The following is a 111,630-nucleotide window of genomic DNA, read 5'->3' as shown; positions in this document are numbered from 1 at the left end:
CAAAACCCGGCCGAAACTTCATGTCAGCGACCTTGAACTGGCAGAGGCAATTCTCGTCCAATAGTTATCCTGTACCCCTGTTATCCTTGCCCTTCCGGAGTCGTTCCATGCGTAGCCCGCTGATTGCTGCCGCCCTTGGCCTGTTTTTGTTGGCCGACGTGGCCCAGGCGCACACCCTGGTAGCCACCAGTAACATCATCGTTCGTGCCTCCCAGCGCACTATCGATTTCACTTCCGACACCACCACGTCGATCCGCGATTCGAAAATCATCCGCGAAGCACACGATGATGCCGCCAGTTTCGTCGCCACTAACGGTGATATCCGTGGCGCGCATCTGGAAGCCGCGCTCAACACCCTGCGCACCCGTGTGCCGGAAGCGCGCGACGCCAGCGATCAGGTTCTCGCCGAAGCCATCCTCGCACTGTGAAGTCACTCGGCACCTGGCTGCTGGTCGGGGCGTTGTTGCTGCTTGGCAACAGCGCCCACGCCGGCCTGCAATTGCGGCTCAAGACCGACGGTCTGAGCCCTGCCCAACAACAGGCCAGCCAGGCGCTGATCGATGAGGCGATGCAAAAGCTGCCGCCGAGCTTTATCGAGCGGCTGGATCGGCGCATCGATGTCGGCTGGACCGACGACATGCCGAGCAACGCCTATGGCCAAGCCACGCTGATCGCCGAACTCGACCTGAATCGCAAACTGCTCGCCAGCCTGACTGACGGCAGCGCCGCCAAAGAAAAAACCAATCGCCCCCACGGCACTGTGCGTCAGGAACTGCTCGCCACGGTGCTGCATGAAATTACCCACATTTATGATCGCGCGCGCCTGTGGCCGACTGCCGAGCGCACGCTAATCCAGCGCTGCACCCGCCGCTTCAACAGCGCCGGGCTGATCGGCATTCCCGATGAGTGTCGCGGGCAGAACGGCCGGCGTTTCACCCTCAGTGATGACCCGCGCCTGCTCGATCTCGCCGGTTGGCAGCAATACGTCGGTCGTCGGGGTGAGCGTGAACAGCACAACCGCCAGATCGCCCGCAGCCCGGACCTGTACGAAATCTCCAGCCCGAAGGAGTTTGTCGCGGTCAACATGGAGTATTTCCTCCTCGACCCGAGCTATGCCTGCCGTCGCCCGGCGCTGTATCGCTATTACCAGGAGCACTTCGGCTGGGCACCGCCGGCCAAGGACACCTGCAGCAAGACCTTCTCCTTTTTGAATGCCGGTAACGACTTCGCCAAGCAACCCTTGGGGCAAGTTGATCCGGAACGGGTTTACGCCGTCGATTACCTGTTGGCCGAAGCCAATCAGAACTGGGTCAGCCGCTGGGGCCACAGCATGTTGCGTCTGGTGATTTGCGCGCCGGGCCGCCCGCGTGGGCCGGATTGCCGGCTCGATCTGGATCAGCATCTGGTGCTGTCCTACCGCGCCTTTGTCGGCGATGTGCAGCTGTCGAGCTGGGACGGACTGGTCGGCAAATACCCATCGCGATTGTTCGTGCTGCCGCTCGCGCAGGTCATCGACGAATACACCAAGACCGAATTGCGCAGCCTTGCTTCCGTGCCGCTGAACCTGTCACGGGACGAGATCGAAGGCGTGGTCGAGCACGCGGCCGAAATGCATTGGAGCTACGACGGCAACTACTTCTTCCTCTCCAACAACTGCGCGGTGGAAGGTCTGAAGCTGTTGCGCAGCGGCAGTAACAACAACCAGTTCGTGGGTCTGGACAGCATCATGCCCAACGGTTTGCTGGAAGTGATGAAGGGCCGTGGTCTGGCGGACACCAGTGTGCTGGATGATCCGAAAGAAGCCCTGCGCCTGGGTTACCGCTTCGACTCGTTCCGCGATCGCTATCAGGCGATGTTCGATGTGCTGAAGAAGCAATTGCCGATCAAGCAGAATACCGTTGAGGAATGGCTTTCACTGACAGCCGAAGAACGCCGCGAGTGGTTCGAACGCGCCGACTTGCGTACCAGCGCCGCGCTGCTGTTGCTGGAGCAAGCCAGCTATCGCCGCCAATTGCTGCTGGCGCAGGATGAGGTGAAGCAGCGTTACCTCGGCGCGCGGGAACTGGAAAACGGCGGGATGGATAAAGCCAACGCGACCTTGCAGGAAATTCTCGCCAACAGCGGGTTCCTCAGTCGTCCGGCGGAATTGCTCGATTCCAAGGGTTACGGACTGCCCCAGCCGACCGAGTTCAGTCGACTCGAAGCGGAGAGCAGTCAGCGGCAGAAGAAGCTGCTGGCACTGTCCGGAGATCTGGATGCAGAAGTGCGTAAGTTACTGGAGCCCAAGCGGGCTGCGGAAATTGCGGCCAGTGAGGAGAACGTGAAGCAGATCGGCGCGCATTTACGAAAATTGCACAAGGCCTCGGGCGGACTGGAATTGCCCTGAAAAAAAGATCGCAGCCCTTGGCTGCGATCTTTTTTATTGCCTGCAGATCAATACAAAACGCCATCGAGAATTTCGTAGACGATCCCGGTGCCCACCGCGATCAGCACGATATCACCCCCCGCCCGGCGCCATTCGTAACCCGGGTACACCGGCAGACGACCTAACGCCCGATTATCCAGACGCTCGCCGTAATAGCCGTGCGGCAACGGCCGGCCACGCTCCAGATGGATCCCCGGAGGCGGCGGCGCACCGCGTACAAAGTAGCCATGATTGTCACGAATGGTCTGGCGCACCGGGCCAAAATCGCGCGGGGGCGGGCCACCACGGTGGTCGTTCTGTGGGCCACGGTGGTCGTCACCGTGATTATCGCCGCGGTTATCGTGCTGGCCCTGTTGCGGGCCGCCGTGATCATGATCGTCGCGCGGATCGGCGCTGGCCAGCAGCGGTGTCGCGCTGATCATCAGCACGCCCAGTCCGGCCATCAGACGTTTCGGCATTTTCATCGGGTCTTTCCTCACGGCACAAACAGCAAAAAGGGACTCAGAACCTGGTTCTGAATCCCTCGGTCTTGCTGGATTAGTCTGTGCCGCGAGGTGCTAATTCCTCTGTATCAGGAACTTTACCTTTAGCTGACGCGGGCCTTACGCACGCCTTCGGAGAGAGCCGAGCACAGGCTCAGCACGCCGTCGATGGCCTGGTCGGGTGTGGTCGCGTTGGCGATGTGATCGATCAATGCCGAACCCACCACCACACCGTCGGCCAAACGCGCGATGGACGCCGCCTGCTCCGGCGTACGGATGCCGAAACCGATGCTGATCGGCAGATCGGTATGACGACGCAGACGGGTCACCGCCTCTTCAACGTGCTCCAGCGTCGCCGCGCCGGCACCGGTCACACCGGCGACCGACACGTAGTAAACGAAACCGGAACTGCCGTTGAGCACCTTCGGCAGACGCGCGTCGTCAGTGGTCGGCGTGGTCAGGCGGATGAAGTCCAGACCCGCAGCCTGCGCCGGGTCGCACAGCTCGGCGTTATGCTCAGGCGGCATGTCGACCACGATCAGACCATCGACGCCGGCCTCTTTCGCATCGGCGATGAAGCGCTCAACGCCATACATATGGATCGGGTTGAAGTAGCCCATCAGCACCAGCGGCGTATCGCTGTTGCCTTCACGGAACTCGCGAACCATTTGCAGGGTTTTCGCCAGGTTCTGTTTGGCGCCCAAGGCACGGATGTTCGCCAGTTGAATCGCCGGGCCGTCGGCCATCGGGTCGGTGAACGGCATGCCCAACTCGATCACGTCGGCGCCGGCGCCCGGCAAGCCTTTGAGGATCGCCAGCGAGGTGTCGTAGTCCGGATCACCGGCGGTGACGAAGGTCACCAGCGCGGCGCGGTTCTGTTCTTTGAGGTCGGCAAAGCGGGTTTGCAGGCGGCTCATCAGTGTTTCTCCTGCTTCGACTGTTCCATATGGTGCATGACGGTCTGCATGTCTTTGTCGCCACGGCCCGACAGGTTGACCACCATCAGGTGATCCTTCGGTAGCTTCGGTGCGCGTTTGAACACTTCAGCCAGGGCGTGGGCGCTTTCCAGGGCAGGAATGATCCCCTCCAGGCGGCAGCATTTGTGGAACGCATCCAGCGCTTCGTCGTCAGTCACCGAGGTGTATTGAACGCGGCCGATGTCATGCAACCAGGCGTGTTCAGGGCCGATGCCTGGGTAATCGAGGCCAGCGGATATCGAGTGGGCGTCGATGATCTGGCCATCGTCGTCCTGCAGCAGGAAGGTACGGTTGCCGTGCAGCACACCCGGAACGCCGCCATTCAGGCTCGCTGCATGCTTGCCGGTTTCGATGCCGTAACCCGCGGCTTCAACGCCGATGATCTCGACGCTCTTGTCATCAAGGAACGGGTGGAACAGGCCCATGGCGTTAGACCCGCCACCGATGCACGCCACCAGGCTGTCCGGCAGGCGACCTTCCTGAGCCTGCAACTGATCGCGGGTTTCCTTGCCGATCACGGCCTGGAAGTCGCGAACCATCGCTGGGTATGGATGTGGGCCGGCCACGGTGCCGATCAGGTAAAAGGTGTTGTCGACGTTGGTCACCCAGTCACGCAGGGCTTCATTCATCGCATCTTTCAGGGTGCCGGTGCCAGCCACCACCGGGATCACTTCAGCGCCCAGCAACTTCATGCGGAACACGTTGGCCTGCTGACGTTCGATGTCAGTGGTGCCCATGTAGATCACGCAGTCCAGACCGAAACGTGCGGCGACGGTGGCAGTGGCCACGCCGTGCATGCCGGCGCCGGTCTCGGCGATGATGCGTTTCTTGCCCATGCGCCGTGCCAGCAGGATCTGGCCGATGCAGTTGTTGATCTTGTGCGCGCCGGTGTGGTTCAGCTCTTCGCGCTTGAGATAAATCTTTGCGCCGCCGCAGAACTCGGTCAGGCGTTCAGCGAAATACAGCGGACTCGGACGGCCGACGTAATCACGCTGGAAGTAGGCCAATTCTTCTTTGAACGCCGGATCTTCCTTGGCCGCTTCGTATTCGCGGGCCAGATCGAGGATCAACGGCATCAGGGTTTCCGCCACGTAGCGGCCACCGAACGAGCCGAACAGGCCGTTGGCGTCAGGTCCGTTACGCAGATCAGAGGTGTTCGAAGTCTGGGTCATGAGTCGCTCCAGGTGAATTCGGGTCAAAAGACAATGACGACCACTCTACCCCTGACCTTCTACGCTGAAAACCGATAAGATCGCCACAACCTGTCAGGAAAACTCACAGATACCATGAGCCACGACCTTCCCCCGCTGAACGCCTTGCGTGCGTTCGAAGCCACCGCCCGGCTGAACAGCGTCAGTCAGGCTGCCGAACAGCTGCACGTCACCCATGGCGCGGTCAGTCGTCAGCTCAAGGTGTTGGAAGAACACCTTGGCGTCAGTCTGTTCGTCAAAGATGGGCGCGGCTTGAAACTCACAGATGCCGGCATGCGGTTACGCGATGCAAGTGGCGAGGCGTTTGACCGCTTGCGCAGTGTTTGCGCCGAGCTGACGCAGAGCACCGCCGATGCACCGTTCGTCTTGGGTTGCTCTGGAAGTCTGTTAGCGCGCTGGTTTATTCCGCGTTTGGGGCGATTGAATGCCGATCTGCCGGATTTGCGGCTGCACCTGTCGGCGGGCGAAGGCGATCTCGATCCACGACGCCCGGGGCTGGATGCTTTGCTGCTGTTCGCCGAACCACCGTGGCCGGCGGACATGCAAGTCTATGAACTGGCCGCAGAACGCATCGGCCCGGTGATAAGTCCGCTGTTCAGCGGCTATCAACGTCTGCAAACCGCGCCAGCCTCGGCACTGCTAAACGAACCGTTGCTGCACACCACTTCGCGCCCGCAAGCCTGGCCGAGTTGGGCGCAGCAGAACACACTCGACGCAAAAGCATTGAAGCTGGGGCAAGGTTTCGAGCATTTGTATTATTTGCTGGAGGCAGCAGTTGCTGGGCTTGGCGTGGCCATCGCGCCGGAGCCGCTAGTGACGGAAGATTTGAAGGCCGGTCGCCTGGTTGCGCCATGGGGCTTTTGTGAAACCCCGGCGCAACTGGCGTTGTGGCTACCCAAGCGCGCCGCAGACGGGCGCGCTCGGCAACTGGCGCAGTGGCTCAAGAACGAACTGCGCCAGACGGATCACTCGCCGCGCTTGAACAGCAAGTAAGCCGCCAGCAGACCGATCGCACCGACGGCCACACCGGCCGTCGTCCATGGATGTTCCTGGGCGTAATCTCGGGTGGCGATCCCGGTTTCGCGGGTTTTCACTTTGACTTCTTCATAGGCATCGCTGAGCAGGTGGCGCGAGTGCTTCAGCGCACTTTCGGCATTACTTTTCAGCGCCTTGAGGGTCTTGCGCGACTCGTCCGAAGCGTCGTCCTTCAAGCTTTCCAACGATTTGAGCAGACTCTCGATCTCGGCTTCCATGCTTTGCAACGAGGCTTTACGTAAAGAGGTGTTGGCCATGGTGGCTCTCCTGCATTGGTGATGAGTGGCGTGTGTTGGTTGGGACTTCAGCGGTTTGAGAAAGTGCAGAAAATCTGAACTTCGCCTGCGCGCAGCCACCGAATCAACAGTGCAGATTCACTGCTAGTCTCAATTCCACACGCCAAGGAGATCGCCATGAGTGACCATCACACGTACAAGAAAGTCGAGCTGGTCGGTTCGTCCGCCAGCAGCATCGAAGACGCCATCAACAACGCGCTGGCCGAAGCCAACAAGAGCATCAAGCATCTTGAGTGGTTTGAAGTGGTCGACACCCGTGGCCACATCAAGGACGGCAAGGCGGCGCACTTTCAGGTGACGCTGAAAGTCGGCTTCCGCATTGCCAGCAGCTGAGTTTGGTCTAGTCTTCTGAACTTGCGCGCTGGCCGAGTGCCATAGGAATGGCAAAGCGCTACAGGGTGAGTGCATCGGGTCAACGCTCGATGCCCGCCTCTTTTAATCCGACCAGGGAGTGCGACCGATGAAGAAGTTCATGTTGGCAGTAGGTTTGTTGAGCCTTGCGGGTGGTGCGTTTGCTGCCGGCAAGCCATGTGAAGAGCTGAAAAGCGAGATTGCGGCGAAGCTGGATGCCAAGGGCGTTTCCGGGTATTCGCTGGAGATTGTCGATAAGGGCGCAGCGGCTGGCGGCGACGTCGTCGGTACCTGCGAAGGTGGCACCAAGGAAATCGTCTACAAGCGCGGTTGAGTGCGCCTGAAATGCAAAAGCCGACGTGAAGGCGTCGGCTTTTTTGTGTTCAGGATTTGGGATTTTTAGTGGATTTGAAATCGAACCCCCTCACCCCAGCCCTCTCCCCCAAAGGGGGCGAGGGGGAAAGGGAGCAGATCGGGGGCTGTTCAAAACCTGAGTTCGACTCGATTTTTCAGGTCGATGTCGAGCGCGAGAACGCCTCGATCAGTCCCCTCTCCCTCCGGGAGTGTATGTACCGGAGACATGGTGGACACATGTTCGGAGACATGGTGGACGGTTTTAGATCTTCTTACCTGCCGTCACGATCTGCAAGTTCAAGTCGATTCGGGCGATACGATGTCTACTCCAGTAGACATCGTGGATGCCGTCCTCCGTCGTTTCCCTGATAGCCACTGACCTCCCGTAAAATGCCTTTCCAACTGTGTATTCACGATTGCCCCAGTAGATCTCGCCCTTCACCTGAACCTTCCTGACCACATCCCCATCATCGTACTCAGGCGCCGCCGGTTGCTCCTGATATTCCCGCGGGCTACTGCTGTAGCGAGTAGCAGGAACCTGCATGCCCAGTGCTTGATGCGGGCGCTTCTGGTTGTAAATCTCACGCCAGATATCAAACGCCCGTTGCGCATCGTCCAGATCGATGAAGAGCTGGCCTTGCAGGACTTCCCTTTTCAGGCTGCGGTGGAAGCGCTCCAGCTTTCCCTGGGTTTGCGGGTGATAAGGTCGGGAGTGGCCGACCTTGATGCCCTGGCTCATCAGCCAGACCTCCAGTGCGGTATAAACACCTGTCTGATCACCCCATGGCGAACCGTTGTCCATCGTCATGCGTAAAGGCAGGCCGAAACGCCGAAAGGTCCTGATTAGATGCTCCTGAACGGTTTGGCGCTGCTCATTAATGCATGCCGCGATGCACAGCGAAAACCGTGAATGATCGTCCAATATCGTCAACGGATGGCAACGCCCCTGAGCCAGGCTGATATGTCCCTTGAAGTCCATCTGCCAAAGATCGTTGGGCGCTTCATGCTCGAACCGGATAAACGGTTTGATCTCAGCGGCCTTTGGATCAACGCGCGAATGACGCTGTAAAACCGCATGCACGGTACTGACCGAAGGCATCACTTTGCCGTCGTCTTCCAGCACACGCTTGAGCTTGCGAGCGCCCCAAGCGGCGTACTCCTGACTCACGGTCAGAATCTGCTGCTCAACATCGTCAGCGCAACGTTTGGGTGATGTCTTTGGTTGTCGAGACTGATCGATCAATCCCTCTGCACCTGAGGTCTCAAACCTGTTGAGCCATTTGTAGGCAGTGCTTGGGCTGATATTGAATCGACGGCAAAGCTGCCGAACATTGGCCCCTTCTTGCCGAGCCAACAGCACGAATTCTGAACGAAGCTGCACGGTGGACACCTCTTCCCAAGACACAGGCCATCTCCTTCGCGATGAGCAATGTGTCTATTAAAATGTGTCCACCATGTCTCCGAACACCTGTCCACCATGTCTCCGGTACATACAGGGAGAGGGTTAGGGTGAGGGGCTTTTCAGCCCTTCATCACCTGCGCCAACAACTCGTACGAATGCACACGATCAGCATGCTCATACAAATCGCTGGTAAAAATCAGCTCATCCGCCTGCGTCTGCTCAATCAGCACTTCGAGCTTCGCACGGATCTTCTGCGGGCTACCAACCATCGCCAGACCGAGGAAATCACCCACCGCCTCACGCTCATGGGGCAACCACAAGCCATCCATGGTTTTCACCGGCGGACGCTGCACCAGGCTCTGCCCACGCATCAACGCGAGAATGCGCTGGTACACCGAAGTCGCCAGGTAATCGGCTTGCTCATCAGTATCGGCGGCCACCAGCGGGACGCCGAGCATCACGTACGGCTTGTCGAGCACCGCCGAGGGTTTGAAGTGATTGCGATAAACGCGAATCGCCTCGTGCATGAAACGCGGGGCGAAGTGCGAGGCGAAGGCGTAAGGCAAGCCGCGCTCACCGGCCAGTTGCGCACTGAACAGGCTGGAACCGAGCAGCCAGATCGGCACATTGGTGCCGGTGCCCGGCATCGCGATCACGCGCTGATCCGGCGTGCGCGGGCCGAGGTAGCGCACCAGTTCGGCGACGTCTTCGGGGAAATCATCAGCGCTGCCGGAGCGTTCACGGCGCAACGCCCGAGCAGTCATTTGATCGGAGCCGGGCGCGCGGCCCAGGCCGAGATCGATCCGTCCCGGATAGAGACTTTCGAGGGTGCCGAACTGCTCGGCGATCACCAGCGGCGCATGGTTGGGCAGCATCACGCCGCCGGAGCCAACGCGGATGGTCGACGTTCCGCCCGCCAGATAACCCAGCAGCACCGACGTTGCCGAACTGGCAATGCCGTCCATGTTGTGGTGTTCGGCCACCCAGAACCGCGTGTAGCCAAATTTCTCGACGTGCTGCGCCAAATCCAGCGAGTTGCGCAGCGATTGCGCCGGGCTGCCGTTCTCGCGCACCGGCACCAGATCGAGGGTGGAAAATTTTACGTCGGACAGTTGCTTCATAAACCTGCGTCTCCGAGTGAGGAGGCAGGTTCTTCTTGCAAACGAAAACCTGCCGAATCCATAAGCGTGTTTTGTGCAATGAGGGCATATACCCGAGTTTCAATAGCAGTGATGAAATTTCCTACTAAAAAAGTCAACGATTCAGCCGGGCTGAACTTTGCTGCGGCGTCTATCCTCAGAAGCCTTGCAAGCAAAAACCACGACGACGCGGCGTTTCCGCGTCAGATCTTGAGGAGGCAGACATGGCTATCGTGAAGAAAGCATCCGCACATTGGGCAGGCGATCTGAAAACCGGCATCGGCTCGATCTCCACTGAAACCGGTGTCCTCAGAGAAGCGCCCTACGGTTTCAAGGCGCGCTTTGAGGGCGGCAAAGGTACCAACCCGGAGGAGCTGATCGGCGCGGCGCATGCCGGCTGCTTCTCCATGGCGTTTTCGATGATTCTGGGCGATGCGGGCCTGAAGGCCGACAGCATTGATACCCAGGCTGAAGTGACTCTCGATCAGGTGGATGGCGGGTTCGCGATCACCGCGGTGAAGCTGATCCTCAAGGCGAAAATCCCTGGGGCGACGCAGGCGCAGTTTGAAGAGCTGAGCAACAAGGCCAAGGAAGGGTGCCCGGTCTCGAAAGTGCTGAATGCGAAGATTACGCTTGAGGCTTCGCTGGTCAGTTGATTCGACTCTGACTGGTCTGTCGCTATCGCGAGCAGGCTCACTCCTACAGTTGATCTCCAGCGAACACAATTATTGTGGGCGTCGAAGATCCCCTGTAGGAGTGAGCCTGCTCGCGATAGCCATCTGCAGATCACCCAAGGTTTGAAACCTTCAGCACAAGTTGTGAGCGAAGTCAGAACCCTCGCTGTAAAAGTATGGTCGAATAAATGACAGCAGCTTCAGCGCACGCCCGTGCGCGCTGCCTCAGGGAGCTTCACTCATGAAACGTATTGGCTTGGCGATTCTCTGCAGTGCACTGGCCACTTCTGTCATTGCGGCACCCAAAGACTGTGAAGAACTGAAAAAAGAAATCGAAGTGAAGATTCAGGCCAAAGCCGTGCCGTCCTACACACTGGAAATCGTCAGCAAGGAAGAGGCCGCAAAACATGACATCGCCATGGTGGTCGGTTCATGTGAGAACGGCACCAAAGCGATCATCTATCAAAAGAACGATCGCTGAGTCACCTCAGATAATGCAGTTGTAGTCGTAATCCTCGGCGACGATTTCACGCTTGGCGTTATACAGCCGGGCGCTCGGTGTGAACCCCAGCGAACGCCCTTCCAGCACATAACGCTGCCCGGCCTCGAAATGGTCGTAGCGGATGTACAGGTAGCACAGCCGCTCTACGGGGCCAGTCATCAGGGCGCCACCACCGCCAAACACTTCGAAATCAAACCGCACGCGCAATTCGTGGCTGCCCGGGGTGACCTGAAAGTAGCGCCCGTCATTCAGTCGCTGTTTGTCGAGGCGCTCGGCCATCAGCACTTTACCGCCGGGTGTCGGCGTCGAAAAATCGACCCAGGCCATCTGCGGATCGACCGGGGGCAATGGCGTCTGACAACCGGCCACAAGAGTAGCAACGAGCAACAACAGCAACTGGCGCATGACGAATATCCACTGATCTGAATACTCAGCATAGCGCCGTTCAGGTGCGCTGACAGCCTGCCGGCGTGCCCTGGCCTACCACTTTGCGCTGCTCGTCATAGAGCTTGGCCCAAGGCCGGAAACCAATACTGCCGGCCTGCAACTGATAACGCTGGCCGGCGTTGAAGTCCTTGAATTTCACGCTCAACTGGCAATCGCGCCACAGCGGCTCAGCGTCAGGACCGATGTTGGTCGCCTCGACCGGGAATTGATAACGCACCTTCAACTCATGGCTGCCGGGCTGTACTTCGAAGTAGCGTTTGTCGGCAGTCGCTTGGGTATCGACCTGCAGCGCTTGCAGCGCCGTGTCCTGCTGCCGGGCATCAAGATCGATCCAGGCTTGCGAAGGGTCAGGATCGGGCATTCCGAATCCGGCACAACCGGCCAGCGTCAGCAGGCCTCCTGACAGCATCAACATGCGCATAGCGGTGCTCCTTAAGGCGGGATAGTCTTGCGGGCAGACTCTCCGGGGGATTTCTTATTTTGAGCAGGCCGTTTCCAAGCCTTGGGTTACTTGATCGCGTTTTTCGGATTTTGTTTCCGGGTGTGATGTTTTTGTTGCTCAACGGTTGCGCCAGCGTCAGCTATTACACGCAGTTGGCCAGCGGCCAACTGCAATTGCTGCGGGCGCGCGAGCCTGTGGAAAAGGTGATCAACGATCCGAGCCGCGACGCCACTCTGCGCACCCACTTGGCGCAGTCGCAAAAGGCCCGTACCTTTGCCAGCGAGCATCTGCATTTGCCGGATAACCAGAGCTATCGCCTGTACGCCGACATCCATCGCCCGTACGTGGTGTGGAATGTGTTCGCCACTCAAGAGTTCTCCCTGACACCGCAGAACCATTGCTTCCCGATTGCCGGCTGCGTGGCCTATCGCGGTTATTACAGCCAGAGCGCGGCGCGCGGTGAAGCGGCGATCCAGCGATTGCAGGGCATGGACGTATCGATTGGCGGCGTCGAGGCCTATTCGACGCTCGGCTGGTTCAATGACCCGATTCTTAATTCGATGATGGGCTGGGGCGACGAGCGCCTGGCCACGCTGATCTTTCATGAGCTGGCGCATCAGCGCTTTTATGTGAAAGACGACACCGAATTCAACGAATCCTTCGCCACGTTTGTCGAGCAGGAAGGCACGCGGCAGTGGCGAGCATTTCGCGGGTTGCCGGTGGATACCGATTCGCGGCTCAAACAACGCGATCAGTTTATTGAGTTGGTGCTCGAAACCCGCTCACGGCTGGAGAAGTTGTATGCGCAGCCATTACCGGCGGAGCAGATGCGCGAACGCAAAGCGGCAGAGTTCGAACGGTTTCGCCGGGATTATCGGCTGATGAAAGACAGCCAGTGGGCCGGGGACAAGCGTTATGACGCTTGGGTGAATGCGCCGTTGAACAATGCGCGGTTGTTGCCGTTTGGGCTGTATGACCAGTGGGTGCCGGCGTTTTCGGCGGTGTTCAGTCAGGTCGGGGGAGATTGGCTGAGATTTTATGCTGAGGTAGAGCGGTTGGGTGGGTTACCGGTGACTGAGCGTAAAGCGGCACTGAAAGCATTGGCAGATGATGAGATATCAGTGGCTGATCTGGCCTCATCGCTGGCAAGCCAGCTCCCACAGGGACAGCGGTGAGCCTGAGCACATCGCTCACCTGTGGGAGCTGGCTTGCCAGCGAAGGCGTACTGATCAGCGCTGCAGAAACGCCTGATGCAACTCGTCCAGCGTTTCAAAGTGATAAGCCGGCGCCTCGGCACTCAACTCTTCAAAACTGCCAAACCCATACCCCACTGCCGCCGCATCCAGCCCATTGCTGCGCGCCCCGATCAGATCATGTTTACGGTCACCGATCATCAACGTATTCGCCGGGTCCAGCCCTTCTTCCTTGATCAGATGCGCAATCAACTCAACCTTGTTGGTCCGTGTGCCATCCAGCTCACTGCCGTAAATCACCTTGAAGTGCCGGGCAAAATCAAAATGCCGGGCAATCTCGCGGGCAAATTCCCACGGCTTCGAGGTGGCGATATACAGCTGCCGGCCTTGGCCACTGAGGGTTTCCAGCAACGGCGTGACGCCATCGAACACACGGTTCTCGTACAGGCCCGTCACTTTGAAGCGCTCGCGATAGAAATTCACCGCCTGCCATGCCTTGGCCTCATCGAATCCGTAAAACTGCATGAACGCCTGCAATAACGGCGGGCCGATGAAGTGTTCCAGCTTGGTCAAGTCCGGCTCATCGATGCCGAGCTTGGCGAGGGCGAACTGGATGGAACGGGTGATGCCCTCACGCGGGTCGGTCAGGGTGCCATCGAGGTCGAACAGTACGGTCTGGTAATGCATGAGAAATCCTGAGCAGTTGTAAGGCAATTCAGAGCTGGTCGTAACCTTCGGCAAGATGCAGGTCCTTGAGCTTCACGTAGTTCGCCGCGCTGTAAGTGAAGAAGGCTTTTTCCTTGTCGGTGAGTTCTCGCACCTGTTTCACCGGGCTACCCACATAGAGGAAGCCGCTTTGCAGACGCTTGCCCGGTGGCACCAGGCTGCCGGCGCCAATGATCACATCGTCCTCGACCACCGCGCCGTCCATGACAATGCTGCCCATGCCGATCAACACGCGGCTGCCAACACTGCAGCCATGCAGCATGACTTTGTGGGCGATGGTGACGTCATCGCCGATCAGCAGCGGGAAGCCGTCGGGATTGAACGGGCCGGCGTGGGTGATGTGCAGCACGCAACCGTCCTGGACGCTGGTGCGCGCACCTATACGAATGCGGTGCATGTCGCCACGGATCACGGTCAGCGGCCAGACAGAGCTGTCTTCACCGATTTCGACGTCGCCGATGACCACCGCCGAGCCGTCGACAAACGCGCCTTTGCAAAGGCTTGGGGTGTGATTCTGGTACTTGCGAACGGACACGATAATTTCTCTCTCTGTCGCCGATAGCTGCGGTGAATGTCGATTGTAATTAAGATGGGGCAATGTTTCCCCAGCCAAGGTGCCAACCGTGAGCGTGAACAACCCTCTGCTGCAGTCCTACGACCTGCCACCGTTCTCCACGATCCGTGCCGAACACGTCCTGCCCGCCATCGAAACGATCCTGGCCGACAACCGCGCCGCCATTGCCGAAATCCTCAAGACTCAGGTTCAGAACCCGACTTGGTCCGGCCTGGTACTGGCGATGGACGAACTTAATGATCGCCTCGGTGCTGCCTGGAGCCCGGTCAGCCACCTCAACGCCGTGTGCAACAGCGCCGAACTGCGCGAAGCCTACGAGTCGTGCCTGCCAGCCCTGAGCGCCTACTCCACCGAGATGGGCCAGAACCGCGAGCTGTTCCAGGCTTATGAAGCGCTGGCCAACAGTCCGGAAGCCGCCGGTTTCGACGTGGCGCAAAAGACTATTCTGGAACACGCCCTACGTGATTTCCGTCTGTCGGGTATCGACCTTCCGGAAGCCGAGCAGAAACGCTACGCCGAAGTGCAGAGCAAACTGTCCGAGCTGGGCAGCCGTTTCTCCAATCAACTGCTCGACGCCACTCAGGCGTGGACCAAGCACGTCACCGACGAAGCCGCCCTCGCCGGCCTGACCGATTCGGCCAAGGCGCAAATGGCTGCTGCCGCACAAGCCAAAGGCCTCGACGGCTGGCTGATCACCCTGGAATTCCCGAGCTACTACGCTGTGATGACCTACGCGCAAGACCGCGCCCTGCGTGAAGAAGTCTACGCCGCCTACTGCACCCGCGCCTCGGATCAAGGCCCGAACGCCGGTCAGCACGACAACGGCCCGGTGATGGAAGAGATCCTCGACCTGCGCCAGGAGCTAGCCAAACTCTTGGGCTTCGCCAGTTTCTCCGAGCTGAGCCTGGCCACCAAAATGGCTGAATCCAGCGATCAGGTGCTGAGCTTCCTGCGCGATCTGGCCAAGCGCAGCAAGCCGTTCGCTGCGCAGGATCTGCAACAGCTGCGCGCCTACGCCGCCGAACAGGGCTGCACCGACCTGCAAAGCTGGGACAGCGGCTTCTACGGTGAAAAGCTGCGTGAACAACGTTACAGCGTTGCTCAGGAAACCCTGCGCGCCTACTTCCCGATCGACAAAGTGCTAAGCGGCCTGTTCGCCATCGTCCAGCGTCTGTACGGCATCGAAATCGCTGAACAGAAAGGCTTCGATACTTGGCACCCGGACGTGCGCCTGTTCGAGATCAAGGAAAACGGTCAGCACGTCGGCCGCTTCTTCTTCGATCTCTATGCCCGCGCCAACAAGCGTGGCGGTGCGTGGATGGACGGCGCCCGCGACCGTCGCCGCACGGTTGATGGCGTACTGCAAAGCCCGGTGGCCAACTTGGTGTGCAACTTCACCCCGGCCGACAGCGGCAAGCCTGCGCTGCTGACCCACGATGAAGTGACCACGCTGTTCCACGAATTCGGCCATGGCCTGCATCACCTGCTGACCCGCGTGGATCACGCTGGTGTTTCCGGGATCAACGGCGTGGCGTGGGATGCGGTCGAGCTGCCGAGCCAATTCATGGAAAACTGGTGCTGGGAACCGGAAGGCCTCGCACTTATTTCCGGTCACTACGAAAGCGGCGAGCCGCTGCCCCAGGACCTGCTGGAAAAAATGCTCGCGGCGAAGAATTTCCAGTCGGGCCTGATGATGGTCCGCCAACTCGAGTTCTCGCTGTTCGACTTCGAACTGCATGCCACCCACGGCGACGGCCGTAGCGTGCTGCAAGTGCTCGAAGGCGTGCGTGACGAGGTATCGGTGATGCGTCCGCCGGCCTACAACCGCTTCCCGAACAGCTTCGCGCACATCTTCGCCGGTGGCTACGCGGCGGGTTATTACAGCTACAAGTGGGCTGAAGTACTGTCGGCGGATGCCTTCTCCAAGTTTGAAGAGGACGGCGTGCTCAACGCTGAAACCGGCCGGGCTTTCCGCGAAGCGATTCTGGCGCGCGGCGGTTCGCAGGCACCGATGGTGCTGTTCGTCGACTTCCGTGGCCGTGAGCCATCGATTGACGCACTCTTGCGCCACAGCGGCCTGAGTGAGGACGCGGCAGCATGAGTGAGGCACCTGTGATTACCAAGAAACGCTTTATCGCCGGGGCGGTCTGCCCGGCGTGCAGCGAGCCGGACAAGTTGATGATGTGGAACGAAGACAGCGTGCCGCACCGTGAATGCGTGGCTTGCGGTTACTCCGACACACTCAACGAGCAAGGGCTGTCGGTACCGAAAGAGCTGGGCACGCGGGTCAACACCAGCGCGCTGAACAAACCTGCGCCGGACAAGACCGTGCAGGCGGTGCAGTTTTTTCCCAACCCGAAACTGAAAAAGAAACCTGACCAGCCCAATTGAGCTGTGGCTACTTCGCACCGAATCAACGGTGCGAGGTGGTATCTATGTAATGCCTTGCCCTTGCGCTTTCTCCGTAGGCTGATTTTTTCAGCCTACGGTCAAGGAAGACGCGATGCCCCCTACCAATCCCCTGCTACAACGCTGGCAACTGCCGGCCTGGTCCGACGTAAAGGCCGAGCACCTGGCACCCGCCATCAATGCCATCGTGGCCGATAACCAGCGGATCATCGCCGAAGTGATCGCCACCCAGACCGACCACCCCAACTGGGATGATCTGGTGATAGCCGTCGCCGAAGCCGACGCACGGCTCGCTGAAACCATGGTTCTCATCGACGTGCTCTCGACGGTCAAAAGTGCTGATGTCGACTGGGTAGAGCAGAGCGCCCTGTGCAGTATTACTGCGGCACGCTATCGGGTGCAGAAGTCTGCCAACCTGGAGCTCTATCACACCTATCAACGTCTGCAGCAGAGTTCGATCGCCGACAGCTTCGATGACTTTCGCAAAGCGTCGTTAGCCAAGACCCTGCGCTCTTTTCGTCTGTCGGGCATCGAATTGCCCGCCGAACAGCGCCAGCGGTTAACCTCGATAAACCTCGACATCGAGCTTCAGGAGCAATTGTTCCAAATCAATCTGGAGCGCAGCAATGCCGCCTGGAGCAAGCAGATTGACCAATCGGCGACGCTCGACGGCCTGTCAGCCGCGTTCAAGGATCGGCTGGCGCTCAATGCGCGTCGAACGGGAAAAAGCGGCTGGTTGCTGACGCTGGATCGCAACACTTACGAATACATCATGAAAAATGCGCGAGACCGGAGTTTGCGCGAAGAGTATTTCCGCGCTTATTGCACCCGGGCCTCGGATCAAGGACCGCATGCTCTTCAGTTCGACAACGGTCCGGTTTTGCAAAAGTTACTCGGGTTACGCCATGAAAAAGCCAGGTTGCTGGGTTTCGAGAGCTTCGCCCAACTGCGGCTTGCAAATCACATGGCCACCTCACCAACTCAGGTCGAACATTTTTTAAAGCAACAGATCGAGCAAAATCGTGCCGCACTGGATCAGGACATGCAGGCGCTGCAAGCATTCGCCGCAACGCAGGGCGTCGCAGAACTGCAGGCCTGGGATTTCGAGTTTTTTGCTGAGCAATTACGCCAGCTACGCTCGGCGAGCACACTGAAAGGACTTCGCGAGTATTTCCCGCTAGATGAAACGCTACGCCGGTTCTGCCAGTTCAATGAATACCTGTTCGGTATCAAATTGGCCGAGCAACAAGACCTAAGCAATTGGCACGAGGAGGTGCGGCTGTTTGAAGTCAGCGAATACGATCAGGTGATGGGGTACATCTACTTTGATCCGTTTCATCGTGAGGACGGCCCCGACTTTGCCTTGACCAATACCGTGCGCAACCGACGAATCAATGCCGAGGGCCGGCCGGCCCTGCCGATTGCCATCCTTCACTGCAACTTCCCGCCCGCGACCAGCGAGTATCCCTGCCTGCTTTCACACAAGAACCTGCGCGTGCTATTCCACGAGTTCGGGCATTGCCTGCAACAGGTGCTGACCCGCTCGCCCCACCACAACCTGTCGGGGATCTCGCAACTGGCGCGCGATACAGGTGAGTTCGCCGGGCAACTGTTCGAGCAATTGAGCCTTTCAGAGGAACTGCTTCAGTGGCTGTCAGCACATTACAAAACCCGCGCGCCGCTAAGCCGCACACGGCTAACGTCAGCACTGGCCGCGATCGCGACGCACACCAGTCGCGATACCGCCACGCTGCTGCTTGAGTCTTTACTCGATCTTGAATTGCACCGTAGCGAGGAAAATGGCCGAAACGCGCAATCGTGCTTCGAAGCGGTGCTGCAAAAAATTCCGCAGCTGCAATTACCCGCCTATTGCCGCTTTGCCAACAGTTTCGATTATCTGGTGACCGGTTACGAAGCCTCGGTCTACGCCTACAAGTGGTCAGGCGTATTGGCCAGCAAAGCGTTCAAGCGCTTTGGGCGTGATGGGATATTCAATACGCAAACCGGCCGGGAACTGCGTGAAGCGTTCTTCTCCGGTGATTCGACTTCGCTGCTCAGCGCGCTGGAGACCTTTATGGGTCAGCCGGTGGCTGCTGATCTGGCAGCGCAACCGGACTGACGCGCCGATCACTCAATGTGGGCGGACTTGAACCAGCTTTTCATTGAACAGGTGGCGAAAGCACTGGTACTGCAATCGCCATTGACCAACGCCGTGCGCAATTTTTCGACATCCACCTGCGTCATGTAACGCACACCATCCTTGAAATGAATACTGTCGCCAAAACCGCCTTGGGTCATCTCGCTCAAGGCATCCTCTTTGCTCCACCCCTGAATCACCACTCGATACATCGCCGCCATCAGTCCGGTGCGGTCGGAACCGTGCTTGCAATGCATCAGCACCGGGCCATTGGCTTCGGCAGCCTGAATAGCCCGCAGGGTCTTGAGTACATCGGCGTCGTCAACGTGATTGGTGCGATAGGGAAGTTGCACCTGATGAATGTCGGGGTCAGACAACCAGTCGTCCGCTTCTGGCAGAAAGTTGATCACCGTGGCGACCTTGAGACTTTTCAGCAGCGGCACCGCGCCGTCATCCGGCAAGGCGCTGCGATAGAGCAATGGCGACAGCTGGAACAGGTTGTATTGCACTTCGACCGGTTGCGCCCACTCAGTCGGACGAACCGTCGATGCCGTCGCCGCCTGGGCCGGTATCCAGGGCAACAGTGCTAAAAAAGCTATACACAAAGCAGGAAAAAAACGCACTCGGGACATGCTGGTTTTACCGTGTCGGGATTCATCGATGAGGGGGAAACGCAGCTTCGGCGTTGCGCGGTCAAAGCCCTGTGAGGCGCCTGTCAAAGAAACGTGAATCCGCACGCTTTCCAGCACTGCCGTAAAGAAAACCGGTGTTTTTTCCGCTGAATCGGTTTATCCGGAAGCTTAGCCTGCTACCATTTGTCACATCATGTTGCAGACGCGTCCCCTTTTTCCGGGTCAGACCGGATCCGTCGCGACGAAAAATCCTCAAGCCGCTCGCAGAAGCGGCTGTCCTCTAATGCCTGATGAGGTGCACCCCAATGTCTGATGAAGATCGAGACAACCCGCGGCGTGAGTTTTTGCGCAAATCCCTGACCCTGATCCCGGTTGTCACCCTGGCCGGCACCGGTCTGGGCAGCAGCGTCCTGCAAGCAGCGCCTGAAGCGGCGCCGGCTGCGCCCGCGCCGCAACCGGTTCACGCTGATGCCAGCGTCTACCAACCGAGTTATTTCACCGCCGAAGAGTGGGCGTTCATCAATGCCGCCGTTGCTCAACTGATCCCCAACGATACTCAAGGACCGGGCGCGCTCGAAGCCGGTGTGCCGGAATACATCGACCGCCAGATGAACACGCCGTACGCCGCCGGTGCGCTTTGGTACATGCAAGGCCCGTTCAATGCCGACGCCGCTCCGGAAATGGGTTGGCAGAGCAAACTGGTGCCCAAAGAGATCTATCGACTCGGCATCGCCGCCACGGATCAGTGGGCAAAATCCCTCAACGGTAAAGTATTTGCTGAACAAGACAGCGCTACCCGAGACGATTTGCTCAAGCAACTCGAAGCTGGCAAGCCGCAATTCGATGCGGTTCCGGCAAAGATTTTCTTCAATCTGCTGCTGCAAAACACCAAGGAAGGGTTCTTCTGCGACCCGATCCACGGTGGCAACAAAGGCATGGTCGGCTGGACCATGATCGGCTTCCCCGGCGCCCGCGCCGATTTCATGGATTGGGTGGAACGTAACGAGCAATACCCCTTCCCGGCAGTTTCGATTCGCGGCGAGAGGGCGTAAGCATGGCAACGGTAATGAAGAAGGTTGACGCAGTGATCGTGGGTTTCGGCTGGACCGGCGCGATCATGGCCAAGGAACTGACCGAAGCGGGTCTCAACGTGCTGGCGCTGGAGCGCGGGCCGATGCAGGACACCTACCCGGACGGCAACTATCCGCAGGTGATCGACGAACTCACCTACAGCGTGCGCAAAAAACTCTTTCAGGACATCTCCAAAGAGACCGTCACCATTCGTCATAGCGTCAACGACATCGCCCTGCCGAACCGCCAGTTGGGCGCGTTCCTGCCAGGCAATGGTGTTGGCGGCGCCGGACTGCACTGGTCGGGCGTGCACTTCCGGGTCGATCCGATCGAGTTGCGCATGCGCAGCCACTACGAAGAGCGCTACGGCAAAAGCTTTATCCCCAAGGACATGACCATCCAGGACTTCGGCGTCAGCTATGAAGAGCTGGAGCCGTTCTTCGATTTCGCCGAAAAAGTCTTCGGCACCTCGGGCCAGGCCTGGACGGTGAAAGGCCAATTGGTCGGTCAGGGCAAGGGCGGCAACCCGTACGCGCCGGATCGCTCCAATCCGTTCCCGCTGGAAGCGCAGAAAAACACAGTCTCCGCACAGCTGTTCGGCAAAGCAGCGACTGAAGTCGGTTACAAGCCCTACAACTTGCCTTCGGCAAACACCTCGGGGCCTTACACCAACCCTTACGGCGCACAGATGGGCCCGTGCAACTTCTGCGGTTTCTGTAGCGGTTACGTGTGCTACATGTACTCCAAGGCGTCGCCGAACGTGAACATTCTGCCGGCGCTCAAGCCGCTGCCGAATTTCGAGCTGCGGCCTAACTCGCATGTGTTGCGGGTCAATCTCGACAGCAGCAAATCCAAAGCCACCGGCGTGACCTACATCGACGGTCAGGGTCGCGAGATCGAGCAACCGGCGGATCTGGTGATTCTCGGCGCGTTCCAGTTGCACAACGTGCGTCTGATGCTGCTGTCCGGCATCGGCAAGCCATACGACCCGATCAGCGGCGAAGGCGTGGTCGGGCGTAACTTTGCCTACCAGAACATGGCGACCATCAAGGCGTTCTTTGACAAGGACACCCACACCAACAACTTCATTGGCGCCGGCGGTAACGGCGTGGCGCTGGATGACTTCAACGCCGATAACTTCGACCACGGCCCGCACGGCTTCGTCGGCGGCTCGCCGATGTGGGTCAACCAGGCCGGCAGCCGGCCGATTGCCGGCACTTCGAACCCGCCGGGCACACCTGCGTGGGGCAGTGCCTGGAAACGCGCGACCGCCGATTACTACACCCACCAGGTGTCGATGGACGCCCACGGCGCGCATCAGTCCTACCGTGGCAACTACCTCGATCTCGATCCGGTGTACCGCGATGCCTACGGTCTGCCGCTGCTGCGGATGACCTTCGACTGGCAGGAAAACGACATCAAGATGAACCGCTTCATGGTCGAGAAAATGGGCAAGGTCGCCGAAGCGATGGGCCCGAAAGCCATTGCGGTGATCGGCAAGAAAGTCGGCGACCACTTCAACACCGCGTCTTACCAGACCACGCACCTCAACGGTGGCGCGATCATGGGTACCGATCCGAAGAAGAGCGCGTTGAACCGCTACCTGCAGAGCTGGGACGTGCACAACGTCTTCGTTCCGGGCGCCTCGGCGTTCCCGCAGGGCCTGGGTTACAACCCGACCGGGCTGGTTGCCGCACTGACCTACTGGTCGGCGAAGGCGATCCGCGAGCAGTACCTGAAAAACCCCGGCCCGCTGGTTCAGGCTTAAGGAGCGATGACCATGAAAAATCTCGTTATCGCGACTCTGGCGCTGCTCGGCAGCGCCGCAATCCATGCGGCTGAAGTTGATCAAAGTTTGATCAAACAGGGCGAATACCTCGCCCGCGCCGGTGACTGCGTAGCCTGCCACACCGCCAAGGGCGGCAAACCGTTCGCCGGTGGCCTGCCAATGGAAACGCCGATCGGCACGATCTACTCGACCAACATCACCCCGGATAAAACCGGCGTCGGTGAATACAGCTTCGAAGACTTCGATCAGGCCGTACGCCATGGCGTCGCCAAAAACGGCAGTACGTTGTACCCGGCGATGCCGTATCCGTCCTACGCGCGTGTCAGCGAAACCGATATGCAAGCGCTGTACGCGTATTTCATGCACGGCGTAGAACCGGTGGCACAGGAGAACAAGGGCAGTGATATTCCATGGCCGTTGAGCATGCGCTGGCCGCTGATGGGCTGGCGCTGGATGTTTGCGCCGAAGGTCGAGGACTACAAGCCAGTCGGTGACGACGCCGTCATCAGTCGTGGCGCGTATCTGGTCGAAGGCCTCGGCCACTGCGGTGCCTGCCATACACCACGCGCGCTGACCATGCAGGAAAAATCCCTGAGTGCGGCTGACGGTACAACCTTCCTCGCCGGCAGTGCGCCGCTGGAAGGCTGGATCGCCAAAAGCCTGCGCGGCGATCACAAGGATGGCCTCGGCGGCTGGAGCGAAGAGCAACTGGTGCAGTTTCTCAAGACCGGGCGCAGCGATCGCAGCGCGGTGTTCGGCGGCATGAGCGACGTGGTCACCCACAGCATGCAATACATGACCGATGCCGACCTGACCGCGATTGCCCGCTACCTCAAATCACTGCCGGCCACTGATCCGAACGATCAACCGCATCAGTACGATGAGAAAGCCGCCAAAGCACTGTGGAACGGTGACGACAGTCAGCGTGGTGCTGCGGTGTACATCGACAACTGCGCGGCGTGCCACCGCACCGATGGTCACGGCTACACCCGGGTGTTCCCGGCGCTGGCGGGCAATCCGGTGCTGCAATCGGAAGACCCGACTTCGTTGATTCACATTGTGCTCAAGGGCGGTACGTTGCCGGCGACGCACACGGCACCGTCGACGTTCACCATGCCGGGCTTTGCCTGGCGCCTGTCGGACCAGGAAGTGGCGGATGTGGTGAGTTTCATTCGTGGCAGTTGGGGCAACAAAGGCGCGCCAGTTGACGCTGAAGATGTAGCCAATCTACGCAAGAACGATATGCAAACGACTTCCGGGGATGATTTGGGGCAAGTCACTACGCATAACTGACGGATGTGATTGATACGCCGTTGGCACGGTTCGACTTTTCGTGCGGTGTCAGCGGCCGATCAACGCTTGGGCTGAAAGCCTTTAAACTGCGCAAATGCATCGGCCAGCTGCAGATAAAGCTTCTCGTCGTATTTGTCGATGTCGCCATCGCCGTCAGTATCGACGGCGTCTTCGCAGATCACGTCATAACGACCATTGGCCTGCGACGACGAAGCAAAAAGCGAATAGTCGTAATCCATCATTTCGGTCGCGTCCTCGCTGTAGTGATAAAAAGCGATTTCCGGACTTGCATCCCGATCCATATCCGCGATTTCCAGCAGTATTCTGATAGCCATGGATGAAACCCTGCAGATTGATTGCGTGCTTGAGATTAGGTTTGGCGAGAATTCCGGTCTACTGTCAAAGCTGACAGGGTGTATGCCCAGCCAGTCCTTTACCGGCCACCTGCCATTTACCGTCTCTTCTTCTAAAACAATAAAGCCCTGCATGAGTCGTCATGCAGGGCTTTATTTTTATTTGCTGTGAGATTCTTACATTTTCAATTACGGATTAACGATACTTACATAAGCCTTGGCCAGTGCAATCAACTTCGCTTTGTCGTCGTTATCAATATCGCCATCACCGTCCACATCTTTCTTGTTGGTGCGAACAGTGAACGTTTTGCCACGGTCGCTGGACACCGCCACTACGTAGATCGAGTCGACCAGCGCCTCGGTAGGCAGTTCCTGTTCGGCGTTCCAGCCCAGTTCCTTTCGTGCCAGTTGCATCGAAACAATGGTGTTGGGTTCCGATGCATTGGGTTGCATCATTTGCACAAAGACACCGCGTTGATTGAGGTAAGACATGAATTAAATCCTTTTAATTTAGTTATCGGACAAGTGCCACTCGGAGTAGCCAAGGCTATCTTTGATAACTTGTCGCGACAATCAAACATATGTATCTCGGGTTGTACTTCGGCTCTGCACCTATATATAAATTTTGGAACTCAACAAGTATCCCATCGCTGAACGGTACTGGATCACAGCGGGCTTGCTCATGTACTGTATGCATATACAGATCTGGAGCCTGCCCAATGATCAACCCTCTCCCCCAGCGCGGTCGCGGCACCGCCAGCAACCCGCACAACCGCTTCGCGCCGAACCGTTCGGTGGCCGAGGATGACGGCTGGTATCAGGAGGTGCCGCTGACCCAAGGCACCGAGGTGATGATCGAAACCGCGAAAACCATCATTACCCGCAATACCTCTCCGGATCTGCCCTTCGACCGCTCGATCAATCCCTACCGTGGCTGCGAGCATGGCTGACTGTATTGGGTGATTGGAACCATTACATGAAACACTTAGACTTCAGCTCCGCTGACGGGGGGTCACCCTCGACCGTAGGTCATGACTAACTCAGCAGTGGGAACACCTCAACGGAACGGGTTCACCTCGACCAGATACACCATCTACACAAACCAGCTTGTGCTCTTGATCTTGTCTTGGGTGCAGACACGACAGCGAACGCTGTCAGGATTACTCGTGACCGAAGGTCACAGGGAATTACACGTCAGCTCACGCTGACAACGTGAAGGGCAAAATCAAGAGCTCGGCTTCGCCTTTTATAATGCTGCGCTATTCCATCAGAGCACTACAACTGTAATTCTAATACGATTGGTGCATATGCAATGAACGACCATGAGATCTCTACTGATGGTTTTGAGCTGGGCTTACCCTCACATGTGGACATGCTCAGGCACGAGTGCGATTTGCTCCAAGCTGAGCTGGACACCACACGTGGCGACCTACGCCGCGCTCATCAAACCATCGGCGGAATGATCGTCATGCACCAGACGCTGAGCAAGGAGCTGGCTGCCCTCAAGGTTGAACACACCCGGATAAGCCTGCGTCTGAGTCAGTTCTACGAAGTTGACCGTGCTAAAGAGGTGGCGAAATTTGGTTACAGCTACGGCGACTACAGCAAGAAGTGAAACGCTGGGGCCAGGTTCAACGTGTGACGATCTCATGCAAAGGAATACGACGCTCCAGCAAGGTCGTAACCCTGTGCTGTAGGTCGGGCTGCTTATCCAAAAGGCTTTCTATCCCAAGACGATCCATGTCCAGCCAGAACAACGCAATGGCGCTTACATAACGAGTTAGAATTTCCAGAGTGATTCGTAAGTGCTGCACTGGCGGTTTTGGTGGAGGTGGTGGTTCCATTGAAGAATCCAGCCATGGGAACTGTATAGGTGCGGGCCACAACTCAGGGTGCAAGGTGTGTAGGTCTCTGGCGGAATCACCATCGCCGTGACGGCAAGCGTTGCCCAGCATCTGCAACTGAGTGAGGGCGGGGTAGGAATCGAAGCTACTCAACTCAACACCTCGCACCTTGAAGAACAGTGCGTTCAACTTAGCGCCCCATGAGGCGTCCTCTAGTTTCTTGAGAGTTACCCCTTCAATGGTGTGACGACCTAAACAGCAGATGAGGTAGGAGCGTATCTGTTGCTCCCACAACGACTGGATAGCGAGGGCGAACGTCATGTATGTGCGCTGAATTAGCCGCTCATGGTCGGACAGAGCAAAATGGAACACCACATCATCTTGAGCAGCGCGGGCCAGCTCTTGCCGCTTCTGCTCTAACGCTGCGAGCGACGGTTGCACAACCAGCGAAAGGAAGTCTTGAACAGTGTCGCCGTTGTTGTGAGCGTAAGCATCGGCAAACCCAATCGTCCATTTATAGGGTGCTGTCATGTCTTCATCCTTGTGGCAGTAGAGGCCGAGTTTCTCAGACTCCCATTTTTCGCCGAAAATTTCGACCACTTGCGAGAGTGTTCAGGATTCAGGGCGGGAATATAATCTGTGAGGCCTGTCCGACCACCGAGCCGTCAAGCAGGAACGCTAGGGGTGAGGGGTAATGCGTAGTGATTACAAAATAAGAACCGCTCTCATTTGATATGGTCACTCCTGTAATGCTCTGCAAGGATCTGTGAGAGCTTACAGCTACCCATGTAGCCATCATCTAGCTTTAACGCCTCTATGGCGCTCTCAGGAGCTTACAGAGCGCTTTCTGTGTTGAATGACAGGTGTAATGCCATCATTGCACGCTTCACCTGCATCGGAGACCACTCACCGCCTCGACTTGTAGCAACTCCCTTCTCGTTCAGACAGTTAGCCACCGCTGGCAGCGTCTTCGCACCCTTGCGAATGCACAGGTCGATTGGGTCTCGCACTGTCTCAAGCCAACTTGTCACACGCTGTTGAACGGCTTCACCAGCCTTAACCCGGTTGGCTGGGGTACGGCCTCTAGCGAGCACATCGGTGCGGTTCTGCACTGACTGGATGGCGACAGGATCACCAGCCTCAGCCTTGGCCTTCAATGCGGCCAAAGTGTCCTTGGTGCGGTCACTGATGAACTTGCGTTCCTGCTCAGCCAAAGCAGCGAATAGATGCAACTGGAACAGGGTGGCGTCGGGCATGGTTGCAACTCTGAAACTGGTTTGCTCCATCAACCTTGCGATGTGATGCACCGAACGCGACAGACGATCCAACTTAGCTACCACCAGTACAGCGCCTTCCTTCTTGCACAGGGCCAAAGCCTTGGCACCCTCTGGACGCTCTTCTATGGCGATCTTGCCGGAGACTACGTCAGTGAAGGACTCAGGCAGCAGCTCCCAACCATTAGCAGCAACTGCACGAGCGACGTATTCACGTTGTGCATCGATACCCAGACCAGCATCACCCTGAGACTTTGTGCTCACTCGGTAGTAGGCAATTACACGTAACGGCTTGGTGTTGCTGGTCATGATTTCGGCTCCGTCTAATGGTGACAGGGCAATCATAACATTTCTTCAACGTTCGTTGTAGATTTGTTAATCAGGTATATGGCTATTAGAACGCGCCCGGTGATAACCCTTCGCTATATCCGGGTAGCCCTGCGCTTCAAGCTGAAATTCTGCGTTTTCGTGCAAAAACTCGAATTTGGCACAGTTTGACGGAAATGAATCGGTTATCTCTGGCGCCAGCTTGGCAAGCAATTGGCTACAACCCACGGAAATGCTGAATAATAGCCAATGACTATTATGAATTGATTTGTGATAGAGAGTCTTGCACGCAAGCTTATGCATAGGTTTCCGGGTAGTTATTCGAGGTTATGGAAAGAAGCTCAGGCGCTAGGAACCTGCCTTGGAAGCCCCACGCCGAGAGGGAAACACCATAGGGATAGAGAACTTGATCCGCGACGCTGCACTTGCCTTATCCTCAACTGAACCGTCAGCTTTTAGACCAACAGAAGCGATGGAAATCTTAATACCGCCCCCCCGCTGAGTTGCGGCTTCAGTAGTAACTGCAACGTCAAACTCGATCTTCTCAACAATACGAGTACCCTCCAGACGAGATATCTCGTTTTCAGCCAGAGTTCTACCATAAGCCTGAGAAGAATCGGTATTAGCCTGCATCCGAGTAGGATTCACCACCGCATCGGTGTCCTTCAGCTCTGCACTTGCTTCAAGAATCGCCTCTGATATTTGGCAAAGGCTGCTTTTGATAAAATCTTTCAGCTCCATGGTTCTTTTCCTAAGCTGTTCCAAGGTGAGCAGAAGCGTAGCACCGGGCTGGGACTAGCACCCCATGGCACCTAGTCAGCTTTCCAGCACCCAGCGATTTAGGTCTGCAAGGCGTTCGGTGAGGTTCTTTATGTTCTCGGGACAGCTAGCCTGCTGTTCTGCTTGATGAGCTGGATTCTCAAATCCCAAGACGTTGTAGGTGTCTTCGGTTTCGGCTTTCAGATTTCGCATCAACGCTGGGATTTTATCGTGCTTCACATTGGGGATGTGCTGTAGAGCATCTTCTAGAGCGACTGTGAAATCTTGATAGAGGTCAGGACGGCTACATCCCTTTGCATTGGCCAGATCGAAGTCTGCATTCTCGTAAAGAATGAGGATGTAACCTGAAGTTAGCTTCATCTGAGCTTGAGCCGTGAAAGGCACTGCGATCAATGACATTAGCAAAACGGTAAACTTTAGCGACATGAGCCATTCTCGCTGTGTTCTGAGGGGAGGTGAAACATTGCTAGTCTCACCGACTGTAGCAGACGAAACACACTAGCCTCGCCATAAGATGGTCGCACCGAAAGCGTTTAGCTTTCATCTTGATCCAGCTACGGCGTGACCGCCGACTACCCTTCGGGTGTACCTCGACACAAATACAAATAAACAAAAATCCAGCTCTTGCCTTTGATCTTGCATTTTGCTTCGGTGCATAAACGAATGCGGATGCATTCAGTAGTAACCCATCAGCGGACGCTGACAGTCATTGCACGTCACCTTCGGTGTAGCAGATCAAAAGCGAAGAGCTTTGATGTGTGTTGATATTGGTGTATTGGACGGTGGGCTGATCCTGAATCGGGACGATGCGACTATTGTCCATCAGTGCGTTTAAACTGTAGTGCTCCGCACTGACGTTCGCTTTTATCTCTTATCCGACCGTAATTCAAGTGAACAACTGAACCTAGGTAGTATTCTACGGACATAAAGTTCACAAGTCAGAACTCACCTCTGAGTGAACAACTGAACCTTTGAATAATCTATACAGACAGAAAGTTCAGATGCACAGCTCACTGAGCTGATCGTCATTCGGAAAAGAAAATTCCTCCGCCGCTCTCTGTGTCACTCTTCCTTCCATCGTGTCAACTGCATCCAGCATCCTCTTGCCTTGAACCATAGGCCCAGCGGGGTGATCACCGAGGCCTAGAGTAATAATCTCTTGGCGAACATGCCAAGGGCTGGCAGTAGGGTACTTCTCGCAGAACTCAGCAACCATTTCATCGAGCCGATCAAAGAGAATGATGGCGTCTTGGAGGATTTCATTCTGACTCGCACGCGCTGCTTCTGGCTCCATCCAGTCCGGGCGGATAAATGCGTCCTCGGGCAACGCACGGCGGGCTTTCTTTTCAATCGCCGAGGGAATCGCTTCATCAAATGGAATGCCGTAGGCGACTTTGATTTTAGTGCGAAATTCCATCCGAGAAACTCCTTCCGGGCGAGTCGCCAGTGGAATAAGCTGTTCCATCAAGAAGTAGTGCGTATCGAACACCGCAACCGTGCCAAGATTCCGCTTGCACCAGTTCTCGGTAACTCCTTCTGTAGAAAGAGTCGCTGCGATATCTTTGTACGATGCGCCTTCGGAGCGCATTTGTACCGCTTGCTTGCGGGTGGTGTCAGTGACCTTGCTTACTGCCATTTATATATCTCCTGTATTCAGTTCATGCCATAGGCAGATGCCTCGTGGTGTTGGGTAGGGTCAAATTACAGGCAGCACGAAACCGACGCCTGACATCACTCTGTGGTGGGTCGAGAACGTTCGGTGCGGACTGCTGGAAAGAGCGCCTTTATACGCCAGTTGACCCTGTTTTGTCAAGTTGTATTTGGTGCTGGTAGTTGGGCCAGCTCAAACCATAGCTCAGGCTTCCTGTAGTGCGTTATGGGGATCGCTATCTAATGAGACGACCCAGACTGTAGCCCCGCGCTTATCTACGCCCATATGGCGCCATACTGGACGCCTCAGTAGTTTGGACAGCTCGAAGGCAACTTTCATTGCCTCCGCTGCGTTAGTGAAGATTTGTTTCATTGTTTGATTCCGCTCATTTTCTGATTGATACGAAGATCGACGATCTTTTCAACATACTCTTTCATGCCGTTTCTCTCGTCGCTGAACTGCACTTGCAATTGGTTGTATTGCAGTCGTAATGCATTGTCGGTGTAACTTTGCGAGACGACATTTGCACGATCCAGCATGTAGACGGTGAATACGCCCCCTGCGAAGATTTGCAACACACAGGCGAGCATGATTGTTTGAATAATTGCCTTCATTATTCGACCTCAGTCTGAGCAGCGCGAGCCGTTCTCAACATTTGGCTAAGTTTTTCATCAACCTTTTCAGACACAGCATCACCGATAGCGTTACCAAGCTCTCTGCCATTCGGATCAAGAGCATTGACGGTCACGTCCACTTGGATGTCTGTATGCATTGATTGATCAACGTTTCCAGTTGGTTTGTTGATCACGCCGCTATTAGGGTCAGTTGGCAACAGCCAATCACTTGGCAGCAACGTTTGTTTACGTTGTTGTTCAGACGCGACCATGATGTCTTTGGCGGTGAGCGGTTCGGGCATACGGAACTGGCGAAGTTTGCCGTCAGCCACATTCTCAGAATCTTTGCCAAGATCTGGAGAGTTAATGCGGAACACATCGAAACTCTCGCGCTGAACTGGGTTGATGTGTCCGCCAGCCCAACGTTCTCTGTTGTCCTTCGCTGCTGATTGATCATCTGCAAGAGATGCACCAGTGAACAAACGACGAAGACCATTCAACAATCCCGGTCTTGCACGATCATCCAAACTTGCTTGTTCATTTGGTGATGCTGGTTTCAATCTTGGGCCAAGTGCTGCACCCACTGTACCCGGTAGAGCATTCGGATCTTTCTGCATGGCATTTGGCGTGGCATTACCATTTGCATCGTGTCCGATTAACATACGAATCAACGACGTGTTGAAAGAAGTGAGACCCTTATCCAGTTCCATAAAGGATTTTTTGAGGGGCTGAATTGCTTGATCAAGCTCCCCCAATGCTTTCACTCTATCGAGCACTTCGAGCTTCAATTCGCTATCACTATTCGTTGCGTTATCGTTTAGATACGTCTGGTTCTCGACGCGCTGCTGAGCTGCTTGAATCGAGTTCATCTGTCTTGCAAGAAGATCCCCATTAGCACTCAAGAAGTTGGTCATACCCTGATCGAAGTCGGCAGCAGTAATCTTGGCGTCTGTTACAGCCTGCTTAAACCAAGCGACCTGCTCTTGCGCCTTGCCTTTGAATCCTAAGCGGGAGGCGGCAGCCTGCCTGATAGCGGCCATCACTGGGGCACCCAATGCGTCTCCGAGGTCATTTACGTCACTACCTTCTGGGCGCCCTTTTGCGCGAATCTGATTGAGCTGATAGGCGGCACGGGTCTGAGCCTGTTTATCAAGGGAAGCGGCCCGGAAAACGGCACTTTGATCCTCGAACATTTTTGTGGCTTGCGTAAGCGTCTTACCGAGCGCCAGTTGTCCTTGGACGAACATCGCGAAGGACTTAGCTGTTTCGACTGAAACTTCCATCCCGTACTTGTTAGAGATATCGACAAACTGATCACGAGCAAACTTCTGGTTGGCTGGATTCTTACCGCCAGCGCTTTGTAGAGCGGTATTGAACTGCTCCGCTCCACTTGCGGACTCTTGACGCTGCGCGATGCGCTCACCCAAGTAAGTCACACCACGTACAACGCCATATAGAGCGGCAGTGACCGCTGATAGCCCAACAGCCATACCACCGAGATTAAAGGGCTTAGGCTCGCTCTGGCGGGCCTTCCAAGCCTCGTGGCGTTCAGCCGCAAATGCGAATCGCTGGCTTGATTGGTCGTGCTTAACCGCTGCTCGGGCTTCACGTACAGCAGTCGCTGCCTTAGTAGCTTCGTAACGTTCAGCGGCACGGGCACCACTCGCACGGGCGTTCTGTAGGGCAGCTTCGGCACGCTGTAGTGCAGACTGATGAGACGCCGCTTTTTGCTGGAGTCGAATCGTATCGGCCTGACGACGGCGGAGGATGTCTTGCAAACGTGCTTGGCGAATGGCTGACTGTTCCGATGTAGCCGTGACTCTCGCCCTTCCAAGATCCACCTTCAGCGCCTCTTGTTGAGCCTTGTACTGTTTGCTTGCCAACACGGCGCTCTGAGACTGTGCTTTCAACTTGTCAGTAAGCAGCCACGCTTGCTGACGCTCACCTGTAGCGACTAACTTCTGTTCGGCCAAAGAAGTTTGGAACTGTTGACGGCGGAGCTTGGACAATTTGGTTTCAGTGGCGAGTTCTTTGTCCAATGATCTACGGATGTCGGCATTGAGCTTGATTCGCTCTGATCCCAGGCCCTTGCTGGATACTCCGAAAGCTTTGTTCAACCGAGTTTGTAGTTGCTCAGCTTGGCGCCCCACACTCTGCATTTGCTGGCTGGCCTGTTTGAGCATTCCGAGAAACTTAGTCAGCGGCGCACTTGAGACTTCGAATACCAGCTTACCGGTTAGGCGTGCAATTTCGTCTTGAACACTCATGAGCGGCTACTCCCTCTTCCATGACGGCCATGAACAGGGTGAAACAGTAGCGCGACATCTCGGTCAAACTCAGAATGTCGATGTCCGTAATGCTCAACGTGAGTCCTATCTGCAACGCCGACATGTTCGAGGTATGCTGCAAATGCACTCAGGACGGAACGACTTCCAGTGACTGCAAAGAACAACGCCCCGCTCTCATGGCGAATCCATTTGTATGTAACTTTGACTTGATGCCCGTGCCAACGATTAGCGAAATCGGCAAACTGTGACATGTAGTCCCTAGTGCTGATGACTGCGGCGTCGTGTACTGCGAAAATTGCGTGATACTGATATTGCGGAGATTTTTTCAGCTCTTGAATCGGTGTACCAGTTTCTGTCATTGCTTTCCTTTGTTCTTATGGGCTTGTTTAGCCATCTCAATCATTTTCGCGGCACGATCTCTGGCTGCAAGTAGCTCCAGAGCCGCTTTAAATGCGTTTACGTCCTCTTCCGAAGCTTCTTCATCTACAGCTTGTTTTGTAACGACCTCTACAGGAGCCTCTACAGGGCTTGTAGCGAGCGTATCAGGACAGTAAGTTTTGCGTAGTAGCAATTCCGTCCCGCTAAGTGTCGCTGGATCGATTAACTTGGAATCAGTCATGCCGCGCTCCCATCAATGTTCAACTTTCCCGACTCGATCAGTTGATCTCGGAGCTTTGCACGGGAAGCGGCGAGTTCATCACGAACTTCTTGTTCACGGTTCAAGCGTTGTTGTTGTTCGGCCTGCTGACGATCACGCTCATCCTTGGCAAGTGACAGCGCAACTTGACGATCAATCTCAGCATTCAATGCTGCTTCAAGTTCTGACTCGTAATCAGCTTTTAGCTTCTTGCAAATCTTGGCAAGATCCTTCTCTTGTTCATGCTCTGGCTTTCTCAGATGCAATGTGATGAACGATGCATGCCCACTCTCGATTAGCATTGCTCCGGGATGAGCGGACATTGGATCGAGTGGAGTCCAACCAGCTGCACGGTGCTGATGATATACTTCAAGTGCTTCTACCAACGTGGCAGGAGTGAACTCGACGATTGCACCGATAACGCCTGTGTATGGTTTCTCGATTCGACTCTCGTAGAATGCTTTTTCATTTTGGCAGCGTGCTCGGTATTCCGTTTCGGAAAAGACAAACTGCATTGGTGTTTGTGTACTCATGGTTGTTACCTCTTCTGTTTTTATGGTTGGTGTTGCTTGTTGGCGCTGTTTGGCGCGGTAGTGGGCTTTCGTGCAGCGGTCGCTACATGTTTGCTTAGTGGATCTCTGGGTGTTCATTGGTGCGTTACAGACCACGCACGGTCTTACTGCGGTTACTGCCATATGGCCTCCGGGAAGTTGGATTGCTATGTTTGAAATGTCCGTGCAACCGAGTATCGGCCAAAAAATAACCGGAACGATGTCCGGCTATTGAATGAACTAGTCACTCCAATGGTTACATGAGTGTATTGCGAATATGGTTCGAGGGCGCGGATCTAACCAACACGCCCTCTCAACTCATGGCTCACCGGAGTTGTCTCGGCGTTGACACTCCCAAGGGGAGGAAGCCAGTTTGACAGAGTGTCTCGACCTATCGCCCCTGTCGGACGACGCACTGGGTTAACAAAGCCCGGTCTAGCAAGAAACGGCCATCGCCTTGCTTATACGACAGAGAGGGTCGTCAGAAACCCTTGGCCTACACGACACACCGAACTCTATGGCAACACAGGTTCGGTGTGGATGATTCGGAAACGACGAAACCGAACTCAGCTTGGCGGCTGGCCCGGTTGGATGTTCTGGAATTTGGGTTGAATCTGGAGGGTCGCAGGACACGAGAAAAACACCTCTCCTTCCTGACACTATTATAGCAGCACATCGCCAGAATTGCAAGCACTTTCTATGCCAACTCTGACAATACTTTCAAACGACCGTTCGATTTTCCGCTGCGTTTCCTCATCTGTACGTGCTAAGTATACACCCAAAAGCCAATTTTGTCAAATACAACATTTTCTATAAGTCAAGTGAAATCGTTATTTTGGCTTGTTTGCCGTATTAATCGGCGCTATTGGCTCACGTCTTAATGCCCCGGCTTGGTCGGCACGAGCGGTACAGGCTGCTCCCACGTCGTTCCGCTGAGCGCTTCCAGTTCATCGGGTGTGAACACCTCATCCGATACACCCGGTACACGCTGACTCTTCCCTGCGATCCTGACGGGGCCTTTAAGCGCCGTGAATCGTCTGTCTGGTGGGCTGGTGATGGTGGCTTGGAATTCGGTCACTTTGCCCTTCAGCGCTGGTTTCACCACGGTCGTTAGGGTCTTGGCGTCGAAGTCGATCACCAGCCTCTCAAAGACGTTCGACAGGTAGCGGTTGATCCGGGCGCGTTCCAGTGCAGCGGCTTCGCTACGGTCATTCAGCATCCACTCAACACGGTCGCCCACGTCCAACCCTGCAATGGTGAAAGCGTCTTCCAGCTCTGCCAATTGCGTTTCAGTGGCTGCCAGCTTGGCCCGTGCGTCCCGGTCGTCTCCCTTCGCCTTGGTGAGCATATCCAGCAGCACCGATTGGCGGTCTGTGTCGTCTTCGTCCATGAGGCGCTGTTGTGTCTGGGTGGTTCGGGTGGCGATCTTCGCTACCAGCGCCAGCAAGGCGTCACGCTCACGGCGTAGGGTTTTGAGGTCTTCACTGTTTTGCATGAAATACTGTCTCAGGTCTGCCCAGTGCTCAAACTTGAACAGGAGGCGGCGTAGGTGCTCGCCACGAACGCTACGGATTCCCGGCACGGTGCAACTGTCGCTCATGCTGTTGGTACACATGAAGTACTCTTTCTGCGTCTTGAACATGAACCGGACGCTTCCGCCACAGGCTGCACACTTCACCAAGCCTCTATAAATGTTGAGATTGCTGGCATCCTGCTTACCGGCGAAGGGTTTACGCTGGCTGATTACGGCCTGCACTTCGGCGAACAGGTTTTTGTCCACGACCAGCGGGTAGTAGTCGGATAGCACCCGGTCAGAGGGCATGTTCTTCCCTGCTGACTCGCTGTAGTTGGTGATGGTGTGTTCTCCGATCAATCGACGGTTCTTCAGCAGGTATTGCACTTGGTGAACCTTCCAGCTTGAGCCGAACTGCTCGTTTACCCTTCGGCACGACTCAGCCACACCGTATTGAAGGGAGGCGTTGAACAAGGCCCGTATCTGTTCGGCTATGTCTTCCTTCACCTTGAACCGGCGCTCATCGCCTACACGCTCAACCTCAAGCCACTGTGCGACCTTATCTGTAGTCACTTCGCCTGCTTCCATCCGTACATGAGCCTTGGCCCAACCAGCACGACCAAAATCACTTTTCCGTTTCGACTCGGCGTTGGCACGTTCCATATCGACAAGGATGGTCATGAGGCCACCAAGGTCGAGTGTTCCCGGCGTATACACCTGTAGGCGGTCGGCAATACCGATCCTCAAGCCAGCACCAAGGATTTCAAAAAACAGGGGTACGGCGTGAGCGAGTTGCATCCGTGACATTCGGTCGGCGTTCTCAAACAGGAGAAGGCTACCGGGAGGAATCTCACCACGTTTTGCACGGTTGATGAATTCACGTAACTTGCCTTCGTGGGCGTTCTTCCCTCGAAAGCTGGACATGCCGGGGTCGGCGATTTCCTCGACCAATGCCATGTCGTAATGCTTGCAGAAAGCTTCCTGCGCTGCACGCTGCCGGGCCTCGGTAGATCCGTCTGATTGGCGGTCTGTTGACCACCTCATGTACGAGTAGACGCTGCCTGACATTGGACTCACCGTGCATTGGTTCCTATTGGCGAGTATAGCTGCATCTATTGCTACGCACGGCCCAGCCACGCTTATTGGGACATGTCGCCAGGGCTGGACTTCGAAACCAGGCTGATCGCCAAGACCAACGCCGCCCAAGTGCTGGAGGAACAGCTCGGGAAAAAAGGCTATCAATGTGCGCCGATCAACCTGGGCTCCAACACCGATCCGTATCAGCCGATCGAGCGCGAACACAAAATCACCCGGCAGACCCTCGAAGTGCTTCTGCGCTATCGACATCCCGTGACCATCGTCACCAAAGGCTCGCTGATTCTGCGCGATCTCGACCTGCTGACCGAGTTGGCCGAGCAACGCCTGGTCGCGGTGATGATCAGCCTGACCACGCTCGATGACGAGCTCAAACGCATCCTCGAACCGCGCGCTGCTGCACCCAAAGCGCGATTGCGCGCCATTCGGGTCATGCGCGAAGCAGGCATACCGGTCGGCGTGCTGTGTTCACCGATGATTCCGATGATCAACGACAGCGAGATCGAAAACCTGCTTAACGAAGCCCACGCGGCCGGAGCACAAAGCGCTGCCTATATGATGCTGCGTCTGCCGCTGGAAGTGGCGCCGCTGTTCGAAGAATGGCTTCAGGCGCACTATCCGCAACGCGCCGCGCATGTGCTGAGCCTGATCCGCCAGAGCCGTGGCGGCGAGCTCTACGACAGCCGTTTCGGCGCACGCATGCGCGGCGAAGGGGTGTTCGCCGACCTGCTCGCGCAACGATTTGCCAAAGCCATCAAGCGTCTGGGCATCAATCACCGCGAAAGCTACAACCTCGATTGCACTGCCTTCTGTCCGCCGGGTCGCCAGATGTCGTTGATTTAGCGACAATTGGCCTATGGTTGAGGGGTTGGAATCCTTCCGCCGAAATCACTCAGTCACGTTTTTTGTGACCTGGAACACACGTGCTAGAGCGTTTGATTCAGTTTGAGTTAAGTTTCGGCGGCTACCTTGTTCATCGAGTGACTGACGGGTCGGGATGACCCGGATGTTTTAAACAGCCACTGGCTTCATACCGGAATACATGGGAACGACTCCCCTAATCCGCCAAAGAGGATGAATCATGAGTGACAAGGATAAACAGCCGTTGGCTGCGTCGGCGCAAACCCCTGAAGCGGAATCCGCCGATGCAGCGCTGCGACAGATCGTAGACGGCTTTTTGCATTTTCATCATGAGGTCTTTCCCCAGCAGGAAGAACTCTTCAAGAAACTCGCCACGGCCCAAGCGCCAAAGGCGATGTTCATCACCTGCGCCGACTCGCGCATCGTCCCTGAGCTGATCACCCAGAGCTCGCCGGGCGATCTGTTCGTGACCCGTAACGTCGGCAACGTTGTCCCGCCTTACGGCCAGATGAACGGCGGCGTATCCACCGCGATCGAATACGCGGTACTGGCGCTTGGCGTGCAGCACATCATCATCTGCGGCCACTCCGATTGCGGCGCCATGCGTGCGGTGCTCAATCCGGACAGCCTGGAAAAGATGCCGACAGTCAAAGCCTGGCTGCGCCACGCTGAAGTCGCGAAAACCATGGTGCACGACAACTGTCACTGCGCAGACGAAAAAGAAAGCATGCCGATCCTCACCGAGGAAAACGTCATCGCCCAATTGCAGCACTTGCGTACCCATCCTTCGGTAGCCTCGCGCATGGCGAACGGTCATCTGTTCATCCATGGCTGGGTCTACAACATCGAAACCAGCGAAATTAAAGCTTACGACGCGGATCAGGGACGTTTCCTGCCGCTCGATGGTAGCCATCCGATTCCGGTGGCGACGCCCAAAGCGCGCTTCTAAATCTTCCTAAACATCTGTGTGGTTTGACGCCGGCCGCTGTTTCAGCGGTTCGGCGAAGCCATGCCTGAAGAAAACTTCGGGAGAATCGCCATGCGTGCGGCTCAATTGAAAGCGGTGTTGCCACGGGAGTTGCTCGCTTCAGTGGTTGTGTTTCTGGTCGCGTTGCCGCTGTGCATGGGTATCGCGATTGCGTCAGGATTGCCACCGGCCAAAGGTCTGATCACCGGGATCATCGGCGGTCTGGTGGTTGGCTGGCTGGCGGGTTCGCCGTTGCAGGTCAGCGGGCCGGCGGCGGGTCTGGCGGTGTTGGTGTTTGAACTGGTGCGCCAGCACGGCATTGAAATGCTAGGGCCGATTCTGCTGCTCGCCGGTTTCCTGCAACTGGTGGCCGGGCGCTTGAAACTCGGTTGCTGGTTTCGGGTTACGGCGCCAGCGGTGGTTTACGGGATGCTGGCGGGGATTGGCGTATTGATCGTGCTATCGCAGGTGCATGTGATGCTCGATGCCTCACCAAAACCGTCTGGACTGGACAACCTCACGGCATTCCCGGCAGCCGTGGCGCAAGCCTTGCCGTCGTTCGGCTGGCAGGCCGGACTCCTCGGGCTGTCGACGATTGCGGTGATGTGGCTATGGGAAAAATTTCGCCCGCATTCTCTACGTTTCGTGCCCGGTGCATTGCTCGGCGTGGGTCTGGCGACAGCTGCCAGTCTGCTGCTGGCGTTGCAGGTCAAACGTGTTGAAGTACCGGCGAATCTGGCCGAAGCCATTGATTGGCTGAAACCGGCGGACCTGCTCAGCCTGGCCGACCCGACGCTGCTGATCGCCGCGTTCGCCGTGGCGTTTATCGCCAGCGCCGAAACCTTGTTGTCCGCCGCTGCGGTGGATCGCATGCACAGCGGCGTGCGTTCGGACTTCGACCGTGAGCTGTCGGCGCAAGGTGTCGGCAACATGCTCTGCGGTCTGCTCGGCGCGCTGCCGATGACCGGGGTGATCGTGCGCAGTTCGGCCAACGTACAGGCTGGTGCGACCACGCGTTACTCGACGATCTTCCATGGTCTGTGGCTGCTGGCGTTCGTGCTGTTGCTGTCGAGTGTGCTGCAAAGCATTCCGGTGGCGAGTCTGGCGGGTGTGCTGGTGTACACCGGGTTCAAACTGGTCGATCTCAAAGCGTTTCGAGGTCTGGGTCGTTATGGGCGGATGCCGATGTTCACCTATGCGGCGACGGCGCTGTCGATAATCTTCACTGACCTGCTGACCGGGGTGTTGATCGGTTTCGGTCTGACGATGTTGAAACTGGCGTTCAAGGCTTCGCGATTGAAGATCAGCCTGATCGATCTGCCGCAGGACGGCGAGATGGAGTTGCGTCTGGTCGGCGCGGCGACATTCCTCAAAGTGCCGGCGTTGACGCAAGTGCTGGGCAGTATTCCGCAAGGCACCACGGTGCATGTGCCGCTCAATAACCTGAGCTACATCGACCATTCGTGTCTGGAGTTGCTGGAGGAGTGGGGCCGGGCGAATGCGGCGAAGGGCTCGAAGCTGTTGATTGAGTCGCGCGGGTTGAAGCGCAGGCTTGAGGGACGGATTCGCACAACTACCGGGATCGGCGCTGCCGGCTAAATTTGCTGGTTGAACTCAACCCCTGTAGGAGCTGCCGCAGGCTGCGATCTTTTGATGTTGTTTTTAACAATCAAGATCAAAAGATCGCAGCCTGCGGCAGCTCCTACATTGGATCGTGTGAACTCAGGCAGCAGGCTGGTCCAGTTCCAGGCCCACACCCAGGCGTCGGCTCATGCATGGCCAGCGTTTCCACGCGGCGCCGGTGTCCGGGCTGCTGAGTTTGCCGCGGTAGGCTTCTACCGACTCCAAGGCAAAACTCTCGTCGTTGAGCATCTCGTCGATGGCGTGATGCACCGCTTCGTCCAGTTGGTTGGCAAATTCCTCACCGATCAATTGGTGAGCAATCAAGTTGGCGACCGTCATGTCCAAGGGGATCAGTGGCTGGCCGAAATGCTTGATGTACAGGTCGTTGACCTCTTCAACAAAACGGTGCGCCAGATAGGCTTCGTCGAGCAGGCTGTCCAGGCCAACGTGCCCGGCCATGATGGCTGGCGGCTGGAGGAAATACTGCTCGGCGATTTTCAGCACCGGTTTGATCTGCGATTCGATTCCCGCTTCCCTGGCAACTTCATTGGCTGCATCCAGCAGGTCTGGCACTTCATCAATGTAGGCGGCGACAAAACGCGTCAGCACACCGTTGGCGTCGGCTTCCGGCAATTGGATCGCCGGGTGTAAATGAGGCAGCTTGCTTTCCAGCTGACGGGTCAGCAGGCCGGTTTCTTTTTCGTGTTGTTGGGCTTTTTGGATCTGCTCGCGCAATGCGGCGGTGTTCATGAAAACTCCAGGAAACAAGGCAATGAAATAGGGAAGACATAACTTAGCTGGCTTACGAAAAATGCTAAGACGCATTTGTCATAATTATTTCATCCTTGATGCACCTGCGTTATATCGGTTTGCCACCACTCGTCTGCATCCTTCTCCATTCGTGCCCTTGAACGCAAGTGCCAGCTGTTTCAGCTGATTTACGTGCGCACATTGCAATTTCCCGTCGCTGTCTATACTCGCCATTGAATGGAGTTAGCTGATGACGCCCGACTGCACCCGCAGCAAGGCCCGGCGATTCAAGTTCGTAGTCTGATGCAGCCGCTCCCTTGCCGCAGGCGAAAGCCGGCGGGATAACAAGAACGATAAGGGGAACCCGCAATGATGCGACATCCACACGTCTGGATGGGCCTCCTGTTGTGGTCGATTTTCAGTCCGGCACACGCTGCCTGGACTGTGAATATGGCGCCTGGAGCGACTGAAATCAGTCACGCAGTATTCGACCTGCACATGACCATTTTCTGGATCTGTGTGGTGATCGGGATCATCGTCTTCGGCGCCATGTTCTGGTCGATGATGGTGCACCGCCGTTCTACCGGGCAGGTCGCCGCAAAATTCCACGAAAGCACTACCGTCGAAATTCTCTGGACCGTCGTACCGTTCCTGATTCTGGTGGCGATGGCCGTACCGGCGACCGCCACCTTGATCAAGATGTACGACACCAGTGAGCCGGATATCGATATCCAGATCACCGGTTACCAGTGGAAGTGGCACTACAAATACCTGGGCCAGGACGTCGAGTTCTTCAGCAACCTGGCCACCCCCGCCGAGCAGATCCACAACAAGGAAACCAAGAGCGAGCATTACTTGCTCGAGGTCGACAAGCCGTTGGTGCTGCCGACCGGCGCCAAAGTGCGCTTCCTCGTGACTTCCGCCGACGTCATTCACTCCTGGTGGGTGCCGGCCTTCGCGGTGAAACGCGATGCGATCCCGGGATTCGTCAACGAGGCGTGGACGCGCATCGACAAGCCCGGCATTTACCGTGGCCAGTGCGCCGAACTGTGCGGCAAGGATCACGGCTTCATGCCGATCGTGGTCGAGGTCAAGGACAAGGCCGACTACGACAAGTGGCTCGCCGAGCGCAAAGCCGAGGCCGCGCAGCTTAAAGAGCTGACCAGCAAGGAATGGACCCTCGACGAACTCAAGGAGCGCGGCGACAAGGTCTACCACACCACCTGCGTTGCCTGTCACCAGGCCGAAGGCCAAGGCCTGCCGCCGATGTTCCCGGCGCTCAAGGGCTCGAAAATTGCCACCGGCCCGATCAAGGATCACTTGAGCATTGTCTTCCACGGCAAACCCGGCACCGCCATGGCGGCGTTCGGCAAGCAACTGTCGGAAGTCGATATCGCAGCGGTCGTGACCTACGAACGTAACGCCTGGGGCAACAACAAGGGCGACATGGTCACGCCAAAAGAAGTGCTGGAGCTGAAACAGGCGGAAAGCAAATGAGCCGGTCTATCGCGTACCTCGTGAACCGGCCGGGGCAGCGCGCCCCGGCCCGCCCCATCCACTCACGTAAAGGAGACCGGCCATGAGCGCTGTCATCGATGACCACGGTCATGCCGACCACGCCCACGGCCCCGCCAAAGGCCTGATGCGCTGGGTGCTGACCACCAACCACAAGGACATCGGCACGCTGTACCTGTGGTTTGCGTTCTCCATGTTCCTGCTCGGCGGTACGTTCGCGATGGTGATTCGCGCCGAACTGTTCCAGCCAGGGCTGCAGATCGTCGAACCGGCGTTCTTCAACCAGATGACCACCATGCACGGTCTGGTGATGGTCTTCGGTGCGGTGATGCCGGCCTTCGTCGGCCTCGCCAACTGGATGATCCCGTTGATGATCGGCGCGCCGGACATGGCCCTGCCACGGATGAACAACTTCAGCTTCTGGCTGCTGCCGGCGGCGTTCCTGATCCTGGTGTCGACCCTGTTCACCCCGGGTGGCGGGCCGAACTTCGGCTGGACGTTCTATGCGCCGCTGTCGACGACTTATGCACCGGAAAGCGTGACCTTCTTCATCTTCGCCATCCACTTGATGGGGATCAGTTCGATCATGGGCGCGATCAACGTGGTCGCGACCATCCTCAACCTGCGCGCTCCCGGCATGACGCTGATGAAAATGCCGCTGTTCGTCTGGACCTGGCTGATCACCGCGTTCCTGCTGATCGCGGTGATGCCGGTGCTGGCCGGGTGCGTGACGATGATGCTGATGGACATCCACTTCGGCACCAGTTTCTTCAGTGCTGCCGGTGGCGGTGACCCGGTGTTGTTCCAGCATGTGTTCTGGTTCTTCGGGCATCCCGAGGTGTACATCATGATCCTGCCGGCCTTCGGCGCCGTCAGCTCGATCATCCCGACCTTCTCGCGCAAGCCGCTGTTCGGCTACACCTCGATGGTCTACGCGACGGCGAGCATCGCCTTCCTGTCGTTCATCGTCTGGGCGCACCACATGTTCGTGGTCGGCATTCCGTTGGTGGGCGAGCTGTTCTTCATGTACGCCACGCTGCTGATCGCGGTGCCGACCGGGGTGAAGGTGTTCAACTGGGCCAGCACCATGTGGCAAGGCTCGCTGACCTTCGAAACGCCGATGCTGTTCGCGGTGGCGTTCGTGATCCTGTTTTCCATCGGCGGTTTCTCCGGACTGATGCTGGCCATCGCCCCGGCAGACTTCCAGTACCAGGACACCTACTTTGTGGTCGCGCACTTCCACTACGTGCTGGTGCCGGGGGCGATCTTCGGGATCTTCGCCTCGACCTACTACTGGCTGCCGAAATGGACCGGCCACATGTACGACGAAACCCTCGGCAAGCTGCATTTCTGGCTGTCGTTCGTCGGCATGAACCTGACCTTCTTCCCGATGCACTTCGTCGGGCTTGCGGGAATGCCGCGACGGATTCCGGACTACAACCTGCAGTTCGCCGACTTCAACATGGTCTCCTCGATTGGCGCGTTCATGTTCGGCGCGACGCAGATTTTCTTCCTGTTCATTGTGATCAAGACCATTCGCGGCGGTCCGCCAGCACCGGCCAAGCCTTGGGATGGTGCGGAAGGTCTGGAGTGGAGCGTGCCGTCACCGGCGCCGTATCACACCTTCACCACACCGCCGGAAGTGAAATGAACACAGATCTCCCTGTGGGAGCGAGCCTGCTCGCGAAGAACGATGACGCGGTTCATCTGATGCACCGAGTTGTCTGCTTCGCGAGCAGGCTCGCTCCCACAAGGGATCTGATGAGAGGCATGAACCATGGCTGATTCGATCTCGATGAAAAAACTCGTCACCCGCCTGCTCGGCGTGGTGGTGGCGATGTTTGTGTTCGGATTTGCCCTGGTGCCGATCTATGACGTGATGTGCAAAGCCTTCGGCATCAATGGCAAGACCGGTGGGCAGTACGAGGGTGAGCAGGTGGTCGACACTTCCCGCCAGGTCCGTGTGCAGTTTCTGTCGACCAATAACGTCGACATGCCGTGGGATTTCTACCCCAAGCATGACGAACTCACCGCCAACCCCGGCGCGGTCAACGAGATGATCTTCATCGCGCGCAACCCCACCGACAAACCGATGAGTGCGCAAGCCGTGCCGAGCATCGCGCCGAGCAACGCGGCGGCGTATTTCCACAAGACCGAATGCTTTTGCTTTACCCAGCAGGTGCTGCAGCCCGGTCAGCAGATCGAGATGCCAGTGCGCTTCATTGTTGACCGCGACATGCCCAAGGATGTGAAGCACCTGACGCTGTCCTACACGCTGTTCGATATCACCGCCCGACATCCGCCGGTGGCTGTAAACACTGGCGGTTGAGCGTGCCCGATAAGGAGAACAATAAATGGCAACTCATGAGCATTATTACGTTCCGCCCCAAAGCAAATGGCCGATCATTGCCACCTTCGGCATGGCCATCACCGTTTATGGTCTGGCCGTCTGGTTCAACGATCTGAAGGCGACGCGCCCGGAATCCCACGGCCCGTACATCTTTTTCGTCGGCAGCCTGTTGCTGGCGTACATGCTGTTCGGCTGGTTCGGGGCGGTGATCAAGGAAAGCCGCGCGGGGCTTTACAGCGCGCAGCTGGATCGCTCGTTTCGCTGGGGCATGAGTTGGTTCATCTTCTCCGAGGTGATGTTCTTCGCTGCCTTCTTCGGCGCGCTGTTTTATGTGCGGCACGTTTCCGGACCAGCACTCGGCGGTGAAGGCACCAAAGGCATCGCGCACATGCTCTGGCCGAACTTCCAGTTCACCTGGCCGCTGCTGCACACGCCGGATCCGAAACTGTTCCCGCCGCCCAAGGACGTCATCAGCCCGTGGGGCCTGCCGCTGATCAACACGATCCTGCTGGTCAGCTCCAGTGTGACCATCACCATCGCTCACCATGCCTTGAAGAAGGGCCATCGCGGCGCACTGAAAATCTGGCTGGCGATCACCGTGCTGCTCGGCTGCGCGTTTCTCGGCTTCCAGGCTGAGGAATACATTCACGCCTATCACGAACTGGGCCTGACCCTCGGTTCGGGCATTTATGGCGCGACGTTCTTCATGCTCACCGGTTTCCACGGCGCCCACGTGACCATCGGCACGATCATTCTGTTTGTGATGCTGATGCGCATCATGAAGGGCCACTTCGACAACGAGCACCAGTTCGGTTTCGAAGCGGCGAGCTGGTATTGGCACTTCGTCGACGTGGTGTGGATCGGGCTCTTTATCTTCGTTTACGTGCTCTGAGGACCAGAGCTACCAAGGCGCATGCGACACCAGTTGGCCGCTGTAAAAGCCCCAGGCGATCAAGCCGACGGTGGCGGCGGCCAATGCCACCCGAACACTCAAGGCGATGACCAGGCGATTGGAACTGCTGTCGTCCTTGACCAGGAAAAACAGGCCGCTGAACAGGCTGATCACCGTGGCAATCAGCATCAGGACGATGGCTGTTTTGAGCATGGGAAGAACTCCGGGGGACAGGCGATGCAGTTGAGTATAGCGATCGCGACGACTGACTTTGTGGCGCAACCATGAAGCGCTTTCGCCCGGGCGTGATACCGACCGTGGTGGTGGCGTTGTTGCTGCCGCTGCTGGTGTCGCTGGGCTTCTGGCAATTGAGTCGGGGTGCCGAGAAAACCGCCCTGCTCGCCAGTTACGCGGAACGCCGCGCTGCCGAACCGATGGCCAGCAGCGAACTGCTCAATAGCGCTGATCCGGCTTATCGCCGCGTGCATCTGCACGGTCAGTTCGATGCTGCGCACAGTTTGCTGCTGGATAACCGCCAGCGTAACGGCAAGGTCGGCGTCGAGTTGCTGCAACCCTTTCAGGATCAACGCACCGGATTGTGGCTGCTGGTCAATCGCGGCTGGCTGCCGTGGCCGGATCGCCGCGTGCCGCCACAATTCACTACGCCCAGTGAAGCGTTGAATGTCGATGCCTGGGTCTACGTCGCCCCTGGCGCCACTTTTCAGTTGCACGCCGACCCGGTCAGCAGCACCTGGCCGCAAACCATCACTGCCGTCGAACCCGTCAAGCTGTGGAAAACCCTTGAGCGCGACGGCTTCACCTACGAATTACGCGCCGAACCCGGCCCGGCCAGCTACGAGGCCGATTGGCCGGTGGTCGCCATGGGCCCGGAAAAACACCTCGGTTACGCCTTGCAGTGGTTCGCCATGGCCACCGCCCTGCTCGGCCTCTACGTCTATTTGGGCTTGCACAACGCAAAGGAGAACCACCATGGGAACGGCCATGAATCCACCCAGCATGTCTGAGGCGAAGCCTGCCGCCACCCGTCGTCGCGGGCGCATTCAGTTATTGCTGATTGTGCTTGGCGTGATCGGGCCGATGGTGCTCGCCACCGGCATGTACAAATTGCAGTTCTGGGTGCCAGAAGGTCGCAGCTATCACGGCGAACTGATCGGCAACGGCCAGACCCGCGCCGACCTCGGCGTGCAAGCGGAGGAAGAGCGCTGGCAGATACTGGTCACCGCACCGAAAGACTGCGCGGTGGACTGCCAGCAACTGGTGTATCTGGCGCGGCAGATCCAGATCGGCCTCGGTCGCGATGCCGGCCGCGCAAGCCACGCCCTTGCTGCTGCGCAACCGGTGAGCGCTGATTACGACGCCAAGCTGACCCGCGAATATCCGCAACTGCAACGCTACCCGCTGGACGCCGGTGTGTTCAGCAAGACAACCGGCGACAAAGCCACGCCGCAACTGTGGATCATCGACCCTCACGGCAATCTCGTACTGCGTTACGAGCCGAATGTAAAAGGCAAGGATCTGCTCAACGACCTGCGGCACCTGCTGAAACTGTCGAACATCGGATAAGGGCATCGTCATGGCCAAACCTGGATTTCGCCTCGCGCTGTTTGCCACCCTGCTGGCACTTATTGTGGTGCTGCTCGGCGCCTACACGCGCCTGACCCACGCCGGCCTCGGCTGTCCGGACTGGCCGGGCTGCTACGGGTTTATCAGCGTGCCGAAAAGCGAAGCCCAACTGGCCCATGCCGAACTGCATTACCCCGACTCGCCAGTGGAGGCGCACAAGGGCTGGAACGAGATGATCCACCGCTATTTCGCCGGTACCCTCGGCCTGCTTATTTCGATTCTGGCCGGACGCGCGTGGGTTAACCGTCGTCATCCGGGGCAGCCGTTGAAGTTGCCGCTGTTCCTGCTGGCCGTAGTGTTCGCGCAAGCGGCGTTCGGCATGTGGACGGTGACGCTCAAGCTCTGGCCGCAGGTGGTCACCGGGCATTTGCTCGGAGGCTTTGCGACGCTGAGTCTGCTGTTTTTACTGACGTTGCGATTGTCCGGTGTGCTGCCGGCGCTGACCGTGCCCAAGCGTTTGCAGTATTGGGCGACGGCGGGATTGTTGTTGGTGATCGGCCAGATTGCGCTGGGTGGCTGGGTCAGTTCCAACTACGCGGCGGTGGCCTGCATTGATTTCCCGACCTGCCACGGGCAATGGTTGCCACCGGCGGATTTCGCCAACGGTTTTCACCTGACCCAGCACATCGGCCCGAATTATCTGGGTGGGCAACTCGACAGCGATGCACGCACGGCGATTCACCTGACTCATCGTATCGGCGCGCTGCTGGTGACGCTGGTGCTGCTCGGTCTCGCTTGGCAACTGAAAGTGGTTGGCATGACGCGGTTGGCCGGTCTTGTGTTGATTGCCCTCGCGGCGCAGATCACCCTCGGCATCAGCAATGTCTTGTTCCATCTGCCGCTGCCAGTGGCGGTCGCGCATAACGCTGGCGGTGCGGCGCTGTTGCTGACCATGGTGCTGGTCAATTACCACGCGCGCACCAGTCTGGTTCGGGTCAAACAACCGGTGCTCGCACGCTGGCGTCTGAGCCCGCGCAAACACGCGGCCGCGCCCATCACCATAAAAGGAGAAACACCGTGGCGATTCTGATTGGCGAGCGCCCGCATCAGGCGATCTGGCGTGATTATCTGGAGCTGACCAAACCGAAAGTCGTGGTGCTGATGCTGATCACCTCGCTGGTCGGCATGTTCCTCGCGACCCGCGCCGGGGTGCCGTGGACGGTACTGGTGTTCGGTAATCTGGGCATTGCGTTGTGTGCCGGTGGCGCGGCGGCGGTCAACCATGTGGTCGATCGGCGCATCGATGCGGTGATGGCGCGCACACACAAACGGCCATTGGCGGAAGGCCGGGTGTCGCCCGCGGCGGCGCTGACCTTTGCACTGGTGCTGGCGCTGCTCGGGCAGGCCTTGTTGCTGACCTTCACCAACCCGCTGACGGCTTGGCTGACCCTGGCTTCGCTGCTCGGTTACGCAGTGATCTACACCGGTTTCCTCAAACGCGCGACGCCACAGAACATCGTTATCGGTGGCCTCGCCGGCGCCGCGCCACCGCTGCTCGGCTGGACGGCTGCCACCGGCCACGTCAGTGCCGAACCGTTGTTGCTGGTGCTGATCATCTTCGCCTGGACGCCGCCGCACTTCTGGGCGCTGGCGATCCATCGCAAAGAGGAATACGCCAAGGCCGACATCCCGATGCTGCCGGTCACCCACGGCGAGCACTACACCAAAGTACACATTCTGCTGTACACCTTTGCGCTGCTGGCGGTAAGTCTGCTGCCTTACGTGATTCACATGAGCGGCATGCTCTACCTGATTTGCGCCCTCGCCCTCGGCGCAAGGTTTCTGCAATGGGCCGTGGTGCTGTACCGTGGCACTCGGCCGCACGCGGCGATCAACACCTTCAAGTACTCTATTTGGTACTTGTTTCTGCTGTTCATTGCCCTGCTCGTAGACCACTACTTACTGTTGAACCTATGACTCGAACCCAGAAAACCGTCTTCATCCTCGTCGCCGTGATCGCGCTGATCCTGGGACTTACCGTCAACAAAGTACTGAGCGGCAAGGGCCAGGGCGACCCGACTGCGCTGATCGACGCCGGCATTATCCTGCTGCCGCAGAGCCGCAATCTGCCGGATGTGACGATGACCGATCAGGACGGCAAACCGGTGGCGATCAACGAGTTGAAAGGCAAGTGGAGCCTGCTGTTCTTCGGCTACACGTTCTGCCCGGACATCTGCCCGACAACGTTGGCGCAGCTGCGGCAGATCAAGAGTGAGCTGCCGAAAGACGCTGTGGATAAGTTGCAGATCGTGCTGGTCAGCGTTGATCCGAACCGCGATAACCCCAAGCAGTTGAAGCAGTACCTAGGCTATTTTGATCCGCAGTTCATTGGCCTGACGCCGACTTCGATCGAAGAGCTGCAGAAGGTGGCGAACGCGGTGAGTATTCCGTTTATTCCGGCGGATACCAGTAAGCCGAATTACACGGTGGATCACAGCGGTAATCTCGCGGTGATCGGCCCGGACGGGACGCAGCGGGGGTTTATTCGGGCGCCGTTGAATAATGCCAAACTGGTTGCGCAGCTGCCGGTGATGCTTAACCGCAAATAAAAGCTGAAGAGCGAAAAGCCCCTCACCCTAGCCCTCTCCCAGAGGGAGAGGGAACTGACCGAGGTGTTTGTTCGAGTTGCGCCGACCTGCAATTGTGAGTCGAACTCAGGCTCGAAAAGCTTGAAGATAGGCCCCCTCTCCCTCGGGAGAGGGCTGGGGTGAGGGGAAGCTTCACAGCAGGTCCAAAGCCAAGCACAAGACACAAAAAAGGGGACGCGCATGGCGTCCCCTTTTCGTTGCAGCATTCCTGAATCAGAACGCCGGCAATACCGCACCCTTGTACTTCTCGGTAATGAATTTCTTCACTTCCGGGCTGTGCAGCGCAGCAGCGAGTTTCTTCATCGCGTCGCTGTCCTTATTGTCCGCGCGGGACACGAGGATGTTCACGTACGGCGAGTCGTTACCTTCGATCACCAGCGCATCCTTGGACGGATCGAGCTTGGCTTCCAGCGCGTAGTTGGTGTTGATCAGCGCCAGATCGACCTGGGTCAGCACGCGCGGGATGGTCGCGGCTTCCAGTTCACGGATTTTCAGGTCTTTCGGGTTTGTCGCAATGTCTTTGACGGTCGACAGGATGTTGGTCGGATCCTTCAAAGTGATCACGCCAGCCTTGGCCAGCAGCAACAGCGCGCGGCCGCCGTTGGTGGCGTCGTTCGGGATCACCACGTTGGCGCCGCTTGGCAGATCCTTCAGGTCCTTGAGCTTGCTCGAGTAAGCGCCCAGCGGCTCCAGGTGCACACCGGTCACGGCAACCAGACTAGTGCCCTTGGCCTTGTTGAACTCATCGAGATACGGCTGGTGCTGGAAGAAGTTGGCGTCCAGACGCTTTTCCGCGACCTGTACGTTCGGCTGAATGTAGTCGGTAAAGACCTTGACCTTCAGCTCCACGCCTTCTTTGGCTAGCGCCGGCTTCACGAACTCGAGGATTTCTGCGTGCGGCACCGGAGTGGCGGCAACGGTCAGGGTTTCGGCGTGGGCCGAGAATGCTGCAACGGCAGCAAAAGCAGCGATCAGTTTTTTCATTCAGCTAACTCCTTATGAGGCGCCCGTCTGGCGCCTGCCAGCGAATGGCCGGCTCATCTGTTCAATACAAAACTGCTTATTTGCGCGAGAAATGCACGACCAGTCGATCACCGACCATCTGCAGCACTTGCACCAGAATCAACAGCAACACCACGGTGACGATCATCACGTCTGTCTGGAAACGCTGGTAACCGAAACGGATCGCCAGGTCGCCGAGACCACCGGCACCGACCACACCGGCCATTGCCGTGTAGGACACCAGTGTAATCGCCGTCACCGTAATCGCCGCGAAGATGCCCGGGCGGGCTTCCGGCAGCAAAGCGTTCATGATGATCTGCCGCGTGGTCGCGCCCATCGACTGGGTCGCTTCGATGATCCCGCGATCGACTTCACGCAGCGCGGTTTCCACCAGACGTGCGAAGAACGGTGTGGCACCGACCACCAGTGGCGGAATCGCACCGGCCACGCCCAGCGACGTGCCGGTGATCAGCACGGTGAACGGGATCATAACGATCAACAGAATGATGAACGGCAGCGAACGCAGGATGTTCACCGCCAGCGACATGAACGCGTAGAGGCCACGGTTTTCCAGCAACTGACGCGGGCTGCACAGAAACAGCAACACGCCCAGCGGCAGGCCGAGCAATACGGTGAACAGCAGCGAACCACCGAGCATCAGCATCGTATCGCCGGTTGCCAGCCAGATTTCGTACCAGTCGATATTGGTGAAGAAACTGATCAGGTCTTCCATTAGCGCAATACCTCCATGTGAACGTCAGCGGCGGTGAAGCGGGCGAACGCCGCTTCCATGTCGCCACCGGTGACGGCGAGGGTCAATTGCCCGTACGGAATGTCTTTGATGCGGTCGATACGACCGGCGAGGATGCTGTAGTCGACGCCGGTTTCCCGGGCGACGGTGCCAAGCAACGGCGCGTAGGTCGCTTCGCCCTGGAAGGTCAGACGCACGATGCGGCCCGGCACGTGAGCGAAGTCATCACGCTGCTCGCTTTCGTCGATCTGCTCGCTTTCCTGCACAAAACGCTTGGTGGTCGGGTGTTTTGGATGCAGGAACACATCGGCCACCGAACCTTGCTCGACGATCACGCCAGCGTCCATCACCGCCACTTGATCGCAGACGCGACGTATCACGTCCATCTCGTGGGTGATCAGGACGATGGTCAGTTTCAGTTCGCGGTTGATCTCGGCCAGCAGTTGCAGGACCGACGCGGTGGTCTGCGGGTCGAGGGCACTGGTGGCCTCGTCGCACAGCAGAATCTTCGGCTTGGTCGCCAGGGCGCGGGCGATGCCGACGCGCTGCTTCTGACCGCCGGACAATTGCGCCGGGTACTTCTTGGCGTGGTCGGACAGACCGACGCGCGCCAGCAATTCGGCAACACGCTTGTCGATTTCGCTGCCCGACAGTTCGCCGGCCAGGGTCAGCGGCAACGCAACGTTGTCGGCCACGGTCTTGGAGGCAAGCAGGTTGAAGTGCTGGAAGATCATCCCGACTTGCTGGCGGAAACGGCGCAGGCCTTTGGCGTCGAGCGCGGTGACTTCTTCGCCGTCGACGATGATCTTGCCGCCACTGGAGTTCTCCAGGCGATTGATCAGACGCAGCAGGGTACTTTTGCCCGCGCCGGAATGGCCGATGAGGCCGAACACCTGCCCGTTCTCGATAGAGAGACTGGTCGGGTGCAGCGCGGGAATGTCCTTACCGGCGACGCGGTAAGTCTTGTGGACGTTTTGAAACTCGATCACGTAGCGAACCTTGTGGGGCGCGTTAGAAAAGGATCAGCGGTTAGCCGGGCGCGCATTTTAGCCTGTCCGTATAGAGGTTCTTAGCATTTATTTCGCAATTAACCTTCGATTTGGCAATAACAAGATCAAAGGTCATAAAAAAGGAACGTCCAAAGCAGCCCATCAGTCACTAAGTAAGCGACTTGAAAACCCTGGGTGCCGTGCCCGGGAACCACTCAAGAGTCCCCGGCCAGCATCGGGGTCAACCGAGGAGTTTACGACTGATGAGCAAGAAGCCTACGACCGATAAAAGCCAGATGGCCGGAACCGATGCCCCGGATCGCGCCAACACCAACGCCAAACTCGACAGCCTGGAAAAGTTTCGCTCCGACGCCACCGGCCAGGCCCTGCGCACCAACCAAGGTGTGAAGATCGCTGACAACCAGAACACCCTCAAGGCCGGCCCTCGTGGACCGTCGCTGCTTGAAGACTTCATCATGCGGGAAAAGATCACGCATTTTGACCATGAGCGGATCCCGGAACGCATCGTCCATGCGCGCGGCACCGGCGCGCATGGTTTCTTTCAGGCCTACGAGAACCATTCGACGCTGACCAAGGCCGGTTTCCTACAAGATCCGGGCAAGAAGACTCCAGTGTTCGTGCGCTTTTCCACGGTTCAGGGCCCACGCGGTTCCGGCGACACCGTGCGTGACGTACGCGGTTTCGCGGTGAAGTTCTTCACCGATGAAGGCAACTTCGACCTGGTCGGCAACAACATGCCGGTGTTCTTTATTCAGGACGCGATCAAGTTTCCCGACTTCGTCCACGCGGTGAAACCCGAACCGCACAATGAAATCCCAACCGGTGGCTCAGCTCACGATACCTTCTGGGATTTCGTTTCGCTGGTGCCGGAATCGGCGCACATGGTCATCTGGGCGATGTCTGACCGGGCGATCCCGAAAAGCCTGCGCAGCATGCAGGGCTTCGGCGTGCACACCTTCCGTCTGATCAACGCGGAGGGCAAATCGCGCTTTGTCAAATTCCACTGGCGCCCTACCGCCGGCACTTGTTCGCTGGTGTGGGACGAGGCGCAGAAGCTTGCCGGTAAAGACACCGACTACCACCGTCGCGACCTCTGGGAAGCGATCGAAATGGGCGATTACCCGGAATGGGAACTCGGCGTACAGATCATCGAGGAGGAAAACGAGCACGACTTCGACTTCGATATCCTCGACCCGACCAAGCTGATCCCCGAAGAAATCGTGCCGATCACGCCGCTGGGCAAGATGACGCTGAACCGCAACCCGGACAACTTCTTTGCCGAGACCGAGCAGGTCGCGTTCTGCCCTGGCCACATCGTGCCGGGCATCGACTTCTCCAATGACCCGCTGCTGCAAGGTCGGCTGTTTTCCTACACCGACACGCAAATCAGCCGACTCGGTGGGCCGAATTTTCACGAGTTGCCGATCAACCGGCCGGTTGCGCCGTTCCACAATGGCCAGCGTGATGCGCAGCACCGCACGGTGATCGACAAGGGCCGCGCCTCGTATGAGCCGAACTCGATTGATGGCGGCTGGCCGAAAGAAACCCCTCCGGCCGCGCAGGACGGTGGTTTCGAAAGTTATCCAGAGCGCATTGATGCGATCAAGATCCGCCAGCGCAGCGAGTCGTTCAGCGATCACTTCTCTCAGGCGACCTTGTTCTTCAACAGCATGAGCGATCACGAGAAGGAGCACATCATTGCCGCTTACAGCTTCGAGCTGGGCAAGGTTGAGCGCGAGTTCATCCGTGCGCGGGAAGTGAACGAGATTCTGGCCAACATTGACCTCGAACTGGCCAAGCGCGTTGCGGCCAATCTAGGTCTGCCGGCACCAGGCAAAGGCACGGTCGAGGCTCGTAAAACCTCTTTCGATCATTCGCCGTCATTGAGTCAGGCCAACCTGTTGCCGGAAAACATCAAGACGCGAAAAGTGGCGATTCTTGCCGCGAATGGCGTCGATGGTGCAGCGATTGATGCGATGAAGAAGGCTCTGGCGGCTGAAGGTGCGCATGCCAAGTTACTCGGCGCAACTTCAGCGCCGGTGAAGACCGCTGACGGCAAAATGTTGCCAGTAGATGCTTCGATGGAAGGCATGCCGTCGGTGATTTTTGACGCGGTGTTCGTGCCGGGTGGCGCGGCGTCGGTGAAGGCGTTGAGCGGTGATGGCGTGGCGCTGCACTACCTGCTGGAGGCGTACAAGCATCTGAAGGCGATTGCGTTGCACGGCGAGGCCAAGCAATTGCAGGATCTGCTGAAACTGGAGGCGGATGACGGATTGCTGCAGGGCAAGGATGTGCCAGCGTTGACCAAGCCGTTCTTTGCGGCGATCGGGCAGCATCGGGTTTGGGCGCGGGAGCCTAAGGCGAAAGCCATTCCGGCTTAAGATCTTCGGGAATAGAAAGACCGCTTTCGCGAGCAGGCTCGCTCCCACAAGGGTTCTCCTTTAAACACGAATTTTGTGTTCTCTGGAGATCCCTGTGGGAGCGAGCCTGCTCGCGAAGCTTCTTAGGGTTTACGCGGGCTCAGAACCATCTGCGCCGGCACTGTGCGCACGGTCTGTTTCACGATCTTCAGATCAAAATCCGGGTTCAACTTCTTCACCCGCTTGGTCAGCAGAGTCGCCAGCCACGGATAGTCATCGGTGCGCGGTGCCTGAATGGTCACCCCACACTCGTAATTCACCACATCAGCGGCGATCGCGTCGAGTTGACGACGAAGTTTGCGGCTATCGGTGATGTTCAGCGCAACCGTAGTGCTCTCAGCGGTCGGATCAATCACTTTAGCTTTCGGCTTGGCCTCGGCGGCCAGCAATGCAGCCTCAGCCTTTTCCAGCTCAGCCTTGCGCGCTTCAGTAATGGCACCGTTGACGCCACCGGTCAGCGCCGGCGCTTTCGGCATCAACGCGCGAGCACGGCTTAACGCCGTAGCGGCAGCATTCACATCGCCCTTCTGCAGCACGATCTGGCTGCGACGCAGATACGCTTCGGCCAATTGCCGCTGGTATTGCTCAAGGGATTGATCGTTTGGGGTTTCTTTCTGCAAAGCGGCCAACTGATCTTCGGCAGTGGCCAGTTCGCTGCTGGCCAGGCTTTGCTCCAGCTGTGCGATGGCCGTAGCTCGCGCATCGGGGACTTCGGCCACCGGCGGCGTGCTTTGGCAGGCGCCCAGTAGCACTGAAAATGCGACAAGGAGCAGATAACGGGAGGCGAACGGCTTCATTCCTGCGACTCTCTATTTGCGCAAAAAGCGGCCAAGTCTACACCCCACGACGGGGCAGAACAAAACTCAACAGAAACAGTGCGGCCGCCGTCACAACGATTGACGGGCCGGCCGGGGTGTCCTTGAACCACGACAACGCCAGCCCGCCACACACGGCGAGCATGCCCAGCAGGCTCGCGCCCAGCGCCATCTGCTCCGGCGAGCGGGCGTGACGCTGTGCCGCAGCCGCCGGGATGATCAGCAGTGAGGTAATCAGCAACACGCCGACAATTTTCATCGCCACCGCGATCACCACCGCAATCAACAACATCAGCGCCATGCGCAGACCTGCAACCGGCAGGCCTTCGACCTTGGCCAACTCTTCGTGCACGGTAATCGCCAGCAACGGCCGCCACAGCGTCACCAGCAACACCAGCACCGCCGCACTGCCGCCGAGGATCCACGCCAGATCGGTTGGACTGATCGCCAGCAGGTCGCCGAACAGATAGGCCATCAGGTCGATCCGCACTTCATGCATGAAGCTTAGTACCACCAGGCCGAGAGAGAGCGTGCTCGGTGCGAGAATTCCCAAAAGCGTGTCAGACGCCAGCGGTTGACGCTGTTGCAGCGTGACCAGCAGCACCGCCAGCAACAGACAGCCTACGGTCACCGCAACGGTTGGGCTGACATCCAGCAGAAAGCCCAACGCCACACCGAGCAAGGCAGCGTGGGACAAGGTGTCGCCGAAATACGCCATGCGCCGCCAGACCACGAACGAACCCAGCGGACCTGCAACGATCGCCAACGCCAGACCTGCAAGCAGGGCATACAACAGAAAATCAGCCATGCTTGCAGTTGTCTCCGTGAACGTGAGGTTGGCCAATAACCGGCCCTTTGACCACCGAACCGTGCAGGTCGTGAGCGTGGTCGTGATGGTGGTGATAAACCGCCAGGCTCTGCGCGTTCTTGCCGAACAGCTCGACGAACGCCGGATCGCCACTGACCTGCTCGGGATGCCCGGAGCAGCAGACGTGACGGTTGAGGCAGACCACCTGATCGGTGGTGCTCATCACCAAATGCAAATCGTGGGACACCATCAACACGCCGCAGCCATGGCGGTCGCGCAGACGGGTGATCAGGCTGTACAACTCGGCTTGGCCAGCGACGTCGACGCCCTGCACCGGCTCGTCGAGTACCAGCAATTCCGGCTCGCGCAGCAATGCCCGCGCCAGCAGCACACGCTGCATTTCACCACCGGAAACGCTTTGCACCGGGCTGTCGATGACGTGTTCGGCGCCAACTTCTTTCAGCGCAGCCAGCGCACGCGGGCGGTCAACGCCCGGTACCAAGCGCAGAAAACGCAACACCGAAAGCGGCAAGGTCGGATCGACGTGAAGTTTTTGCGGCATGTAGCCGACGCGCAGTTTCGGCTTGCGCCAGACACTGCCGCTGTCCGGCTTCAACAAACCAAGCACGGCGCGCACCAGCGTAGTCTTGCCGGCGCCGTTGGGGCCGATCAGGGTAACGATCTGCCCGGGCTCGACGCTCAGCTCGATGTTGTCCAGCACAGCCTGCCCGGCAAATGTGACGGCGACCTGTTCCAGACGGATCAGCGCATTGCTCATCAAGCCCCCTGGCAACCAGAGCACAGGCCGACGACTTCGACGGTCTGCGCTTCGACGATGAAACCAACGTCTTTGGCGCTGTTGATGATCGCGTCACTGATCACTTTTTGCTCAAGCTCGATGGCAGCGTGGCAATCGCGGCAGATCAGGAACTGGCCCTGATGCGCGTGTTCCGGGTGCACGCAGCCGACGAAGGCGTTCAGCGAAGAAATGCGATGCACCAGGCCGTTTTCCAGGAGGAAATCCAGCGCGCGGTACACCGTCGGCGGTGCGGCGCGGCGGCCATCCTGCTCGCTCAGCACCGCAAGAATGTCGTAGGCGCCCAGCGGCTTGTGGCTCTGCCACACCAGTTCCAGCACCCGGCGGCGCAACGCGGTCAGGCGCAAGCCTTTCTGGGCGCACAAGGTATCGGCCTCGGACAAAGCGCTGTGCACGCAATGAGAGTGGTCGTGGGGACGGCTGGCAATCGGTGTAATAGGCATGGGCGGCGACGAGTTTTGATAGAGACGTTATTATGTTACCCGTTCTCGCCTCCTTGAGTGGTCATCGTGTCCCGACTTTTTTCTGTTTTTGTGGCTTTTGTCGCCAGTTTTCTGCTGATCGGTTCGGCTCAGGCCGAGGTCAAAGTCCTCACCAGCATCAAACCGTTGCAGCTGATTGCAGCGGCCGTGCAGGACGGCGTAGCGATTCCCGAAGTGCTGCTGCCGCCGGGTGCTTCGCCACACAATTACGCGCTGCGGCCATCCGACGTACGGAAGGTGCAATCGGTGGATCTGCTCTACTGGATCGGCCCGGACATGGAAGGCTTTCTGCCGCGCGTGTTGAACGGTCGGACGCTGCCGAGCGTCGCGGTGCAGGATCTGCCAGGGATGAAACTGCGGCGTTTCGCTGAGGACAGCCACTCCCACGCCGAAGAGGCTGACGAGCATGATCACGATCACCGTCCTGGCACGCTCGATGCGCATTTGTGGTTATCACCGGTCAATGCGCGGGTAATTGCCGACAAAATGGCCGCAGACTTGAGCGCCGCAGATCCGGCCAATGCCGAGCGCTATCAGAAAAACGCCAAGGCATTTGACGAACGTCTGGACGCACTGGATCAGCGTTTGAAGAAGCGTCTGGCCAGCGTTGAAGGCAAGCCGTACTTCGTCTTTCACGAGGCGTTTGATTACTTTGAAGAGGCTTATGGCCTGAAGCATGCCGGCGTGTTCAGCGTGGCCGCCGAAGTGCAGCCCGGTGCGCAGCATGTTGCGGCGATGCGCAAGCGTTTGCAGGAAGTGGGCAAGACCTGTGTGTTCAGTGAGCCGCCATTGCGTCCGCGTCTGGCCGAAACCCTGGTGGCGGGTTTGCCGGTGAAACTGGCTGAGCTGGATGCGTTGGGCGGGTACACCCCGGCGACGGCTCAGGGCTATGAGCAAGTGCTAGAGAAGTTGGGCAATGATCTGGCGGGATGCCTGGAATCTCTGTAGCCGCATAGAAAAAGATCGCAGCCTTCGGCAGCTCCTACAGGTAATCCCATGTAGGAGCTGCCGAAGGCTGCGATCTTTTGATATTAAAGCGCGAAAGGCAAAGGTGTATTGACCTGCTGCCGCTGCGCCAACCGCTGTTCAAACTCTTTCGGATCGTGAATCAACACGTCCTGCCCGGCGAACTGCTCCGCCGCGATCAACCGCGACAGCCAGAACCGCACACAGGCTACACGCAGCATCGTCGGCCACAACTCAGCCTCCGCCGCCGTGAACGGTCGCAACGCCGCATAGGCGCCGAGAAACGCGCGGGCACGCGGCCCGTCGATTAAACCGTCCTCGTCCGAGCACCAGTCATTCAAGGCGATCGCCACGTCATAGAGCATCGGCCCTGAGCAGGCGTTGTAGAAGTCGATCAAACCGGTCAGGTGCGTGCCTTCGAACATCGCGTTATCGCGAAACAGGTCGGCGTGGATGTTGGCGCGAGGCAGCGCAAGAATCTTGTCTTTGCGCTCGGTGATCTCGTTCAACGCCTTTTGCAGCAGCGCACGCGGCTCATCGCTCAGGTGCGAAAGAAACTCCGTGCCCTCTTCCAGCATCCAGTCCAGACCACGGTCGGTCTTGCGCTTGATCATGCGCTCGTCCTGGGTCGCCAGGTGCAGGTGCGCCTGCAACTCGCCGACCTGCGCGCAATGTTGGGCATTAGCGACCTTGATGTGCTTACCGGAAAGGCGCGGTTGCAGCAGTGCCGGTTTGCCTTTCAGCTCACGCAGCGCCACGCCGTCGGTGGTGCGAAGTGCGTACGGCACCGGCAGATCGGCTTCATGGAGCACATCGAGCAGGTCGATGAAAAACGGCATCTCCTGCACCGGGCCGCGCTCGACCAGGGTCAGGACGAATTCGCCCTGCTCCAGGCTGATAAAGAAATTGGTGTTTTCGCTGCCGGCGGCGATCCCCTGGAAATCAAGCAGACGGCCAAGCCCGTAAGGGGCGAGAAAGGTTTCCAGCTCGGGCCGAGCCAGGGGAGTGAACACAGACATGTTTTAACTGCCAGTACGGGCGCCGCCAATCGCGGCGCCGGGTGAATTAAAAATCTACTTCCATTCGAAAATCTTCCACGACGGAATCAGCATATCCGGCTGATCCGAGCGGATGAAGTTTGCATCCGTCCCATCTGCACGCACCAGAAAGTACGGCGGCGCGCCCTTCGGCGTGACTTTGATCGCGTACAGGAAGCCGTTTTGCCGGTACTCCTGAATCGTCTTGTCGCCTTCCGTGCGAATGGTTACTTCAGGATCCCCTGACGGCGCATCATCCGCCGCCATCGCGGCCAACGGTGAGGCAGCAATCAGACCGACCAGCAGCAAGCGATTTAACGTACGCATGATAACCTTGTCCCTTTGTCGTCAACGGTCCCGCTATTCTAGCGCCGGACCCGCCGAAAAGGTTGATCCTGCTCATGAGCCAAGCCCCCCTCGTCCTGGTGGACGGTTCGTCTTACCTGTACCGCGCGTTTCACGCGCTGCCACCACTGACCACCTCCAAAGGCCTGCCGACCGGTGCGGTCAAAGGCGTGCTGAACATGCTCAAGAGTCTGCGCAAGCAGTACCCGGACAGCCCGTTCGCCGTGGTGTTCGACGCCAAGGGCGGGACATTTCGCGATGAAATGTACGCCGAATACAAAGCCAATCGCCCGAGCATGCCCGACGACATGCGCGTGCAGATCGAGCCGCTGCACCAGAGCGTGATCGCCCTCGGTTTCCCGCTGCTGTGCGTGGAAGGCGTCGAGGCTGACGACGTGATCGGCACCCTGGCGCGCAGCAGCGCGGCGGCGGATCGCCCGGTGATCATCTCCACCGGCGACAAGGACATGGCGCAACTGGTCGATGGCCACATTACTTTGGTCAACACCATGTCCGGTAGCTCGATGGACGTGGAGGGCGTTAAGGAGAAATTCGGCGTCGCTCCGGAGCAGATCATCGATTATCTGGCGCTGATGGGCGATTCGTCCGACAACATTCCGGGCGTTCCCGGCATCGGCCCGAAGACTGCGTCCGGCCTGTTGGTCGGCGTCAACGGCGGCCTCACCGAGCTGTACGCCAATCTCGACATCGTGCCGACCCTGCCGATTCGCGGCGCCAAGACCCTGCCGGCCAAGCTTGAAGAGCACAAGGAGATGGCGTTCCTCTCCTATCAACTGGCGACCATCAAGGTCGACGTGCCGCTGGACGTCGAACTCGACGACCTGCAGATGGGCGCCGAAGACCCGGCCAAGCTCTACGAGCTGTACTCGCTGCTGGAATTCAAAAGCTGGATCAATGATCTCGATCGCGACGCCAAACGTCTGGAACTGAGCGCAGCCAGCGAACCTGCGCTGGCCGGCGATCTGTTCAGCGCACCAGCGGAAGAAGCGCCTGTCGCTCCCGCCGAAGCTGCCTACGAAACCATCCTTGATCAGGCGCGCTTCGACGTCTGGCTGGAAAAACTGAGCAACGCCAAGCTGTTCGCCTTCGACACCGAAACCACCGGCATCGACGCGCAGCAAGCGCAGCTGGTCGGCCTGTCGTTCGCCGTGCAGGCCAACGAAGCCGCGTACATTCCGCTGACCCACTCCTACATCGGCGTGCCGGAACAGCTGGATCGCGACACCGTACTGCGCGCACTCAAGCCGATTCTCGAAGACCCGAGCAAGCTGAAGGTCGGCCAGCACGCCAAGTTCGATATGAATATTCTGGCCAACTGTGCCATCGGCGGCGATCAGAGCCAAGGCATCAACGTGCGCGGCATCGCCTTCGACACGATGCTTGAGTCCTACGTGCTCAACTCCACCGCCACCCGCCACGACATGGACAGCCTCGCGCAGAAGTACCTGGATCACACCACCGTGAGCTTCCAGGACATCGCCGGCAAAGGCGCCAAGCAGCTGACTTTCGACCAGATCGCTTTGGAACAGGCCGGGCCGTACGCCGCCGAAGACGCTGATATCACCCTGCGCCTGCACCAGACGCTGTTCGAAAAACTCAGCGCCATCCCGAGTCTGGCCAGCGTTTTGACCGACATCGAGATTCCGCTGGTGCCGGTACTGGCGCGCATCGAACGCCAAGGCGCGTTCGTTGATGCCGAACTGCTCGGCATTCAGAGCATCGAACTGGGCAACAAAATGGTCGCACTTGAGCGCGAAGCGTTCGAGATCGCCGGGGAAGAATTCAACCTTGGCTCGCCGAAGCAGTTGGGCGTGATTCTCTACGAGAAACTCGGCCTGCCAGTATTGAAGAAGACCGCCAAGGGCCAACCGTCCACCGCTGAAGAAGTGCTAGCGAAGCTCGCTGAAGACGATCACCGCTTGCCGAAGGTGCTGATGGAGCACCGGTCGATGAGCAAGCTGAAAAGCACCTACACCGATCGCCTGCCGGAGCAGATCAATCCGCGCACCGGGCGTGTCCACACCTCGTATCACCAGGCTGTGGCATCGACCGGGCGTTTGTCCTCGAGCGATCCAAACCTGCAGAATATCCCGGTGCGCACCGCGGAAGGCCGGCGCATCCGTCAGGCGTTCGTCGCGCCAAAGGGCTACAAACTGCTGGCGGCGGACTATTCGCAGATCGAACTGCGGATCATGGCGCACCTGTCCAAGGACGAAGGCCTGATGAATGCCTTCCGCAACAATCTGGACGTGCACACCGCCACCGCTGCCGAAGTGTTCAAGGTCGAACTCAACGAAGTGACCTCCGACCAGCGCCGTGGCGCCAAGGCGATCAACTTCGGCCTGATCTACGGCATGGGCGCACAGAAGCTCGGCAAGGACATCGGCGTCGACACCAAGACCGCCAAGGCTTATATCGACACCTACTTCGCCCGTTATCCGGGGGTTCGCGAATACATGGATCGCACCCGCGCACAGGCGGCGGATCAGGGTTATGTCGAGACCTTCTTCGGTCGTCGTCTGTACCTGCCAGAAATCAACTCGAACAAGCCGCAGGAACGTGCCGCTGCCGAGCGCACAGCGATCAACGCGCCGATGCAGGGCACGGCTGCCGACATCATCAAGAAAGCCATGGTGGCGGTGGATAACTGGTTGGCGACATCCGGGCTGGACGCCAAAGTCATCCTGCAGGTGCACGATGAACTGGTGCTGGAGGTTCGTGAGGATCTGGTCGAACAAGTCAGTGCCGAGATTCGCGTGCACATGAGCGAGGCGGCGAAACTGGATGTGCCGCTGCTGGTCGAAGTGGGTGTGGGCAACAATTGGGATGAGGCTCACTGAGGCTTTTGAACACGGTTTGCCGCGACCTGTTGTCGCGGCAGCGCCAGTAAAACCTGCTTATTTCGAAAAGCGCTTGGGATTATTCCAAAGCTTTTTGAAAAAAATCTGAACTAATCTGGAAGGACACCACTCAGAGATACTGAATGGCTGGTGAAGCCCTTCGATGCTCCTATGTTGTGTTAAGTGTTGGCAGATATCTGAACCCCGCCCTAGCGGTTCGGAACTTAAACCCCGGAACTTCTCCCTCCCCAATGAAGTCCGGGGCTTTTTTTGCCCGAAAATTGGCTGTGGCACGCTCAGACTGCGTTGAAAGCACAGCTAAAAATGCTCATTTAGGTACCCTAAACTCCGCTTTTTAGCTGCGCTTTCGCCTTGCCTGAGCGCACCACAGCCAATTTTCTAATCCCTGTTTTACTCAGCCGCCTCGGCGCCTTTGTCTGCCAGTTCCATCCAGCCGGCCAGTACAGTGTAGGCCTCTTCCAGGCCCATGCGTTTTGGCGCCGAGAACAGCTGGATGGTGACTAGGTCGCCCCAACCCTTGCGGATTTCCGACTGCACTTTGAGCAGGGTGTTCTTGGCTGCGCCGTAGGTCAGCTTGTCGGCCTTGGTCAGCAGGATGTGCATTGGCATGCCGGCCGCAACGGCCCAGTCGAGCATCAGCAGGTCGAAGTCGGTCATTGGATGACGGATGTCCATCATCAGAATCAGCCCCTTCAAACTCTCGCGGCCACCGAGGTAAGCCTCGAGGTGACGCTGCCAGTGCATCTTCAGCGGGATCGGTACTTTTGCGTAACCGTAGCCCGGCAGGTCGACCAGACGGCGATCTTCGTCTAGCTTGAAGAAGTTCAACAGCTGTGTGCGACCTGGGGTTTTCGAGGTGCGCGCCAGACTGGCGTGAGTCAAAGTGTTCAGTGCGCTGGATTTGCCGGCGTTGGAACGACCGGCGAACGCTACTTCGAAGCCTTCGTCGTCAGGGCATTGATCGACTTTGGCGGCACTGAGCATAAACGTGGACTGTTGGCACAGGCCGAGGATGGGATTCTTGAGTTGCATGGGATTTCCGATGTGGGCGGCGCCGGGATTGGGCGCGGAACGCGGTGTCGCTTCCGTTTCAGTGACGCCAGTATATAATGCCGCAGATTTTGTGTGTGCTTTGTCCCAGCGTAGGATGAAGTTCACGAGAGCGACAGACCTTGATTGCGCATTAGAACGCAGAACGCTCTCAACCCTGAAAAGGTCGTTTTATGACGAAATGGCTGCTGGCTGCCGGAGTCTTGATGCCGCTTTACAGCGCACAGGCTACACAGGATCCGGAAGCTGTGTACAACCGTGTTTGTGGTGCCTGTCATTCCGGCCAACTACCCATGGCGCCCGAAAGAGGCGATCAGGAAGCTTGGACGCCGAGGTTGGCGAAAGGTATGGAGACGCTGGTGCAACACGTGACCCAGGGTTTCAAGGCGATGCCGCCGCGTGGTTTGTGCATGGACTGCAGTGCCGAGGATTACCAAGCCATCATCCTGTGGATGAGCGCGAGTAAGCCCGGTCCATAACTTAACCCTTAGCCGTAGTTGGATTAGCTGATGAACAAATTGATCGTGAGTCTGCTGTTGACCGTGGGAATCTCAGGCTTCGCCCATGCTGCCGGTGATGCCGCAGCAGGCCAGGCAAAAGCCGCCGTATGCGGAGCCTGCCATGGCCCGGACGGGAACAGCATGGCGCCAAACTTTCCGAAACTGGCCGGTCAAGGTGAACGCTACCTGACCAAGCAATTGCACGACATCAAGTCGGGCAAGCGCACCGTTCTGGAAATGACCGGATTGCTGACCAACCTGAGCGATCAGGACCTGGCCGACATCGCCGCCTACTTCGCCAGCCAGAAAGGCAGCGTCGGCGCCGCCGATCCGAAGATCGTCGCTCGCGGTGAGGCCCTGTTCCGTGGCGGCAACCTGGCCAAGGGCCTGCCCGCTTGCACCGGCTGTCACTCACCGAACGGCGCTGGCAACGCCGCGGCAGGCTTCCCGCACCTGGGTGGCCAACACGCTCAATACATCGCCAAGCAACTGACCGATTTCCGCAAGGAAGAAGGCGGCCGCAACAACGACGGCGACACCATGACCATGCAGACCATCGCCAAGCGCCTGAGCGACGAAGATATTGCTGCGGTCTCCAGCTACATTCAAGGTCTGCACTAAGCGCATTTGGCAGTGATAGATCTCGCGCAACGTTAACGCTCGATTAATCCGTCGCAGCAAGTATAAAAAGGGTGGCTTTGGCCGCCCTTTTTTGTGGCCGCTGCCGTTACACTACAGAACTCATGCCCGCCAGGATCTGTCTGAAAACAGGTCGCGCGAGGCGACCCAAATTGTCCAGGAGTAAAGCATGCGTAATCTGATCATCAGCGCCGCCCTCGTCGCTGCCAGCCTGTTCGGCGTGACCGCTCAAGCCGCCGAAACCCCTGCCGCACCGTATGTCGAACTGGCCAATCCGGTGCCGGTGGCAGAGCCTGGCAAGATCGAAGTGGTCGAGCTGTTCTGGTACGGCTGCCCGCACTGCTACGCCTTTGAGCCGGTGATCAACCCGTGGGTTGAAAAACTGCCATCCGACGTCAACTTCGTGCGTATTCCGGCGATGTTCGGCGGCCCATGGGACGCTCACGGCCAGATGTTCCTGACCCTCGAAGCCATGGGTGTCGAGCACAAGGTTCACAGCGCCGTGTTCAACGCAATCCAGAAAGAACACAAGAAGCTGACCGACAAGAACGACATGGCTGACTTCCTCGCCACTCAAGGCGTGGACAAGGACAAGTTCCTCGCCACCTTCGACTCGTTCGCCATCAAAGGCCAGATCGTCAAGGCCCGTGAACTGGCCAAGAAGTATGAAATCACTGGCGTGCCAACCATGATCGTCAACGGCAAGTACCGCTTTGACATCGGCTCTGCCGGTGGTGCCGAACAAGCGCTGCAACTGGCTGACCAACTGGTCGCCAAAGAGCGAGCGGCAACCAAGGCTGCAGCCAACTAAGCGCCGCCCCCGCCATGCGCCGCTGGAAGTCTGAACGCATCGTTGGCCTGCATGATCCGCAGGTCAACGAGCATCACCTGGAGTCCACGGGCCTGCCCGCAGACCAACGTCTGCGCCTGCTCAGTTTCAATATCCAGGTGGGCATCAGCACCGAGCGCTATCGGCATTACCTGACCCGTAGCTGGCAGCACCTGCTGCCGCACAACGGTCGCTCAGGCAATCTGCAAAAGATCGGCGACTTGCTCGGCGACTTCGATCTGGTCGCCTTGCAGGAAGCCGATGGCGGCAGCCTGCGTTCGGGCTACGTCAATCAGGTCGAACACCTTGCCCAGCTCGGCGCCTTCCCTTACTGGTATCAACAACTCAATCGCAATCTCGGCCGACTGGCCCAGCACAGCAACGGCGTGCTGAGTCGTCTGAAACCGTCGGCGATTGAAGATCACCCGCTGCCAGGCCCGAAAGGTCGTGGCGCGATTCTGCTGCGCTTCGGCGAAGGCCCGGAAGCGCTGGTGGTGGTGATGATGCACCTGGCCCTTGGCGCACGAACCCGCAGCCTGCAACTGGCCTATATTCGTGAGCTGATCGGTGGCTACAAACACCAGGTATTGATGGGCGACATGAACACCCATGCCAGCGATCTGCTGCAACATTCTCCGTTACGCGATCTCGGCCTGCTGGCCCCGCAGGTGGAAGCGACATTCCCCAGCTGGCGTCCTCAGCGTTGCCTTGATCATATTTTGCTCAGCCCGACCCTGACGCTGGAAAAGGTCGAAGTGCTGGCACAACCGATTTCCGATCACCTGCCGGTCGCGGTAGAGATTCGTCTGCCGGGTTCGCTCACGGCCGATGCATTGCCCGCGTTGAGTCCTGCCCCTCGCGGAACCCCTGAATGAGCGACGACGCCCAGCGCTGGAAAGAGAAGTACCTCAAAAGCATCGAACAGCAAGACAAGCTTGAGCGGCGCTGGGCCGCCAGGCTCGACTTGCTGCGGCGCGGTCTGGTGCGCAGCACACTAGCGGCTGAAGGCACCGATAAAGTCGTCGATCAGTGCATGAAAGAGATGCGCGACGTGGTGCGCACCGACGACATGGACGCCGGCCTCGCCGCCCTGTTGCCGCGCTTGGAAAAAGCCGTGCTCGATTCCGAGCAGCGCCGCGAAACCCGCATCGATCAAGTCAGTACCGCGCTGACATCGCTGGTCACTCAGTTGCAGGCTTTGCCGTTGCCGCGTGAAGTCGCTCAGCCACTGAAGAAATTCGCCAAACAACTGGATAGCCGCGTCGGTTCGGCGCGGGAAATGCCACTGTTGCTGAGTGAACTCAGCGGCTTGCAGGGCAAGGCTTTGAGTCAGCTGGAAACGCCAGCCGAACCGGGACGCCCAGGATTGTTGCAGCGTTTGTTTGGTAGCCGTGACAGCGAAGAAGCGCTAGCGACACAAGCCCCCGCGCAGGTTCCAGCCTCGCCGCCAGAGCAACCACTGGCTGCACCGTCAACCACAGCGGAAACCGCACAGCTCGCGCCTGTCGCGGCGGCTGAGCTGGTACCGGCAGCGCCTGCCAGCAAAGCACTTGCGCCTGTTGTCGAACCACCCACGCCAGCCGCTCCAGCCCAGTTGGAACCGGCAAATGTAGTGGCCTTCGTACCGCCAACGGTCATCAGCGAAGTTATCAGTGAACCGCTCGAACCGGAGGCAGAGCGCTTCGAGCCCGAGCCTGTTTTCGCCCCGGCTTCAGCGCCGGCTCAAGCGCCGATCACCGCTGAGGCGGTCAATCCCGATGAACTGATCCACCCCGGTGATCCATCACCACCGATCATCGACAGCCTGCCCCTGCCCGAACCGATTGCTCAGGCGCTGGCCGCCATCGACCCGGAACAGCCCGAGCACGACATCCTGTTCGCCCTGCCGGACACCCCGGAGCCGTCTTACAGTTCCGTGGCCAAGCACATCGAAGACACCCTGATCGGGCTGCTCGACGACCTGACCCTGCCGGAACGCCACCGCCCGCAAGCCGAAGCCATGCGTGAGCGGCTAAAACACGGTTTGAACTGGTACGAACTGATCCCGATTCTCGACGATCTTGCAACGTTGATGCTGGCGATCACCGACAGCGGCCAGCACGAATTCGAAGCCTATCTGCAACAGCTCAATGAACGCCTCGAAGCGTTTCAGAGCAATCTGCAAGCCGCCAGCGAGGGCCATGCCGACAACAGCTCGGCGGCGAAAGCCATGGACACGCAGATCCGTGAGCAAGTCGACGGCCTGCAGACCAGCGTGCAGGAAGCTGCGGATCTGGAAGACCTCAAGCACGTGCTGGAAAATCATCTTGAAGGCCTGCTCGGCACCATGGACCAGCATCAGAAGCAGCGCGACGCCCGCGAGCAGGAAGTCGCCACGCGGCTGAAAAGCCTGTCCGAACGCGTGGCGCATATGGAGCAGGAAGCCCAGGGTTTCCGCGAACATCTTGAAGTACAACGGCAGAAAGCACTGATCGACCCGCTCACCGGCCTGCCGAACCGCGCCGCGTGGAGCGAACGCCTTGAGCATGAAATCAAACAGTGGCAACTGCACGGCAACACGCTGAGCCTGGCCATGCTCGACCTCGATCACTTCAAGCGGATCAATGACAACTACGGCCATCTGGCCGGCGACAAGGTGCTGAAAATCATCGCCACCGTACTGCGCAAGCGTCTGCGCGGCGCCGATTTCATCGCCCGTTTCGGCGGTGAGGAGTTCGTTCTGTTGATGCCGGCGACGCCGCCAGCGGTCGGCGCAAAACTGCTGGAAACCCTGCGCGCCGCTATCGAAGCCTGCCCGTTCCACTTCAAGGGTGAACGAGTGACCATCACCATCTCCATGGGACTGGCGACATTCCGTGCCGGAGAACACAGCGATCTTGTATTGAAGAGAGCCGATCAGGCGTTATACCGAGCGAAAAATGCGGGGCGCAACAGGGTCGAGCTGGGCTGAGCAAATTGTTCCATTTTGTTTAAATCCGCCCACTGACCGTCGAGACGCGAGGCAGTACGTTACACTGTTGCATTACTGTCTTGCGTGTACTGCCTTCTGCCATGAAATTCTTTACCCTCCTCGCTTCGCTGCTCGTTCTGGCCGGTTGTGCCAGCGGCCCTCGCTACAACACCAGCCATCCTTCGGCCAATTACGACAGCCGCATTCAGTTTGTGGTTGTGCATTACACGTCGGCCTCGCTGGAGCGCTCGCTGCAATTGCTGACCCACGGCGAAGTCAGTAGCCATTACCTGATCGGCGACGACAAGAGCGGCACCATCTACAAGCTGATGGACGAAAACCAGCGCGCCTGGCACGCCGGCGAAAGCCAATGGCAGGGCCGTACCTGGCTTAACTCAAGCTCGATCGGTATCGAAATCGTCAATCCGGGCTTCAAGGACACCCCGACCGGCCGTCTGTGGTATCCGTACAGCGAAGCGCAGATTCAATCGTTGATCGTCCTGCTCAAGGACATCAGCAAGCGCAATGGCATCAGCCCGCGCCACATCATTGGCCATAGCGACATCGCGCCATTGCGCAAACTCGATCCGGGCCCTTTGTTCCCGTGGAAACGTCTCGCCGCCGAAGGCTTGGGCGTATGGCCGAACGAACAGGCAGTAGCGCGCCAGCAAATGCTGTTCAACAGCAGCGAACTGCCGAGCATCAGCTGGTTCCAGGCACAGTTGGCGCACTTGGGTTATGACACACCGCAGACCGGTGAGCTGGACGTTGCCACACGCCACGTCCTCGCCGCCTTCCAGATGCACTTCCGCCCTTCGCGCTTCGACGGCACGCCGGATGCACAAACGGCAGCGTTGTTGCTGGTACTCAATCAGACAAAATAATGACGCCCGCCCGACGGTCAGGGCGAAATTGCAATCAGCAGCTATAACTCATTGGTAATTCTTCGGATATTCCATGATGGTTGCTACCCGAGAGACGCTGCGTAGCTGGTTTTATCGCCCCTGGTTTTTGGCGATGATCGCGGCTGTCCTCAGTGCCTGCCTGCTGATCGCCGGCGGTATGTTCGTGGCGATGCGTCAGGTCGAGCAAAACGAAAGCCAACAAATGAACGCACAAGGCGAACGTTTCCTGGCCCGCCTCGAACAATTGTTTGGCCAGTTGCGTGAAAGTCTCGATGACCTGGAAGCGCAGCCCTTGCGCAGTTGTGACGATGAAATGATCGCCACCCTGCAGCAAGTCACCTTCAACTATCGCTTCGTCTATGAAGCGGCTTACATGGACGCTTCGCGGATCTGCTCCAACCGTCCGCGCCAGGAAGGCCTGTCGGTGGTCCGCGCGCCAGACATCAAAGGCCCGACCTACAGCTATTGGCTGAACACCACCACCGAACCTGATGAAAACCGCGCGGCGCTGATGCTGGGGCGCGGCAATTTCCGCGTCGCCACCTCGCGCGGGCATCTGACCGACATGGTCGATTTGTCTCCCGGTAGCAGCCTGCTGGTGGTGCTCGATCATGGCACCCGTGCTATCCCGGTGCTTGGCACGGCGCAAGCCTGGCCACCCACGGAACACTGGCCACCGAAAAGTCGCGATGCCCTGCAAGTTACGCAAACCCGGCTGATCTACCGCATGCCCACGGATAATCCAGAGTATCAGTTGGTCCTGATCACACCCAGAACCGGCATGCACATTCCGGCTGTCTGGTGGTGGATCATCCCGGCGTGTCTGCTGCTCGGCGCCTTTGTCGGATTTTTCGTGTTCTTACTGGTGCGCCAGCGTCAGTCTCTGGATGCCGAACTACACGGTGCAATTCGCCGTGGCGAGCTGCAGGTGCTCTATCAACCGATCTTCGACCTCGACAGCCGCAACTGCGTCGGTGCCGAGGCCCTGCTGCGCTGGCGCCGCCCCGACGGTACGCTGACCAGCCCTGACCTGTTCATCCCCATGGCAGAAAACACCGGGCAGATCCGGCAGATGACCGACTTCGTCCTGCAGCGCCTGCTGGAGCAACTGGGCCAGTTGCTGCGCGCCAATCCGCAGCTATACATCTCGGTCAACCTGGCAGCCTGCGACGTGATGGTGCCACGCATCGGCCAGGTCATGGCGCGGCTGCTCACACTGCATCGCGTGGCGGCGCGGCAGATTGCCTTCGAGGTCACCGAACGTGGCTTGATTGATGTGGTGGTGGCACGGGAAAACCTGCAAGCGCTGCGCGATGTTGGCCATCAGGTGCTGATCGACGATTTCGGCACCGGCTATTGCAGCCTCGCCTACTTGCAAACCTTGCCAGTGGACTGCTTGAAGATCGACAAAGCATTCATTGATGCACTGGGCCATGACGCGGCCAGCAGCGGCGTCGCCCCGCACATCATTCACATGGCCCAGGCGCTGGATTTGAAGGTGATTGCCGAAGGCATCGAGCTCGAATCCCAAGCGCAATTGCTCAGCAGTGAAGGGGTGAAATTCGGTCAGGGCTGGTTGTTCGCCCATGCGCTGAGCGCGGTGCAATTCATCGAACTGATCACCCGTGGCCGGCGCCTTGCCGGTCGACGCATGGATGATGAAGCCTAGACAGCGAGCGCCATATAAAACTGCGTGCCCTGCCCCGGCCGTGAGTAAACGCCCATGCGTCCACCATGCAACTGGACGATTTCCTTGCACAACGCCAAGCCCAAACCGGCACCGCCCTTCTTGCGCCCTACCTGCACGAAAGGTTCGAAGATCCGCCCCTGCTGGCCGTAGGCAATGCCTTCGCCGTTGTCTTCGACGCTGACAATCAGCCGCTCGCCATGCCGACGTGCCTGCAAGCGGATCTGACCGTCGCGGGCGGTATGGCGCAAGGCGTTGTCGATCAGGTTATCCAGCACACGATCGAGCTGTGCCTGATCGGCCTGCAAACGTGGCAACGGTCCCTGCACTTCGACATGCAGGGCGATGCCCTTGGCCGCCGCCGAATCGGCAAAGCGCAGTTGCGCCTGCTCCAGCAAATCCTCGATGGAGCATGGTGCCAGCGTGAGTTTCTGCAGGCCATTCTGATAACGCGAGAAGTTGAGCAAGTCGTTTATCAACTGCATCAAGCGCTGCATCTCTTCGTTCACGGTGTCGAGCAAATCGGCTTCGCGCGATTCCGGGGCGTACTTCGCTCGTTCGCGGAACAGCCCGAAGGCCATGTGCATGCCGGTGACCGGCGTGCGCAGCTCATGGGAAGCGCGCAACACGAATTCGCTGCGCACCCGCTCGAAGGCGCGTTGCTCGGTCACGTCATGCAAGACCATCACCGCGCCAAGGATATGCCCCTGCGTGTGGCTGACCGGCGTCAGGCTGTAGGTCAGCAAACGAGATTCGCCGTCGACCTCGATGCTCAGGTCTTCCGGTGCGCGCTCAAGCGAGCCACCGCGCAACACCAGTTGCAACTGCGCATCCAGCTCCGGCCGCTCCAGCGCGGTGCCCAAGCCTTGGCCGAGGCGATCATCTTCCCAACCCAACTGGCGCTGAGCCACCGGATTGAGGTGTTCCAGATGCCCCTGGCGGTCGATCATCAGCAAGCCGTCGTCGATACTGTCGAGCACCGCTTGCAGCCGCTGCTGACCGGCGAACAATTCGTCGACGTTGGTCGCCTGATGTTCCCGCAGGGCCTCAGCCATCAGGCCGAAACGCTTGGTCAGCAGGTTCATTTCCATCGCGGAGGAAATCGGCAGGGTCACTTCAAAATTGCCTTGGCCGATATTGTCCGCCGCCTGCGCCAGCGCCTCGATCGGCGCGCCGAAACGCCGGGCAATCCCGTGGGCCGTGATGAAGCCGATGATCAACACCGCCAGCCCGACAAATCCCAGCAGACCGGCGATCAACAATGCCCGGTCGCGCGCTTGATGCTGAACCGCGTTAATGTTGTCCAGTGCATGCTTGTGTTCAGTGATCAAACCGTTGCGCAGCGTGTTGAAGCGCTCTCGGAGGTTGGCGTTGCTGCTCAACGCAGCCGCCGGATCACGGGACACATCAAAGGCCTGAAGAAAACTCAGGTAATCAGCCTTGGCCTGACTGAAACCATACTGGCGGCCATCGCCAATGTGCTCTTGGGCGATACCGTCATCAAGCAACTTGAGATACTGCTGCTTGGACGCCTCGAACGCGACCGGATCGGGTTCTTCGGCGAGCATGAGGACCAGTTGATCACCCAGGGTTTGTCGCAGCTTTAGGCCCAGATCGAGAGTGACGAAGTTGTTACGCAGCGTCGTTTCCTGCGAGCCAGCCATTTGCATCACGCTGACCAGCCCGAGCAACAGCCCGAGCAAGGCCACGGTGATGAGAGCGGAAATGCTCAAGAACAAACGGGTCCGCAACTTCATCGCCAATTTCATCGTCGGGCACTCACAGGTTGTACTGCTTGCGCTTGCGATACAGGGTCGAGGCATCGATGCCGAGCGTTTTCGCCGCTTGGTCCAAGGTGCCGGCGGTGGCGAGGACGGCGCCGATGTGCGCCTTCTCCAACTCATCGAGACTCAACGCGGCACCGACTCGTGGCGCGTTGTTGGCCGGTTGTTCGGCCATGCCCAGGTGGCTGATCTCCACGCGTTCCTGCGGGCAGATGATGCTCGCCCGCTCGACCACGTTGCGCAACTCGCGAATGTTGCCCGGCCAGCGATAGCCGAGCAGTGCCTCGCGAGCCTCGTCGCTGAAGCCACGTGCCGGACGCGCATACTCTTTGACGAAGCGGGCGAGGAAGCGGTCGGCCAACGTCAGGATGTCCTCGGCGCGCTCGCGCAGTGGCGGCAGGTGCAGGGTGATGACGTTCAGGCGATAGAGCAGGTCTTCACGGAAACGCCCGTCACGGACCATGTCTTCGAGATTGAGATTGGTCGCCGCTAGAATGCGCACGTCGGCGCGGCGGGTGACCGGATCCCCTACCCGCTCGTATTCCTTGTCCTGAATGAAACGTAGCAACTTGGGTTGTAATGTCAGTGGAAAATCGCCGATCTCGTCGAGAAACAGAGTGCCGCCGTCAGCCTGATTGACTCGACCCAACGTGCTTTCGCTGGCCCCGGTAAAGGCGCCACGACTGTGACCGAACAGCTCGCTTTCCATCAATTCCGCCGTCAGCGACGGGCAGTTGATGGTCACGCAGGATTTTTTCTCGCGCTTGCTCCAGCCGTGAATCGCTCGGGCTAGCTCACCTTTACCAGTGCCGGACTCGCCGAGGATCAGAATGTTGGCGTCGGTGCCGGCGACCTGACGTGCAGTTTCCAGTACGACTTTCATCGCCGGGCTGTGGGAATCGAGACCGTCCTTCGGTTTGCGGATCTCGCCTTCGAGGGCCTCGAGGCGCGCCGACAGTTGGCGCACTTCCAATTGCTTGGCAGTGGCCAGACGCAACTGATCCGGGCTGCACGGTTTGACCAGATAGTCGGCGGCGCCGGCCTGGATCGCGTCGACGGCGGTATCGACAGCCGAATGCGCGGTGACAATCACCACTCGCATCCATGGTGCCTGAATGCGCATCTGCGCCAGTACGTCGAGGCCGTTGTCTTCTCCCAGACGTAAATCAAGGAAGCACAGATCGAAGACCTGGCGTTGCAGCAAGGTGTCGGCCTGAGCCGCGCTGTTGGCTGTGGCAACCGTATAGCCTTCATCTTCGAGGCAATAACGGAAAGTACGCAGGATGGCGGATTCGTCGTCCACCAGCAGAATGCGGCCTTGATGCTCAGTGGCAGATTCCATTTTTCCTACGCTCCATAGTGATTGGTCTTGGGTTAGTCCCGGAAAAATCGGGCAAGTTGCATGGTTGATTCTGAACGATGCCAGCCATAGGAGGGTAGCTCTCTCCTGCCTTTACGGCCAATACGTTGATTTTGTTGGTTTTTTAAACAAATGCCGATTTGCAGGGCATTCCCTGCGTACTTTTCTGACATCTGCGCCCTGCTCTCAATTCCATAAGAATGAAATCTCCTACGAAAAAATCGTGCATTGCGCACGATCCCAGATGCCCCATCGTGCAGGATGCGTCGCGAAAGTTTTCTACCGCGCCTATAACCAATTGATTTTATTGAATATTTTTCAATTAAAAAACTGGCATGCAGGCTGCAATACCTCATTCAGCCCGGGCAGAAATGAACTGCCCCAACCGAATAAGAGTGAGGAACCCAGGATGACTCGCCAACGTGCCGCCCAAGTGCGTATCTCGCCACTGCATATTCAGCAAGGTCTGTTTGGCGTACTGGCGCTGTTGATCACCCTGATCGCCTGTCAGCAATACCTGCGCTGGGAAAACAGCCAGCAGGTTGAGCCGCTGATTTCGATCCAGCACAACACGCAAACGCACTTCAGCGCCGTCAGCAGCAGCCAGGCCGAGAGCGCCTCGATGCGCATGATGGATGTCGATCAGGCGCAGCCGCTGGATCAACTGCCACGTGAAGAGCGTTGGGTTTTCTAAAGAACAGATGAATTCGGGCGCGCAGCGCCAGAACACGTAACACCCCTAAATAGAGAAGTAAGGAGAATCACCATGTTGAGCTGGGCAATTACATTCTTGATCATTGCCATCATCGCTGCAGTACTGGGCTTCGGTGGTATCGCGGGCACCGCCACGGGTATCGCCAAGATTCTCTTTGTCGTGTTCCTGGTGATGTTCATCGCTTCCTTCTTCTTTGGCCGTCGCGGCCGAGGTTAACGATGACTGTGTTAAAGACACTGGCAGCCGCCCTGCTTCTGGGCGGCAGTGCCATGGCGATGGCGGCCAATGACGGCCAGGCGCGGGTCAACGAACTATTGAGTTCCGACCCGCAGTATCGCGAAACCTGGGAAGGCGTGGTGAAGAAGGAAGAACGCCTGCCGGAATGGGTGATGAACCTGTCCGGCACGCCTGACCAGCAGATGAATGCCGTAACTGAAGATGGCGACCAGTATCTGGTCGGCCCGCTCTGCGAATCTGCAGACAAGTGCCTGAACCACCGCTTGATCGTCGCGTTCAGTTTCGACAAGAAAGACGCATACGCCATGCTCGTGGATGTGCCCGAAGGACTGCCGGCCGACAAGTCGCCAACGCGACATGCCACCTACCGCTTCCTCGGCAAACCCGATCAGGGCATGCAGGATCTTTTGATGGAAACCCTGAAGAAAGATCCGAAGTGGTACTGATTTGAACATGAAGGCAGCAGCCCTGCTGCCTTCCATTGCGCCCACCTGAGGAAGGCAGGCGCATGACCAAGGGGCCGGGACGTTCTGACTGTTGCAGGGTCGGAGTGACCTACGGGGACAGGGAGTGCCTGCGCAAGGGCCGGGTCAGGGTAAAAGCTGCGCCGCAGGTTCGCCGACCCGTAGTGGCTCGACGGACTTGCGCTGAGCTTTCCAACAAGCAAAACATTGATCCAGAGCGTCTAGCTCATCCTTTTTATCGCTGACACTGCGCGCGAAAACATTACGCGGTGTTTCATGGCGACCGTATATCGACAAAGAGACCACTTAAACAGTAGGACTTCTAGTCTTCCTGCGTAGGCTTTTTCCTAAATATTTCGTCGATTTTTCTCGTTCAAAAAACAACCAACCTAGGCTGTGATGGCCGGTTCACGGCACTTATGCCGGCCGAAATGTCACAATCGAACCGGTTGGGACGCCAGTTTCATTTAAAAAAGCTCATGCCGATTCGGCATAGGGTAGGCGTTTACGGCATTAGACGGCGCAACCTTGCATCGGAATAGTTGCGCCTTTTTTCGCCTGCCGAAGAGCCGTAAATACGCGCTTCGGGGCACCTTATACGGAGGCAGATGCACAGACTTTTCCGCTAAAGAGCGTTCCAGTTCCTGCATGTGCCTGAGTCAAACGCAAGTAAGGGTAAAGATAATGAAGAAGGCAAAAATCAGCCTCGCCTGGCAGATCCTCATCGGTCTTGTTCTAGGGATTGCAATTGGTGCGTTGCTCAATCACTTCAGTGCCGAGAAGGCTTGGTGGATCAGCAACGTCCTGCAACCGGCAGGCGATATCTTTATCCGTCTGATCAAGATGATCGTGATCCCGATCGTCATCTCTTCCCTGATTGTCGGCATTGCCGGCGTGGGCGACGCCAAGAAACTCGGGCGGATTGGCCTGAAGACGATCATCTATTTCGAAATCGTCACCACCATCGCCATCGTTGTCGGCCTGCTGCTGGCCAACCTGTTCCACCCGGGTACCGGCATCGACATGAGCACCCTGGGCACGGTGGACATCTCGAAGTACCAGGCGACCGCCGCCGAAGTGCAGCATGAACACGCGTTCATCGAGACCATCCTCAACCTGATCCCGTCGAACATCTTCGCGGCCATGGCCCGCGGCGAAATGCTGCCGATCATCTTCTTCTCCGTGCTGTTCGGTCTCGGTCTGTCGAGCCTGCAGTCGGACCTGCGCGAGCCGCTGGTGAAGATGTTCCAGGGCGTCTCGGAAAGCATGTTCAAAGTCACCCACATGATCATGAACTATGCGCCGATCGGCGTGTTCGCACTGATCGCGGTGACCGTGGCCAACTTCGGCTTCGCCTCGCTGCTGCCGCTGGCGAAACTGGTGATCCTGGTTTACGTCGCCATCGCCTTCTTTGCCTTCGTGGTGCTGGGCCTGATCGCCAAGCTGTTCGGTTTCTCTGTGATCAAGCTGATGCGCATCTTCAAGGATGAGCTGGTGCTGGCCTACTCCACCGCGTCTTCGGAAACCGTGCTGCCACGCGTGATCGAGAAGATGGAAGCCTACGGCGCACCGAAAGCCATCTGCAGCTTCGTGGTGCCGACCGGTTATTCGTTCAACCTCGACGGTTCGACCCTGTACCAGTCGATCGCCGCCATCTTTATTGCCCAGCTGTACGGCATCGACCTGTCGATCAGCCAGCAGCTGCTGCTGGTCCTGACCCTGATGGTCACCTCCAAAGGCATCGCCGGTGTACCGGGCGTGTCCTTCGTGGTACTGCTGGCCACTCTGGGCAGCGTCGGCATTCCGCTGGAAGGCTTGGCGTTCATCGCCGGTGTCGACCGCATCATGGACATGGCGCGTACCGCTCTGAACGTGATTGGTAACGCCCTGGCGGTACTGGTTATCGCACGTTGGGAAGGCATGTACGACGATGCCAAGGGCCAGCGCTACTGGAACTCCCTGCCGCACTGGCGCAGCAAGGAAAAACTGCCTGCAGGCGAAATCTCGAAGAACTGACACACCCCTGTAGGAGCTGCCGCAGGCTGCGATCTGTTGATCTTGCTTTTTAAAAACAAAATCAAAAGATCGCAGCCTTCGGCAGCTCCTACAGGAGATTGAGGTCAACCCGGTAAATGGGGTGGCAGCAGGTACACTCAAACCCCGGAGAAATCCGGGGTTTGTCGTTTCTGGTGACCCCGCTATCATTCGCGGCATTCTTCGGGGGATTTGACTGATGCTTAATGGCCTGTGGCTTGGCTTCTTCATCGTGGCAGCCGTATCGGCGCTGGCGCAGTGGCTGATCGGCGGCAACGCCGGGATCTTTGCGGCGATGGTGGAAAGCATTTTCGCCATGGCCAAGCTCTCGGTCGAAGTCATGGTGCTGCTGTTCGGCACCCTCACCCTGTGGCTGGGCTTTCTGCGCATCGCCGAGAAGGCCGGGATCGTCGAGTGGCTGGCCAAGGTACTCGGCCCCCTGTTCCTGCGGCTGATGCCGGAAGTCCCGGCCGGTCACCCTGCCCTTGGCCTGATCACTCTGAACTTCGCCGCCAACGGTCTGGGCCTCGACAACGCGGCCACGCCCATCGGCCTGAAAGCCATGAAGGCGCTGCAGGAGCTCAATCCCAGTGCCACCATCGCCAGTAACGCGCAAATCCTCTTCCTGGTGCTCAACGCCTCCTCCCTGACCCTGCTGCCGGTGACGATCTTCATGTACCGCGCCCAGCAAGGCGCGCCAGATCCGACGCTGGTGTTCCTGCCGATCCTGCTGGCAACCAGTTGCTCGACGATCGTCGGCTTCCTCTCGGTGGCGTTCATGCAGCGCCTGCGGATCTGGGATCCAGTGGTGCTGGCCTATCTGGTACCGGGTGCGCTGTTGTTGGGTGGCTTCATGGCGTTGCTCGGCACCCTTTCAGCGACGGCTTTGGCGGGATTGTCGTCGATCCTCGGCAATCTCACGCTGTTCGGGTTGATCATGCTGTTTCTGATCATCGGCGCGTTGAGGAAAGTGAAGGTTTACGAGGCGTTCGTTGAAGGCGCGAAGGAAGGCTTCGACGTCGCGAAGAACCTGCTGCCGTATCTGGTGGCGATGCTCTGTGCGGTCGGCGTACTGCGTGCTTCCGGGGCGTTGGACTTCGGTCTGGATGGCATTCGTCATCTGGTCGAGTGGGCGGGTTGGGACACACGGTTTGTCGATGCGTTGCCGACGGCGATGGTCAAGCCGTTCTCCGGCAGCGCAGCGCGGGCCATGCTGATCGAGACGATGAAGACCTCGGGCGTCGACAGCTTCCCGGCGCTGGTCGCGGCGACGGTGCAGGGTAGTACCGAGACGACGTTCTATGTGCTGGCAGTGTATTTCGGCGCGGTGGGCATTCAGCGGGCGCGGCATGCGGTGGGGTGTGCGTTGCTGGCGGAACTGGCGGGTGTGCTCGGCGCGATTGGCGTGTGCTACTGGTTCTTCGGCTGATCACACATCAAAACTGTAGGAGCGAGTCTGCTCGCGATAGCGGTTTATCAATCGCCATCATCGGTGACTGATACACCGCTATCGCGAGCAGGCTCACTCCTACAGGGGTTGTGTGTCGGGCTTAAGGTTTTGGGGGGGCCAGTTTCTGGCCTTGTTCGACAGCCCAAGCGACGATTTTGGCGGTCAGGCGATCACTGGCCTGGCCAAACCCGGCCACCACCGCCGGCACCTGTACATCGTTCAGAGGCTGGCGCTCTTCAAAGCGGCGACTGGCCAGAATGCGCTGGTCATAACCGCGCACCAGCAACGCATCGACGCGCACCACAACGCTGGCCTGTGAGCCTTGGTATTCGGTCTGAAACGCCTGCAAACTCCCGCCCAATTCCAGATCCGCCGCAAAGTTGCTGTCATCGGTACTAAGCAACGTCACCCGACCATCACGCTGAAACCCATCGAACAAGCGATTACGCACCAGCACCGGCGCCGGATCACTCCAGCGCGAGCCCTTGTAACTGCTGATCACGTCGCCCTGCGGAATCACCGCAATCGTCGGCCGGTTCAACGCCTCACTGGCCTGCAACTTGTTCAACCGCAACGACCAAGACTGAGTCGCCGCTGAACTGGCCGAGGCGGGCGCCTGTGCGGCCGGCAGGCGATAGACATCCGACGGCTCGGACTGGGGCAGAATCGAACAGGCGCTGATCAGCGTGAAGCCGGCGAGGAGGGCAAGTCGAGTCAGCTTCATGGCGTGAATTCCTTGTTCTTGTCACGGCCCAGCAGGTAGCCGCTGGGGTTGGCCTCAAGGCGTTGGGAGATGGCGCGCAGCGAGGTCAGCGTCTCGCGCAGTTCGCGGATCGCCGGGGCCAGGCCATTAAGGCCCTGCATGCCGTTGTCGAGGGAGTTTTCGTTTTTGTTCAGCAGGGTGCTGATCGTCGCGGTACTTTGCTCCAGCGACTTCATGGCTTGTTCGGCACTGCCCAATGCCTGTTTGCCCTGATCGTTGATCAAGCCGTTGGCATTGCGCATCAATAACGAGGTCTGTTCGAGCATGCTGCCGGCCTGTTTGCCAACGCTCGCCAGTTGCTGCATGGCTTGCTTGATGTCACCGCGCTGATCGTTGATGGTGCCGGTGGTCTGCTCCAGATGGGTGAGGGTTTTGCTCACACGCTCGACGTTCTCGGCAGAAAACATCTGGTTGGCGTTCTGCAGCAGCGCAGTGATGCCGGTCATCAAATCGTTGCTGTCATTGAGCAAGCGCGAAATAGGCGAGGGCGAAGCGACGATGGTCGGCAGGTTGCCATCATGTCCACGCAGCTTCGGGCTCTCGGGCGTACCGCCGCTGAGCTGGATAATCGACGTACCGGTGATCCCGGCCAGCGCCAGTTTGGCCTGGGTGTCTTCCTTGACCGGCGTATCACCGGCCAGACGAATCCGCGCCAGCACCCGCCGCGGATCCTTTGGATCGAGGCGCAGGTTGATCACATCGCCGACCTTGATCCCGCTGTACTGCACCGGGCTGCCCTTGGACAAGCCACTGACCGCCTCGCTGAAGACAATCTCGTAATCCTTGAACTCGGTGTCGACACTGGACTTTGCCAGGAAAAGACCGAAGAGCAGGGCACCTGCCACCACAATCACGGTGAACAGGCCGATCAACACATGATGCGCTCGGGTTTCCATGTCAGACCTCGTTGAGCAATTTGGCGGCGTCCAGCGCCGAGCGGCCACGCGGACCGTGGAAGTATTCGTGAATCCATGCGTCGTCGGTTTCCGAGACGACGTCGATCGGGCCGGCGACCAGCACTTTTTTCTGCGCCAGCACCGCCACGCGGTCGGTGATGGTGTAGAGCGTGTCGAGGTCGTGGGTCACCAGAAACACGCTGAGACCGAGCGCATCGCGCAGGGTCAGGATCAATTGATCGAACTGCGCCGCACCAATCGGATCGAGGCCAGCGGTGGGTTCATCGAGAAACAGGATGTCCGGGTCCAGCGCCAGAGCCCGGGCCAGAGCAGCGCGTTTGATCATGCCGCCGGACAGCGATGCCGGGTATTTGTCCGCCGCCGACAGCGGCAACCCGGCCAGCGCCAGCTTCACCGCAGCCAAGTGCTCGGCGTCGTTGCGGCTGAGGCCGGCGTGTTCGATAAGGGGCAGGGCGACGTTCTCAGTAACGGTCAGCGAGGAGAACAGCGCGCCTTTCTGAAACAGCACACCAAAACGGCGTTCGACCAGCGAGCGCTCATGCTCGGACAGGCTCGGCAGGTTCTTGCCGAACACTTTGACGATGCCTTCGCTAGGCCGGCGCAGGCCGACGATGCTGCGCAGCAACACCGATTTGCCGCTGCCGGAGCCGCCGACCACGGCGAGAATCTCGCCTTTGTACAAATCCAGGTCGAGGTTCTCGTGCACGCTCTGGCTGCCGAAGCGATTGCACAGGCCACGGACTTCGATCACCGCCTCCGAGGGCGCGCGGGGTAGACGACTCACCAGCCCATCTCCATGAAGAACAGCGCGGCCACCGCGTCGAGCACGATCACCACGAAAATCGATTGCACCACGGCAGACGTAGTGTGGGCGCCGACCGACTCGGCGCTGCCACTGACCTTGAAGCCTTCCAGGCAACCAATTGCAGCAATGATGAAGGCGAAGATCGGCGCCTTCACCAAGCCGACCAGAAAGTGCTGCACGCCGATATCCGACTGCAACAGCGTCAGGAACATCGCCGGCGAGATATCCAGCGACACCGCGCAGACCACGCCGCCGCCGATTATCCCGCAGAGCATCGCCAGGAAGGTCAGCATCGGCAACGCCACCAGCATCGCCAGCACGCGCGGCACCACCAGCAGCTCCATCGGATCAAGGCCGAGGGTGCGAATCGCATCGATTTCCTCGTTGGCCTTCATCGAGCCGATCTGCGCAGTGAAGGCACTGGCAGTGCGCCCGGCCATGAGGATTGCCGTGAGCAGCACACCAAATTCGCGCAGGAACGAGAAGCCCACCAGGTCCACGGTAAAAATCGTCGCACCGAAACTGGCCAGCACCGTGGCGCCGAGAAACGCCACCACCGCACCCACCAGAAATGTCAGCAATGCCACGATCGGCGCGGCATCGAGGCCGGTCTGCTCGATGTGCGCGATCATTGGCGTGATGCGCCAGCGCTTGGGCCGTAACAGGTTGCGAGCGATGGTTTCCATGATCAGGCCGACGAAACCGAGCAGTTGCAGAGTGTCCTGCCAGACGGTGTCGACGGCGCGACCAATGCGCGTCAGCAGTTGCACACTGACGCTGATTTCCAGCTCTTTGATCGGCACGCAGAAATCGGTCATCGAGCAGTACACGGTTTGCAGCAGCGCGCGGTCGGCGGAGGTCAGGGTGCAATCGGGGTGTTCGGCGGATTTGCCCAGGCGTTCGGAGCCGAGCAGTTCGACCAGCAACGAAGCGCCAGCGGTGTCGAGGGCGCCGAGGCTGTTGAGGTCGATCGGGGTGTTGGCATCGTACTGACCGTGGAGCTTTTCGCTCAGTTGCTTGAGCTCGGCGTAATGGGCAAGCGTCCAGTCCCCCGTGACCCGCAGGCGGGCAGGGGTTATCGACGTGTCCAGTTGAGCATTACCGCTGATCGAGCTGCTGGTCATAAGCTCCGTGCTTGTTCGGCCTTTATGCGAACTAACGTAATAGCACGAACCGGATTACTTTTCTTTGATCGCTGTGCTGTCCGTGACTTCGAAACGCAGCACGCCGATCACCTGGCCATCCTCGGTCAACACCCGCACTTGCCACTTGCCCGCCGGGTTGCCGGGGAAGTTCTGCTTGTGCGTCCACGCACGGTAGCCTTCCTTGCGCCCGCCATGGATGTCGAGGGCGATGCGGTCGACCTCTTTGCCGTTGAATTGCCAGACGTGATAAATCCGCTCATCCAGCCCGCGCGGCGCGTTGATAGCGGTATAGGCATAAAGGCCATCGCCACGAATCTGCTCGGCGCTGACCGTGTCGAGGCTGGCGCCTGGGGTGCGGTCCTGCATTTGCGTGCTGATCGCCACGTCGGTCATCCACAGCGTCGCCGGTGGCACCCACGAACGCAGCGCCCAACCCACGCCACCGATGCCGACCGTGATGCACAGGATCGCCAAGGCATTGCGCAGCGTGCGGATCGGGAAGATCGACGCCAGACTCGGGAACGACAACAACACGGCAATGCCAAGCGCCCACTTGAAGCTTTGCGCGGTGGTCAGGTGCATGATCACCGGCAACGCGGTGAGCAGGGCGGCGAACAGGGTCAGAGTGTGCAGCGCGAGAAACGCCCAGCGCCGTGGCGCCAGCCATTTGTAATAGAGCGGATCGACGATGGAAATCAGTGCCGCGACGCTGAGCAGGCCGGTGAAAAACAGCTGTCCGCTATTCCACGTCGTGGTGATGAAAAAGAACGGCAGGACGAAAAACAGGCTTTCCTGATGGATCATCTGCGTCGCGTAACGCAGCAGCGGCTGGGGAATCTCGCGTTTGAACACGCGGGTGAAGAGGCCGGTGAGGGTGTTTTCCAGCATCAGCCAGATCCAGCTGAGCAGCATGATCACGGTGATCCAGCTCGCCAGGCCCTGCTGACGATCGACCATGATGAAACTGCCGACCCCGGAGATGAACCCGCCAAGCGCAATGACCCCGGGATAGCGCTTCATCAGTTCGAGAATGCGCTGGATCAGGAGCTGTATTTTTGGCATTTGGGCGGTTCACGACTTGAGGGGAAAAAACCTCGACAGAGTAGCGCTGGCAAGGCTGATGGTCACTTAAAACCAACGCATTTCATTGTAGGAGTGAGCCTGCTCGCGATTGCGGAATATCAGCCGAAGAAATGGTGACTGAAGGACCGCTATCGCGAGCAGGCTCACTCCTACAGGATTAGTGCTCGGCCGGCCGGCGGCGGTGATGCAAACGCCAGCCGATCAGGACCAGCAACACCAGACCCAAGCCACCCGCACTCAACCACAAAACCTGATCATCACTGATCAACGGCTTCTCGATCCGCAGATACCCCGGTTGCAACAGCAACTCACGCATGGCCTTGTTCGCCGCTTCCAGCGTCACCCCTTGCAGCTCGCGCGCGGGGTTGGCAAAACGGCCGTCCTGGTAATCACCGAGGGCGCTCCAGTAGTAATCCGCCATCGCGCTGTTGCCCTGTACCGCCCAAGCCTGATGGGCGATCGAGGCCTGTTTGATCCGCGCGAAAGTATCCGGGTCTAGGCCGTTTTTCAGCAGATCAGCCTTGAGGTCCTCCAGCACCTGAATAGCTTCGTCGACGTCATCACGATCCAGATCGGCATTCAGGCTCATGAAACCGACGCCGCCAAATACCTCACGCTCGGCCCACGGCCCATAGGACAAACCGTGGTTGAGACGAATCTGCCGATACAGCGCCCAATCCAGATAATCCTTGAGGATATCGAACGTCTCATCGTACTGATCGTTCAGCACCGGTTCCGGCACCAGCCAGTGCAACTTGGCGCTGTCGCCGATAAAGCCACGGGTGAGGGTGCGCTCATGGGCGGCGCTAGTGCTGATGTCCGGCAGTGCACGGTGCTCGCTCGGCTCGACCGCTTCGAGCGCGCCCCAGGTGCGTTCCAGATAGGCCGGCAGCAGTTTGTCGAGTTCGCCGACGACGATCAGGGTCATGTTGTTCGGCGCGTACCAGGCCTCGCGCACCTTCTCCAGTTGTTCCTGAGTCAGGTGACCGACCTCGGCGCGCTGCGGGCATTTCAAGCCCAGTTCGACGGCGAGCTGATTGCTCGCGGTGTGGCCAAGGTCCTGACGATCAAGGAAGCGCTGCAGGCGTGTGTAATGGCCGCCGTCCTCGCGCTCGACCACACGTTTGGCGGCGTTGATCGCGTTGTCGTCGATGCGCGTTTGCGTGAGCAGAGCGAGCAGCAGGTCGAGTACCTTGCGCTGGTTTTTCGCCGGCGCTTCGATGACAAACGTGGTGTCGGCGTTACTGGTGAACGCATTCCAGTCACCACCCAGCGCTTGCATACGTTCCTCTAAACCGCCTTCGCCGGTCGCATCGATGCCGCTGAACAACAAATGCTCAAGCAGGTGCGGCAGCTCCTTGTCATCGCAATCGAAATCATCAAGGCCGACGCCCACTACCAACCGGATCGCAACATGCCCGCGCTCGGTGCCGGGCTTGAGCAGCAACTGCAAACCATTGGGCAGCGCATAGCCTTCAACCTGAAAACGATCCAGGGCGAAGGCGGGCAGGGAACCGAGCAACAGACAGGCGAACAACAGGCAACGCATAACAGGCTTCCATACGGCTGATTTGGAGATCCGTGTCGTCAGTCAGATCGCCTTCGCGAGCAAGCTCGCTCCCACATTTGAAATGCATTCCCCACTGTAGGAGTGAGCCTGCTCGCGATAGCGGCCTGAAGGCTGAATCAATGTAACTGACTAAACCCAGCCCCAGTCGTTCAAGGCGAATGCGTAATGTCGGCAATATCATCCGTCGCCAGCGCCCCGGTATCCGCCGTTTCCAGCACCACATACGCACTGCCGCAAAACAGCGAATTGAGCCGCTTCATGTCGGCAATCAACTCCAGATGCAGCGAACTGGTCTCGATACTCTGCACGATCTTGCGTTGCAAACGGCTGACATGCGCATGGGCCAGACGACGTTCCTGCGCGCGAAAGCGGCGTTTCTCGCGCAGTAGCTGGCGGGCGCTTTCGCGGTCACCACTGAGGAACACCGACAGCCCCAACCGCAGATTAGCGATCAATTGCTGCTGCAATCCGGCCAGATCCTCCAGACCTTCCTCGGAAAACGAGCGCCGCTGCGAGGTTTTCTGCTGCTGGATCTTGCGCAGCATGCGTTCGATCAGGTCGGCGGCCAGTTTCAGATTGATCGCCAGCTCGATGATCTCGGCCCAGCGCCGACTGTCCTGCTCGCCGAGGTCTTCGCGGGGCATCTGCGCCAGGTACAGCTTGATCGCGCTGTACAGCGCCTCGACGTCGTCGGTCAATCGGCGCATTTCCTGGGTGACGGCGGTCTGCTTGCCGCGCAGCACATCGAGGGTGGCGTCGAGCATGTTGTCGAGCAGATCGCCCATGCGCAGAGTTTCCCGCGCGGCGTTGGCCAACGCCAGGCTCGGCGTGACCAGTGCCGTCGCGTCGAGGTGACGCGGTTTGGCGGTGCCGTTGACCTCCGGCCGTTCCGGCAGCAGCCACGCGCAGAGGCGCGCCATCGGCCCCACCGACGGCAGCAGAATCAGGCAGCGCGCGGTGTTGTAGAGCAAGTGGAAACCGATGACCATTTCCTGCGGGCTGAAATCGAGGCTGTCGATCCAGTGCACCAGCGGATCGAGTACCGGAATGATCAGCAGCAGGCCGATCAGTTTGTACAGCAGACTGCCCAGCGCCACTTGCCGCCCGGCCGCGTTCTGCATGCTGGTGCTCATGAAAGCGAGAATGCCGCTGCCGATGTTGGCGCCGATCACCAGACCGATCGCCACCGGCAAGCTGATCACACTGGCGCCGGCCAGTGTCGCGGTGAGCAACACGGCGGCGAGGCTCGAGTAGGAAATCATCGCGAACAATGCGCCGACCAAGGCGTCGAGAAGGATATCGCCGGTCAGCGAGGCGAAGATCACCTTGACCCCTTGAGCGTGAGTGATCGGCGCAGCGGCCTCGACGATCAATTGCAGCGCGAGAATGATCAGCCCCAGACCGATGCTGACCCGGCCCATCTGCCCGAGCCGCGTCTGTTTGCGCGACAGAAAGAAAATCACCCCGAGGAAAATCAGCAGCGGCGACAGCCACGACAAGTCAAACGTCAGCACCCGCGCCATCAGCGCGGTACCGACGTCGGCGCCGAGCATGGTCGCCAGCGCCGGGGTCAGCGCCATCAGGCCCTGGCCGACGAAAGAGGTCACGAGCATGGCCGTGGCATTGCTGCTCTGCACCATCGCGGTAACGACGATGCCGGCGACAAAGGCCAGCCAGCGCTTGGACATGTTTTGGCCAATCACATGGCGCAGGTTGGTGCCGTACACCCGCAGGATGCCGGTTCGAACGATATGCGTGCCCCAGATCAGCAGGGCGACGGCGGAAAGCAGATTGAGCAGGGTGAGCATGCAGACCCCCTGTAATAGCAGTGCCTCAGAGAGGCAAGTTGACGGTACCGCGCGGTTTCTACGTTTTTGATACTTAAGCTGTAGTTGGCTAACGGTCTGGGCGCCAGCATTGCACAGCTAAAGTGTCGATTGAAACAAAAGTGTCATGAAAAGCGCTTCATACACTCCCTTTAAATCAACGCCGTCTCCTGTGGGAGCTGGCTTGCCAGCGATGGCGTCGGCACAACCAACATTGATGTCGCCTGACACTCCGCTATCGCTGGCAAGCCAGCTCCCACAAGGTCCGCAGTGACTGAATGTTGCACAAACAAATGTGGGAGCGAGCCTGCTCGCGAAAGCGGTGGATCAGCCAACATTTTTGTCGACTGACACTCCGTCTTCGCGAGCAGGCTCGCTCCCACAGGGGGTATTGCGTGCGTCTGGATTACCGGGTTACTGGCCCGGGATGTCCTTGCGCAGTTTCACCGGATCTTGCTGCTGTCTCTTCTTGGCCATCGCGCCGCGCAGCTTGATGTTGATCGCTTCCACCGCCAGCGAGAACGCCATGGCGAAGTAGACGTAGCCTTTCGGTACATGCACGTCGAACGACTCGGCAATCAGCACGGTGCCGACCACCAGCAGGAACGACAGCGCCAGCATCTTCAGCGACGGGTGCTTGTCGATGAACTCGCTGATCTTGCCCGAGGCCAGCATCATCACCAGCACCGCCACGACGATCGCCGCGACCATCACCGGCACGTGGGACACCATGCCCACGGCGGTGATCACCGAATCCAGCGAGAAGACGATGTCGATGATCGCGATCTGGATGATGGTGTAGAGGAAGTTGCCACCCTTGCCGCCCGGGGTTTCGTCGCTTTCGTCTTCGCCTTCCAGCGCGTGGTACATCTCTTGCGAGCTCTTCCACAGCAGGAACAGACCACCGAAGAACAGGATCAGGTCACGGCCGGAAATGCCTTGGCCGAACACCTCGAACAGGTCGGCGGTGAGGCGCATGACCCAGGTGATCGACAGCAGCAACAGGATGCGGGTGATCATGGCCAGGCCGAGACCGAAGATCCGGGTGCGCTGCTGCATGTGTTTGGGCATGCGGCTGACCAGGATCGAAATCATGATGATGTTATCGATGCCGAGGACGATTTCCAGGGCGGTCAGGGTGAAGAAGGCAACCCAGATTTCGGGGTTGGTCAGCCATTCCATGTGTATTCCTTTGAGCGATTGTTAAACCGAAAAAGGTCCGGGCTTCAAACAGCGAAGCCAGGACCCGAAACGGTGAGTCGTGGGCTTATAGAGTGCTGAACACCGGGAAAGTCCCCAACAGCAGTGCAGCAATCAGGATGCAGATACAAACCAGGATCGCCCATTTCAGGGTGAAACGCTGGTGGTCACCAAAATCGATGCCGGCCAGGGCCACCAACAGATACGTCGATGGCACCAACGGGCTCAGCAAGTGGACGGGCTGACCGACGATCGAGGCACGGGCCATTTCCACTGCGGTGATCCCGTAGTGGCTGGCGGCCTCGGCCAACACCGGCAACACGCCATAGTAGAACGCATCGTTGGACATGAAGAAGGTGAACGGCATGCTCACCAGCGCCGTGATCACGGCCAGGTACGGGCCGAGAAAATCCGGAATCACCGCCAACAGGCTCTTCGACATCGCATCGACCATGCCGGTGCCGCTCAGGATACCGGTGAAGATACCCGCCGCAAAGATCAGCCCGACCACTGCCAGCACGCTGCCGGCGTGAGCGGCGACACGATCCTTTTGCATCTGCAGGCAAGGGTAGTTGACGATCATGGCAATACTGAACGCCACCATGAACAGCACCGGCAACGGCAACAGGCCGGCGATCAGCGTGCACATCAGGCCGAAGGTCAGGGCGCCGTTGAACCAGATCAGTTTCGGACGGCGGGCATCCGGGAATTGCGACACGCTGATTTCGCTGTGATCGATATCATCGCCAACCAGATGCAGCTCACCGAGACGCGCACGCTCACGCTTACCGTAAAAGTAGGCGATGACCAGGATCGCCAAAACACCAGCCGCCATCGCCGGAATCATCGGCACGAAAATGTCCGATGGATCGACGTGCAGCGCACTGGCGGCGCGGGCAGTCGGGCCGCCCCATGGGGTCATGTTCATCACGCCACCGGCGAGGATGATCAGACCGGCCATGATCCGCGGGCTCATGCCGATGCGGCTGTACAGCGGCAGCATGGCGGCCACGCAGATCATGTAAGTGGTCGCGCCGTCACCATCGAGGGAAACGACGAGCGCCAGTACGGCGGTGCCGACCGAAACTTTCAGCGGGTCGCCCTTGACCAGTTTGAGGATCTTGCGCACGGCCGGGTCGAACAGGCCGGAGTCGATCATCAGGGCGAAATAGAGAATGGCGAACATCAGCATCACGCCGGTCGGCGCGAGCTTGGTGATGCCTTCGAGCATCATCGGACCGATCTTCGGTGCGAAACCGCCGAACAGGGCGAAGACGATCGGGATGATGATCAGAGCGATCAGCGCGGACAGGCGCTTGGTCATGATCAGGAACATGAACGTGATGACCATGGCGAAGCCAAGGAAAGTCAGCATGGGAATACTCCAGGCGTAGCGTGGCTAGTTAAATGAGCAGATCGGGCCGATCAGCGCAGAACGGGAAGCACGAGACGTACGGGAGGAGTGACAGCGCGAAGGCGGGCTACAGAGGACATCAGAATCACCATTGTTGTTGTTAATTGGGCCGTTCGTGCGGGGTATCACACGCATTGGCCGACCGGTCTGTTGCCGGAAGTGGAGGCGATCCTAATCGCGGAAGCTTTCAGCTACCTTTCGCTGCAGAAAGCTTTGAATGAACGGTCAACCGGCCGTCGGATGCGAACCAGAGTCAATAAACACGGGAAGGGGAGCTTTCGAGATGAGCGAATTGCACAGCGGCGGCTGCCATTGCGGACACATTCGTTATCAGTTCAGCGGGGCGTTGCAGGATATCGCCCATTGCCATTGTTCGATCTGCCGCAAGGTCAGCGGCGGCATCGTCACGACGTGGATCACAGTGCCAGGCTCCAGTTTCCAATGGCTGGCCGGTACGCCGTCGCGTTACGACTCGTCCGCCAGTTGTGCGCGGTTCTTTTGCCCGCAGTGCGGCGCGCAACTGGCGCTGGTGACGTTGCTCAGCCCTGAAAGCATCGACGTGACCATCGCCACACTTGATCACCCAGAGCAGGCACCCGCCGAGCGACACATCTGGACGGACAGCCAATTGCCCTGGCTGCACCTGGACGAGCATCTGCCGGGCGAAGCCGAAGAAACGCTGTGATCAGAAAACAGACAGATCCAGCGACCGCATCGCGCCCATCCAGATTGCGTGTTCGGTGTGGTCGAGCAGGTCATCACCGGTGTCCGGGTGCAGGAATACCACCAGACCTTTGCGGTTCAGCGCCAGCCACGGCAGCACATCGCTGATCAACTCGGGGCCGAAGGCCAACTGGCAACTCCAGTCCGGATGCGGGCCGACCGGGCGTTCGTGGACGCGGCCCATTTTCAATGGAAACAATTGCGCGGCTTTCTCACACAACGCGCGCGCCTGATCGATGGTGTCGGCGTCGAAATAGACGTGGGCGTGGTAGCCCTTGATCGCTTGCATCGCAAACCCTCGGAAATCGGTTCGAACCCTCAGCGTTACCCGTATGTCACACGCCATACAAGGTATAAGAAAAGGGATCAGCCATGAAAAATGCCGAAACCCCGGCGGTAAAAGTGGTGCTCTATGGTGCCATGAGTAGCCTGGGCAGCGCGTTGATGGCTGAGTTGCTGCGTCGTCAGCATGAAGTCATCGCCATTCTCGACGATCTGACCGCACTTGCGCCGCGTCCGGGCTTGCGTACCAAAACCGGTGATTTGTTCGACTCGGAGCGGATCAATCAGAGCGTGGCTGGCAGTTCGGCAGTGATCTGTCTATTGGATGCACCGGGGTTGCCATTCAGTAGCGATCAAATTGAACGCTCCGTTGTGCTCGGACCGGTCGAGCAGGTACTGGCCGTCGACGCACTGGTCGATGGCCTGCAAGCGGCCAATGTGTCGCGGCTGTTTCTGGTGGGGGATTTTGCCGTACTCGATGAGCGGGACGTCGATGATCGCCTGCAACGCCATGCCGCCGAAGAAATTCGCGAAGCCGTGCAAAGCAGTCCGCTGCACTGGACACTGGTCAATGCGCCACACGGCGTGGCCGGGTTGACCATTGAGCATTTCAGCCAGGTCGGCGGCAATCTCGAACCGGGACTGGCCGAGCCACTGGAGCGGCTGAACCGCGTGGCGGTGGGGATTGCCGATGAGCTAAGGCTGAATTTGCATGTAGGGCAGCATGTGAATTTCGTTGCGGCTTCAGATTCGTAAAAGATCGCAGCCTTCGGCAGCTCCTACAGGGGGACCGCGCTCCAGATGTAGGAGTTGCCGCAGGCTGCGATCTTTTGACTTTCAAACCGCGATCGAAGGCAGTGCGAGTCCATTAAGCGACTCAGCACTGCTCGCCTGTTCCGCCATCAACCAATCGACAAACTGCTGAATCAGCGCGCCCCGACGTTTGCGTTGCGGCAGCACCACGTAATAACCCAACCGCGACAGCGTCGTTTCAGCAATCGGGCGACACAACAGACCTTGCGTCAGCAAGTTATCCACAAGGTGCCGCCAACCGATCGCCACGCCCTGGCCGCCAATCGCCGCCTGAATCAACAGCGTGTAATTGTCGAAACGCAATTGCCCCGGCGCCGGCGGTGTAGTGATGCCCAACTCGCGAAACAGACCGCTCCAGTCAAACCAGTTGCTGCTGTTCTCCCCACGCAGGTGCAGCAACGGGAACTCCAGCAGCGCGTGAGCAGGCAAGGGCAGGGCGCGGTCCTTGAGCAATTGCGGACTGCACACCGGGAACACTTCTTCGCTGAACAGCCAATGGCTTTCGCCCTGCTTGAAACGCCCGTCGCCAAACAGGATCGCCACATCGATATCGGTGCGCAGCATGTTGTGGTTGCGTTCGCTGGTCACCAGGCTGACGTCGACCTGCGGGTTGGCTTCATGAAAGCGGTGCAGGCGCGGCATCAGCCAATAAGCAGCGAAGGCAAAGTCGGTGGCAACTTGCAGGACTTCATGCTGCTGTTGTGCGCTGATCGCGCTCAATCCTGCATCGATATTCTGCAAACCGAGAGTAACTTGCTCAAACAGTATCGCGCCGACTTCGGTCAGCTCGATCCCACGGTAAATGCGATCAAATAGTCGCGTACCGAGTTGTTCTTCCAGCCGTTTGATCTGCTGACTGATCGCTGGTTGCGTGGTGCCAAGCTCTACCGCCGCTGCGGTAAAGCTGCGCTGGCGGGCTGCAGCTTCGAAGGCGCGCAACAGGTCGAGGGACAGATCACCCAAGGCTTCATACATAAGCTGTGCTTATCCTAGTCATTGTCCGGCGCGGGCTTTACCGGATAAAGCATGGACTCCATGCTCGATCGCAGCAATGTCGCATAAATATTCACTATGGAATGCCGCGATCACATGAAGCGCAAGAATATTCTTTTCATCATGGCCGATCAGATGGCCGCGCCAATGTTGCCGTTTTACGGCCCATCGCCGATCAAACTGCCGAATCTTTCCCGCCTCGCCGCCCAAGGCGTGGTGTTCGACGCCGCTTACTGCAACAGCCCGTTGTGCGCGCCGTCGCGGTTCACCCTGGTCAGCGGCCAGTTGCCGAGCAAGATCGGCGCCTACGACAACGCCGCCGATTTCCCTGCCGACATTCCGACCTACGCGCACTACCTGCGCCGCATGGGCTACCGCACCGCGCTATCCGGCAAGATGCACTTCTGCGGTCCGGACCAGTTGCACGGTTATGAAGAACGCCTGACCAGTGATATCTACCCGGCCGATTACGGTTGGGCCGTGAACTGGGATGAGCCGGATGTACGGCCGAGCTGGTACCACAACATGTCTTCGGTGCTGCAGGCTGGGCCATGTGTGCGCACCAATCAGCTGGATTTCGATGAAGAGGTGGTGTTCAAGGCGCAGCAATATCTGTTCGATCACATCCGCGAGGACGGCGATCAGCCGTTCTGCCTGACCGTGTCGATGACCCATCCACACGACCCGTACACCATTCCCAAAGCATTTTGGGATTTGTACGACGATGCCGATATCCCGTTGCCTACAACTCCGGATCAACACGAACTCGATCCGCACTCGCAGCGGCTGCTCAAGGTTTATGACCTGTGGGATAAGCCACTGCCTGTGGATAAGATTCGCGATGCACGCCGGGCGTATTTCGGTGCCTGCAGCTATATCGACGCCAACGTCGGCAAACTTCTGCAAACCCTCGAAGAAACCGGGCTGATCGATGACACAATTATTGTCTTCTCCGGTGACCACGGCGACATGCTCGGCGAAAAGGGCCTTTGGTACAAAATGCATTGGTACGAAATGGCGGCGCGCGTCCCCCTGTTGATAAGTGCTCCAGGCCAGTTCGATGCCGGGCGTGTCAGCGCTGCCGTATCGACCGCAGACCTGTTGCCAACCTTCGTCGAATTGGCCGGCGGCACGCTGGAACCCGGCTTGCCACTGGATGGCCGCTCACTGGTTTCGCACCTGCGAGGGCAGGGCGGTCATGACGAAGTGTTCGGCGAATACATGGCCGAAGGCACCATCAGCCCGCTGATGATGATCCGTCGCGGCGCCTACAAATTTATCTACAGTGAAAGCGACCCTTGCCTACTTTTCGACGTAGATAACGATCCGCGTGAACTGGAAGAACTCAGCCAATCGCCGCAGCATCGCCCGCTGTTCGACGATTTTCTCGCCGAAGCACGGGTCAAATGGGACATTCAGTCGATTCACCGGGAGGTCCTCGCCAGCCAGCGCCGCCGCCGATTTGTCGCCGACGCGTTGACCATCGGCAAGCTGAAGAGCTGGGATCACCAGCCACTGGTGGACGCCAGTCAGCAATACATGCGCAACCACATCGACCTCGACGATCTGGAACGCAAAGCACGTTATCCACAACCCTGCCAAAACCAATAATGTTAAGGGGAAGTCCATGCGTAAGTTATCCACAATAGTGACGGTCGGCCTGTTCGCGCTGAGCAGCGCCTCGGCCTTCGCCGAGCAAAGCTGCGACACCGTGAAAATGGCCGATCCGGGCTGGAGCGACATCGCCGCGACCAACGCCATCACCGGGTTTCTGCTGGATGGCATGGGCTACAAGGCCAAGGTCGACACCCTCGCGGTGCCGATCACCTTCGGTGGTTTGAAGGACGGCCAGGTGGACGTGTTTCTCGGCAACTGGATGCCGGCGCAGCAGGGTTTCTATGACAAGTTCGTCGCCACCGGCGATGTTACGCAACTGGCGAAGAACCTCGACGGCACAGAATTCACCCTCGCCGTGCCGGACTACGTGTGGGACGCGGGTGTGCATAACTTTGCCGACCTGAACAAATACGCGGACAAGTTCGATCGTAAGATCTACGGCATCGGTTCGGGTGCGCCGGCGAATATCTCGCTGCAGGAAATCATCAAGAAGAACGACTTCGACATGGGCCAGTGGAAGCTGATCGAATCCAGCGAACAGGCGATGCTGGCTGAAGTGTCGCGGGCGGTGAAGAAACAGAAATTCGTCACCTTCCTCGGCTGGACGCCGCACCCGATGAACGTGCAGTTGAAGATGCATTACCTCAAGGGTGGCGAGAAGTACTTTGGCGACACCGGCAGCGTGTTTACGTTAACCCGCAAAGGCTACGCCGAGGCGTGTCCGAATGTGGGCAAATTGCTGACCAATCTTTCGTTCACTCAGGAGATGGAGAACAGCATCATGGCTGAGGTGGTGAACAAAAAGGTCAGCAATACCGAGGCGGCGAAGGCGTGGATCAAGGCGAATCCGGCGGTGTTGGATAAGTGGCTGGATGGCGTGAAGACCGTCGATGGCAAGGATGCGTTGGCGGCGGTGAAAGCGAAGCTTTGATCGTGGTTTTACTGGAATTGTGCTCGGCTTGAGATTTTTGCCCCCTCACCCCAGCCCTCTCCCCCAGAGGGGGCGAGGGGGAAGGGAGCCGATCTTTATGCCGTTCAGAACCTGAGTTCGACTGGATATCTCAGGTCAGCGTACCCCCCTCATTCACCTCGGTCAGTCCCCTCTCCCTCCGGGAGAGGGTTAGGGTGAGGGGCCTTTGCCCTGGCACCCTGATAACCTTGAACAAAATCCAACCGCGAGGACCCATGGCCTTCCCCAGCCGCCACTCTCTCTTCCCCTTCCTCACCTGGTTGCCGCGACAAACCCGCGCCAGCGTCGGACGGGATCTGATCGTCGGCCTCAGCGGGGCGATTCTCGCCTTACCCCAGTCGATTGCCTACGCATTGATCGCCGGTCTGCCACCTGAGTACGGCCTCTACGCCGCGATCATCCCAGTGCTGATCGCCTGCCTGTGGGGTTCGTCGTGGCATTTGATCTGCGGTCCGACGGCAGCGATTTCGATTGTGCTGTTTGCCAGTGTCAGCCCTTTAGCGGTTCCGGCCTCGCAGGACTACATCACCCTGATCCTGCTGCTGACCTTGCTTGCGGGGATATTCCAGTGGCTGCTCGGTTTGCTGCGCTTTGGCGCGCTGGTGAATTTCGTCTCGCATTCGGTGGTGCTGGGGTTCACCCTTGGCGCGGCGGTGGTGATTGCTATCGGGCAATTGCCAAACCTGCTGGGCCTGGAGTTGCCGGCAAAAGCCACGGCGCTGGCCAGTTTGATGGATCTGCTGCAACACCTGAGGGCTGTGGATAAACCTTCGCTGGTGTTGGGTTTGACCACGGTGGTCGTCGGTCTGCTGCTCAAACACCTGTTGCCGCGCTGGCCGACGCTGTTGATCACGCTGGTGCTGGCCAGTTTGCTGGTGTGGTTGTGGCCGGGCGTGTTCGGCCATGTGCATCTGGTCAGCGCGTTTGTCGGGCGTTTGCCGCCGTTCAGTGGATTGCCGCTGGATCTGGATTTGATCCTGCGGTTGCTGCCAAGCGCTGTGGCGGTGGGCATGCTCGGCCTGGTTACCAGTCTGTCGATTGCCCGCTCGATTTCGACGCGGTCGCAGCAATTGCTTGATGCCAATCAGGAAGTCCGTGCGCAGGGCTTGTCGAATATTCTCGGGGCGTTCTTTTCCGGGTCGCTGTCGGCCGGGTCGTTCACCCGCTCGGGCCTAAGTTACGAGGCGGGCGCTTGCTCGCCGCTGGCCGGGGTGTTTTCAGCAATCTGGGTGGCGTTGTTCGCAATTTTTGGTGCGGGGCTGATTGCGCACATTCCGATCCCGGCGATGGCTGGGAGCATTCTGTTGATTGCCTGGGGGCTGGTCGACCACCGAGGCATTCGCTCATTGCTGCGCGTCAGCCGCGCCGAGTTCGTGGTGATGGCGCTGACCTGCCTCGCGACTTTGCTGCTGGAATTGCAGACGGCGATTTATGCCGGTGTGCTGGCCTCGCTGTTCTTCTACCTCAAGCGCACTTCGCAACCGCGCGTGCAGCACTGGCGCGACGGCGAAGACGATGTGTTGCGTGTCGGCGGATCGATCTTTTTCGGCGCCAGCCATTACCTGCAAGTACGTCTGCAGCGCATGCACGGCGCACGCGTGGTGATTGAGGCGCAGCAGATCAACTTCATCGACTATTCGGGCGTGGAGATGTTGCATCAGGAGGCGCGACGCTTGCTTAGCCAGAATCGCAGCCTGACCTTGCGCCGGGCGCGGCCGCAGGTCGTAGAGGAGTTACGCAAACTGGAAGGGCCAGAGAAATGCCCGATCCGGTTTGAGGATTGATTGGCGATCAAGGTAATCCTTGTGGGAGCGAGCCTGCTCGCGAAGACTGCTGCACATCCAACATTGATGTGTCAGACAGACCGCTTTCGCGAGCAGGCTCGCTCCCACATGGGTATTTATTGCGCCAGTTGGCGGCGTAGTTCGGCGAGTACCGGAGCGGTATCAGGGCGCACACCACGCCACAGGAAAAACGCCTCAGCCGCCTGCTCCGCCAACATCCCCAAGCCATCCATCGCCACCGCCGCGCCATGTTCACGGGCCCAGCGGCAGAACGCCGTCGGCTCCTTGCCGTACATCATGTCGTAGCAGAGGGTCTTGCCCGGCTCGATCAGGCTTGGCGCAATCGGCGGCACGTCGCCGCTCAGGCTGGCTGACGTGGCGTTGATGATCACGTCCACCGGCTCGCGCAACCAGTCGAAACCACTGGCCGACACCGGCCCGAGGTCGCAGAACAATTCCGCCAGCAACTCAGCCTTGTCCACCGTACGATTGGCGATGATCACCGAGGCCGGTTGTTCCGCCAGCAACGGCTCCAACGCCCCGCGCACCGCACCACCGGCACCGAGCAGCAAAATGCGTTTGCCGGTCAGGCTGAACCCAGCGTTCACCGTCAGATCGCGCACCAGTCCGGCGCCGTCAGTGTTATCACCGAGCAGTGAGCCGTCGGCCAGTTTGCTCAAGGTGTTCACCGCGCCAGCCCGTTGTGCACGCGCGGTCAGGCTGTTGGCCAGACGATAGGCATCTTCCTTGAACGGCACAGTGACGTTGGCGCCGCGACCCTCCTGGAAAAACGCCGTGGCGCAGCCGGCGAAATCGTCGAGCGGCGCCAGCAAGGTGCTGTAGTCGAGGTGCTGGCCGGTCTGCTCGGCGAACAGCTTGTGAATCATCGGCGATTTGCTGTGGCCGATCGGGTTGCCGAAAACGACGTAACGATCCATCAGATGTCCTCAGGCCTCGGCCAGCCAGTCGCGGTCTTGCAGGAAGTACTCGGTCAGGCGTGCTTCTTCGCTGCCAGGCTCGGCTTTCCAGTCATAGCCCCAGCGCACTTGCGGCGGCAACGACATCAGGATCGACTCGGTGCGCCCGCCCGATTGCAGACCGAACAAGGTGCCACGGTCGTAGACCAGATTGAACTCGACGTAACGGCCACGGCGGAATTCCTGGAACTCTCGCTGCCGGGCAGTGAAGGCATCGTTCTTGCGGCGCTGCACGATCGGCAGATAGGCGTCGATGTACGCGTCACCGATGGCGCGCATAAAGGCGAAGCTGGTGTCGAAGTCCCATTCGTTCAGGTCATCGAAAAACAGGCCGCCAATGCCACGCGGTTCGTGGCGATGCTTGATGTGGAAATAGGTATCGCACCAAGCCTTGTAGCGCGGATAAACGTCTGCCCCGAACGGCGCGCAGGCCTGCTCGGCGATGCGGTGCCAGTGAACGCAATCTTCTTCATTGCCGTAATACGGGGTCAGGTCGAAGCCGCCGCCGAACCACCAGACCGGCTCTTCACCCTCCTTCTCGGCGATGAAAAAGCGCACGTTGGCGTGGGACGTCGGCACATGCGGGTTGTGCGGGTGGATCACCAGCGACACGCCAAGGGCTTCGAAACCGCGGCCAGCCAATTCCGGGCGATGGGCGCTGGCCGACGGTGGCAGACCACTGCCGAAGACGTGGGAAAAGTTGACACCACCCTTTTCGATTACCGTGCCGTTCTCGATCACGCGAGTACGACCGCCACCGCCGGCGGGCCGGGTCCAGGCGTCTTCGACGAAGCGCGTGCCGCCGTCTTCGGTTTCGAGAGCCGCGCAGATGCGGTCTTGCAGGTCGAGCAGATAGGCCTTTACGGCGTCGGTGCGGGTCGTCATGGCTTCACCTTGAATCGGGCGGCGCCCCGGCAGACGGGCGACGCAAATGGGCGCGTAGCATACCACCGCACAACAGCCCGCCGCAGTTGACGAAGATCAAGCATGGGAGTTGGATAGGGGGCTCACAAAAGACCCAAGGAGAGCAGGCAGATGGCAAAGCGTATCCAGTTCCGCGCCCATGGCGGCCCCGAAGTGCTCGAATATGTTGATTACCAACCCGCCGCGCCCGGCCCCAATCAAGTCCGCGTGGCGAACAAGGCGATCGGCCTGAACTTCATCGACACCTATTACCGCAGCGGTCTGTACGCACCGCCCGCCTTGCCGTCCGGCCTGGGTGCTGAAGGTGCGGGGATCGTCGATGCCGTGGGCAGCGACGTCACCCGGTTCAAGGTCGGTGATCGCGTGGCCTATGGCAGCGGCCCGTTGGGGGCCTACAGCGAATTGCATGTGCTGCCCCAGGACAATCTGGTGCATCTGCCCGACGAAATCAGTTTCGAAACGGCTGCCGGTGTAATGCTCAAAGGCCTGACCGTGCAATACCTGCTGCGCCAGACCTATGAACTCAAGGGTGGCGAAACCATTCTGTTCCACGCGGCGGCCGGCGGTGTCGGTTCGCTAGCCTGTCAGTGGGCCAAGGCACTGGGTGTGAAGCTGATCGGCACCGTCAGTTCCAAAGAGAAAGCCGAACTGGCCAAGGCCAATGGCGCCTGGGCGACGATCGATTACAGCCACGAAAACGTTGCCCAGCGCGTGCTGGAATTGACCGATGGCAAGAAAGTCCCGGTGGTCTATGACGGTGTCGGCAAGGACACCTGGCTGACGTCCCTCGACAGCGTTTCGCCGCGTGGCCTGGTGGTGAGCTTCGGCAATGCCTCCGGTGCGGTGGACGGCGTGAATCTGGGGATTCTCTCCGCCAAGGGTTCGCTGTACGTGACCCGGCCGACGCTGGCGACTTATGCCAACAACGCCGAAAACCTGCAGCGAATGGCCGATGAGCTGTTCGAGATGATCATCAGCGGCAAGTTGAAGGTGGATGTCAGCCAGCGTTATCCATTGGCTGATGCGGCGAAGGCGCAAACCGAGCTGTCGGCGCGGCGCACTACCGGTTCCACCGTCCTGCTGCCTTGATACCTCCGGGCGTCCTGCCAGTCAGGGTTTCAGAACCATGACTGGCAGGACGCTTCGAGCGCGTTCAGTACTGCGGTGGATGAGCCGCCAACGGTCTTGGCGCCCAATGACCGACCGTCGCGGAATCAGGCTGTTGCAAAGCGGCGAGGATTTGCCGCCACTCGGCTGACAACACCCAGTAATCCCCGCGTGCGCGCTGTTCGATATGCAAGGGATTGGAGGCGACCGGCATCAGACCGAAACGCTGGTACAGGCGTAGCTGCGATGCCCTGCACAACGCTGTGACACCTTGATAGCCCTGTTTTATGGCCCACTCGGCAGCGGCCGCCAGCAGACTGTCGACGGCAATGGGCTGTTGGCTGGGCGCGTACGAGATCAAGCGACTGAGTTCGACATGGCGTGACAACGCCACCGTGGGCGAAACATGTTGCTGCGCCAGTGATGCCCACTCGAACGGCGCCGGAGTGGCCCTCAATACCGCCAGCAGTTGCTCGTGCCGATACAGCAGAAAATGGGTACTGCGCGACCGTGTCGCCAGTCGGGTTTCGAGCATCCGCGCCCTGGACGTCAGCATGTAATGCTGCAGCCGAAGCCGAAATTGCCGATCGATAAACCGATCGAACACCTGGGTATCCGACCCCGCTTCAAGCATCACGATACGGCAACCCTCCTGATGACTGTTTAACGTCACCTGGAGCGCCTGCAGGTAATCCGTGAGTTGCAAATCCGTAGTGTCCATTCTTTCTCCGCAGACCTTAACTTATCGAAGTGTTTCGAGTGCAGGGAAAGGATGGTTGCTTTTGGCGATACCGCCACGAAATGCGGTCTGATAATCAGGTGGGAAAATTCAGTTGATTCAGATAGTTGATGATTTTTCCGACGCAACAATCAGCATCATTGCAGGATAAATCGCAGGCACGTGTAGTACTCCTCGCCATCAAGGCGAGGAGTACTACACGTTACAAATGTTCGAGGCTGAATCAGTCGGGACGAATGACTTTGCCGGTCGCCAGATCACGAATCACGCTGGGGTTCTTGCGCCCACCCAGTTGCCCGCCCAGTATCAGATCGATCTGCCCACGGAAATACTGCTCGACACGCAATCGCGTGCGCGCCGCCGGGCGGCCCTGCGGGTTGGCTGAGGTCGAAATCAACGGCCCGACCATCGAGCACAGATCGCGTACTTGCGGATGATCACTGACCCGCAGCGCGACGGTATCGTGCATGCCGGTCACCCATTCCGGGAGCAAGCCTTGATGCGGCACCAGCCAGGTGTTCGGCCCCGGCCAGGTGCTGGCCATGCGGTCGATCCATTCTTGCGGGAAGTCTTCGAACAGAAAGTCGAACTGGCGAATGTTGTCGGCAACCAGAATCAGGCCTTTGACCACCGAACGATTCTTGATCGCCAGCAAACGATCCACGGCCTCTTCGTTCCATGGGTCGCAACCCAGCCCCCAGACGGCTTCGGTTGGATAGGCAATCACCGCCCCGGCGCGAATCTCTCGTGCGGCTTGTTGCACACGCCAACTGTTAACCATGAAAAAACTCTCCGCAAACAGGTTTCGCGCAGTTTACCGATCTTCCTTGTAAAACCTAGCGTGTCCTGGCCAACCAGCGACCGTTTTCGCACACTGCACGGCCATCCATTTCCAGTTCGGTGAGTGCCGCCAGCACTTTGGGCAACGTCCAGCCGCTGCTGTCAGCCAAGCCTTCGCTGGTGTGCGGGGCGGCATGGAGCAGGATGAGCAACGGGTGATCGGCTTTCGCCGTGTCAGTGGATAGCGGCAGATGCTGCCAACCACGCAAGGCTTCGAGGATGTGCTCAATGGTTTCCACCAGCACCGCGCCATCGCGGATCAATTGGTGACAGCCGCGCGCGCCGGGATGATGGATCGAACCGGGAATGGCATAAACCTCGCGCCCCTGTTCTGCTGCCAGCCGCGCGGTGATCAGCGAACCGCTGGCCACACTGGCCTCGACCACCAGTACACCAAGGGACAAACCGCTGATGATGCGGTTACGTCGCGGGAAGTTGCTCGCCGTTGGTCCGGCGTCCAGCGGAAACTCGGAAAGCACTGCGCTGCCGGACGCAATCATCGCGTCAGCCAGGCGGCGGTTGCGCTGTGGATAAAAATTTTCCAGCCCCGTGCCGAGGACACCGACCGTCAACCCGCCAATATCCAGCGCGGCCTGATGCGCAGCGGCATCGATGCCTAGCGCCAGGCCGCTGGTGATGACGAAACCGGCCCCGGCGAGACTGCGGGAAAATGCCACTGCGGTGTCCATGCCCGGACGCGATGCCCGGCGACTGCCAACCATCGCCAGTTGCGGTTTTTCCAGAATCTGCGGATCACCGGCAACAAACAATAGTGGTGGCGGATCGGGAATCTGCGCCAGCAACGCCGGGTAATCCGGCTGGTCCCACATCAGCAAATGATGCTCGGGGCGCTCTAGCCAGCGCATTGCATGGCTGGCGCCGTCGCGAACCTCGGGACAGCGCCGCGCTTCGGCACACGTCGCCGGCAAACCCAGCGAACGCCAGGCGCTGGCCGGTGCGCTGATGGCTTTGGAGGCCGAGCCGAAAGCCTCGAGCAATTTGGCAAAGCGCTTGGGGCCGACATCGGGCAAGCGGTGCAGGCGCAAACGCGCTTCCAGTTCCGCCGGGGAAACTGGTGTACAGACAGGCAACATGATGGATCATCCTTGATCGTTATAAGCCCCGAACCATTCGGAACAAGCTGTGGATAACTCTGTTGGTAACTTGTGAAGCACGCTTACGGATTTCGCACCTTGTCGAGCACCGCCAACGAGCGCGATGCGTTGAGGACGAGGCCGTAGCTGAGTTTGTCGTAAGTGCGGAACACCATCAGCAACCCGGCGCGTTCATCGGGAATCTTCAGTGGCTGGCCGGTGATGCGGTCACGCACGGTTTCGCCGGTTTTCATCACCACCAGCACGTTGCCTTCGGCCAGACCGTCGCGCTTGCCTTTGTTCAACGTGACCACGTCCATCACGCCAATCTGGGTGACGCCGCGCGGTACATCGATGATCACACCGTTGATACTGGTGGTTGGCGCGCTGGGCATGAAGGTCGAGTTGATCGAGCGCTCTTCGCCGCTGAACAAACGGTCGCCGAGGCGCACTTCCTGGGTGGTGCGTTGCAGGGCGAGGGTGGCGACGTCGCCTTCGGTGGCGACGATTTCGCCGCCGCCGATGTCGTCGGCGTTGATCCCGAGAAACTCCTGGGTCTGTGGATCGGTGTAGACCTTGCCCTGACGGAAGATGCCGTAGACCGGTTGATCGGGATCGAAATGGCCGCGAGCGAAGATCCGGTCGCCAGTGCCGCTGAGCACGCGTTCGGCGTCACCCGCGACGATGTACGGCGCCTTGTCGAAATCCTCGACCTTGTCGACGATGCGGTTGCTCAGCAAAAAGCTGTTGATGGATTTCAGCGGAATGCTCGGAATCGCCTCGGCCACCGGGCTGGTGCGAATGCGTGGCGAGAGCTTGATGGTGCCGCGCGACTCGCCGCGATTAAGGGTCAGACGTGGCTGGCCATCGACATAACTGAGCGTCAGCGTGTCGCCGGGATAGATCAGGTTGGGGTTTTCGATTTGCGGATTGGCCCGCCACAGTTGTGGCCACTGCCAGGGCTCGCGCAGGTATTTGCCGGAAATGTCCCAGAGCGTATCCCCCGAAACCACCGTGTATTGCTGTGGAAAACCATCCCTGAGTTGCACTTGCCCTTGCGCCACGCCGGCCGAGGCCAACAGCAGCAGGGCGAGTAGTGTTTTCCTCATGCAGTGAATCCCTTTATCATGTGCATTCGCGTGAACCGTCAGAGCCCCCGTGGCTCGCTTGTGCAAAATGCACAAGCTACGCTTCACAACGGTAGCCTGCATCTTCGGACCTGCCAGGCCATCGCCCGACTTTACTCAACGTGTGCAGCAATCAAAGCCTATGGCCATTTTAAACATCCTCGAATTCCCGGACCCGCGTCTGCGCACTATCGCCAAGCCTGTGGCTGTAGTGGACGACGAAGTGCGTCAGTTGGTCGATGACATGTTTGAAACAATGTATGAAGCGCCGGGCATCGGCCTTGCCGCGACCCAGGTCAACGTGCACAAACGTATCGTCGTGATGGACCTTTCCGAAGACCGCACCGAACCGCGGGTGTTCATCAACCCCGAGTTCGAATCGCTGACCGACGAAATGGACCAATACCAGGAAGGTTGCCTGTCGGTACCGGGTTTCTACGAAAACGTCGACCGCCCGCAAAAGGTCAAGATCAAGGCGCTGGACCGCGATGGCAAGCCCTATGAACTGATCGCCGAAGGCCTGCTCGCGGTGTGCATCCAGCACGAATGCGACCACCTCAACGGCAAATTGTTCGTCGATTACCTGTCCACGCTCAAACGCGACCGGATCAAGAAGAAACTGGAAAAGCAGCACCGCCAGAACGCTTGATGCCCCTCTTCAAAGGCTTGCTGCGGCAAGCCTTTTTCTTTTTATGAGACTCCCTTCATGACTGAGCCACTGCGCATCGTTTTTGCCGGCACCCCCGAATTCGCCGCCGAACACCTCAAGGCCCTGCTGAACAGCCCTTACGAGATCGTTGCGGTCTATACCCAACCGGATCGTCCGGCCGGTCGCGGGCAAAAACTGATGCCAAGCCCGGTCAAACAACTCGCCCTGGAAAACCATATTCAGGTGTTGCAGCCGCCGACCTTGCGCAACGCTGACGCTCAGGCTGAACTGGCCGCACTGAAGCCGGATTTGCTGGTAGTGGTCGCCTACGGCCTGATCCTGCCGCAAGTGGTGCTGGATATCCCGCGTCTGGGCTGCATCAACAGCCACGCCTCCTTGCTGCCACGCTGGCGCGGTGCGGCGCCGATTCAGCGCGCCGTCGAACACGGTGACGCGGAAAGCGGCGTGACCGTGATGCGCATGGAAGCGGGCCTCGACACCGGACCGATGCTGCTCAAGGTCGTCACGCCGATCACCGGCGAAGACACCGGCGGCACGCTGCACGACCGCCTCGCCGAAATGGGCCCGCCCGCCGTGGTCCAGGCGATTGCCGGTCTGGCTGCAGGCACGCTGGAAGGCGAAGTGCAGAACGATGAGCTCGCCACTTACGCGCACAAGCTGAACAAAGACGAAGCACGCATCGACTGGAGCCGTCCGGCCGTTGAGCTGGAACGCCTGGTGCGCGCCTTCAACCCATGGCCGATCACCCACAGCACCCTCAACGGTGAAGCGCTGAAAGTACTGGCGGCGACACTCGCCGAAGGTAAAGGCGCGCCGGGTGAAATCCTCAGCGCCAGCAAGGATGGTTTGGTCGTCGCTTGCGGCGAGCAGGCGCTGTGCCTGACCCGCCTGCAACTGCCCGGCGGCAAGGCGCTGAACTTCAGCGACCTGTTCAACAGCCGTCGAGAGAAATTCGCTGTCGGCACCGTGCTCGGCGCAGCGGTGGACGCGCAATGAACCCGCGCCTGGCCGCCGCCAAGGCACTCGCCGCCGTGCTCAGCGGCAAAGCCTCTTTGAACAGCTCCCTGCCGACGCAACTGGACAAGGTCGAGGATCGTGATCGCGGCTTCACTCAGGATCTGGCCTTCGGCACTGCGCGCTGGCAGCCACGCCTGTCGGCACTGGCCGAGAAGCTGCTGCAAAAGCCGTTCAAAGCTGCGGATGCCGACGTCGAGGCGTTGCTGCTGGTCGGTCTCTATCAATTGCTCTACACCCGCGTGCCGGCCCACGCCGCCATCGGCGAAACGGTGGGTTGCGCGGACAAGCTGAAGAAGCCGTGGGCCAAAGGCCTGCTTAACGCGGTGCTGCGTAACGCCCAGCGCGAAAGCGAAACGATTTTCGCCGAGCTGGAACGTGACCCAGTGGTGCGCACCGCTCACCCGCGCTGGCTGCAAAAATCCCTGAAGGCCTTCTGGCCGGAGCAGTGGGAAGCCATCTGCGCAGCGAACAACGCACATCCGCCGATGATCCTGCGGGTCAACCGCCGCCATCACAGCCGCGACGCCTACCTCGGCTTGCTGACTGAAGCCGGGATTGCCGCGACGCCGTGCGTTTACAGTCGCGACGGCATCATTCTCGAAGCCGCTGCCGACGTACGCAGCCTGCCAGGTTTCGCCGAAGGCTGGATCAGCGTGCAGGACGAAGCGGCGCAACTGGCCGCCGATCTGCTCGATCTGGCGCCGGGCCAACGCGTGCTCGACGCCTGCTGCGCGCCGGGCGGCAAGACTTGCCACATCCTCGAAGCCGAACCGGCGCTGGCCGGTGTGGTGGCGGTGGATCTGGAAGCCAAGCGTCTGGTGCGGGTCAAGGAGAACCTTGAACGCCTCGGTCTCAACGCCGAACTGATCGCCGCCGACGGCCGCGATACCGCGAAATGGTGGGACGGCAAACCGTTCCAGCGCATTCTGCTCGACGCACCATGCTCCGCCACCGGTGTGATTCGCCGTCATCCGGACATCAAGCTGACCCGTCAACCGGACGACATCGTCGCCCTCGCGCAACTGCAAGGCGAGTTGCTCGACGCGATGTGGAAAACCCTCGAAGTCGGCGGCATCCTGCTGTACGCCACCTGCTCGACGCTGCCGACCGAGAATACCGAAGTCATCGCTGCGTTCCTTGAGCGTACCCCCGGCGCCCGCGAACTGGATCTGGCCACGTCGGCCGGGCTCAAACAGCCCCATGGTCGCCAACTGCTGGCCCAGCAAGGGGGCCATGACGGGTTCTACTACGCCAAGCTGATCAAGATCGCTGCAGCGCGCAGCTAAACGGATTTAACGGAGTGACTGGATGAAAATCATCATCCTCGGTGCGGGACAGGTCGGCGGTTCGCTGGCAGAACATCTGGCCAGCGAGGCCAACGATATTACGGTAGTCGACACCGACGGTGAGCGCCTGCGCGACCTCGGCGACCGCCTCGACATCCGCACCGTGCAGGGCCGGGGCTCACTGCCGTCGGTGCTGCGTCAGGCCGGAGCGGACGACGCTGACATGCTGGTGGCGGTGACCAATAGCGACGAAACCAATATGGTCGCCTGCCAGGTCGCCCACACGCTGTTCCACACGCCGACCAAGATCGCCCGGGTGCGCGAAGCGTCCTACCTCAATCGCGAGGAGCAACTGTTTCAGAACGAAGCGATTCCGGTCGACGTGCTGATAAGCCCCGAGCAGGTGGTGACCAACTACATCAAGCGCCTGATCCAGCATCCGGGCGCCTTGCAGGTGATCGACTTCGCCGAGGGTGCAGCGCAACTGGTGGCGGTGCGCGCCTATTACGGCGGTCCGCTGGTGGGTCAGCAACTGCGGCAGTTGCGTGAGCACATGCCGAATGTCGAGACTCGCGTCGCCGCAATTTTCCGCCGTGACCGGCCGATCCTGCCCCAGGGCGATACGGTGATCGAGGCGGATGACGAAGTCTTTTTCATCGCCGCCCGTGAGAATATTCGCGCAGTGATGAGCGAAATGCGCCGCCTCGACGAAACCTACAAACGCATTGTCATTGCCGGTGGCGGGCAGATCGGTGAACGTCTGGCCGAGGCCATCGAAAGCCGTTATCAGGTGAAGATCATCGAGATGAATCCGGCGCGTTGCCGTTATCTCTCCGACACCCTCGACAGCACCGTGGTGCTGCAGGGCAGTGCATCAGATCGTGATTTACTGCTGGAGGAGAACATTGCCGACGCCGATATCTTCCTCGCCCTGACCAACGATGATGAAGCCAACATCATGTCGTCGCTGCTGGCCAAACGGCTGGGGGCGAAGAAGGTCATGACGATCATCAACAACCCGGCCTACGTCGATCTGATTCAGGGCGGCGATATCGACATCGCCATCAGCCCGCAACTGGCGACCATCGGCACCTTGCTGGCGCACGTGCGTCGTGGCGATATCGTCAGTGTGCACTCACTGCGCCGCGGTGCGGCAGAAGCCATCGAGGCGATTGCCCACGGTGATGCGAAGTCGAGCAAGGTCATCGGCAAGCCCATCGAGAAGATTGGCCTGCCGCCCGGCACCACCATTGGCGCGGTCATTCGCAACGAGCAAGTGATCATCGCCCACGACGACACGGTGATCGAAGCAGGCGACCATGTGATCCTGTTCCTTGTGGATAAAAAGCATATTCGCGATGTGGAGAAGCTGTTCCATGTGGGGTTGAGCTTCTTCTGAGGTTGATCGTTCCCACTCTCTGCGTGGGAATGCAGCCCGGGACGCTCTGCGTCCCAAGAGCGGACGCAGAGCGTCCATTGAGGCATTCCCACGCGGAGCGTGGGAACGATCACTGAAACGAGGGTGCAAAAAATGCTCGAATCCCTGGAAAAAATGCTCGCCAAGGGTGTGGATAACTCCCTGCTGCGCTTCGGCCTGGGAAAGGGTTATCTGGATCTGGGTGAAAACGCCAAGGCAGCCGAGCACTTCCAGCGATGTGTTGGTTTCGATCCGAAGTATTCGGCGGCATGGAAACTGTTAGGCAAGGCGCATCTGGCGCTGGGCGATCACGCCGCCGCACGTCTGGCGTGGGAACACGGTCTGGAAGCGGCTCGCGCCCATGGCGACAAGCAGGCCGAGAAGGAAATGACTGTGTTTCTGAAGAAGCTTGATCGTCAGGCGCTATAAGTCAAAGGTAGCGAAGACCGATACCATCGGCATCTACCGTCACCACTTCCATCCGCACCCGCGGCGCGCCTGTGGGTAAACCCTGCACCTCGCCGTAAACCACTGCGCCTTTGGGCAAAGAAGCCAAAACCGGATGCTGCACAAACACCCCGGTAGGCGACAGGTTGCGCGTCTGCCCGAGGCATTCGCCAAAGCTGTCGTGGGTAATCTTGATGCGGAAGGATTTGCGTTGTTCGGACATCTTGTTGCGCCCTTTGATGAACGGTTGTGGATAACCTCGCTAGTGAGGTTATCCACAGATCATGCCAATCAGCTCAGTACCAGCGCTCTTCGCCCGGCGGGCGTTTCTTGAAGCGCTTCATGCTCCACATGTACTGACTCGGGTACGCGGCGACGTAACGCTCGACGACTTTACTCATCGCGGCGCAGGATTCGGCGGTATCGGTGCTGTACATGGCTTCTGGTGCGGCTTCGAGGATCACTTTGTAGCCAGAACCGTCGGGCAGGCGCAGCGCATGCAGGAATACACCGACCGCTTTACCGCCCGCCAGCATGTTCGGCACGAATTTGCTGGTCAGCGCCTGGGTGGCGAAGAACGGCACGAAGATCCCGGCGGATTCGGCCGGTTCCGGGTCAGCAGGAATGCCCACTGCACCACCTTTGCGCACTTCCTTGATCACACTGAGGATGCCTTCCTTGGTGGAAGCAGCGACTTTGTTGCCCAGTTGCACGCGCTGTTTGCGCAATAACTCATCCACAGCCTTGAGCTTCGGCGGACGGTAGAAAATGATCGGTTTGCACTGGCTGCAATAGAAGTGATTGAGCACTTCCCAATTGCCTAAATGGCTGGTGATGCCGACCACGCCTTTGCCCGAGGCCAAGGCATCCTTGAGGATGTCGAGGCCTTCAACTTCACGCACCAGGTCGATCGAGCGCTGCGCCGGCCAGATCCACGCGCAGGCGCTTTCGGTCAGCGACTTGCCGATGTCTTTCAGGCTTTGGCCGACCAGACGTTCACGTTCGGCGGCATCCATCTGTGGAAAACATTTCGCAAGGTTGATCCGCACCACTTCGCGGGAACGGTTGGGGGTTTTCCACATGATCCAGCCGATCGCCGAACCTACGGCCTGCACGGCCCGCCATGGCAGCAGGGCAAACAGCCGCAGAGCGCCTACCAGCAAGGCGCCTTTAAACTTTTCCACAGGTCACTCCTGATCTTGTGCGGTGCGCGAGGCGGCCATTCTAACCGCCGTTGACGAGTTGCGCGTAGCGGTCGCAATCCTGAGTGTGATCCATGACCATGCCCGAGGCCTGCATCAGTGCGTAGCAAATGGTTGGGCCGACGAACGTGAACCCGGCCTTTTTCAGGCCTTTGCTCATGGCAACGGCTTCGGGGGTGATCGCCGGGACTTCGCTGCGATCCCTGAAATGATTGATGAGCGGTCGATCACCGACGAACGACCAGAGAAACGCCACCGGGTCCTCCAAGGCCAGCCAGGCCTGGGCATTACGCCGGGCGGCGTTGAGTTTCAGGCGGTTGCGGATGATCCCAGGATCGAGCATCAATTCGTCGATTTCGGCGTCGCTCATCTGCGCCACGCGCTGTACGTCGAAGCCGAACAACACCTCGCGATAACGCTCGCGCTTGCGCAACACGGTGATCCAGGACAGCCCGGCCTGGAACCCTTCGAGCAAAAGCAACTCGAACAAACCCTGCGCATCGCGTAGCGGCGTGCCCCACTCCTGATCGTGATAAGCCATGTACAGCGGATCTTCGGTACACCAAAAGCAGCGTGGCATAAGGCTCCAGGGGGTGGAGGTGCGACTGAATCGGGTATACTCCCGCTCTTTAAATCGCAGCCCAAGAAACAGGTGAATTTCGTGAGCCAGCCTACGCCAGCCGTGCGTACCTTCCAAGACTTGATCCTCGCGCTCCAGCAATACTGGGCCGAGCAAGGTTGCGTGGTACTTCAGCCCTACGATATGGAAGTAGGCGCCGGCACTTTCCACACCGCGACCTTCCTCCGCGCCATCGGCCCGGAAACCTGGAACGCCGCCTACGTACAGCCAAGCCGCCGTCCGACTGACGGCCGTTACGGCGAAAACCCGAACCGTCTGCAGCACTACTATCAGTTCCAGGTCGTCCTGAAACCGAACCCGGACAATTTCCAGGAACTGTATCTGGGCTCGCTCAAGCATGTTGGCCTGGACCCGCTGGTCCACGACATTCGCTTCGTCGAAGACAACTGGGAATCGCCGACTCTCGGCGCCTGGGGTCTGGGCTGGGAAGTCTGGCTCAACGGCATGGAAGTGACCCAGTTCACTTACTTCCAGCAGGCGGGCGGCATCGAGTGCTACCCGGTGACCGGCGAGATCACTTACGGTCTCGAGCGTTTGGCCATGTACCTGCAAGGCGTGGATTCGGTCTACGACCTGGTCTGGGCTGACGGCCCGTTCGGCAAAGTGACCTACGGCGACGTG

General features: G+C 58.8%; 111 protein-coding genes and 2 pseudogenes (2 of these 113 cut by a window edge). 56 read left to right on the top strand and 57 right to left on the bottom strand.

The window, feature by feature from the left end; all coding sequences use genetic code 11:
- The 3 genes in view from J0G10_RS01575 to J0G10_RS01565 are tightly spaced (at most 43 nt apart) and all read left to right on the top strand, a layout consistent with a single transcriptional unit that may run on beyond the window.
- Window positions 1-64: the 3' end of a DUF2388 domain-containing protein gene (locus J0G10_RS01575; protein WP_093429472.1), read on the top strand. 254 nt of this gene lie to the left of the window's left edge; 64 of the gene's 318 nt are visible here — the last part of the coding sequence; its start codon lies beyond the left edge, outside the window; it ends in the stop codon at window positions 62-64.
- A 43-nt stretch (window positions 65-107) separates the two neighbouring features.
- A complete protein-coding gene (locus J0G10_RS01570; protein ID WP_007911662.1) occupies window positions 108-428 on the top strand; it encodes a DUF2388 domain-containing protein in 321 nt (106 codons plus the stop codon).
- The gene (locus tag J0G10_RS01565; protein WP_220557255.1) at window positions 425-2,386 is read left to right on the top strand and encodes a DUF7844 domain-containing protein; all 1,962 of its coding nucleotides are present in this window, start codon (window positions 425-427) and stop codon (window positions 2,384-2,386) included. Before J0G10_RS01570 ends, J0G10_RS01565 begins: the two co-directional genes overlap by 4 nt.
- A gap of 47 nt (window positions 2,387-2,433) precedes the next feature.
- Here the strand turns inward: J0G10_RS01565 and J0G10_RS01560 are convergent, their stop codons facing one another.
- The 3 genes from J0G10_RS01560 to trpB form a co-directional block, all read right to left on the bottom strand.
- Window positions 2,434-2,889, bottom strand: a complete 456-nt coding sequence (locus J0G10_RS01560) for an anti-virulence regulator CigR family protein (protein WP_095125107.1) — start codon at window positions 2,887-2,889, stop codon at window positions 2,434-2,436.
- Between the two features lie 122 nt (window positions 2,890-3,011).
- Window positions 3,012-3,824: a tryptophan synthase subunit alpha gene (gene trpA, locus J0G10_RS01555; protein ID WP_220557254.1), complete on the bottom strand. Its 813-nt coding sequence runs from the start codon at window positions 3,822-3,824 to the stop codon at window positions 3,012-3,014.
- Window positions 3,824-5,056: a tryptophan synthase subunit beta gene (gene trpB, locus J0G10_RS01550; protein ID WP_095049514.1), complete on the bottom strand. Its 1,233-nt coding sequence runs from the start codon at window positions 5,054-5,056 to the stop codon at window positions 3,824-3,826. The genes trpA and trpB overlap by 1 nt, the downstream gene beginning before the upstream one ends.
- A 114-nt stretch (window positions 5,057-5,170) precedes the next feature.
- Here trpB and J0G10_RS01545 point away from each other — a divergent pair, with 114 nt between their 5' ends.
- The gene (locus J0G10_RS01545) at window positions 5,171-6,088 is read left to right on the top strand and encodes a LysR family transcriptional regulator (protein WP_220557253.1); all 918 of its coding nucleotides are present in this window, start codon (window positions 5,171-5,173) and stop codon (window positions 6,086-6,088) included.
- Here J0G10_RS01545 and J0G10_RS01540 read toward each other — a convergent pair.
- Window positions 6,061-6,387: a DUF883 family protein gene (locus tag J0G10_RS01540; protein ID WP_007911686.1), complete on the bottom strand. Its 327-nt coding sequence runs from the start codon at window positions 6,385-6,387 to the stop codon at window positions 6,061-6,063. The two genes, J0G10_RS01545 and J0G10_RS01540, sit on opposite strands and share 28 nt — an antisense overlap.
- 156 nt (window positions 6,388-6,543) lie before the next feature.
- Between J0G10_RS01540 and J0G10_RS01535 the strand changes: the two genes are divergently transcribed.
- Window positions 6,544-6,759, top strand: coding sequence for a dodecin (locus J0G10_RS01535; RefSeq protein ID WP_007911688.1), 216 nt, complete (start codon window positions 6,544-6,546; stop codon window positions 6,757-6,759).
- 127 nt (window positions 6,760-6,886) lie between these two features.
- Window positions 6,887-7,111, top strand: a complete 225-nt coding sequence (locus J0G10_RS01530) for a DUF1161 domain-containing protein (protein WP_007911690.1) — start codon at window positions 6,887-6,889, stop codon at window positions 7,109-7,111.
- 282 nt (window positions 7,112-7,393) lie between these two features.
- Here the strand turns inward: J0G10_RS01530 and J0G10_RS01525 are convergent, their stop codons facing one another.
- Together J0G10_RS01525 and J0G10_RS01520 are read right to left on the bottom strand one after the other, a co-directional pair.
- Entirely contained in the window at window positions 7,394-8,536 is a 1,143-nt protein-coding gene (locus J0G10_RS01525) for an IS481 family transposase (RefSeq protein ID WP_220556126.1), read from the bottom strand.
- Window positions 8,537-8,652: 116 nt separating this feature from the next.
- Entirely contained in the window at window positions 8,653-9,654 is a 1,002-nt protein-coding gene (locus J0G10_RS01520) for an LLM class flavin-dependent oxidoreductase (protein ID WP_095113090.1), read from the bottom strand.
- Between the two features lie 242 nt (window positions 9,655-9,896).
- Between J0G10_RS01520 and J0G10_RS01515 the strand changes: the two genes are divergently transcribed.
- The gene (locus J0G10_RS01515) at window positions 9,897-10,328 is read left to right on the top strand and encodes an OsmC family protein (protein ID WP_034152273.1); all 432 of its coding nucleotides are present in this window, start codon (window positions 9,897-9,899) and stop codon (window positions 10,326-10,328) included.
- Window positions 10,329-10,587: 259 nt separating this feature from the next.
- The gene (locus tag J0G10_RS01510) at window positions 10,588-10,827 is read left to right on the top strand and encodes a DUF1161 domain-containing protein (RefSeq protein ID WP_220557252.1); all 240 of its coding nucleotides are present in this window, start codon (window positions 10,588-10,590) and stop codon (window positions 10,825-10,827) included.
- A 6-nt stretch (window positions 10,828-10,833) separates the two neighbouring features.
- Here J0G10_RS01510 and J0G10_RS01505 read toward each other — a convergent pair whose 3' ends face one another.
- Together J0G10_RS01505 and J0G10_RS01500 are read right to left on the bottom strand one after the other, a co-directional pair.
- Window positions 10,834-11,253 (bottom strand): PA0061/PA0062 family lipoprotein, encoded by a 420-nt coding sequence (locus J0G10_RS01505; protein WP_095049516.1) that lies wholly within the window; start codon window positions 11,251-11,253, stop codon window positions 10,834-10,836.
- A gap of 40 nt (window positions 11,254-11,293) precedes the next feature.
- A complete protein-coding gene (locus J0G10_RS01500) occupies window positions 11,294-11,716 on the bottom strand; it encodes a PA0061/PA0062 family lipoprotein (protein ID WP_034152270.1) in 423 nt (140 codons plus the stop codon).
- 59 nt (window positions 11,717-11,775) lie between these two features.
- Here J0G10_RS01500 and J0G10_RS01495 point away from each other — a divergent pair, with 59 nt between their 5' ends.
- On the top strand, window positions 11,776-12,912 hold the full coding sequence (locus J0G10_RS01495; protein ID WP_095125106.1) for an aminopeptidase: 1,137 nt from the start codon (window positions 11,776-11,778) through the stop codon (window positions 12,910-12,912).
- Between the two features lie 54 nt (window positions 12,913-12,966).
- On the opposite strand, the gene J0G10_RS01490 is transcribed toward J0G10_RS01495, so the two are convergent.
- Window positions 12,967-13,617 (bottom strand): HAD family hydrolase, encoded by a 651-nt coding sequence (locus J0G10_RS01490; protein WP_095125105.1) that lies wholly within the window; start codon window positions 13,615-13,617, stop codon window positions 12,967-12,969.
- A 28-nt stretch (window positions 13,618-13,645) separates the two neighbouring features.
- Entirely contained in the window at window positions 13,646-14,191 is a 546-nt protein-coding gene (locus J0G10_RS01485; protein WP_095125104.1) for a gamma carbonic anhydrase family protein, read from the bottom strand.
- A gap of 88 nt (window positions 14,192-14,279) precedes the next feature.
- On the opposite strand from J0G10_RS01485, the gene prlC reads away from it, so the two are divergent.
- The 3 genes from prlC to J0G10_RS01470 all read left to right on the top strand — a co-directional run bounded on the left by prlC (window position 14,280) and on the right by J0G10_RS01470 (window position 18,758).
- Window positions 14,280-16,331: an oligopeptidase A gene (gene prlC, locus J0G10_RS01480; protein WP_220557251.1), complete on the top strand. Its 2,052-nt coding sequence runs from the start codon at window positions 14,280-14,282 to the stop codon at window positions 16,329-16,331.
- On the top strand, window positions 16,328-16,621 hold the full coding sequence (locus J0G10_RS01475; RefSeq protein WP_095049521.1) for a YheV family putative zinc ribbon protein: 294 nt from the start codon (window positions 16,328-16,330) through the stop codon (window positions 16,619-16,621). The genes prlC and J0G10_RS01475 overlap by 4 nt, the downstream gene beginning before the upstream one ends.
- Window positions 16,622-16,733: 112 nt before the next feature.
- Window positions 16,734-18,758 (top strand): M3 family metallopeptidase, encoded by a 2,025-nt coding sequence (locus tag J0G10_RS01470; protein ID WP_095125102.1) that lies wholly within the window; start codon window positions 16,734-16,736, stop codon window positions 18,756-18,758.
- Window positions 18,759-18,766: 8 nt separating this feature from the next.
- On the opposite strand, the gene J0G10_RS01465 is transcribed toward J0G10_RS01470, so the two are convergent.
- Entirely contained in the window at window positions 18,767-19,408 is a 642-nt protein-coding gene (locus tag J0G10_RS01465; protein WP_095049523.1) for a phosphatase domain-containing protein, read from the bottom strand.
- Between the two features lie 305 nt (window positions 19,409-19,713).
- Here J0G10_RS01465 and J0G10_RS01460 point away from each other — a divergent pair, with 305 nt between their 5' ends.
- Genes J0G10_RS01460 through J0G10_RS01450 form a run of 3 tightly spaced genes read left to right on the top strand, consistent with a single transcriptional unit; the run spans window position 19,714 to window position 23,561 of the window.
- Complete coding sequence (locus J0G10_RS01460) at window positions 19,714-20,460, top strand: gluconate 2-dehydrogenase subunit 3 family protein (protein WP_095049524.1); 747 nt, start codon at window positions 19,714-19,716, stop codon at window positions 20,458-20,460.
- 2 nt (window positions 20,461-20,462) lie between these two features.
- Complete coding sequence (locus J0G10_RS01455) at window positions 20,463-22,247, top strand: GMC family oxidoreductase (protein ID WP_116254160.1); 1,785 nt, start codon at window positions 20,463-20,465, stop codon at window positions 22,245-22,247.
- A gap of 12 nt (window positions 22,248-22,259) precedes the next feature.
- On the top strand, window positions 22,260-23,561 hold the full coding sequence (locus J0G10_RS01450; protein WP_095125100.1) for a c-type cytochrome: 1,302 nt from the start codon (window positions 22,260-22,262) through the stop codon (window positions 23,559-23,561).
- 59 nt (window positions 23,562-23,620) lie between these two features.
- Here J0G10_RS01450 and J0G10_RS01445 read toward each other — a convergent pair whose 3' ends face one another.
- Together J0G10_RS01445 and J0G10_RS01440 are read right to left on the bottom strand one after the other, a co-directional pair.
- Complete coding sequence (locus J0G10_RS01445) at window positions 23,621-23,896, bottom strand: hypothetical protein (RefSeq protein ID WP_095049527.1); 276 nt, start codon at window positions 23,894-23,896, stop codon at window positions 23,621-23,623.
- A 207-nt stretch (window positions 23,897-24,103) separates the two neighbouring features.
- Window positions 24,104-24,406 (bottom strand): hypothetical protein, encoded by a 303-nt coding sequence (locus J0G10_RS01440; RefSeq protein ID WP_095049528.1) that lies wholly within the window; start codon window positions 24,404-24,406, stop codon window positions 24,104-24,106.
- 227 nt (window positions 24,407-24,633) lie between these two features.
- Here J0G10_RS01440 and J0G10_RS01435 point away from each other — a divergent pair.
- Both J0G10_RS01435 and J0G10_RS01430 read left to right on the top strand, forming a co-directional pair.
- Window positions 24,634-24,861 (top strand): annotated as a pseudogene (locus J0G10_RS01435) (PA0069 family radical SAM protein); the annotation flags it as partial.
- A 365-nt stretch (window positions 24,862-25,226) separates the two neighbouring features.
- Window positions 25,227-25,529, top strand: a complete 303-nt coding sequence (locus J0G10_RS01430) for a hypothetical protein (RefSeq protein WP_220557250.1) — start codon at window positions 25,227-25,229, stop codon at window positions 25,527-25,529.
- A gap of 16 nt (window positions 25,530-25,545) precedes the next feature.
- Here J0G10_RS01430 and J0G10_RS01425 read toward each other — a convergent pair whose 3' ends face one another.
- The 10 genes from J0G10_RS01425 to J0G10_RS01380 form a co-directional block, all read right to left on the bottom strand.
- The gene (locus J0G10_RS01425) at window positions 25,546-26,289 is read right to left on the bottom strand and encodes a hypothetical protein (RefSeq protein WP_220557249.1); all 744 of its coding nucleotides are present in this window, start codon (window positions 26,287-26,289) and stop codon (window positions 25,546-25,548) included.
- A 302-nt stretch (window positions 26,290-26,591) separates the two neighbouring features.
- Window positions 26,592-27,341, bottom strand: coding sequence for a recombinase family protein (locus J0G10_RS01420; protein ID WP_220557248.1), 750 nt, complete (start codon window positions 27,339-27,341; stop codon window positions 26,592-26,594).
- 366 nt (window positions 27,342-27,707) lie between these two features.
- Complete coding sequence (locus tag J0G10_RS01415) at window positions 27,708-28,100, bottom strand: hypothetical protein (RefSeq protein ID WP_220557247.1); 393 nt, start codon at window positions 28,098-28,100, stop codon at window positions 27,708-27,710.
- A 75-nt stretch (window positions 28,101-28,175) separates the two neighbouring features.
- A complete protein-coding gene (locus tag J0G10_RS01410; protein ID WP_220557246.1) occupies window positions 28,176-28,565 on the bottom strand; it encodes a hypothetical protein in 390 nt (129 codons plus the stop codon).
- A gap of 571 nt (window positions 28,566-29,136) precedes the next feature.
- Entirely contained in the window at window positions 29,137-29,775 is a 639-nt protein-coding gene (locus J0G10_RS01405; protein ID WP_220557245.1) for a hypothetical protein, read from the bottom strand.
- 383 nt (window positions 29,776-30,158) lie between these two features.
- Complete coding sequence (locus J0G10_RS01400) at window positions 30,159-30,404, bottom strand: hypothetical protein (RefSeq protein ID WP_220557244.1); 246 nt, start codon at window positions 30,402-30,404, stop codon at window positions 30,159-30,161.
- Window positions 30,404-32,671 carry a hypothetical protein gene (locus J0G10_RS01395; protein ID WP_220557243.1) on the bottom strand — a complete coding sequence of 756 codons (2,268 nt, stop codon included), beginning with the start codon at window positions 32,669-32,671 and terminating at the stop codon, window positions 30,404-30,406. Before J0G10_RS01395 ends, J0G10_RS01400 begins: the two co-directional genes overlap by 1 nt.
- 376 nt (window positions 32,672-33,047) lie before the next feature.
- Complete coding sequence (locus tag J0G10_RS01390) at window positions 33,048-33,311, bottom strand: hypothetical protein (RefSeq protein WP_220557242.1); 264 nt, start codon at window positions 33,309-33,311, stop codon at window positions 33,048-33,050.
- Complete coding sequence (locus J0G10_RS01385) at window positions 33,308-34,024, bottom strand: hypothetical protein (protein WP_220557241.1); 717 nt, start codon at window positions 34,022-34,024, stop codon at window positions 33,308-33,310. Before J0G10_RS01385 ends, J0G10_RS01390 begins: the two co-directional genes overlap by 4 nt.
- Before the next feature lie 733 nt (window positions 34,025-34,757).
- Window positions 34,758-36,437, bottom strand: a complete 1,680-nt coding sequence (locus tag J0G10_RS01380; protein WP_245398066.1) for a recombinase family protein — start codon at window positions 36,435-36,437, stop codon at window positions 34,758-34,760.
- Between the two features lie 54 nt (window positions 36,438-36,491).
- Between J0G10_RS01380 and J0G10_RS01375 the strand changes: the two are divergent.
- The 3 genes and pseudogenes from J0G10_RS01375 to J0G10_RS01365 form a co-directional block, all read left to right on the top strand.
- Window positions 36,492-37,331: pseudogene (locus tag J0G10_RS01375) on the top strand (PA0069 family radical SAM protein); the annotation flags it as partial.
- A 238-nt stretch (window positions 37,332-37,569) separates the two neighbouring features.
- Complete coding sequence (locus J0G10_RS01370; RefSeq protein ID WP_064116616.1) at window positions 37,570-38,298, top strand: carbonic anhydrase; 729 nt, start codon at window positions 37,570-37,572, stop codon at window positions 38,296-38,298.
- A 90-nt stretch (window positions 38,299-38,388) separates the two neighbouring features.
- The gene (locus J0G10_RS01365) at window positions 38,389-39,915 is read left to right on the top strand and encodes a SulP family inorganic anion transporter (RefSeq protein ID WP_095049529.1); all 1,527 of its coding nucleotides are present in this window, start codon (window positions 38,389-38,391) and stop codon (window positions 39,913-39,915) included.
- Window positions 39,916-40,038: 123 nt separating this feature from the next.
- Here the strand turns inward: J0G10_RS01365 and J0G10_RS01360 are convergent, their stop codons facing one another.
- Window positions 40,039-40,689: a hypothetical protein gene (locus J0G10_RS01360; protein ID WP_095049530.1), complete on the bottom strand. Its 651-nt coding sequence runs from the start codon at window positions 40,687-40,689 to the stop codon at window positions 40,039-40,041.
- A 369-nt stretch (window positions 40,690-41,058) separates the two neighbouring features.
- On the opposite strand from J0G10_RS01360, the gene coxB reads away from it, so the two are divergent.
- The 4 genes from coxB to J0G10_RS01340 all read left to right on the top strand — a co-directional run bounded on the left by coxB (window position 41,059) and on the right by J0G10_RS01340 (window position 45,446).
- Complete coding sequence (gene coxB, locus J0G10_RS01355; RefSeq protein ID WP_095049531.1) at window positions 41,059-42,186, top strand: cytochrome c oxidase subunit II; 1,128 nt, start codon at window positions 41,059-41,061, stop codon at window positions 42,184-42,186.
- Between the two features lie 82 nt (window positions 42,187-42,268).
- Window positions 42,269-43,855: a cytochrome c oxidase subunit I gene (ctaD, locus tag J0G10_RS01350; protein ID WP_007911725.1), complete on the top strand. Its 1,587-nt coding sequence runs from the start codon at window positions 42,269-42,271 to the stop codon at window positions 43,853-43,855.
- Between the two features lie 126 nt (window positions 43,856-43,981).
- On the top strand, window positions 43,982-44,533 hold the full coding sequence (locus J0G10_RS01345) for a cytochrome c oxidase assembly protein (RefSeq protein WP_053125438.1): 552 nt from the start codon (window positions 43,982-43,984) through the stop codon (window positions 44,531-44,533).
- Between the two features lie 25 nt (window positions 44,534-44,558).
- Window positions 44,559-45,446: a cytochrome c oxidase subunit 3 gene (locus tag J0G10_RS01340; RefSeq protein ID WP_095049532.1), complete on the top strand. Its 888-nt coding sequence runs from the start codon at window positions 44,559-44,561 to the stop codon at window positions 45,444-45,446.
- A gap of 9 nt (window positions 45,447-45,455) precedes the next feature.
- On the opposite strand, the gene J0G10_RS01335 is transcribed toward J0G10_RS01340, so the two are convergent.
- A complete protein-coding gene (locus tag J0G10_RS01335) occupies window positions 45,456-45,659 on the bottom strand; it encodes a twin transmembrane helix small protein (protein ID WP_007911731.1) in 204 nt (67 codons plus the stop codon).
- A gap of 71 nt (window positions 45,660-45,730) precedes the next feature.
- Between J0G10_RS01335 and J0G10_RS01330 the strand changes: the two genes are divergently transcribed.
- Genes J0G10_RS01330 through J0G10_RS01310 form a run of 5 tightly spaced genes read left to right on the top strand, consistent with a single transcriptional unit; the run spans window position 45,731 to window position 49,639 of the window.
- Window positions 45,731-46,471, top strand: a complete 741-nt coding sequence (locus J0G10_RS01330; protein ID WP_220557239.1) for an SURF1 family protein — start codon at window positions 45,731-45,733, stop codon at window positions 46,469-46,471.
- Window positions 46,437-47,030, top strand: coding sequence for a hypothetical protein (locus tag J0G10_RS01325; protein WP_095125097.1), 594 nt, complete (start codon window positions 46,437-46,439; stop codon window positions 47,028-47,030). Before J0G10_RS01330 ends, J0G10_RS01325 begins: the two co-directional genes overlap by 35 nt.
- Before the next feature lie 10 nt (window positions 47,031-47,040).
- Window positions 47,041-48,120: a COX15/CtaA family protein gene (locus J0G10_RS01320; protein WP_095113101.1), complete on the top strand. Its 1,080-nt coding sequence runs from the start codon at window positions 47,041-47,043 to the stop codon at window positions 48,118-48,120.
- Window positions 48,108-49,007, top strand: coding sequence for a heme o synthase (gene cyoE, locus J0G10_RS01315; RefSeq protein ID WP_077575206.1), 900 nt, complete (start codon window positions 48,108-48,110; stop codon window positions 49,005-49,007). The genes J0G10_RS01320 and cyoE overlap by 13 nt, the downstream gene beginning before the upstream one ends.
- Window positions 49,004-49,639 carry an SCO family protein gene (locus tag J0G10_RS01310; protein ID WP_008081211.1) on the top strand — a complete coding sequence of 212 codons (636 nt, stop codon included), beginning with the start codon at window positions 49,004-49,006 and terminating at the stop codon, window positions 49,637-49,639. The genes cyoE and J0G10_RS01310 overlap by 4 nt, the downstream gene beginning before the upstream one ends.
- Window positions 49,640-49,891: 252 nt before the next feature.
- Here J0G10_RS01310 and J0G10_RS01305 read toward each other — a convergent pair whose 3' ends face one another.
- The 3 genes from J0G10_RS01305 to J0G10_RS01295 all read right to left on the bottom strand — a co-directional run bounded on the left by J0G10_RS01305 (window position 49,892) and on the right by J0G10_RS01295 (window position 52,420).
- Entirely contained in the window at window positions 49,892-50,662 is a 771-nt protein-coding gene (locus J0G10_RS01305; RefSeq protein ID WP_095125096.1) for a MetQ/NlpA family ABC transporter substrate-binding protein, read from the bottom strand.
- 76 nt (window positions 50,663-50,738) lie between these two features.
- Window positions 50,739-51,413, bottom strand: coding sequence for a methionine ABC transporter permease (locus J0G10_RS01300; RefSeq protein WP_016986455.1), 675 nt, complete (start codon window positions 51,411-51,413; stop codon window positions 50,739-50,741).
- Window positions 51,413-52,420: a methionine ABC transporter ATP-binding protein gene (locus tag J0G10_RS01295; RefSeq protein ID WP_095049536.1), complete on the bottom strand. Its 1,008-nt coding sequence runs from the start codon at window positions 52,418-52,420 to the stop codon at window positions 51,413-51,415. The genes J0G10_RS01300 and J0G10_RS01295 overlap by 1 nt, the downstream gene beginning before the upstream one ends.
- A gap of 260 nt (window positions 52,421-52,680) precedes the next feature.
- Here J0G10_RS01295 and katE point away from each other — a divergent pair, with 260 nt between their 5' ends.
- On the top strand, window positions 52,681-54,822 hold the full coding sequence (katE, locus tag J0G10_RS01290; protein WP_220558822.1) for a catalase HPII: 2,142 nt from the start codon (window positions 52,681-52,683) through the stop codon (window positions 54,820-54,822).
- A 122-nt stretch (window positions 54,823-54,944) separates the two neighbouring features.
- On the opposite strand, the gene J0G10_RS01285 is transcribed toward katE, so the two are convergent.
- Genes J0G10_RS01285 through J0G10_RS01270 form a run of 4 tightly spaced genes read right to left on the bottom strand, consistent with a single transcriptional unit; the run spans window position 54,945 to window position 57,744 of the window.
- Entirely contained in the window at window positions 54,945-55,658 is a 714-nt protein-coding gene (locus tag J0G10_RS01285; protein ID WP_095049537.1) for a PA5502 family lipoprotein, read from the bottom strand.
- A 37-nt stretch (window positions 55,659-55,695) separates the two neighbouring features.
- On the bottom strand, window positions 55,696-56,484 hold the full coding sequence (znuB, locus tag J0G10_RS01280) for a zinc ABC transporter permease subunit ZnuB (protein WP_007911758.1): 789 nt from the start codon (window positions 56,482-56,484) through the stop codon (window positions 55,696-55,698).
- Window positions 56,477-57,262, bottom strand: coding sequence for a zinc ABC transporter ATP-binding protein ZnuC (gene znuC / locus J0G10_RS01275; protein WP_007911759.1), 786 nt, complete (start codon window positions 57,260-57,262; stop codon window positions 56,477-56,479). Before znuC ends, znuB begins: the two co-directional genes overlap by 8 nt.
- Window positions 57,262-57,744, bottom strand: a complete 483-nt coding sequence (locus tag J0G10_RS01270) for a Fur family transcriptional regulator (protein ID WP_007911760.1) — start codon at window positions 57,742-57,744, stop codon at window positions 57,262-57,264. Before J0G10_RS01270 ends, znuC begins: the two co-directional genes overlap by 1 nt.
- Before the next feature lie 66 nt (window positions 57,745-57,810).
- Here J0G10_RS01270 and J0G10_RS01265 point away from each other — a divergent pair, with 66 nt between their 5' ends.
- Window positions 57,811-58,731, top strand: a complete 921-nt coding sequence (locus J0G10_RS01265; RefSeq protein WP_220557238.1) for a zinc ABC transporter substrate-binding protein — start codon at window positions 57,811-57,813, stop codon at window positions 58,729-58,731.
- A gap of 83 nt (window positions 58,732-58,814) precedes the next feature.
- On the opposite strand, the gene J0G10_RS01260 is transcribed toward J0G10_RS01265, so the two are convergent.
- Together J0G10_RS01260 and J0G10_RS01255 are read right to left on the bottom strand one after the other, a co-directional pair.
- The gene (locus J0G10_RS01260) at window positions 58,815-59,768 is read right to left on the bottom strand and encodes a homoserine kinase (RefSeq protein ID WP_095049538.1); all 954 of its coding nucleotides are present in this window, start codon (window positions 59,766-59,768) and stop codon (window positions 58,815-58,817) included.
- A 54-nt stretch (window positions 59,769-59,822) separates the two neighbouring features.
- Window positions 59,823-60,113, bottom strand: a complete 291-nt coding sequence (locus tag J0G10_RS01255) for a DUF2782 domain-containing protein (RefSeq protein ID WP_064389732.1) — start codon at window positions 60,111-60,113, stop codon at window positions 59,823-59,825.
- Window positions 60,114-60,187: 74 nt separating this feature from the next.
- Here J0G10_RS01255 and polA point away from each other — a divergent pair, with 74 nt between their 5' ends.
- Window positions 60,188-62,992: a DNA polymerase I gene (gene polA, locus J0G10_RS01250; protein WP_220557237.1), complete on the top strand. Its 2,805-nt coding sequence runs from the start codon at window positions 60,188-60,190 to the stop codon at window positions 62,990-62,992.
- Window positions 62,993-63,403: 411 nt separating this feature from the next.
- Here polA and yihA read toward each other — a convergent pair whose 3' ends face one another.
- The gene (yihA, locus tag J0G10_RS01245; RefSeq protein WP_007911767.1) at window positions 63,404-64,045 is read right to left on the bottom strand and encodes a ribosome biogenesis GTP-binding protein YihA/YsxC; all 642 of its coding nucleotides are present in this window, start codon (window positions 64,043-64,045) and stop codon (window positions 63,404-63,406) included.
- Window positions 64,046-64,236: 191 nt separating this feature from the next.
- On the opposite strand from yihA, the gene J0G10_RS01240 reads away from it, so the two are divergent.
- From J0G10_RS01240 to J0G10_RS01210, 7 genes are all read left to right on the top strand, one after another.
- Window positions 64,237-64,542, top strand: a complete 306-nt coding sequence (locus tag J0G10_RS01240; protein WP_095049540.1) for a c-type cytochrome — start codon at window positions 64,237-64,239, stop codon at window positions 64,540-64,542.
- Between the two features lie 30 nt (window positions 64,543-64,572).
- Window positions 64,573-65,184, top strand: coding sequence for a c-type cytochrome (locus tag J0G10_RS01235; protein ID WP_016986443.1), 612 nt, complete (start codon window positions 64,573-64,575; stop codon window positions 65,182-65,184).
- A 187-nt stretch (window positions 65,185-65,371) separates the two neighbouring features.
- On the top strand, window positions 65,372-66,013 hold the full coding sequence (locus J0G10_RS01230) for a thiol:disulfide interchange protein DsbA/DsbL (RefSeq protein ID WP_095049541.1): 642 nt from the start codon (window positions 65,372-65,374) through the stop codon (window positions 66,011-66,013).
- A 14-nt stretch (window positions 66,014-66,027) separates the two neighbouring features.
- On the top strand, window positions 66,028-66,906 hold the full coding sequence (locus tag J0G10_RS01225) for an endonuclease/exonuclease/phosphatase family protein (protein ID WP_007911779.1): 879 nt from the start codon (window positions 66,028-66,030) through the stop codon (window positions 66,904-66,906).
- Complete coding sequence (locus tag J0G10_RS01220) at window positions 66,903-68,981, top strand: GGDEF domain-containing protein (RefSeq protein WP_220557236.1); 2,079 nt, start codon at window positions 66,903-66,905, stop codon at window positions 68,979-68,981. Before J0G10_RS01225 ends, J0G10_RS01220 begins: the two co-directional genes overlap by 4 nt.
- 101 nt (window positions 68,982-69,082) lie before the next feature.
- On the top strand, window positions 69,083-69,865 hold the full coding sequence (locus tag J0G10_RS01215) for an N-acetylmuramoyl-L-alanine amidase (protein ID WP_095049543.1): 783 nt from the start codon (window positions 69,083-69,085) through the stop codon (window positions 69,863-69,865).
- A gap of 76 nt (window positions 69,866-69,941) precedes the next feature.
- The gene (locus tag J0G10_RS01210) at window positions 69,942-71,555 is read left to right on the top strand and encodes an EAL domain-containing protein (RefSeq protein WP_176471263.1); all 1,614 of its coding nucleotides are present in this window, start codon (window positions 69,942-69,944) and stop codon (window positions 71,553-71,555) included.
- Here J0G10_RS01210 and J0G10_RS01205 read toward each other — a convergent pair.
- Entirely contained in the window at window positions 71,552-73,342 is a 1,791-nt protein-coding gene (locus J0G10_RS01205; protein WP_220557235.1) for a KinB sensor domain-containing domain, read from the bottom strand. The two genes, J0G10_RS01210 and J0G10_RS01205, sit on opposite strands and share 4 nt — an antisense overlap.
- 10 nt (window positions 73,343-73,352) lie before the next feature.
- Entirely contained in the window at window positions 73,353-74,699 is a 1,347-nt protein-coding gene (algB, locus tag J0G10_RS01200; protein WP_095049546.1) for a sigma-54-dependent response regulator transcription factor AlgB, read from the bottom strand.
- 427 nt (window positions 74,700-75,126) lie between these two features.
- On the opposite strand from algB, the gene J0G10_RS01195 reads away from it, so the two are divergent.
- The 5 genes from J0G10_RS01195 (at window position 75,127) to J0G10_RS01175 (ending at window position 79,596) form a co-directional block, all read left to right on the top strand.
- Window positions 75,127-75,411 (top strand): hypothetical protein, encoded by a 285-nt coding sequence (locus J0G10_RS01195; RefSeq protein WP_093429512.1) that lies wholly within the window; start codon window positions 75,127-75,129, stop codon window positions 75,409-75,411.
- A gap of 72 nt (window positions 75,412-75,483) precedes the next feature.
- Entirely contained in the window at window positions 75,484-75,648 is a 165-nt protein-coding gene (locus J0G10_RS01190; protein ID WP_003177151.1) for a DUF1328 domain-containing protein, read from the top strand.
- Between the two features lie 2 nt (window positions 75,649-75,650).
- A complete protein-coding gene (locus tag J0G10_RS01185) occupies window positions 75,651-76,115 on the top strand; it encodes an inhibitor of vertebrate lysozyme family protein (RefSeq protein ID WP_095049547.1) in 465 nt (154 codons plus the stop codon).
- 702 nt (window positions 76,116-76,817) lie between these two features.
- Window positions 76,818-78,149 (top strand): glutamate/aspartate:proton symporter GltP, encoded by a 1,332-nt coding sequence (gene gltP / locus J0G10_RS01180; protein WP_034152229.1) that lies wholly within the window; start codon window positions 76,818-76,820, stop codon window positions 78,147-78,149.
- Window positions 78,150-78,366: 217 nt separating this feature from the next.
- Window positions 78,367-79,596, top strand: coding sequence for a nucleoside recognition domain-containing protein (locus tag J0G10_RS01175; protein WP_095049548.1), 1,230 nt, complete (start codon window positions 78,367-78,369; stop codon window positions 79,594-79,596).
- Window positions 79,597-79,717: 121 nt separating this feature from the next.
- Here J0G10_RS01175 and J0G10_RS01170 read toward each other — a convergent pair whose 3' ends face one another.
- The 9 genes from J0G10_RS01170 to J0G10_RS01130 form a co-directional block, all read right to left on the bottom strand.
- Window positions 79,718-80,341, bottom strand: coding sequence for an ABC-type transport auxiliary lipoprotein family protein (locus tag J0G10_RS01170; RefSeq protein ID WP_220557234.1), 624 nt, complete (start codon window positions 80,339-80,341; stop codon window positions 79,718-79,720).
- On the bottom strand, window positions 80,338-81,276 hold the full coding sequence (locus tag J0G10_RS01165) for an MlaD family protein (protein WP_220557233.1): 939 nt from the start codon (window positions 81,274-81,276) through the stop codon (window positions 80,338-80,340). The genes J0G10_RS01170 and J0G10_RS01165 overlap by 4 nt, the downstream gene beginning before the upstream one ends.
- A gap of 1 nt (window position 81,277) precedes the next feature.
- Window positions 81,278-82,081, bottom strand: coding sequence for an ABC transporter ATP-binding protein (locus tag J0G10_RS01160; RefSeq protein WP_116254167.1), 804 nt, complete (start codon window positions 82,079-82,081; stop codon window positions 81,278-81,280).
- On the bottom strand, window positions 82,078-83,226 hold the full coding sequence (locus J0G10_RS01155; RefSeq protein ID WP_220557232.1) for an ABC transporter permease: 1,149 nt from the start codon (window positions 83,224-83,226) through the stop codon (window positions 82,078-82,080). The genes J0G10_RS01160 and J0G10_RS01155 overlap by 4 nt, the downstream gene beginning before the upstream one ends.
- Window positions 83,227-83,280: 54 nt before the next feature.
- On the bottom strand, window positions 83,281-84,309 hold the full coding sequence (locus J0G10_RS01150) for a DUF5924 family protein (protein WP_095049553.1): 1,029 nt from the start codon (window positions 84,307-84,309) through the stop codon (window positions 83,281-83,283).
- 178 nt (window positions 84,310-84,487) lie between these two features.
- Window positions 84,488-85,879, bottom strand: coding sequence for a M16 family metallopeptidase (locus tag J0G10_RS01145; protein WP_095125092.1), 1,392 nt, complete (start codon window positions 85,877-85,879; stop codon window positions 84,488-84,490).
- Between the two features lie 170 nt (window positions 85,880-86,049).
- Entirely contained in the window at window positions 86,050-87,708 is a 1,659-nt protein-coding gene (locus J0G10_RS01140) for a Na/Pi cotransporter family protein (RefSeq protein ID WP_220557231.1), read from the bottom strand.
- A gap of 432 nt (window positions 87,709-88,140) precedes the next feature.
- Window positions 88,141-88,908 (bottom strand): TerC family protein, encoded by a 768-nt coding sequence (locus J0G10_RS01135; RefSeq protein WP_007911817.1) that lies wholly within the window; start codon window positions 88,906-88,908, stop codon window positions 88,141-88,143.
- A gap of 85 nt (window positions 88,909-88,993) precedes the next feature.
- Window positions 88,994-90,301 (bottom strand): CitMHS family transporter, encoded by a 1,308-nt coding sequence (locus J0G10_RS01130; RefSeq protein ID WP_095049556.1) that lies wholly within the window; start codon window positions 90,299-90,301, stop codon window positions 88,994-88,996.
- 322 nt (window positions 90,302-90,623) lie between these two features.
- Here J0G10_RS01130 and J0G10_RS01125 point away from each other — a divergent pair, with 322 nt between their 5' ends.
- Window positions 90,624-91,025, top strand: coding sequence for a GFA family protein (locus J0G10_RS01125; RefSeq protein WP_220557230.1), 402 nt, complete (start codon window positions 90,624-90,626; stop codon window positions 91,023-91,025).
- Here J0G10_RS01125 and J0G10_RS01120 read toward each other — a convergent pair whose 3' ends face one another.
- Window positions 91,026-91,352, bottom strand: a complete 327-nt coding sequence (locus J0G10_RS01120) for a DOPA 4,5-dioxygenase family protein (protein ID WP_095049558.1) — start codon at window positions 91,350-91,352, stop codon at window positions 91,026-91,028.
- A gap of 83 nt (window positions 91,353-91,435) precedes the next feature.
- Here J0G10_RS01120 and J0G10_RS01115 point away from each other — a divergent pair, with 83 nt between their 5' ends.
- The gene (locus J0G10_RS01115) at window positions 91,436-92,101 is read left to right on the top strand and encodes an NAD(P)-dependent oxidoreductase (RefSeq protein WP_095049559.1); all 666 of its coding nucleotides are present in this window, start codon (window positions 91,436-91,438) and stop codon (window positions 92,099-92,101) included.
- Between the two features lie 81 nt (window positions 92,102-92,182).
- Here J0G10_RS01115 and J0G10_RS01110 read toward each other — a convergent pair whose 3' ends face one another.
- A complete protein-coding gene (locus tag J0G10_RS01110) occupies window positions 92,183-93,133 on the bottom strand; it encodes a choline sulfate utilization transcriptional regulator (protein WP_095125089.1) in 951 nt (316 codons plus the stop codon).
- A gap of 114 nt (window positions 93,134-93,247) precedes the next feature.
- Here J0G10_RS01110 and betC point away from each other — a divergent pair, with 114 nt between their 5' ends.
- The 3 genes from betC to J0G10_RS01095 all read left to right on the top strand — a co-directional run bounded on the left by betC (window position 93,248) and on the right by J0G10_RS01095 (window position 97,522).
- Window positions 93,248-94,762 carry a choline-sulfatase gene (gene betC / locus J0G10_RS01105; RefSeq protein ID WP_095049561.1) on the top strand — a complete coding sequence of 505 codons (1,515 nt, stop codon included), beginning with the start codon at window positions 93,248-93,250 and terminating at the stop codon, window positions 94,760-94,762.
- Between the two features lie 16 nt (window positions 94,763-94,778).
- Window positions 94,779-95,699, top strand: coding sequence for a choline ABC transporter substrate-binding protein (gene choX, locus J0G10_RS01100; protein ID WP_220557229.1), 921 nt, complete (start codon window positions 94,779-94,781; stop codon window positions 95,697-95,699).
- Between the two features lie 254 nt (window positions 95,700-95,953).
- Window positions 95,954-97,522 (top strand): SulP family inorganic anion transporter, encoded by a 1,569-nt coding sequence (locus J0G10_RS01095; protein WP_220557228.1) that lies wholly within the window; start codon window positions 95,954-95,956, stop codon window positions 97,520-97,522.
- A 116-nt stretch (window positions 97,523-97,638) separates the two neighbouring features.
- Here J0G10_RS01095 and aroE read toward each other — a convergent pair whose 3' ends face one another.
- Window positions 97,639-98,460 (bottom strand): shikimate dehydrogenase, encoded by an 822-nt coding sequence (gene aroE / locus J0G10_RS01090; protein ID WP_095125087.1) that lies wholly within the window; start codon window positions 98,458-98,460, stop codon window positions 97,639-97,641.
- A gap of 9 nt (window positions 98,461-98,469) precedes the next feature.
- Window positions 98,470-99,384: an oxygen-dependent coproporphyrinogen oxidase gene (gene hemF / locus J0G10_RS01085; protein WP_095049565.1), complete on the bottom strand. Its 915-nt coding sequence runs from the start codon at window positions 99,382-99,384 to the stop codon at window positions 98,470-98,472.
- A 150-nt stretch (window positions 99,385-99,534) separates the two neighbouring features.
- Here hemF and J0G10_RS01080 point away from each other — a divergent pair, with 150 nt between their 5' ends.
- Entirely contained in the window at window positions 99,535-100,512 is a 978-nt protein-coding gene (locus tag J0G10_RS01080) for an NADPH:quinone reductase (protein WP_095049566.1), read from the top strand.
- Window positions 100,513-100,576: 64 nt separating this feature from the next.
- Here the strand turns inward: J0G10_RS01080 and J0G10_RS01075 are convergent, their stop codons facing one another.
- The 4 genes from J0G10_RS01075 to J0G10_RS01060 all read right to left on the bottom strand — a co-directional run bounded on the left by J0G10_RS01075 (window position 100,577) and on the right by J0G10_RS01060 (window position 104,312).
- Window positions 100,577-101,251: a hypothetical protein gene (locus J0G10_RS01075; RefSeq protein ID WP_095049567.1), complete on the bottom strand. Its 675-nt coding sequence runs from the start codon at window positions 101,249-101,251 to the stop codon at window positions 100,577-100,579.
- Window positions 101,252-101,492: 241 nt separating this feature from the next.
- On the bottom strand, window positions 101,493-102,050 hold the full coding sequence (locus J0G10_RS01070) for an L-threonylcarbamoyladenylate synthase (protein WP_093429535.1): 558 nt from the start codon (window positions 102,048-102,050) through the stop codon (window positions 101,493-101,495).
- A 55-nt stretch (window positions 102,051-102,105) separates the two neighbouring features.
- Window positions 102,106-103,206, bottom strand: coding sequence for a DNA-processing protein DprA (gene dprA / locus J0G10_RS01065; RefSeq protein ID WP_116254176.1), 1,101 nt, complete (start codon window positions 103,204-103,206; stop codon window positions 102,106-102,108).
- A gap of 80 nt (window positions 103,207-103,286) precedes the next feature.
- A complete protein-coding gene (locus J0G10_RS01060; RefSeq protein WP_095049569.1) occupies window positions 103,287-104,312 on the bottom strand; it encodes a LysM peptidoglycan-binding domain-containing protein in 1,026 nt (341 codons plus the stop codon).
- A 160-nt stretch (window positions 104,313-104,472) separates the two neighbouring features.
- On the opposite strand from J0G10_RS01060, the gene def reads away from it, so the two are divergent.
- From def to J0G10_RS01035, 5 genes are all read left to right on the top strand, one after another.
- On the top strand, window positions 104,473-104,979 hold the full coding sequence (def, locus tag J0G10_RS01055; RefSeq protein ID WP_016984087.1) for a peptide deformylase: 507 nt from the start codon (window positions 104,473-104,475) through the stop codon (window positions 104,977-104,979).
- 57 nt (window positions 104,980-105,036) lie between these two features.
- Window positions 105,037-105,996 (top strand): methionyl-tRNA formyltransferase, encoded by a 960-nt coding sequence (gene fmt / locus J0G10_RS01050; protein WP_220557227.1) that lies wholly within the window; start codon window positions 105,037-105,039, stop codon window positions 105,994-105,996.
- Window positions 105,993-107,303 (top strand): 16S rRNA (cytosine(967)-C(5))-methyltransferase RsmB, encoded by a 1,311-nt coding sequence (gene rsmB, locus J0G10_RS01045; RefSeq protein ID WP_095049571.1) that lies wholly within the window; start codon window positions 105,993-105,995, stop codon window positions 107,301-107,303. The genes fmt and rsmB overlap by 4 nt, the downstream gene beginning before the upstream one ends.
- Window positions 107,304-107,325: 22 nt before the next feature.
- Window positions 107,326-108,702, top strand: a complete 1,377-nt coding sequence (gene trkA, locus J0G10_RS01040; protein ID WP_064389689.1) for a Trk system potassium transporter TrkA — start codon at window positions 107,326-107,328, stop codon at window positions 108,700-108,702.
- A gap of 132 nt (window positions 108,703-108,834) precedes the next feature.
- Window positions 108,835-109,149 (top strand): tetratricopeptide repeat protein, encoded by a 315-nt coding sequence (locus J0G10_RS01035; RefSeq protein WP_095049572.1) that lies wholly within the window; start codon window positions 108,835-108,837, stop codon window positions 109,147-109,149.
- 1 nt (window position 109,150) lies between these two features.
- On the opposite strand, the gene J0G10_RS01030 is transcribed toward J0G10_RS01035, so the two are convergent.
- From J0G10_RS01030 to tag, 3 genes are all read right to left on the bottom strand, one after another.
- Complete coding sequence (locus J0G10_RS01030; protein WP_095049573.1) at window positions 109,151-109,390, bottom strand: PilZ domain-containing protein; 240 nt, start codon at window positions 109,388-109,390, stop codon at window positions 109,151-109,153.
- A gap of 73 nt (window positions 109,391-109,463) precedes the next feature.
- Entirely contained in the window at window positions 109,464-110,351 is an 888-nt protein-coding gene (locus tag J0G10_RS01025; protein WP_095049574.1) for a lysophospholipid acyltransferase, read from the bottom strand.
- Window positions 110,352-110,391: 40 nt separating this feature from the next.
- The gene (tag, locus tag J0G10_RS01020) at window positions 110,392-110,949 is read right to left on the bottom strand and encodes a DNA-3-methyladenine glycosylase I (protein WP_220557226.1); all 558 of its coding nucleotides are present in this window, start codon (window positions 110,947-110,949) and stop codon (window positions 110,392-110,394) included.
- Between the two features lie 81 nt (window positions 110,950-111,030).
- On the opposite strand from tag, the gene glyQ reads away from it, so the two are divergent.
- Window positions 111,031-111,630: the 5' portion of a glycine--tRNA ligase subunit alpha gene (gene glyQ / locus J0G10_RS01015; protein WP_003187265.1), read on the top strand. The gene runs 354 nt beyond the window's last position; 600 of the gene's 954 nt are visible here — the first part of the coding sequence; it begins with the start codon at window positions 111,031-111,033; the stop codon falls past the right edge of the window.

Source organism: Pseudomonas germanica (genome assembly GCF_019614655.1).
Lineage (GTDB): Bacteria > Pseudomonadota > Gammaproteobacteria > Pseudomonadales > Pseudomonadaceae > Aquipseudomonas > Aquipseudomonas neuropathica.
Note: the sequence above shows the minus strand (reverse complement) of the source record. Positions and strands in the feature narration are given on the sequence as shown.

What these genes read in the sequence shown, in the direction of transcription:
- J0G10_RS01225 (WP_007911779.1), top strand. Translation starts at nt 66,028, where the DNA reads ATGCGCCGCTGGAAGTCTGAACGCATCGTTGGCCTGCATGATCCGCAG.
- J0G10_RS01300 (WP_016986455.1), bottom strand. Translation starts at nt 51,413, where the DNA reads ATGGAAGACCTGATCAGTTTCTTCACCAATATCGACTGGTACGAAATC.
- trpA (WP_220557254.1), bottom strand. Translation starts at nt 3,824, where the DNA reads ATGAGCCGCCTGCAAACCCGCTTTGCCGACCTCAAAGAACAGAACCGC.
- J0G10_RS01500 (WP_034152270.1), bottom strand. Translation starts at nt 11,716, where the DNA reads ATGCGCATGTTGATGCTGTCAGGAGGCCTGCTGACGCTGGCCGGTTGT.
- J0G10_RS01330 (WP_220557239.1), top strand. Translation starts at nt 45,731, where the DNA reads ATGAAGCGCTTTCGCCCGGGCGTGATACCGACCGTGGTGGTGGCGTTG.
- choX (WP_220557229.1), top strand. Translation starts at nt 94,779, where the DNA reads ATGCGTAAGTTATCCACAATAGTGACGGTCGGCCTGTTCGCGCTGAGC.
- J0G10_RS01400 (WP_220557244.1), bottom strand. Translation starts at nt 30,404, where the DNA reads ATGAAGGCAATTATTCAAACAATCATGCTCGCCTGTGTGTTGCAAATC.
- J0G10_RS01285 (WP_095049537.1), bottom strand. Translation starts at nt 55,658, where the DNA reads ATGAAGCCGTTCGCCTCCCGTTATCTGCTCCTTGTCGCATTTTCAGTG.
- J0G10_RS01230 (WP_095049541.1), top strand. Translation starts at nt 65,372, where the DNA reads ATGCGTAATCTGATCATCAGCGCCGCCCTCGTCGCTGCCAGCCTGTTC.
- J0G10_RS01535 (WP_007911688.1), top strand. Translation starts at nt 6,544, where the DNA reads ATGAGTGACCATCACACGTACAAGAAAGTCGAGCTGGTCGGTTCGTCC.
- J0G10_RS01080 (WP_095049566.1), top strand. Translation starts at nt 99,535, where the DNA reads ATGGCAAAGCGTATCCAGTTCCGCGCCCATGGCGGCCCCGAAGTGCTC.
- J0G10_RS01405 (WP_220557245.1), bottom strand. Translation starts at nt 29,775, where the DNA reads ATGGCAGTAAGCAAGGTCACTGACACCACCCGCAAGCAAGCGGTACAA.
- J0G10_RS01210 (WP_176471263.1), top strand. Translation starts at nt 69,942, where the DNA reads ATGGTTGCTACCCGAGAGACGCTGCGTAGCTGGTTTTATCGCCCCTGG.
- J0G10_RS01255 (WP_064389732.1), bottom strand. Translation starts at nt 60,113, where the DNA reads ATGCGTACGTTAAATCGCTTGCTGCTGGTCGGTCTGATTGCTGCCTCA.
- fmt (WP_220557227.1), top strand. Translation starts at nt 105,037, where the DNA reads ATGACTGAGCCACTGCGCATCGTTTTTGCCGGCACCCCCGAATTCGCC.
- J0G10_RS01150 (WP_095049553.1), bottom strand. Translation starts at nt 84,309, where the DNA reads ATGCCAAAAATACAGCTCCTGATCCAGCGCATTCTCGAACTGATGAAG.
- J0G10_RS01390 (WP_220557242.1), bottom strand. Translation starts at nt 33,311, where the DNA reads ATGACTGATTCCAAGTTAATCGATCCAGCGACACTTAGCGGGACGGAA.
- betC (WP_095049561.1), top strand. Translation starts at nt 93,248, where the DNA reads ATGAAGCGCAAGAATATTCTTTTCATCATGGCCGATCAGATGGCCGCG.
- J0G10_RS01440 (WP_095049528.1), bottom strand. Translation starts at nt 24,406, where the DNA reads ATGTCTTACCTCAATCAACGCGGTGTCTTTGTGCAAATGATGCAACCC.
- J0G10_RS01560 (WP_095125107.1), bottom strand. Translation starts at nt 2,889, where the DNA reads ATGAAAATGCCGAAACGTCTGATGGCCGGACTGGGCGTGCTGATGATC.
- J0G10_RS01195 (WP_093429512.1), top strand. Translation starts at nt 75,127, where the DNA reads ATGACTCGCCAACGTGCCGCCCAAGTGCGTATCTCGCCACTGCATATT.
- J0G10_RS01060 (WP_095049569.1), bottom strand. Translation starts at nt 104,312, where the DNA reads ATGAGGAAAACACTACTCGCCCTGCTGCTGTTGGCCTCGGCCGGCGTG.
- J0G10_RS01380 (WP_245398066.1), bottom strand. Translation starts at nt 36,437, where the DNA reads ATGAGGTGGTCAACAGACCGCCAATCAGACGGATCTACCGAGGCCCGG.
- J0G10_RS01545 (WP_220557253.1), top strand. Translation starts at nt 5,171, where the DNA reads ATGAGCCACGACCTTCCCCCGCTGAACGCCTTGCGTGCGTTCGAAGCC.
- J0G10_RS01520 (WP_095113090.1), bottom strand. Translation starts at nt 9,654, where the DNA reads ATGAAGCAACTGTCCGACGTAAAATTTTCCACCCTCGATCTGGTGCCG.
- J0G10_RS01505 (WP_095049516.1), bottom strand. Translation starts at nt 11,253, where the DNA reads ATGCGCCAGTTGCTGTTGTTGCTCGTTGCTACTCTTGTGGCCGGTTGT.
- J0G10_RS01360 (WP_095049530.1), bottom strand. Translation starts at nt 40,689, where the DNA reads ATGAACACCGCCGCATTGCGCGAGCAGATCCAAAAAGCCCAACAACAC.
- J0G10_RS01035 (WP_095049572.1), top strand. Translation starts at nt 108,835, where the DNA reads ATGCTCGAATCCCTGGAAAAAATGCTCGCCAAGGGTGTGGATAACTCC.
- J0G10_RS01305 (WP_095125096.1), bottom strand. Translation starts at nt 50,662, where the DNA reads ATGAAAAAACTGATCGCTGCTTTTGCTGCCGTTGCAGCATTCTCGGCC.
- J0G10_RS01130 (WP_095049556.1), bottom strand. Translation starts at nt 90,301, where the DNA reads ATGCTGACTTTCCTTGGCTTCGCCATGGTCATCACGTTCATGTTCCTG.
- J0G10_RS01490 (WP_095125105.1), bottom strand. Translation starts at nt 13,617, where the DNA reads ATGCATTACCAGACCGTACTGTTCGACCTCGATGGCACCCTGACCGAC.
- J0G10_RS01420 (WP_220557248.1), bottom strand. Translation starts at nt 27,341, where the DNA reads ATGACCAGCAACACCAAGCCGTTACGTGTAATTGCCTACTACCGAGTG.
- znuB (WP_007911758.1), bottom strand. Translation starts at nt 56,484, where the DNA reads ATGGCTGATTTTCTGTTGTATGCCCTGCTTGCAGGTCTGGCGTTGGCG.
- J0G10_RS01470 (WP_095125102.1), top strand. Translation starts at nt 16,734, where the DNA reads ATGCCCCCTACCAATCCCCTGCTACAACGCTGGCAACTGCCGGCCTGG.
- J0G10_RS01030 (WP_095049573.1), bottom strand. Translation starts at nt 109,390, where the DNA reads ATGTCCGAACAACGCAAATCCTTCCGCATCAAGATTACCCACGACAGC.
- trkA (WP_064389689.1), top strand. Translation starts at nt 107,326, where the DNA reads ATGAAAATCATCATCCTCGGTGCGGGACAGGTCGGCGGTTCGCTGGCA.
- hemF (WP_095049565.1), bottom strand. Translation starts at nt 99,384, where the DNA reads ATGACGACCCGCACCGACGCCGTAAAGGCCTATCTGCTCGACCTGCAA.
- J0G10_RS01240 (WP_095049540.1), top strand. Translation starts at nt 64,237, where the DNA reads ATGACGAAATGGCTGCTGGCTGCCGGAGTCTTGATGCCGCTTTACAGC.
- algB (WP_095049546.1), bottom strand. Translation starts at nt 74,699, where the DNA reads ATGGAATCTGCCACTGAGCATCAAGGCCGCATTCTGCTGGTGGACGAC.
- J0G10_RS01120 (WP_095049558.1), bottom strand. Translation starts at nt 91,352, where the DNA reads ATGCAAGCGATCAAGGGCTACCACGCCCACGTCTATTTCGACGCCGAC.
- J0G10_RS01145 (WP_095125092.1), bottom strand. Translation starts at nt 85,879, where the DNA reads ATGCGTTGCCTGTTGTTCGCCTGTCTGTTGCTCGGTTCCCTGCCCGCC.
- def (WP_016984087.1), top strand. Translation starts at nt 104,473, where the DNA reads ATGGCCATTTTAAACATCCTCGAATTCCCGGACCCGCGTCTGCGCACT.
- znuC (WP_007911759.1), bottom strand. Translation starts at nt 57,262, where the DNA reads ATGAGCAATGCGCTGATCCGTCTGGAACAGGTCGCCGTCACATTTGCC.
- J0G10_RS01235 (WP_016986443.1), top strand. Translation starts at nt 64,573, where the DNA reads ATGAACAAATTGATCGTGAGTCTGCTGTTGACCGTGGGAATCTCAGGC.
- J0G10_RS01165 (WP_220557233.1), bottom strand. Translation starts at nt 81,276, where the DNA reads ATGGAAACCCGAGCGCATCATGTGTTGATCGGCCTGTTCACCGTGATT.
- J0G10_RS01365 (WP_095049529.1), top strand. Translation starts at nt 38,389, where the DNA reads ATGCGTGCGGCTCAATTGAAAGCGGTGTTGCCACGGGAGTTGCTCGCT.
- J0G10_RS01425 (WP_220557249.1), bottom strand. Translation starts at nt 26,289, where the DNA reads ATGACAGCACCCTATAAATGGACGATTGGGTTTGCCGATGCTTACGCT.
- J0G10_RS01215 (WP_095049543.1), top strand. Translation starts at nt 69,083, where the DNA reads ATGAAATTCTTTACCCTCCTCGCTTCGCTGCTCGTTCTGGCCGGTTGT.
- J0G10_RS01335 (WP_007911731.1), bottom strand. Translation starts at nt 45,659, where the DNA reads ATGCTCAAAACAGCCATCGTCCTGATGCTGATTGCCACGGTGATCAGC.
- J0G10_RS01075 (WP_095049567.1), bottom strand. Translation starts at nt 101,251, where the DNA reads ATGGACACTACGGATTTGCAACTCACGGATTACCTGCAGGCGCTCCAG.
- J0G10_RS01260 (WP_095049538.1), bottom strand. Translation starts at nt 59,768, where the DNA reads ATGTCTGTGTTCACTCCCCTGGCTCGGCCCGAGCTGGAAACCTTTCTC.
- J0G10_RS01170 (WP_220557234.1), bottom strand. Translation starts at nt 80,341, where the DNA reads ATGAAGCTGACTCGACTTGCCCTCCTCGCCGGCTTCACGCTGATCAGC.
- J0G10_RS01460 (WP_095049524.1), top strand. Translation starts at nt 19,714, where the DNA reads ATGTCTGATGAAGATCGAGACAACCCGCGGCGTGAGTTTTTGCGCAAA.
- J0G10_RS01395 (WP_220557243.1), bottom strand. Translation starts at nt 32,671, where the DNA reads ATGAGTGTTCAAGACGAAATTGCACGCCTAACCGGTAAGCTGGTATTC.
- J0G10_RS01410 (WP_220557246.1), bottom strand. Translation starts at nt 28,565, where the DNA reads ATGTCGCTAAAGTTTACCGTTTTGCTAATGTCATTGATCGCAGTGCCT.
- J0G10_RS01205 (WP_220557235.1), bottom strand. Translation starts at nt 73,342, where the DNA reads ATGAAATTGGCGATGAAGTTGCGGACCCGTTTGTTCTTGAGCATTTCC.
- J0G10_RS01475 (WP_095049521.1), top strand. Translation starts at nt 16,328, where the DNA reads ATGAGTGAGGCACCTGTGATTACCAAGAAACGCTTTATCGCCGGGGCG.
- rsmB (WP_095049571.1), top strand. Translation starts at nt 105,993, where the DNA reads ATGAACCCGCGCCTGGCCGCCGCCAAGGCACTCGCCGCCGTGCTCAGC.
- J0G10_RS01455 (WP_116254160.1), top strand. Translation starts at nt 20,463, where the DNA reads ATGGCAACGGTAATGAAGAAGGTTGACGCAGTGATCGTGGGTTTCGGC.
- J0G10_RS01465 (WP_095049523.1), bottom strand. Translation starts at nt 19,408, where the DNA reads ATGTCCCGAGTGCGTTTTTTTCCTGCTTTGTGTATAGCTTTTTTAGCA.
- gltP (WP_034152229.1), top strand. Translation starts at nt 76,818, where the DNA reads ATGAAGAAGGCAAAAATCAGCCTCGCCTGGCAGATCCTCATCGGTCTT.
- J0G10_RS01450 (WP_095125100.1), top strand. Translation starts at nt 22,260, where the DNA reads ATGAAAAATCTCGTTATCGCGACTCTGGCGCTGCTCGGCAGCGCCGCA.
- J0G10_RS01445 (WP_095049527.1), bottom strand. Translation starts at nt 23,896, where the DNA reads ATGGCTATCAGAATACTGCTGGAAATCGCGGATATGGATCGGGATGCA.
- yihA (WP_007911767.1), bottom strand. Translation starts at nt 64,045, where the DNA reads ATGCAACTCAAGAATCCCATCCTCGGCCTGTGCCAACAGTCCACGTTT.
- J0G10_RS01310 (WP_008081211.1), top strand. Translation starts at nt 49,004, where the DNA reads ATGACTCGAACCCAGAAAACCGTCTTCATCCTCGTCGCCGTGATCGCG.
- J0G10_RS01155 (WP_220557232.1), bottom strand. Translation starts at nt 83,226, where the DNA reads ATGACCAGCAGCTCGATCAGCGGTAATGCTCAACTGGACACGTCGATA.
- J0G10_RS01345 (WP_053125438.1), top strand. Translation starts at nt 43,982, where the DNA reads ATGGCTGATTCGATCTCGATGAAAAAACTCGTCACCCGCCTGCTCGGC.
- J0G10_RS01570 (WP_007911662.1), top strand. Translation starts at nt 108, where the DNA reads ATGCGTAGCCCGCTGATTGCTGCCGCCCTTGGCCTGTTTTTGTTGGCC.
- trpB (WP_095049514.1), bottom strand. Translation starts at nt 5,056, where the DNA reads ATGACCCAGACTTCGAACACCTCTGATCTGCGTAACGGACCTGACGCC.
- J0G10_RS01095 (WP_220557228.1), top strand. Translation starts at nt 95,954, where the DNA reads ATGGCCTTCCCCAGCCGCCACTCTCTCTTCCCCTTCCTCACCTGGTTG.
- J0G10_RS01115 (WP_095049559.1), top strand. Translation starts at nt 91,436, where the DNA reads ATGAAAAATGCCGAAACCCCGGCGGTAAAAGTGGTGCTCTATGGTGCC.
- J0G10_RS01540 (WP_007911686.1), bottom strand. Translation starts at nt 6,387, where the DNA reads ATGGCCAACACCTCTTTACGTAAAGCCTCGTTGCAAAGCATGGAAGCC.
- J0G10_RS01385 (WP_220557241.1), bottom strand. Translation starts at nt 34,024, where the DNA reads ATGGCAGTAACCGCAGTAAGACCGTGCGTGGTCTGTAACGCACCAATG.
- J0G10_RS01220 (WP_220557236.1), top strand. Translation starts at nt 66,903, where the DNA reads ATGAGCGACGACGCCCAGCGCTGGAAAGAGAAGTACCTCAAAAGCATC.
- J0G10_RS01185 (WP_095049547.1), top strand. Translation starts at nt 75,651, where the DNA reads ATGACTGTGTTAAAGACACTGGCAGCCGCCCTGCTTCTGGGCGGCAGT.
- J0G10_RS01340 (WP_095049532.1), top strand. Translation starts at nt 44,559, where the DNA reads ATGGCAACTCATGAGCATTATTACGTTCCGCCCCAAAGCAAATGGCCG.
- J0G10_RS01325 (WP_095125097.1), top strand. Translation starts at nt 46,437, where the DNA reads ATGGGAACGGCCATGAATCCACCCAGCATGTCTGAGGCGAAGCCTGCC.
- ctaD (WP_007911725.1), top strand. Translation starts at nt 42,269, where the DNA reads ATGAGCGCTGTCATCGATGACCACGGTCATGCCGACCACGCCCACGGC.
- tag (WP_220557226.1), bottom strand. Translation starts at nt 110,949, where the DNA reads ATGCCACGCTGCTTTTGGTGTACCGAAGATCCGCTGTACATGGCTTAT.
- J0G10_RS01110 (WP_095125089.1), bottom strand. Translation starts at nt 93,133, where the DNA reads ATGTATGAAGCCTTGGGTGATCTGTCCCTCGACCTGTTGCGCGCCTTC.
- J0G10_RS01320 (WP_095113101.1), top strand. Translation starts at nt 47,041, where the DNA reads ATGGCCAAACCTGGATTTCGCCTCGCGCTGTTTGCCACCCTGCTGGCA.
- J0G10_RS01140 (WP_220557231.1), bottom strand. Translation starts at nt 87,708, where the DNA reads ATGCTCACCCTGCTCAATCTGCTTTCCGCCGTCGCCCTGCTGATCTGG.
- J0G10_RS01125 (WP_220557230.1), top strand. Translation starts at nt 90,624, where the DNA reads ATGAGCGAATTGCACAGCGGCGGCTGCCATTGCGGACACATTCGTTAT.
- aroE (WP_095125087.1), bottom strand. Translation starts at nt 98,460, where the DNA reads ATGGATCGTTACGTCGTTTTCGGCAACCCGATCGGCCACAGCAAATCG.
- J0G10_RS01415 (WP_220557247.1), bottom strand. Translation starts at nt 28,100, where the DNA reads ATGGAGCTGAAAGATTTTATCAAAAGCAGCCTTTGCCAAATATCAGAG.
- J0G10_RS01430 (WP_220557250.1), top strand. Translation starts at nt 25,227, where the DNA reads ATGAACGACCATGAGATCTCTACTGATGGTTTTGAGCTGGGCTTACCC.
- polA (WP_220557237.1), top strand. Translation starts at nt 60,188, where the DNA reads ATGAGCCAAGCCCCCCTCGTCCTGGTGGACGGTTCGTCTTACCTGTAC.
- J0G10_RS01175 (WP_095049548.1), top strand. Translation starts at nt 78,367, where the DNA reads ATGCTTAATGGCCTGTGGCTTGGCTTCTTCATCGTGGCAGCCGTATCG.
- J0G10_RS01510 (WP_220557252.1), top strand. Translation starts at nt 10,588, where the DNA reads ATGAAACGTATTGGCTTGGCGATTCTCTGCAGTGCACTGGCCACTTCT.
- J0G10_RS01135 (WP_007911817.1), bottom strand. Translation starts at nt 88,908, where the DNA reads ATGGAATGGCTGACCAACCCCGAAATCTGGGTTGCCTTCTTCACCCTG.
- J0G10_RS01515 (WP_034152273.1), top strand. Translation starts at nt 9,897, where the DNA reads ATGGCTATCGTGAAGAAAGCATCCGCACATTGGGCAGGCGATCTGAAA.
- J0G10_RS01270 (WP_007911760.1), bottom strand. Translation starts at nt 57,744, where the DNA reads ATGCCTATTACACCGATTGCCAGCCGTCCCCACGACCACTCTCATTGC.
- J0G10_RS01070 (WP_093429535.1), bottom strand. Translation starts at nt 102,050, where the DNA reads ATGGTTAACAGTTGGCGTGTGCAACAAGCCGCACGAGAGATTCGCGCC.
- J0G10_RS01190 (WP_003177151.1), top strand. Translation starts at nt 75,484, where the DNA reads ATGTTGAGCTGGGCAATTACATTCTTGATCATTGCCATCATCGCTGCA.
- J0G10_RS01530 (WP_007911690.1), top strand. Translation starts at nt 6,887, where the DNA reads ATGAAGAAGTTCATGTTGGCAGTAGGTTTGTTGAGCCTTGCGGGTGGT.
- coxB (WP_095049531.1), top strand. Translation starts at nt 41,059, where the DNA reads ATGATGCGACATCCACACGTCTGGATGGGCCTCCTGTTGTGGTCGATT.
- J0G10_RS01370 (WP_064116616.1), top strand. Translation starts at nt 37,570, where the DNA reads ATGAGTGACAAGGATAAACAGCCGTTGGCTGCGTCGGCGCAAACCCCT.